This is a genomic window from Terrabacter terrae, from assembly GCF_039529575.1.
GTDB lineage: Bacteria > Actinomycetota > Actinomycetes > Actinomycetales > Dermatophilaceae > Terrabacter > Terrabacter terrae.
This window is the reverse complement of the sequence record NZ_BAAANB010000003.1, coordinates 1-115,343: the sequence shown is the minus strand read 5'-3', so window position 1 is coordinate 115,343 and position 115,343 is coordinate 1. Positions and strand designations below refer to the sequence as shown.

Genomic DNA, 115,343 nt, shown 5'->3' with positions numbered 1-115,343 from the left:
CCCGGCGCACCTCCGGGTCCAGCGGGAGGCCGCAGCCGGCGTCGAGGTGCAGGCCGACGCGCAGCCCGCGGACCTCTCGCGGCTCGGGCGGAAGGACGGTGCCGAGGTCCTCGGGCGGCAGGCTCGTCCAGTCCCGGGGGTCGGGTCGGCTGATGACCGACAGGAGGAGGGCTGCGTCGCGGGCCGTGCGGGTCAGGGGGCCGGCCGCCCGGCCGAGGTAGGGGGCGTCCAGAGGAACGCGCCCCGCACTCGGCTTGAGCGTGGTCAGTCCCAGCCAGGTGCCGGGCAGCCGGATGGAGCCGCCGATGTCGGTGCCGACGTGCAGGGGCCCGTAGCCGGCCGCAGCAGCTGCCCCGGCGCCGGAGCTGGAGCCGCCCGTCGTCAGGGCGCTGTTCCACGGCGAGCGGGTGATCCCGTGCAGGCTCGAGACCCCCGAGCTGAGCATGCCCCAGTCGGGCATGACGGTGGAGCCGAGGATGACACCGCCGGACTCCTCGAGGCGCTCGACGACCGGGCTGCTGCGCACCGGGACGGCCGGCTCGACGCCCGCGCTGCCGGCGGGCATCGGCACGCCCTTCCGCGCCAGGTTCTCCTTGACGGTCACCGGGACGCCGTCGACGGGGCCGGCCGGCTGCCCTCTCTCCCAGCGCTGCTCGCTCGACCGGGCGGCCGCCCGGGCGCTCTCCAGGTCGAGGTGCCAGAACGCGTTGAGCGCCGGCTCGCGCTCCTCGATGACCGCGGCCACGTCCTGCAGGACGTCGACGGGGGAGAGGTCGCCGGCGGCATACGCGGCGACGAGCTCGGTGGCGGTGAGGCTGGCGGGTCGGCCAGTCGAGTGCGGCATGGGGGTCCTTCCGCGCGGGGACGGCGCGGCGGCCGCCTGACTCGCCGGACGAGGTCTTGACATCCGGCCTGATGAGAGAAACGGTACCTCTCACGGCGAAAAAGTCCACTGGTCAGACCAGTGAAATGAGCGTGGTCGATGACGACCTTCCTCGACAAGGAGAGCCATGACGGTGAGACTCGCAGCGATCCCCGGTGACGGTGTCGGTCCGGAGGTCGTCGCTGCCACCCTGCCGGTGCTCACAGCGGCACTCGACAGCCAGGGGGAGGCTCTCGAGGTCACCGAGCTCGACTGGGGCGCAGACCGGTTCGTGCGCGAGGGAGCCGCTATGCCGGCCGACGCCGCCGAGACCGTACGCCGTCACGACGCCGTCCTCTTCGGCGCGGTGGGGCGGCCCGACGTCCCCGACCACGAGCTGGTCTGGGGCCTGATCATCGGCCTGCGCCAACAGCTCGACCTCGCTGTCAACGTGCGCCCGGTGCGTGCCTTCGAGGGCGTGCCCAGCCGGGTCAGGGACGTCGAGGGCGTCGACCTGGTGATCGTGCGCGAGAACACCGAGGGGGAGTACGTCGGGGCGGGTGGACTGGCGCACGCCGGCACCGGCCACGACCTCGGCATCGAGGTCGCCGTGCACTCCCGGCGCGTCATCGAGCGCGCCGCCGAGCACGCGTTCACCCTCGCGGAGCAGCGGCGAGGCCGGCTCGCGCTCGTCACCAAGTCCAACGCGATGCGCCACGGCTACCCGCTCTGGGACGCCGTGGTCCGCGAGGTGGGGGAACGCCACCCCGACGTCGAGCTCGAGGTGGTCCTCGTCGACGCCATGGCGGCCCGGCTGGTCCAGAGCCCGCACTCGCTCGACGTGCTGCTGGCCGGCAACCTCTTCGGAGACATCCTCAGCGACCTGGCGGCCGTGCTGGCAGGGGGCATGGGGATGGCACCCAGTGCCAACGTGCTGCCCGGCGGGAGCGTCCCGGGCGTCTACGAGCCGGTCCACGGCTCGGCGCCGGACATCGCCGGGAAGGGCATCGCCAACCCCACCGCGTGCCTGCTCTCGGGTGCCATGCTGCTCGATGACCTCGGCCGCTCTGCGGCCGCAGAGTCCGTCCGCACGGCGCTGGCCGCCGTCCTTCGCCTCCCACACCACCACACCCCCGACCTCGGCGGCACCGCGAGCACCTCGCAGCTCGCCGCAGCGGTCCTGCACGAGATGGAGTCACGATGAAGCACACCCGCATCGGCACGGCCGCGTCGGCGACGCTGCTCCTGGCCCTCACCACGGCCTGCTCGGCGGGCTCGGGCACCTCGGGTGCCGCGGGCTCCGGCGGCAGCGGGGGAGCCGGTGGCGCAGGCGGTGACACGTCCCTGAGCGTCGGCCTCGTCGCCGAGCCGGCCAGCCTGGACTTCACGAAGCAGGACGGCGCGGCCATTCCCCAGGCCCTGCTCGACAACGTCTACGAGACCCTCGTGAAGGTCGACCAGCAGGGCGACCTCAAGCCCTCGCTCGCGAAGTCGTGGACCGTCTCGCCCGACCGCCGCACGTACACCTTCGACCTCGTCGACAACGCGAAGTTCACCGACGGGCAGCCTTTCACGGCCAAGGACGCCGTCTACTCGATCAACCAGGTCAAGAAGGCGTGGACGATCTCGCTCAAGGCGGCCATGGACGTCGTCCAGGAGGCGAAGGCGCTGAGCGACACCAAGCTCCAGGTCACGCTCAGCAAGCCGAGCAACGACTGGCTCTACCGCATGTCCACCCGCATCGGCGCGATGATGACGGAGAAGGAGACTGCCGACCTGGCGACCAAGCCCGTGGGCACCGGGCCCTACGTCTTCGACCAGTGGCGCCGCGGCGACTCGATCACCCTCAAGGCCAACCCGTCCTACTGGGGCAAGAAGCCGTACTTCCAGCAAGTGACGCTGAAGTACTTCAAGGACCCGACCGCCCTCAACAACGCCCTGCTGACGAAGACGATCAACGTCATCGGCACGGTGCAGGCGCCCGAGTCCCTCGCGCAGTTCCAGGGCAACGACGCCTACGAGATCGTCGAGGGCACGACCAACGGCGAGGTGCTCCTGTCGATGAACAACGGCAAGGCGCCGTTCAACAACCTCAAGGTGCGCCAGGCCGTCCGCTACGCCATCGACCACAAGGCGCTGCTCGACACCTGCTGGGCCGGGCACGGCACCCTCGTCGGCAGCTTCGTGCCGCCGACCGACCCGTGGTACGAGGACCTGACCGGCCTCTACCCGCACGACCTCGCCAAGGCGAAGGCCCTCGTCACGGAGACGAACGCCGGCGCCACGCCCGTGCGCCTGCGGATCCCGTCCCTGCCGTATGCCGTCTCGTGCGGCCAGGTGGTCAAGAGCCAGCTCGAGCAGGCCGGCTTCAAGGTGCAGCTCGACCAGCTCGAGTTCCCGGCCGTGTGGCTGCAGACGGTGTTCACCAACGCCGACTACGACATGTCGATCGTGGCCCACGTCGAGCCGCGCGACCTGCCGGCGGTGTTCGGCAACCCGAAGTACTACACCCGCTACGACAACAAGCAGCTGCAGGCCGACCTGGCGGCCGCCGACTCCGGCACGCCGGAGCAGCAGGTGACGCTGATGAAGAAGGCGGCCCGCGAGCTGTCGCAGGACGCCGCCGGGGACGTGCTGTTCGTCCTGCCCAACCTGATGGTGGCGGAGAAGGGCATCACCGGACTGCCCAAGAACGCCATCACGGAGTCCTTCGAGCTCGCCGACCTGGCGAGGTCGTGACGGTGGGGGACCGGCCGCCCACGCGCCGGCCGGTCCCTGACCGCCCCACGGCAGTCAGACCCCGCGGCCCTCGACCCTGACAGGACATCGATGCTGCTCCAGATCCTCCGACGCACGGCGACGCTCATCGTGAGTCTCGTCGTCAGCTCCGTGCTGGTCTTCGTCTTCATGGCGCTGCTGCCCGGTGACCCGGCACGAGTTGCCCTGGGCGTCAACGCATCCGAAGCGTCCGTTGCCCAGCTGCGGGAGCAGTTCGGGCTCGACCGCCCCCTGGTCGCGCAGTACCTCTCCTGGGTGGGCGGCTTCCTCCACTTCGACCTCGGCACGAGCTACGTCTCGCGGGTCGCCATCGCGCCTCAGATCGTCGACCGCCTCCAGGTGACGCTGTGGCTCGTCGTCTGCTCCATGGTGCTGGCCCTCGTCATCGCAGTCCCGTTCGGCACGCTGATGGCCCTGCGGCAACGCCGCCCGAGCGGCCTCGTGCTCTCCGCCCTGTCGCAGGTGGGCGTCGCCGTGCCCGCCTTCCTCGCCGGCATCCTGCTCGTCACCGTGTTCGCGGTGAAGCTGCAGTGGCTGCCCGCCAACGGCTGGACGCCGCCCAACGAGGACCCCGTCCAGTTCCTGCGCCAGCTCGTCCTCCCCGTGCTCGCGCTCGGCCTCGTCCAGGCAGCGGTCCTGACGCGCTACGTCCGCAGCGCGATCCTGGACGTGCAGCGCGAGGACTACATCCGCACGGCCCGGGCCAAGGGCCTCGGCCCCATGCAGGCCCTGCGCCGCCACGGGTTCCGCAACGCGGCGATCCCAGTCGTGACGGTCCTCGCCCTGCAGCTGGCGACCCTGCTCATCGGGGCCGTCGTCGTCGAGCGAGTCTTCGTCATCCCGGGACTCGGCAGCCTGCTGCTCGACCAGGTGGCGAACCGTGACCTCATCTTCGTCCAGGACATCGTGATGCTCCTCGTCCTGGCCGTGCTCCTCGTCAACTTCGTCGTCGACCTGCTCTACCTCGTCATCGACCCGAGACTGAAGGTGGCCACGCGATGAGCGCCGACCCCGCCCCCAGGCCCGTCGTCTCGCTGGACGGTCCCACGCTGCCGGACCTCGCGGTGGAGCCCGCGCCGGCGCCGACCAGTGCCCGTCGCCGGCCCGGTGCCAGCTTCTTCGTCGGCGCAGCCATCGTGTGCATCGTGGTGCTGATGGCGCTCGTCTCCTTCGTGTGGACGCCGCACGACCCGACGTTCGTCGACGCCTCGGCCCGGCTGCGCCCGATCGGCGACCCGGACTACCTCCTCGGCACGGACAAGCTCGGCCGGGACGTGCTGAGCCAGGTCCTCGTCGGCGCCCGCACCACGCTGTTCGTCGGGCTGGTCGCCGTAGGTCTCGCCGGACTGGTCGGCGTCCCGCTCGGCATCATCGCGGCCATGGCGCACCGCGGGGTGGGCGAGCCGCTGATGCGCGGCATGGACCTGCTCCTCGCCTTCCCCGCGTTGCTGCTCGCGATCATGTTCAGCGCCGTCTACGGCGGGAGCACCCTCGTGGCCATGGTCGCCATCGGCATCGCCTCCGTGCCGAGCTTCGTGCGGGTCGTCCGCAGCGGCGCGCTGCAGGTGCTGGGCACCGAGTACGTCATGGCGGCGCGGGCCGCGGGGCGCGGTCCGTGGGCCATCGGCCTGCGCCACGTGCTGCCGAACGTCAGCGGCCTCGTCATCGTGCAGGCCTCGGTCTCCTTCGCCATCGCGGTGCTGGCCGAGGCGGCGCTGTCGTTCCTCGGGTTCGGCACGCCCCCACCCACGCCGAGCTGGGGCCGGATGCTCCAGGAGAGCCAGGAGCTGCTCTTCTCGGCACCTCGGCTCGCCGTCGTGCCGGGCATCGCCATCGCCGTCGCCGTCCTGGGGTTCAACCTGCTCGGTGACGGGCTCCGTGACCACTACGACCCACGGCTGGAGGACCGACGATGAGCTCGGTTGCCACACAGGCGCGCCCGGCGGAGGCGCCGACCTCGCGGGTGCTCGACGTGCAGCACCTCGACGTGCGACTCGGTCGCTTCCACCTCCTGCACGACGTCTCGTTCAGCATCGACAAGGGTGAGCGCGTCGGCCTCATCGGGGAGTCCGGCTCCGGCAAGTCACTGACGAGCCTGGCCCTGCTCGGGCTGCTGCCCGACGACGCCCGGGTCAGTGGCTCCATCCGGCTCGCGGGGGTGGACGCCGACCTCGTCGGGGCGCGCGAGCGCGACCTGGCCGCCGTCCGGGGCCGTGACGTCGCGATGGTGTTCCAGGAGCCGATGACGGCCCTGAACCCCACGATGCGAGTCGGCGACCAGGTGGCGGAGGCGATCACCATGCACGCCCGCCGCGGTGGCCCCGACCGCCGCGCCGCTCGGGCTCGGGCGGTGGAGCTGCTCGACCAGGTGGGGCTGCCCGACCCGCGGGACGCCGCGAGGGCATACCCCCACCAGCTCTCCGGAGGCCAGCGCCAGCGCGTCGTCCTCGCGATCGCCCTGGCCAACGACCCGGCGCTGCTCGTCTGCGACGAGCCGACCACGGCGCTCGACGTGACGGTGCAGGCACGCGTGCTCGACCTCATCGTGCGCGGGGTGACTGCGCGCGACTCCGCGATGCTCTTCATCACCCACGACCTCTCCGTCGTCGCGACGGTGTGCGAGCGCGTCCTCGTGATGTACGGCGGTCGCGTCGTGGAGGCGGGTCCGGTCCACGAGGTCTTCCGGCGGCCACGCCACCGCTACACCCAGGGGCTGCTCGCCGCATCCGACCTCGACGTCGCCGTCCCGGGAGGAAGGCTGCCCACGATCCGGGGCACCGTGCCGCCCGCCGGCGAGTTCCCCGACGGGTGCGTCTTCCGGAGTCGCTGCGGCCACGCCACCGAGGTGTGCGCCTCCGACCCGGAGTGGACCGGCCCCCACCCCGGTGAGGGCTATGCCTGCCACCACCCCGCCGACGAGGAGCGTGTGCCGTGACGACGCCAGCCATCCACGTGCACGAGCTGAGACGCACCTACCAGCGGCCGCGCACCTCCCTGCGGCAGCCCGGGCCGGTCGTCGAGGCGCTCAAGGGCGTGTCGTTCGAGGTCGCCCGCGGCGAGCGGTTCGGCATCGTCGGCGAGTCCGGCTGTGGGAAGTCCACACTCATGCGCCTGCTCGCCGGCCTCGACCAGCCGACCAGCGGCGAGGTGCAGGTCGAGGGGCAGACGGTGTCCGGCGTGCCCGAGCGCCGGCTCGGGTTCCTGCGCTCGAGCCTGCAGCTGGTCTTCCAGGACCCGATGGGCTCGCTGGACCCGCGCATGCGGGTGCGCGACATCATCGCCGAGCCGCTCGTGGCCCAGGGCCTGCCCAACCGGCAGGCGCGGGTCACCGAGCTGCTCGAGGCCGTCGGGCTCAGCCCCGCGGCGGCGGACCGCTTTCCGCACCAGTTCTCGGGGGGCCAGCGCCAGCGCATCTCCATCGCCCGCGCGCTCGCACCGTCGCCCTCGATCCTGCTCGCCGACGAGCCGGTCAGCGCCCTCGACGTGTCGGTGCGCGCGCAGGTGCTCAACCTCATCACCGACCTCGTCGGCGAGCTCGGCCTCACCCTCGTCTTCGTCTCGCACGACCTGTCCGTGGTGCGGCACGTGTGCGACCGCGTGGCGGTCATGAGCGAGGGTGAGGTCGTCGAGACCGGCGCCACGCAGCAGATCTTCGACGACCCCCAGCACCCCTACACCCGGCGCCTCCTGCGCGCCGCGCCGAGCATGCGGCGCGCCCTCGCAGGGGCCGGCACCGCAGACCTCCTTGGAGACGCATCGTGACCACGAAGTACACCCCTGAACACCCCGCTGGGCTGCCGGTCGGCGACGGCTGGGTCGACGTCGACGAGACGGCGACCGTGAGCTTCCCCTACACGGGGGAGGTCGTCGCGTCGGCGCCCGTCGGGTCGAGCGCGATTGCCGCCCAAGCGCTTTCGTATGCTGCAGCCGTCCGTGAGCAGATGCGCTCGCTCCCGTCGCACGCGCGTCGGGCTGCCCTGGTGGAGACGCACCGGGTCTTCTCTGAGCGGCGCGCCGAGGTCGAGCAGCTGCTCGTCCTCGAGACCGGGAAGCCGCTCGTCGACTGCCGGGTCGAGGTCGACCGCACCCTGCTCACGCTCGTCACCGCGGCCGAGGAGGTGGCGCGGCTACACGGCGAGACCGTGCCGCTGGACCTGCTGCCGAGCGGCGAGGGGCTCCTCGGCTTCTGGGTGCGCAAACCGGTCGGCGTGGTCGTCGGGATCGCGGGGTTCAACTACCCGCTGCTGCTCGCCGTGCACAAGCTGGCACCGGCCCTGGCCGCGGGGTGCCCGGTCGTGGTGAAGCCGGCCCCACAGACGCCGCTCGCCACCCTGTGGCTCGTGCACGTGCTCCGCGAGGCGCTGGCGGCGGCCGGTGGCCCACGCGCCGGCATCCAGCTCGTCACCGGCGGGGTGGAGGTCGGGGTGACCCTCACCACCGACCCGCGGGTGGCGGCCGTGTCGTTCACCGGCTCGGCTGCCGTCGGCCACCGCATCGCCAAGGACGCGGCCCCGACCAAGGTGCTGCTCGAGCTCGGGTCCAACGCCGCGCTCGTCGTGGCCGCGGACGCCGACGTCGACGCGGCAGCCGACGCGGTGGTGCGGGGTGGCTACTACGCGTCCGGTCAGGCCTGCATCAGCGTGCAGCGCGTGGTGGTCGTGGAGCCGGCCCGCGCGCCCTTCCTCGCGGCGCTGGAGGCGCGGATGGACCAGGTCGTCGTCGGCGACCCCCGGGACGAGGCGACCCGCGTCTCGGCGCTCATCGACGAGCGGTCCACGGAGCGGGTGGTCGACTGGGTCCGAGCTGCGTGCGAGGCCGGCGGCACCCTCGTGCACGGAGGCGGCATACGCGACGGCGTGATCGAGCCGACGGTGCTGCTCGACGTTCCCGACGGCCAGCTCGCGTGGGACGAGGAGGTCTTCGGACCCGTCGTCGTGGTGCGATCCGTGCCCGACCTCGACGCCGCCATCGACGTCGTGAACCGGTCAAGGTACGGCCTGCACGCGAGCGTCTTCACCGAGGGGCTCGGCTCGGCCTTCGCCGCGATCGACCGGATCGAGGCCGGAGGCGTGGTCGTCAACGAGGTGCCCGGCTTCCGGTCCGACGTCATGCCCTACGGCGGCGTCAAGGACAGCGGAGTCGGGCGAGAGGGCCCGCGCTTCGCCATCGAGGAGCTGACCGTGACGCGGATGGCGATCATCCGTCCGTCGGCCGTCAAGGCAACGGTGCCCGCGGCCACCGAGCCGGCAGTGGTGCCGGAGGAGCAGGGGAGTGCCCATGAATGAGGCGACCGAGACGACCGTGTCGGCCGACGTGACGGCAGTGGCCGGGACGACCGGGGAGTCGGACGGACGCGACCAGGCGGCTGCGGCCCGGCCCGACTATGCGCGGCTGTTCCGCCTGGACGGCCGGCGGGCGGTGGTCATCGGTGCGGGCAGCGGCATCGGCAGGGAGAGCGCGCTGGCGCTCGCCGCGCACGGGGCGGACGTCGTGTGCGCCGACCGCAACCTCGAGGCCGCGAAGGAGACGGCGGCCCTGGGGGCGGGCACGGAGGCGTACGAGCTCGACGTCACCGACGCCGACGCCGTGGCCCGTGCGGCGGACGATCTGGGCGACGTGGACGTGCTCGTCTTCACGGCGGCCACGAACGTGCGCAAGCGCGTGCTGGACTACACGGCGGAGGAGTTCGACCGGGTGGTGGGGCTGAACCTGCGCTCGTCCTTCGAGCTGGTGCGGGCGTTCGGGGCCGGCATGGCCGAGCGTGGTCGCGGCAGCATCGTGGGGTTCAGCTCCATCCGGGCGGTCACGGTCGAGCCGGGACAGGGCGTCTACGCCGCCACGAAGGCCGGGCTCGTCCAGCTGTTGCGAGCAGCGGCGGTGGAGCTGGGGCAGCAGGGCGTGCGGGTCAACGCCATCGCTCCCGGCATCGTGGACACGCCGCTCACGGCGCAGATCCGTGCGGTCCCGGAGTGGTCGCAGGCGTACGCGAGCAAGAGCGCGCTGGGCAGGTGGTCACGGCCCGACGAGCTGGTCGGCGCGGTCGTCTACCTGGCGTCGGACGCGTCATCGTTCGTCACCGGGAGCCAGCTCTTCGTCGACGGCGGGTGGACCGTGATCGACGGGCGTTACACGCCGCCGATGTGAACGCGTCATCGAGCAGCCGCCGGTGGAGGGTGCCGTCGCCTCGGGTGCCGACCCAGCGCTGTGACCTGTGGACGACGGCCGTCGACTGTCACCGGTGGCAGCCATGCTCGACCCATGCGCTTCGACGAGCTGCCCAGGGACTGGGCCCAACGCCCGATCACCGACCCCGAGGTCTTCGAGGGAGTCGTCGACCTCATCGCCACCGAGCAGTCGAGGTCTGACGGGGCCACCTACCTGCTGTTGTGCCACCCCAACCGGCGGCTGCTGCAGCCGATCTGTCTGCCCGACGAGCCGCGGCGAGTTGACGTCGGCGAGGTTCTCGACGGCGTGCGCCTGCTGCTCACCGAACTGTCGCGCCACGACGTGCACGACGTCGTGATGGTGATCGCCAGACCCGGCTCGGTCTCGGCGACACCGCGTGACCGGGACCTCCGCGCGGCGTTCGAGGGCGCCTGCCGCGCCGCTGGGTTCACCTTGCACGCGGTCGCAGTCGCAGCGCCGACGGGCGTGGCGGTCCTGTCGCCGGAAGGAGACTCCGCCGCTGCCTGACGTCGGCGAAGGCCGCCGCTGGCTGATGTCGGCGGAGGTCGGCGGTCGTTTTCGTTGCTGAGGGTGGTGGGCGGATTGGGGCGGCTGTGGTGTCGGTGAAGCACCCCTGCCGTCTCTCCGCACTGCAGCTTCGGCGGCTGCTCGGAGGGAGTCGGGGTAGCGTCGAGGTGGCGGTCGTATCGGCGACACGCTGTCCCGACGCAGGAGGAGTGATGGCTCAGCCAGTTGCTCCGCACGGCGACGGCGAGACCCAGGTCACGACCGTGACGCGCACCTGCCGTCGCGACCTCGGCGCCGGCTGGTGGGCCGCGATGGTCGTCGTCACAGTGGCGCTGGGAGTCGTCGGGCGCGGCTCCAGTGGCTTCTGGAGCGTCTTCCTCTGGAGCATCGTCGGCTTCGTCCTTGGCTCGCTCGTCGCGCTCTTCGTCGCCGGGCGTCTGGTGCCGGCTCGCTCCGACGATGAGGGCCTGGACCTGCTCGGGGGCGGGGACAGGGCGGCGCACGGCAGCGGGACGGCCGGCAAGTGATGAAGTGGCTTCTGGTGGCGGTGGCGTTCGTCCTCGGTGCGGCCATCACGTGGCTGCTGACCGTCAGACGGGTAAGCGTGACGGTGCCGGCCGGCCCCGACGCCACCGGCGACCCGAACGATGGAGGTAGCGGCGTGGGCAGCGACGCGGAGCACGTCGAGGGCGTGGCCGGCGACCGAATCGGCGAGTCAGAGCCTGTCGAGGACGACCTGGAGGACGCGAGCCGCTTCGGCGGGGAGCGCACCAGATCCACCGTCAGCCCGCGAGTGGGCTGGGACGACGACGCCGAGGACATCGATGCCCTGCTGTCGGAAGAGGAGAAGTCCGAGGAGCTGGAGTCGGACGAGCAGAAGCCGGACGGCGTCTGACACGGCTGACGCGCGGGTCTTCCACGACCACCTGTGCGTTGGGTCATCCAGTGACCCCGCGGTCAGCCGACGCCCGGGCGCGTTTCGCAGGGGCCCGTCCGGGTGTTCCGCGGCCCCTCTGCGTTGGGTCAACCAGTGACCCAGCGGGCAGCCGACGCTCGGGCGCGTTTCGCAGGGGCCCGTCCGGGTGTTCCGCGGCCCCTGTGCGTTCGGTCATCCAGTGACCCAGCGGTCAACCGACGCCCGCGCACGTTCACGCTGCGCCGTCCTGGGTCATCCCACGACCCAACGCACAGGGAGTGAGGTCACCCACCAGCGGCTCCACGGTTCCCGGACTCGCGGGTCGAGGTGTCAGCGGTTGACCAGAACGCCTTTGGCCTCGCGAACCGTGACGGTCGTGGAAGGACCCGGCACGGTCACCGTCGAGGGAATCTCCTCCCAGGTCGACCCGTCGAGGCTGAAGTCGGCCCCGAAGGTGGTGTCGACGCGGACGGGGTACTTTCCCTTGCCCCGGTAGATGTGGGTGACGTCGCCGTCCGGATACACACCGCCGGTGGAGGTCGTCGGGCCGATCTTCGAGCCGTCACCGAAGAAGTAGGTGAAGCCGACCAGCTTCGGCCTGATCTGCACCGGGATGCCCCGCAGCACCGAGCGGTCGACCTCACCTGGCTGGAAGCCGGTGGTGGTCCAGTTCACCTGGTAGAACGTCAGCAGGTTGACCAGCGTGGTGTCCCCGGCGGGCTGGCTCGAGATCTGCGGCTTCGACCACGGCGTGCGCATGAAGGCCGCCTTCAAATCAGCCATCGTCAACGTCGGCCGCGCCCCAGGTGCCACATCGGCTGCACATGTAAGGCCGATGAGGGACCAAGGCTCTACGACCTTGCCATCCAGGACGGTGCGGCGCCAGACGCGCAGTCTGGGACCGACTTCATCGGGTGGGCATGATCGGAGTGCTCCGGCGCACGTGACAGTCTCCGTGACACTTTCAGGAGCGGCGTTGTAGCAGTCTGCAAGTGATCGGTACTCGTACCTTGGGAGACCTTGGTCTCGATCTCCCACCACGGTACCGCCCGAATCCCCCGGATACTTGGGCAAGTTGCGAACTTTTTCCCGCGACAGCAGTCCAGCGAAAGCACCGTCTTGAGTGGTGCCGCAGTCAACCCAAGCGTCGCCACATGGATCTTCCGTGGTTGCATGAGCTGGCGAGACCAGCGTCATAGCCAAAAATAAGGCCCACGCCGTAACGTTCACGCCCCTTCTCATGATGCAGTCTGCAGTTTACTCGCCACCCAATGGCCGCCGTTTTGGTTGAGGGTCATCACAAACGTTCCTGGCCCCGAGGCTGTTTCCCGGAGAGTCGAGCCTCTAGAGTTGAGCACCTTGACGCGTTTCTGCTGAACGTCAATCAACACTTGGGCGGCAGAAGTCGAGAAGGTTAGAGAGCTTGTGCGTGACACAACGATGGAACTCCCTGCGTGGCGCTCGCCTTGAGCCTTCAACTCCTGTAGGGACTTTTCCATTGCGACACAGGTCTTACATCCAGGAGCAAAAAGGCCCGCCAGTGCGGTGGCATCAGGTTTGGTGGCACCTTCGTTGAGTGACTCGATGAAGAAGCGGGCGAAGGCCTCCGCGCCCTCCTGCGTGTGAGGGCGTGCGGCGGCGGGGATCTTGGCGATCACCGGGTCCACAGACGTCGTGGGACTCGGGGCAGCCGACGTCAGCGTGGTGCTCGACGGAGCCGAGGTCGTCGTGGTGGGCGCCGGAGCAACCGAGGTGGACGACGCCGCGGGCTCGCCTGCCGCCCCACTGCTCGTGCACGCGCCCAGCGCGCACAACGCCACGAGCGTGGCGGCATACGGAAGGCGGGTCCGGCCTCGGAAGAAGCAGCTCTCGCGTGCGGTCATCGGCGTCCCCTGTCGATCGTCGATCATCGTGCGGTCGGGCCACGAGAGGGTGCCGCCCCTGGGCCCTGACCCGCCAACCTACGACGATCCTCACCCACCCGCATCCCCAGCCGCTCGCGCCGTCCACAGGCCCCACTCAGACACGCGCGGGAACACACCCACGAGTTCGGGGCAGTCGCGGCCTGCAGGTAGCCTTTCGCCGGTCCTGCGCGCACCTCCACGTGCGCAGTCGTCTTGCGCCCGGCCACGGGCGTGCAAGGGAGTTCCATGTCTCGCACCGACACCGTTGACGTCACGCGTTGGCGTGCCAAGTACGCCCTCATCGAGCGTGCCGCCGAGGCCGACAAGGACGCCCAGGCCCTCTTCGCCGAGCTCGACTCCGACCGCGGCGCCCGCAACGGCGAGCTGCGCGAGATCCTCGCCGACCTCGTCGCCTCCAGTGACCTCGTCGCCTTCAAGGAGGCGATGAACCAGTGGACCCGCAAGGACGGGCCCTACGTCGGCTTCGGCCCCATCGGCGGCCCGTGGCTGGCCGCTCTGGTCCGCCGCGCCGAGGATGACTACGCCGAGGTCGTCGGTCTGCTCAAGCTCACCCTGCAGACGCCGGCCTCCCCGCAGGACGCCGCGGACAAGCTCCAGTCGATGGAGGCCTTCCTCGCGCGCGGCGGCTCACGAGGACACCGGGCTCCGGGGCCGGGCCACACGGCATACGTCCTCTCGCTCTTCTGGTCGACCGACGACGGTGGCGACTGGCCGCACATGTGGGAGAACGCCCCGCACATGCTGCAGCGGCTCGGCTGGCTCGAGCGCGGCCTGAGCCACGCGGAGCGCTACGTCGCCTTCGCCGACCTGTGCGCGGCGCTGCGGCCGGACGACCCGAAGTACGCCGCCCGCATCCTCTGGTACCTCAAGGAGACGAACCCGTTCGTCGGCATCGCCCCCAAGGCGCTCGACGTGTGCGTCGAGGCCGCCGAGATCGCCGCTGACTTCCGCCCCTCGTCCGGCTACGGCGAGGCCCGGCGCGAGGAGCGCGCGGCCGACCTCGCCCGCCAGCTGCGCGGCGAGGCCGACCACCTCTCCGACAGCCTCATCGAGCGCCTCTCCACCGAGACGGGCCTCTACCTCGAGGCGCCCACCCTCGCGCTCCAGCAGCACGCGGGGGAGGACGTCGCGTACCGCTCCGACCTGTATGCCGCGTGGATCCTCGTCGGCGGCGCCGGCGCCCCCGGGTTCCGGCTCTGGGTCACCCAGTCCGGTGTCGCGTTCGGCCTGCACGGCGGCTGGGAGGGCGAGAGCGACCAGCAGCACCGCGAGGTCGGCACCATCGTCCAGGAGCACCTGCCGCGCGGGCTCAGCTTCTTCCACGTCCACGAGGACGGCCGCACCGACCGTCTCGAGCCGGTCGGACGCGAGTACCCCGGCGGCGAGACCCTCGTCGGGCGCTGGTGGAGGGGCGAGGAAGCCGTGGGCCGGGCGGACTTCGCCGACGACATCGTCGCGACCGCCCGAACCCTGACGCCGCTGCTGCGCTTCATGACCTCGAGCCAGCGCGGACCCCTCGACGACCCGAGCCTCGAGCTCGCCGCCATGGTCGACCTCGAGGGGGAGGTCGAGATCTTCCGGCGCGAGCGGCCCTACGCGACCGAGCGCGACGCCTGGCACCAGGAGCAGCGCCGCGTGTTCGCCGCCTGCCTGTCGCGCGAGGGCCTCGAGGACTTCGACCTGCCGACCTTCAAGCGCATCGTCTCGACGCGCGGCTACGGCGACATCGGCGCCCAGTCCGTGCTCATCAGCAGCATCAACGCGCTGGACGCCGCGGGCATCGACGAGCTGCGCGTCATGGTGCGCGACCTGCTCTGGGGTGAGGGGCGCGACGAGGAGCGGATCAACCGCGTCCTCGGCTCCGACGACGTGCCGGTGCAGGGCTTCGGCGAGAGCGTCGTGCTCAAGCTCTTCGCGATCGCCCACCCCGAGCACTGGCTGCCGCTCTTCACCCTCGGCGGTGACTCCGGCAAGATCGCCATGCTCACCCGGCTCGGCGGCCCGGCCCGCTGGACCGACGGCAAGTCCCGCGGCCGCACGCACGTCGAGACCAACGCCCTGCTCAAGCAGACGCTCGACCCGCTGCTGCCCGGCGACCCGTGGGGGCAGGCGCAGCTCGCGTACTGGCTCATGCGCCGCTCGGACAAGGCGCTCATGCCCGACCACGACGCGCTCGGCGAGGCCGCCGAGGAGCTGCTCATCGAGGAGGACTTCCTCCGCGAGATCCGCAGCCTGCTCGAGGAGAAGAAGCAGGTCATCTTCTACGGGCCGCCCGGCACCGGCAAGACCTACCTCGCCCAGCGGTTCGCCCAGGCGCTGCAGCCCGACCCGGCCAAGCGCGACATCGTGCAGTTCCACCCGAGCAGCAGCTACGAGGACTTCTTCGAGGGCTTCCGCCCGCAGATCGACCACCAGGGCCAGATGGTCTACGAGCTGCGCAAGGGCCCGCTGGCCCTGCTCGCCGAGGCAGCCGAGGCCGACCCGCTGACGCCGCACATCATGATCATCGACGAGATCAACCGCGCGAACCTCCCGCGGGTCTTCGGCGAGCTGCTCTTCCTCCTCGAGTACCGCTCGCACTCGGTCAAGACGAGCTACCGCCCCGACGAGGGGTTCGAGCTGCCGCCGAACCTCTACTTCATCGGCACGATGAACACCGCCGACCGCTCGATCGCGCTCGTCGACGCCGCGCTGCGCCGCCGCTTCGACTTCGTGCCGTTCATGCCGCACGACGGGCCCATGCAGGGGCTGCTGCGCCGCTGGCTCGAGGCGCATGACGGCCCCGTCTGGGTCGCCGACCTCGTCGACCGCGTCAACGAGGACCTGCGCCGGGCGCTGCGGGGGCCGCACCTGCAGATCGGCCACAGCTACTTCATGCGCCCCGGCCTGGCCGACGACGAGGCCACCCTGCGCCGCATCTGGGACTACAACGTCTACCCCTTCATCGAGGACCAGCTCTACGGCCGCGAGCACGAGCTGGCCCAGTTCCGCTGGGACAACGTCGTCGCCCGATACGGCCGCCTCGACCAGCTCGACCTGACCCGGTCGTGACCGCCGACGCCCCCTCCAGGCGCCGATGACCATCGAGCTGGCGCCGATCCCCGAGCACGGCCGCTCGGGGCCGGTGCGCCTGTCCCGCGAGACACGCGCCGCCCTCGTCACCGCCGCGGGGGAGCGCCTCGTCATCCACGCGACGGCCGACCCGGACGTCGTGACCATCGGCGCGACGAGCTGGGTCGGTGCCCTCGCCGTCCCCGGCCTCGTCGTCCGCGTGACGCCGCGGGTCTCGGTCACCAACTTCTTCGCGATGCTGGGTGCAGGCGTGGCCCCCGACGCGTTCGACCACGAGCACGTCACGTGGAGCGACACCGATGAGCTCATCGACGGCGTCGCCTACTTCGCGATCCGCCTCATCGACTCGGCCACCATGCGTGGGCTCGTCCACGGGTACGTCGCGCGCGAGGAGCGGATGCGGATGATCCGCGGGCGCCTGCTCGTCGAGGAGTTCGCCCGCCGGCCGTGGAGCGCCGCCGAGCCGCAGTGCCGCTTCGACGACTTCACCGCCGACATCGCCGAGAACCAGCTGTTGCGCTGCACCCTCCAGGCGATCCTCTCGTGGCCCCAGCTGGCCCCACACGTGCGCCGGGAGGCTCTGCGGGTGCTCGGACGCTTCGAGGGCGTCGCCGACACGCCGGCGACGCGGCATACGACACCCCTGCCGATCACACGGCTCAACGAGCACTACGAGGACGCCATGCGGCTCAGCCGCCTTGTCCTGCAGGCGATGTCGCTCAGCCACGAGGCCGGCGACCAGCAGGCCAACAGCCTCATGGTCGACATGGACGACCTCTTCCGCCGCTGGATCGGCCAGGAGCTCGACGTGCGCCTCGCCCCCGAGCTGCGCATCCAGCGCGACCAGGACGTCTGGCTCGACGAGGGCCGCGCCGTCACCATGGCGCCCGACCTCGTGGTGCGGCGGGGGAGCGAGGTCGTGCTCGTCGGCGACGCGAGGTACTCGATGGGGGCCGACGGCTATCTCGCCTCGCGCGACTACCTCGAGCTCGTCGCGTACACGACGGCCATGGCGTTGCCGACGGGTCTGCTGGTGCACTGCAACAGCCAGCGTGCGCCCGAGTCGGAGATCGTCATCCGCAACGCGGGCACCCGGATCCTGTGCCGGCCCATCCGCCTCGACGGTTCGTATGCCGGAGTGTGCCGTTCGCTGGACGCGCTCGCCGGACTGGTCCGCGAGCTCGCCGACGGGCGGGGCGGGCTCGAGGTGCCGGAGGTCGTCAGGACCGGCGCCTGACCGGTCGGCCACGTGTCTGCGAGATCACATCGGCACCGCAACGGTTCTCTGGCGGTCCCTTCCGCTGACTACTACGCTTTGTAGTACCGACAGAGTAGCTGCCGGAACGCACACCGAGTTCTGGAGTTGAGTTCCATGGGCACCATCCCTCGTGACACCAACACGCAAGGCACCGCGACGGGCAGCCGTCACGATCCCACCAAGGGCGTCGTCACCTTCCAGGAGGAGGTGGTCCGTTCGGCCGCTGCTCGTAGGTTCCTCGCGGGGCTGCGCATCGTCCTCGGCTTCACCTTCCTGTGGCCCTTCATCGACAAGCTCTTCGGCCTCGGTTACATGACGCCGGCGGCGAAGGCCTGGATCCACGGCGGCGCGCCCGCACAGGGCTTCATGAAGGGCGCGGAAGGTCCCTTCGCCAGCATGTTCAAGAACATGGCCGGCCCGTGGGCCGACTGGCTCTTCATGGCAGCACTCCTCGGCATCGGCGTCGCACTCCTCGCCGGCGCCGGCCTCAAGATCGCGGCGTGGAGCGCTGCGGTCCTCCTCGCGCTGATGTACCTGGCCGAGTTCCCCCTCGGCACCACCGGCGTCTACACGAACCCACTCATCGACAGCCACTGGATCGAGGCGCTCGGCGTCGCGGTGATCGCCACGACGCTGGCCGGGGACACCTGGGGCCTCGGCAAGTGGTGGGGCCGCCATGTCGGTAACGGCTTCCTGAGGTGAGCGGGTCGGTGACCGTGCTCCCTGACACGGTCACCAGCGAGGGCCCCGGGGCCCGAGCAGCGAGGCGGTCCTCCTCGGAGGACCGCCTTCCTGCTGCGTCCGCTTCGCCCTGAATCGCCGGGCCGCACCCGAACGGAGGCTGTCGGTGCCGGACGGCATACTCGGCGCCATGCAGCGGATCGACGGCCACCTCGTCCTCAGTCCCACGGACCTGACCAAGCACGTCGCCTGCGCGCACATCACCACGCTCGACCTGCAGGCGCTCGACGCCCCTGACGCCCGGGCCTCGCGGGCGAGTGGGGCCGACGACTCGCTGAACCTCGTCTTCGCCAAGGGCCTCGAGCACGAGCGGGCCTACCTCGAGCGGCTGCGCGCCGAGGGGCACGTCGTCGAGGACATCGCGGCCCTCGGCGTGCGGGGGTCCGGGGCCGAGGCCGCCACGCTGGATGCCATGCGGCGCGGCGTCGACGTCATCTACCAGGCGACCTTCTTCGACGGCCACTGGGTGGGCCTGGCCGACTTCCTCCTGCGCGTCGACGAGCCGAGCGACCTCGGTCCCTGGCGCTACGACATCGCCGACACCAAGCTCGCGCGCCGGCTCAAGGTGCCCGCGCTGCTCCAGATGGCCACGTATGCCGCCCGCCTCGAGGTGCTGCAGGGTGTGCCGCCGCAGTGGCTGACGGTCGTCACGGGCGACACCGAGGCGCACCCGTGGCGGCTCGTCGACGTCGCGCCCTACGCGCGTCGTCGCCGGGCCGAGCTGCTCGACGCCATCGCCGACCCGCGCGAGACCGAGTCCGCCCGCGTCCAGCACTGTGGGCAGTGCCGGTGGAAGGAGCGGTGCGCGCAGGAGTGGCTCGACCGCGACGACCTGATCCAGGTCGCCGGCATGCGCGCCGACCACCGGGCCGCGCTCATCGACCTGGGCATCCCCACGCTCCGCTCGCTCGCCGAGGCGTCCGAGGAGCAGCTGGCGCCGGCTCTGTCGCCCACGACCCGCCGGCGGCTGCTCCAGCAGGCGCGGCTCCAGCTCGCCGAGCGCGAGACCGGCGAGGCGCAGTTCCAGCTGCTCGACCCGGAGCCCGCGCGCGGGCTGCAGATGCTGCCCGAGCCCGACCCGGGTGACGTCTACCTCGACTTCGAGGGTGACCCGTGGGCCGAGGGCGGTGCCGGCCGCGAGTACCTCGCGGGCATCTGGACCCGCGAGGGCGAGTTCGTCGGCTTCTGGGCCCACGACTTCGCGGACGAGGGGCGCTTGACCACCGACCTGCTCGACTGGCTGACCGACCGGTGGCACCGCCACCCGGGCATGCACGTCTACCACTACGCGCCCTACGAGACGACCGCCCTCAAGCGGCTCGTCGGACAGCACGCGACGCGGGAGGCCGAGCTCGACCAGCTCCTGCGGCACGAGGCCTTCGTCGACCTCTACGCCGTCGTGCGCCAGGGCGTGCGCATCAGCAAGGGCTCCTACTCCATCAAGAAGCTCGAGGAGTTCTACTGGGGCCACACGCGACCCGCCGAGGGTGCCGGTGTCGCCGACGGGCTCTCCTCCGTCGTCGAGTACGAACGCTGGCTCGCCGGCCGCGACGACGGCTCGCCCGACCAGTCCATCCTCGACGACATCCGGCGCTACAACGAGGAGGACGTGCGCTCCACCCTCGCCCTGCACGACTGGCTCGAGGAGCGCCGACGCGAGCTCGAGACGGCGGGACACGTGCTGTCGCGGCCGGTGTCCTCCGAGCTGCGTGAGATGGGCGACGACGAGCGCGCCGAGATCGAGCTGTCCGAGCGGCTCGTCGAGCACGGTCACGAGCTGCTCGCCGGCCTCGTCGGCTGGCACCGCCGTGAGAAGAGGCCCGAGTGGTGGGACTTCTTCCGCTACAAGGAGCTCGAGACGGCCGAGCTCGTCGAGGACGCCACCGCCATCGGCGACCTGGGTGAGCCCGAGGAGGTGCGGGTCGTCAAGCAGTCCAGGGTCTGGCGCTACCCGTTCCCGCCGCAGGAGTGCAAGGTGCCGGTCGGCAAGTACGCCCCCGATGTCGACACGCACGCCACGGTCGGCAAGGTCGTCGCCCTCGACCCGGTCGAGGGGTGGGTCGAGCTGTCCATGAAGAAGGCGTTGGAGCCGCCGCGGCCGCGCGGACTCGGTGGCCCCGGTCCCGTGATGGACCAGGTGCTGCGGGCCAGCATCGCGCGCACGGGCGAGCTGGCACTGTCGGGCGGAAGCAACCTCGCGACGCGGCTGCTGGCACGGGTGGTGCCGACGGCCGAGGCGCTCGCGGCCTGTGGCGAGGAGACGCCGAAGGACGTCGTCGTCCGCGTCGGATGCAGCCTGGACGGGCAGGTCCTGGCGGTGCAGGGACCGCCCGGCACCGGCAAGACGTATGCCGGTTCGGCCCTCATCCGCGAGCTGCTCGACGCCGGCCTCCGGGTCGGTGTCACCGCGCAGTCGCACGCCGTGGTCCTCAACCTGCTGCACGAGGTCGGCCGTCCGGCCTTGCACAAGGACGGCAGCAACGCCGAGGAGGGCGACGAGCCGACCGACGCGGACTCCCTCGTCCGCCACACGACCGACAACTCCGCCGTCGCAGCGGCCCTCTCGACGGGGGAGGCGACGCTCGTGGGAGGCACCGCCTGGCTGTGGTCGCGCGACGACATGGAGGGCTCCGTCGACGTGCTCGTCATCGACGAGGCGGGCCAGTTCTCCCTGGCCAACGCGGTCGCCGTCGCGCCTGCCGCCCGGTCCCTCGTCCTGCTCGGCGACCCGCAGCAGCTCACGCAGCCCACCAAGGCCGTCCACCCCTACGGCTCCGGTGTCTCGGCGCTCGACCACCTCCGCGTGGACCACGAGGGGCTGCTGCACGACGTCATCCCGGCCGAGCGCGGGGTGTTCCTGGACCGCACCCACCGGATGCACCCGAGCCTGACCGCCTTCGTCTCCGAGCTGGCCTACGAAGGGCGGCTCGAGTCGGCACCCGGCCGAGAGCGCCTGTCCGTCGACGCGCCCGGCGCCCTCTCGGGCGACGGCCTGCGCTGGGTGCCGGTCGAGCACGACGTTCCATGCGAGCAGTCGAGCCGTCAGGAGGCTCGCGTGGTCCGTGCGCTCGTCGACGACCTGCTGCGGGGCCGCTGGACCGACGCGGACGGGATGCCACATGGCATCACGCTGTCCGACATCCTGGTGGTGGCTCCCTACAACTCCCACGTCGCCACTCTCGTCGCCGAGCTGCCGGAGGGCGCCCGGGTCGGCACCGTCGACAAGTTCCAGGGTCAGCAGGGAGCGGTTGTCATCTACTCCCTGGCGAGCACCACCGCAGCCCTCGCACCGCGCGGCGTCTCGTTCCTCTACGACCTGCACCGCCTCAACGTGGCGATCTCACGGGCGCGGGCGATGGCGGTTCTCGTCGGTAGCCCGTTGCTCACGGACGCGGCCGTGCACACCCCCGAGGAGCTGCGTGCCGTCAACGCCCTGTGCCGCTACGTCGACGAGGCGAAGGAGGTGTGAGGCGTCGCGGCCGCGACACGACCGGGACCTCGGGGACCGGCTGGTCCGGCTGTTCTGCCCGGTGCTCCGGGCGGCGGTCTGCGGCGCCCTCAAGCGCCGGGGCCGGCTGCTGAAGATCGCGGCCGGTGCCGTCAGGCGCCGTGGGCTGCCACGTCCCAGAGCCGCCCCTGGCCGCGGATGTGCGGCAGCGCCGCCCGGATCGAGCGTTCGGCGAGCTCGGGAGCGACTCCCAGGTCGACGGCATACCGCAGGGCGACGGCCGGGGTGCGCTCGATCCCCTGACGGCAGTGCACGAGCACCCGCTTGCCCTCGGCGCGGAACTGCCGCAGCGCTGACGACACGTCGTCGAGGACGAAGTCGAGGTGGGGGTTCGACTCCTCCTGCTCCTCCTCGTTGATCCAGAACTCGATGTGCTCGCGGGCGGTCATGCCCGCCGCCGGGATGTCGTCCAGGCCCAGCGCGCACAGCGAGACGATCGCCTGCACGTCCAGCTCACGCACCCGGCCGAGGTCCGAGATGGTCCCGAGCACGATGTCGGGGTCGATCGGGTGCGGGATGCCGAGAGCCGGGATGCCGGTGTCACCCATCGACACGACGGACGGCCATTCCCCGACCCGCCTCCCACGCGCCGATGTCGAGACGGCCAGCTCGACGAGGTCGTGCGCTCGCAGGCCCGGCCACCCGTGCACCATGCGCCGCCACTGGGTGGGTACCGCCGAGGCGCCGTAGCGTGCACCCAGCAATGAGCCGGCGATGGCCGCGACCGTGTCGGTGTCGTGGCCCGCGCGCACCGCCGCCTGCAGCCCCCGTTGCAGGTGCATGGCCGAGCCGTCGCCGCGGTCGGTCGTGGTGATCGCGGCCCAGGCGTCCTGCAGGGCCGTCACGGTGAAGCCGTTGTCGCCGAAGCCGCCCGGCTCGGCACCCGTCGCCGCCTCGACCCAGTCGCCCCAGCGCGCCGCGTCGGCGGGCGTGACGAGATCCAGACCCGCCGTGAGGTCCAGGCGCCCCTCCGTGACAGCGACCCGGATGGCCTCGGACCACAGCACCGCGGAGTCGGCGGCCAGGGGATCCGCATGCGTGAGCCGGGCGATCGCGCGGGCCGCGTGGGCTGTCGCCTCGCGGTCCTCGAGCGCCGAGAGCCCGACGATGGGGGTGCGCATCAGCGCGCCGTTGCCCGCGGTGAGCCCGGTGCGCGCGTGCAGCTCGACACTGGCGCGCGTCAGCCTCTCGTGCGGACGGCCGGTCAGCTGCTTGGCACGGGTCAGCACCTCCCTGGTCTGGATGCCCACGTCGGTGGCGCCACCGTCCAGCCAGGCCGTGAAGGCCTCCGCCACCTCGTCGAGCCCCTCGGGGGAGGTGAGGTCGATGCCGCGGGCCGCCACGCGGGCCACGCACAGCGTCATCTGCGTGTCGTCGCTCCACTCACCGGGCTCGTAGGGGCCGAGGCCTCCGCCCTTCATGACGGCCTCGCCGACCGGCGGTGCCGCCATCTCGTAGGGCACGCCGAGGGCGTCGCCACATGCCTCCCCGAGGAGGACTCCGGCGGCTCGGTCGACGGCGATGGGGCGGATGGGCACGGCTGCTCCTCGGGCGACACGGGGGTGGTGCGGGTTGGCGCGGGTGGCGCGGGCTGGTGCTGTGGACGCTGTGCATGAAACGTACCGGCCGCGCCGCGACGGCCGCGCCGGCTGTCCGGTCCCTCCACGCCCAGCCTGTCGAGGCGCGGCGCTCGTCGGGTCCCCTCACCTCGGCCGGCGCCGCCCCCGGCCGCCGCTCCCGGCCGCCGCGCCCGGCTCGGGGCGTCGCTGCCCACGCCGTAGGCTTCTCGCGTGCTCCAACCGCTGACCATCGTGCTCCTCGCCGGATGCGCCGTGCTGGGCCTCTTGGCCGCCCACCACCTGCTGCGGCGACGCCTCGTCGACGACCCGCTCATCCTCGTCGGCGCAGGCCTGGAGCTTGCCCTGCTCGTGCAGCTCGTCGTCGGCCTCGCCAAGTCGGGCGCGATCGCCGACGGGGCCGAGCGCGCCACGTTCATCGCCTACCTCTTCACGGTGCTGCTCGTCGTGCCCGCCAGCGTCGTCATCGCCGTCAAGGAGAAGACGCAGTGGGCGATGGCCGTCGTGCTGGGCGGCGCTCTCGTCGTGGCCATCCTCGTCGCCCGACTGCAGCAGGTCTGGAGCCTCAATGTCTGAGACCACACCCACGCCCGACGACCGTGGCGCTGCTGGTGCCGCTGATGCCGCTGGTGGCGCCGAGGCGGTGCGCCCGCACACCGGACACGGCTTCGGTCGCCTGCTCGTGGCGGTCTACGGCCTGCTCGCCCTGGCGGCGACCGGCCGCTCGATCCTGCAGATCACCGAGTACTTCGATCGCGCCCCTGTGCCGTTCCTCCTCTCGGCCGTCGCGGCCCTCATCTACCTCGTCGCCACCATCGGGCTCGCTCGCGGCGACCGGACGTCGGTGCGCCTCGCCACCGTCGCACTCAGCATCGAGCTCGTCGGCGTGCTGGTCGTCGGCACCTGGAGCGTCGTGGACAAGGCGGCCTTCCCGGAGAAGACCGTGTGGTCGCACTTCGGCGCCGGCTACGGCTACGTCCCGCTCCTGCTGCCGATCGTCGGCCTCTGGTGGATCCGTCGCACGGCGCGCGCGACAGCAGCCACGGAAGCGGCCACGACGCGGCGCTGACAGTGCACCCGTGGCGCGCCGATAGGGTGTCGGCCATGACCGAGCAGACCACTGCCCCTGTGTCGACGACCGCATCCGAGCCGCCCGCGAGCGGGCCCCTGACGGTCCGCGAGATCACCGGCGACGAGGCGGTCGAGACCCTCCTCGAGCTCGGTGGCAGTTTCCTGCAGACACCGGCGTGGGGACGCGCGAAGGCCGGTTGGCGCCGCACGCACCTCGGCTGGTTCGACGCCACGGGCCGGCGCGTCGGGGCCGGGCTCGTGCTCTCCCGCACCATCCCGCGCCTGTCGCGGTCGTATGCCTACCTGCCGGAGGGACCCGGACTGCCCTGGGACGTCGTCGCTGCCGACCCCACCGTGTGGCTCGACCCGCTCGTCGCCTGGGCCAAGGCCCACAAGGCGTTCGCCCTGCGCCTCGGCTACCCCGTGGTGTCCCGCGTGTGGGACCGTGAGCCGGTCAAGAAGCAGGTTGTCGACAACGGCCTGCTGAGCTTCACGACGCTGCCGCCGGCCGTGGACAACCCCACCGCCCGCTCCCTCGAGGGCTGGCTGGACCACAACGGCTGGCTCTCGCTCGGCGCGGACGGCGTCGCGGTCGGTCAGCCCCGGCTGCTCTGCATCGTCGACCTGCGGGACCGCACCGAGGCAGAGCTGCTCAAGGGCATGAACCAGCAGTGGCGCCGCAACGTCAAGAAGGCCGAGAAGGCGGGCGTGCAGGTTCGCGCCGTCGGTGCCGAGGGCCTCGACACCTTCCACGCGCTCTACGTCGAGTCGGCCCACCGCGACAACTTCATGCCGCGGCCCAAGGCGTACTTCGACGTCATGGCGCGCTCCTTCGCCACCGACGAGGGACCCGTGTCGGCACGCTTCTACGAGGCCCACGTCGACGGCGACGTGCTCGCGTCCGCGCTGATGATCCGCTTCGGCCGCACCTTCTCCTACCTCTACGGCGGCTCCACCGAGCGCAACCGGGACGCCCGGGCCTCCAACGCGCTGCAGTGGCGGGCCATGCGGGATGCCGCTGCCGCAGGCTGCGAGGCCTACGACTTCCGCGGCTTCAACACCTCCCTCGGCGCCACCAGCCCGCTCACCGGCCTGCTCCTGTTCAAGCTCGGTGCCGGGGCCGACGTGGTCGAGATGGTGGGGGAGCGGGAGCTGGTGCTCAGCCGCTTCTGGCACTTCGCCTTCGCCAAGGCCATGGCCGCCCGCATCGCGATCAACAAGCGGCGCACCGGCGGTGGTTCGGCCCCCGAGGGGGACATCTGAGGCGTCAGCGCCGCCGCACGTCGTAGTACGGGGACATCTGGCACATGACGGAGCCACGGCCCTGCTGCGACCGCACGACCACGCCACCGACGAGCACGCGACATGCGACCTCGCCGCGCGAGGTCACGCTCGCGTTCGAGGGCACTTGGACCCGGACGACGACGAAGTCGGTCGGCGCGACCTGCGCGGGCAGCGTGAGGTCGAAGGCGACCGGTCCGCGCCGCGCCGGCAGCATGGCCTGGGAGTGACGCGAGTCCGCCACCGTGACGTCGATGGTGGCGCCGCGTTCGCCCCAGGCCTCGAACCGGACCGTGCGGGCGCCGGTGGGCACGGGAGTGACCGCCCTCGTGGGGATCGGCACCAGCCGCGGCGTCAGGACGGGCGCCGGCACGGTCGAGGTGCTGCCGAGACCGGGCGCCACCGGCTGAAGCCCGGGTAGCCCCGGAAGACCCGGAAGACCCGGGATTCCCGGCTGGCCCGTCTGTCGTGGCTGTGCCGGCACGGCAGCAGCGGGCGGAAACCCGGGTGCGAGCGTCACGCTGGGACGCCGAAAGAGCGTCGGCGGAGGCCAGGTCGGTCCGGCTGTGGCCCGGTCGGTGGCGCGCAGGGCGTCGGCCCGACCGGACGGCTCGTGGCCCGTGGCGATGACTGCGATGCCGGTGAGAGCCATCGCGACGATCGAACCTGCGGCGACGAGGTGCCACAGCCGCAGGCGCACCCCGACGGGCGTCGCGGCCGGACCCGAAACGTCGTCCGGGGTGGGTACCGGTCGCGGCCTCACCGCCTGCGGCACCCAGTCGGCGCGCCCCGGCAGGGTGAACCGGCTCGGTGGAGGGTCGCTGCGGTACTCGGGCAGGTCGCCGGGCGTCGGCGGTGTCGGGTCGTGCACGGCCACGTCGTCCCCCCTGCGTCGATGACGGGGTCATACAAGCAGAGGCCCGGCGCTCTCGCGGGCGAACCGGTGAAAAGCACCCCGGCGTGGGTCGTCGCCTCGGATATCGGTTCGAAGCCGTGTCCGGTGCGCGCCTATCCTGTCGCCCATGCCCGATGAGTCCGCGAACGCTCCCACCCGTTCGCGGCCCGCTCGCGGCCGAGGCCGCCGCCCGCAGGGAGCCCGTGGACCGCGCCAGCCCTCGCCGGAGCAGCGCGAGGCCCGTCGCGCTGCCCGTGCAGCCACCGTGCCGCCGATCTCCTACCCCGAGCACCTGCCGGTGGTCGACCGGCGCGACGACATCGCCGAGGCGATCCGCGACCACCAGGTCGTCGTCATCGCAGGGGAGACGGGCTCGGGCAAGACCACGCAGATCCCGAAGATCTGCCTCGAGCTGGGTCGCGGTCTGGACGGCCAGATCGGGCACACCCAGCCGCGCCGGATCGCCGCACGCGCCGTCGCCGAGCGGCTCGCCGAGGAGCTCAAGGTCGAGCTGGGGCAGGCCGTCGGCTACCAGGTGCGCTTCACCGACCAGGCCACTCGCGACACGCTCGTCAAGGTCATGACCGACGGCATCCTGCTCGCCGAGATGCAGCGCGACCGCGACCTGCGCCGCTACGACACGATCATTCTCGACGAGGCCCACGAGCGCAGCCTCAACATCGACTTCATCCTCGGCTACCTCAAGCAGCTGCTGCCGCGCCGACCCGACCTCAAAGTGGTCATCACCTCGGCCACGATCGACCCGCAGCGCTTCGCCGAACACTTCGCCGACCCGGCCACGGGTGACCCGGCGCCGATCATCGAGGTCTCAGGGCGCACCTTCCCCGTCGAGATCCGCTACCGCCCGCTCGTCGACCCCGACCGCCCCGAGGCGGAGGAGCGCGACATGGTCACGGGCGTCTGCGAGGCCGTGGAGGAGCTGTGGACCGAGCGGCACTCCGGCACGAGCAGCGACATCCTCGTCTTCTTCTCCGGCGAGCGGGAGATCCGTGACGCCGCCGACGCTCTCAACGGCATGAAGCTGCCCGTCACGGAGGTCGTCCCGCTCTACGGACGGCTCTCGGCCGCCGAGCAGCACCGCGTCTTCTCACCGCACACCGGGCGCCGGATCGTCCTGGCCACCAACGTCGCCGAGACGTCCCTGACGGTCCCGGGCATCCGCTACGTCATCGACACGGGCACGGCGCGCATCAGCCGCTACAGCCAGCGCACCAAGGTCCAGCGCCTGCCGATCGAGCGCGTCAGCCAGGCCAGTGCCAACCAACGGTCGGGCCGCTGCGGCCGCGTCGCCGACGGCATCGCGATCCGGCTCTACTCCGAGGACGACTACGACAGCCGCCCCGAGTTCACCGACCCCGAGATCCTGCGCACCAACCTCGCCTCCGTCATCCTCCAGATGACGAGCCTCGGGCTCGGCGACATCGCGCGCTTCCCGTTCGTCGACCCACCGGACAGCCGCCAGATCACCGACGGCATCCGGCTGCTCGAGGAGCTGCAGGCCTTCGCGCCCGAGGACGAGGAGCCCAGCACCGGGCGAGGGAGGCGACGACCGGGACGCCGCCTGACGGCATACGGCCGCACCATCGCGGCGCTGCCGATCGACCCCCGCCACGCCCGCATGGTCATCGAGGCCGACAAGCGTGGGGTGCTGCGCGAGGTGCTCGTCATCGTCGCCGCGCTCTCGATCCAGGACCCGCGCGAGCGCCCGCAGGACAAGCAGGAGCTCGCGAACGCGTCGCACAAGCGGTTCGCCGACGAGACGAGCGACTTCGTCACCTGGCTGAACCTCTGGGCCTACCTCAAGGAGCAGCAGAAGGAGCTGAGCAGCAGCGCCTTCCGCCGCCTCTGCAAGGCCGAGTTCCTGCACTACCTGCGCATCCGGGAGTGGCAGGACCTCCACAGCCAGGTCAAGCAGGCCGCCAAGCAGGCCGGGCTCGACGTCAGCCGAGGCACCGTCCACGTCGGCGAGGGCGAGATCGACGCCGACGCGATCCACCAGTCGCTGCTCGCCGGGCTCCTTTCGCACGTCGGCGTCCGCGACGAGCAGAAGCGGGAGTATGCCGGCGCGCGCGGCACGCGCTTCGGCATCAGTCCCGGGTCGGCGCTCTTCCGCAAGCAGCCCCAGTTCGTCATGGCCGAGGAGCTCGTCGAGACCAGTCGCCTGTGGGCGCGGGTCAACGCCCGCATCGACCCGGTGTGGGCCGAGCTGCTCGGCGAGCACCTCGTGAAGCGGCAGTACTCCGAGCCGCGCTGGTCGGGCAAGCGGGGGTCGGCCGTCGCGACGGAACGGGTCACGCTCTACGGCGTGCCGCTCGTCGTCGGCCGCGTCGTCGGCCTCGGCCGCATTGACCCTGAGCTCGCGCGCGACCTCTTCATCCGGCACGCCCTCGTCGAGGGCGACTGGCACACCCCGCACGCCTTCCTCCGCGAGAACGCCGCCCTCGTCGAGCGGCTCGGCGAGCTCGAGGCCCGCACCCGGCGCCGCGACATCGTCGTCGACGACAGCACCTTGATCGCCTTCTACGACAAGCGGATCCCCGCCGAGGTGGTGTCCGGCAGGCACTTCGACACCTGGTGGAAGAAGGCCCGCCGGCAGACGCCCGACCTGCTCACCTTCACCGAGGAGCTGTTGCTGCGCGAGAGCGCGGGCAGCATCGCCGACGAGGACCACCCGACGACGTGGGCGCAGGGCGAGAACGTGCTGCCTGTGACCTACCAGTTCGAGCCCGGTGCGGCGCAGGACGGCGTCACGGTGCACATCCCGGTCGACCGGCTCAACCAGGTCAGCCCCGACGGCTTCGACTGGCAGGTCCCCGGCTTCCGCGAGGAGCTCGTCACCGCGCTGATCCGAAGCCTTCCCAAGGGGATCCGCCGCAACCTCGTGCCCGCGCCCGACCACGCCCGCGCCGTGCTGCCCGAGCTCGACCCCACGTCCGGTCCGCTCCTGACAGCGCTCGCCACCGTGCTGCGGCGCCGGGCCGGCGTGGCCGTCACCCCCGCCGACTTCGACCTCGAACGTGTGCCGCCGCACCTGACCGTCACCTTCCAGGTCGACGGGCCCGACGGGCGTGCCGTCGCCACCGGCAAGGATTTGGAAGCGGTCCGTGACGCGGCCACCCCGCAGCTGCGCCGGCAGGTCAGCCGGGCCGGCTCCAGCGTGGAGCGCACCGCGCTCACGCAGTTCCCCGACGAGGGGGTCGCGGAGACGTTCGAGAGCGCGAGCGGCATCCAGGGCTTCCCCGCCCTCGTCGACACCGGCTCGGCCGTCGACCTCCGGGTGCTGCCCACGCGTGCCGAGGCGGACGCCGAGCACCGCCTGGGGGTGCGCCGGCTCCTGCTGCTCGGCATCACGCCGCCGTGGAAGCAGATCCTGGCGCGCCTGACCAACGCCCAGAAGCTCGCCCTGGGACACAACCCGCACGGCAGCGTCCCGGCCCTGCTCGACGACTGCCTCGCCGCAGCCATCGATGCCATCCGCGACGACGCGGTCACCGACCGTGCCGACCACACCGTGCGCACCCGTGAGGACTTCGAGTGGGCGCTGTCGGCCGTGCGCACCCACACGACAGCCAAGGTCGTGCAGGTCGTCGGCCTCGTGGAGCCGATCCTCGCCAAGCACCTCGCGCTGACGAACCTGCTCGCCGAGCTCGACCGGTCCACGAGCTCGGCCATGCGACCCCTGCTCGCCGACGTGCGCGCCCAGCTGCGCGAGCTCGTCCGCCCCGGCTTCGTCGCCGACACCGGACTGCGCCGGCTGCCCGACCTCGACCGCTACCTGCGCGCCATCGCCCACCGCCTGGAGAAGGCCCCGGGCAACCTGGCCCGGGACGCGCAGGCCCTCGACCAGGTCGACCTCGTCGAGGGTCGCTACGCCGACCTCCTCGACTCCCTGAGACCCGCCCAGCGTGGGGCCGCCGACGTCGTCGAGATCGGCTGGATGATCGAGGAGCTGCGCGTGTCCCTCTTCGCGCAGACGGTCGGGACGGCATACAGCGTCTCCCCGCAGCGCATCCTCAAGGCGATCGCCAAGGTGGCCGCCTGACCTGGCCGGCCACCCCGGGGCCGCATCGACCCGCACCGGACCGACGGGGAATCATGGGCAGCACCGGCACGTTGCACCACATGACCGCGTACGACGAAAGGCCAGACTCGTGCAGGACCCCACCGAGCTCTTCCAGTTCGAGAGCGACACGTCACCGAGCCAGCTGCAGGAGCTGCAGGCGTCGGTGCTCGTGGTGGCCCTCGGCGGATTCATCGACGCCGGCCACACACAGCGCCTCGTGGCCGAGCACCTCCTCGAGGCGCATGAGTCCCGCGTGCTCGCCTCCTTCGACGTCGACCAGCTCCTCGACTACCGCGGGCGCCGGCCCGTGATGATGTTCGACCGCGACCACTGGAGCAGCTACGACGACCCCAGCCTGCTGCTGCACCGCGTCGTCGACAAGGAGGGCGTGCCCTTCCTGCTCCTCGTCGGGCCTGAGCCGGACTACCAGTGGAACCGCATGGTGGAGGCCGTCACCGCGCTCATCAGGGCGTTCGGTGTCGACCTGACCGTGAGCGTGCACGGCATCCCGATGGCGGTGCCGCACACGCGCCCGCTCGGCGTCACGACCCACGGCACCAACCCGCGGCTCATCGCCGGCAACGACCCGGCGTTCGGCGCCGTCCAGGTGCCCGCGAGCTTCGCCTCGCTGCTCGAGCTGCGGCTCGGCGAGGCCGGCCGGGACGCCATGGGGTTCGCCGTCCACGTGCCGCACTACCTCGGCCAGGCCGAGTTTGCCGACGCCGCCGTGCTCGGCCTCGAGCGCCTTCGCGCTGCGACGGGTCTCGACCTCGACCTGCGAGAGCTCGCCGCGACCGCCGGGCTCAACCGGGCCGAGATCTCCCGCCAGATGGAGGAGTCCGACGAGATCATGGCGGTCGTGCGCGCCCTCGAGCAGCAGTACGACACGTTCCTCGAGGGCCGCAAGCAGCGCAACCTGCTGGCCACCGACCTGTCCGAGCTGCCCACCGCCGACGAGATCGGCGCGGAGTTCGAGGCGTTCCTCAAGGACGTGACCGAGGACGACGAGCAGTAACTGACGGCTTCACGAAGGCGGGTTCGACCATCGGGTCGGGCCCGCCTTCTGCTGTCCAGGGCTGCAAGGGCAGTCGCGGGACCCGAGGGCGCTCGCGGCGTGGAGCGTCGGCGGCCGTTCCAGCTCACCTGCTGCTTGCGTATGCCGTGGGCCGCCGCCGATGCCGCTCACACCCCCGCGTCCCGCTCCCTTTCGAGCCAGGCTGCCGCCGTGCCGCTCTCGTGCTCGCGTCCTCAGGGGCCGCCTGCCGGCTCTGACTTCTACCGTCGAAAGGCCAGAACGTGCCGGGTTGGTGCGGTCGAAGGGCCAGTGTGCGTGGACCGGCAGGTCGTCCGGTCAGGGTTTGGCTTCACTCCAGCGGCGGACGATCGAGGTGTCGGCGACGAAGCGGACCTCTTCGGTGCCGGCCCAGGTGCGGGCTGCGCTGGTGAGGCAGTGCTCGACGGCGGCTGCTGCGGCCGGTGCGTGCTGTTCGGGCACGTGGACGAGGAGCTCGTCGTGGAGGCAGAGGACGATCTGGCCGCTCAGGGGGCGTACCGCGTGGCGCACGGTCGCGGCCCACGCCTTGAAGAGCTCGGCCGCCGAGCCCTGGATGATCGCGTTGCGCGCGTAGCGACCCCTGGCCCCCTCGGCACCGGTCCCGGAGAGGTCGCCGCCGGGCGACGAAGGTGCGGCGTCGGCGTCGGCCGGTGGCGTGGGCGTGCCCCCGAGCCGGATCAGCCGGCCACCCCACGTCCGCACCGGTCGTCGGGCGACTCCGTCGGCGTACGCCCGGTCGAGCAGCCCCATGGCGACGGGGTAGGCGCGCTCGAGGTCCTTGAGGGCCTCGCCGGCGGCACCGGAGCGCTGGCCGTACATGGCCGCGAGGACGGCCACCTTGGCCCGTGGGCGGTCGGCGCCGAGCTTGGCGGCGACCGGCGCGTAGAGGTCGTCGGCACGAGTCGCCTCGGCGAAGGCGCGGTCGGCGCTGACGACGGCGAGAACCCGGGGCTCGATCTGGCCGAGGTCGGCCCGGACGAAGAGGTGGCCGGGCGCGGCGCAGATGGCCGGACGCAGGGGAGCGGGGAGGTTGTGCAGGCCGTTCTGGGCCGTCATGCGGCCGGCGCCGCCGTCGCAGGCGGTCCAGCTCCCGCGGAGCCGGTCGTCGCTCCCGACGTGGTCGTCGAGCCAGCGGTAGCCGTAGGTGGTCGCGATGCGCTCGTCCTTGCGCCACCGCAGCAGGGCATCGACGAGCGGATGGGTGTGGCGGTAGGGCTCCAGCACCCAGGCCCGCGTGTTGGGCACGTCGACGCCGACGGACAGGAGCAGCTCGCGGACCTGGGTGGGGTTGCGCAGGTCGGTGCGCTCGCGGCCGGGCGCGTGACGCAGCACCGCGGCGTCGCGCCCGGCCCGGATGCGGAGCGCGTCGGCCTCGTCGCGCGGTCGAGCGCCCACGGAGGCCGCGATGAGGTCTTCTGCGGCAGCCCGGTCGACGGGGAGCCCGTCGCGCTCGAGCTCGAGGCACAGCACGGCTGCCGCCGACTCGGACCAGACCGTGCGCTCGAGTCGGCCGGTGTGGTCGCCCCCGAGTCGGCCCAGGGCCTCCTGCTGGGCCGACTGGCACTCCAGGGCGAGCAGCGCGAGCTGCCGCAGCCGTGAGTCGTCGGTCGCCCAGGCGAGGGCATCGGCGCGAAGGTGCCCGTCGGCAGCGAGCAGCGAGGCGTCCTCGCCGGCCGCGACGTCGAAGAGGTCGCCGTCGAAGCCCCGCAGGCGTGCCGACCGCGGCGCGGGGACCGCCGCCTCGTCGAGCCCTCGACACCCGGCGACGACGTGGCCGGGCGTCGCCCACCATCCTCCGTGGATGACCCGGTGGGCCTCGGCGAGGTCCCAGGTGCGGTCGACGTCGACACCCGCAGCGACCGGGACGCGCAGCGTGGAAGCGGCCGACCACACGACCCAGCGGGGCCCGAGCCGTGTCGCGAGGTCGACGAAGCGGGCGACGAGGGTGTCGAGCGGCCACGGCTCGGCCAGGCCCGGCCCCACGGCATACGCCCCCTGGGGTCCGACGACGAGCGCGACGAGCGGGGGACGAGAAGGCCTGTCAGCCAAGGCAGGCGGCGATTCTGTCGATCGCCTCGCGGATGATCTCGGGCGACGTGCCGAAGTTGAGGCGGGCATGTCCCGCTCCGCCGGAGCCGAAGGTCGGACCCGAGGACAGTGCCACGCGGGCGCGACGCACGAGCTCGGCCGCCGGGTCGTCACCCAGTCCCAGGACGCGAAGGTCGAGCCAGGCGAGGTACGTGGACTCCGGTGCGACGAGCCGCACGCCGGGAAGCTGCTCGGCGACGAGCCGGCCCAGCAGCCGGCGGTTGGCATCCAGCTCGCAGGCGAGCCGGTGCACCCACTCGCGGCCGTCGCGGAAGGCGGCGGTCTGGGCGATGACCCCGAGGTGGCTGGCGCCGAAGGTCACGAAGGGGTGCAGGCGGCGCAGGTCCGCCACGGCCTCGGCGCCCGGCACGACGATGGCCGCCTTGAGCCCGGCGAGGTTCCAGGCCTTGGAGGCCGAGGTCACCGTGACGCCGCGCTCGGTGCCCGGCAGCGAGAGGTAGGGCGTGAACGTGCTCGGCGGCAGGACGAGAGGGCCGTGGATCTCGTCGGACACCACGCGTACGCCGTGCGCGTCGGCGACCCGAGCGAGCTCCGCGAGCTCACCGGGGGAGTGGACGGTGCCCGTGGGGTTGTGCGGGTTGGACAGCAGGTATGCCGCCCGGTGGCCGCCGGCGGTCACCTCGGCGAAGACCGCTGCCAGACGGTCGAGCTCGAGACGGTGGTCCGGACCGAGCGGAGCCTCGACCACTCGCCGGCCGCAGGCTGCGATGACGTCGTAGAACGCGTTGTAGACCGGGGGGCTGACGACCACCGGCCCGCCATCGTCGGTGAAGAGGCGCAGCAGGTGCGTCACGCCCGTCAGCACGTCGGCCACCCGGGTGGTCGACTGCGGGTCGAAGGCCCAGCCCCACTCCGCGTCGGCGAACGAGGCCACCTCTGCGGCATACGCCTCCGTCAGGGCGTAGCCCGTGTCGCCGCGCCCGACCGCGGCGCTCACGGCCTCCACGATGGCCTGGCACGGAGCGCTGTCCATCTCGGCGATCCACATCGGGATGACGTCTGGGCCGAAGACTCCCCACTTGACCGACGTGCGGCTGCGGCGCAGGTCGTCCAGGGGCACGCCCAGGATGGGCGGCAGGGTCTCGCTCTCGGCCATGGCCCGACCCTACGAGACGGCACCGACGCCCGCCGAGCGGGTGGGAGGCGGGGTGGGAGCCGCAGGGGGAGTGGGTACGGTTCGACCGGTGACCCACCCGGCCACCGCGGACGGCGGTCGGTGACGGGCCCGTGCGAGCAACACAGCAACAAGTGACGTCGAGACGGACAGAGGTGGACCCGGTGGGTGTCTTCGGTTGGGGCAGGAGCGAGGCCCTGCGGGCCTCCGACGCGACGGCTTCGCAGGTGCGAAGGCCCAAGGACGTCGGCGCGCTCGAGCGGGCCTCCCAGCCACGCGAAGGGGGGCTCTCGGGTGCCGCGACGCGGCTCGTCGAACGCCTCCTCGACGTGGGCATCGACGGGAAGGGGCCCTTCCACTCGGCGCGCGAGGTCGCAGCCGACGCGCTCCGCCAGGCCCACGGCGACGTCGACCAGGCGATGCGCATCATCGTCCGCGACCACCGCCAGCTCGGCGCGGTGGGCGGCTTCGCCACCGGACTCGGTGGCTTCTTCACCATGCCGGTCTCCCTGCCGGCCAACGTGCTGGAGTTCTACCTCCTGGCCACCCGCATGACCGCGGCCACGGCGGAGCTGCGCGGCCACGACATCGACCGGCCCGAGATCCGCTCGGCGGTGCTGCTGACGCTCACCGGAGCCGACAGCGAGGACCTGCTCAAGAAGGCCGGGCTGCGGGTGGCGGGGGGGAAGATGTCGTCGCTCGCCTTCGACCGGCTCCCGGCGCCGGCGCTGATGGTCCTCAACAAGGCCGTCGCCTTCCGGCTGCTCGCTCGCATCGGCCAGAGCTCCTTGGCCCGGCTCGGCCGGGCGGTGCCGCTGGTGGGAGGTCTGATCGGTGCGGCCGTCGACGTCTACATGTTGAACGGCATCGGTCGGCAGGCGGCCAAGGAGTTCCCCACTGTCGACACTGCCGGCGCCTGAGACCATGACGCGACTGCTCAGCACCGTCGCCCGGCTCTCTCATGGTCGCGCGCGGGGAATCGTCTCGGCACGCGGCTCGTTGGGCGGGTCATGAAGACCCCGTCCCGCATCAAGATGGCCGCCACCGTGGCTTCCGTCGTGAGAGCAGCCACGCGACCCGGTGCGCCCAGCCTGCAGGAGCGCGTGCACGCCGTGCCGCGGCTGGTGCGCTCGACCCTGCACGGCGCGTATGCCGGCACCACCCTCAAGCGGCTCGGGCTCGTCGCCGGGGCGGTGGCCTACGTCGCCTCGCCCATCGACCTGCTGCCCGAGGCGATCCTCCCGGTCGTCGGTGCCGCCGACGACGCGGTCGTCATCTCCTGGGTCATCAAGGCCTTCTTCGACGAGACCGACCGGTTCCTGGCCTGGGAGGCCGGGCAGGGGATCACGCGCAGGGGCTCCGGGTTCGGGGCGGGGCGCGGGAGCTCGCCGCGGACCACGGCTCCCGGCGCGACGGTTTCGCAGGCTCCTTCGGGCTCGGTCGACCCGGCCGGCTCCGCATCGGTCGGCTCGGCATCGGTCGGCTCCGCATCGGTCGGCTCCGCATCGGCCGGCTCGGCATCGGCCGGCTCGGCGAAGGGGCCGGAGATCGCTGTCGCAGGAGTTCGCCCCGACGGGGCACCGCGGCCCGACCGCGACGTCACGGGAGCGGCGGCCGGCCACGGTGGCCGTGGGCGGTTGCCCGAGGGTGTGCGACAGGCCGCGACCGACTACGTCCTCGAGTCGGTGCGCAAGCGTCTGGAGCGCTGAGGGGCGAGGGCGACGTCGCGACGGGTGGGGCCCTGCCCGCGACGATCGGTGAGAGGGCTTCCGAGGGACCGCCCCGCACGCGTGTCTCGGTCGGTCCACATCCCCCGGGCGCCACGACGCTCCGTCCACAGGGCGCTCGAGCGTCTGTCGAAGGCCCGCCCCCACCGCAAGGCTCGACCCATGCCGAAGATCTCACTGTCCGGGCCGGCCGAGCTGCTGACCATCATCCCCTTCCACCTCGGGTTCCAGCCGGTGCGGAGCGTCGTGGTCGTCTGCTTCCACGGCAAGCGCCTCGGTCTCGTGGCCCGGCTCGACATCGTCGGCGCCGAGCTCGCGGTGGAGGCCGCGGTCCAGACCGCACCGACGTTGCTGCGCGCCAAGCCCTCGTCGGTCGCCCTCGTGGCGTTCGAGGACGTCCCGGACGAGTCCCTGCCGCTGCTCGAGGCGCTGACGGATGCGGTCGAGTGGGACCGCGTCGTCGTGCGGGAGCGTCTCCTCGTCCGTGGCGGCCGCTGGCGTTCCGTGGGTTGCGACTGCTGTCCTGACGAAGGATGGCTCCTGCCCGAGCAGGCCGACGTGCCGGCGGTCGCGGCCTACGTGGCGCTGGGACACGCGGTCCTGTCCGACCGGGACGACCTGACCCGGCTCGTGGAACCGCTCGCACCCACGAGACCCGACCACGATGTGGCCCTCGCAGCCGTCGACGACTGGCAACAGCGATATGCCGCTACCGGAGCGACCGTCTCCGGCGCCCCCCTGAGCCGAGGCGGGCAGGGCACCCGCCCACCTGCGCGCGGCGACGAGTCCGGCCTCACGGTGGTCGATGGAGGGGATCCGGCCGAACGTCAGCTCATGATCACCGACTCGCTCTCCGCGTGGGCCGGCGTGCTGCACGGCGCCATCGAGGACGAGGCGCTCCCGGGCTGCCTGCCCTCGCTCGTCGGGCCGTTGCGCGACCTGCAGTTCCGAGACGCGCTGATCGGTTGGCTCTGTCCCGGCGCTGTGCCGCTCGACGGCTTCCCCGACGAGTTCGTGGTCCTGTTGCGGGAGATGCTCGGACCGTCGCTGCGGGTCTCGCCTGCCGGCGACGGCGCGCACCCGTCTCGGCTCTACGGTCGGAGCAGCCGCGGCCTCGAGGGCCGGGAGCGCCCTGCCGCGCAGGGCACCGGTGGCTCGATGGCGCCTGACCCGGACGCCGAGATGGTTCGAGCCCTGCAGGACCTGCTGGCGCTCGAGTCGTCCGGATCCCGGGGCGAGGGGCCCGAGGTCTGGTCCGCGGAGGCTCCCGGCGACTGGTCCGACACGTCCGACGAGCGATCGCCGGAGGGGTGGGACGAGGGCGTGGCGAAGCTGGAGGCGCTGAGCGCTCTGGAGGCGCTCGCCGCCTTCGACGAGATGGACGAGATCGACGAGATCGACGAGATCGACGAGATCGACGAGGCGGACGGGTTCGACCAGTCGGACGAGCTCGAGGAGATCGAGGACCTCCAGGACGGGCAGGAGGCGGACGACTCGAAGGAGGACGACGAGCTGGGCGGGCTCGACGGCTGGGACGAGGCCCTCGTGCCTCGGATGCTGCTGAGCCGCTTGGAGCAGGTGTGTCGGCTGACGCCGGCAGCACACGCGGCGCCCCTGCTGTCGGTGGTGGCATCTGTCGCCTGGTGGTGCGGTGACGGGGCGCGGTCCGGCGTCGCGGTCGACCGGGCACTCGAGCTCGAACCGCGGCACCGGCTCTGCAGGCTCGTTCGCCAGTCCCTGGACCACGGCATCCGACCACCCCGGTGCGCCTGACGTCGGCTGCCGGCCCGGCCCCACGCGGCCCCACGGTCCGGCACCACCCGGCCCGAGGGCCCTGCACCGCGCTTCACCACGGCGTCCATGACGTGGACTGCCACATCCGAGCCCGGCACGGCCTCGCGTATGGTTGTCCGAGGTCATGAGTACCAGCTACAAGCCCCGGCTCGCTGGTCGGCAACCCTCCTTCGCGGTGGGGTGCCCCGGGTGAGGACCCGGCCACACCCGTCCCGGTGTGAGCAAGCGCGAACACGAGGAGTACTCCGATGACCGTCACCCACCGGACGCAGAGCACGCGACGGTCCGTGCGTCCCGCTCCCCACGGCGGCACGAAGCTCCTCGGCGAGACGTCGCGTCCCTCGAGGTCTGCCGAGCCCGGCCACCGGGTCACGAGCCGTCCCGACGCGGTCTGGGCCGACGGGGACCCCCTCGGCTGTCGCCAGTTCGCCGACGTCGGAGACCTGGAGCTGGAGCGGGGCGGCGTCCTCCCGGGGGTCCGCATCGCCTACGAGACGTGGGGCCGGCTCAACGAGGCACGGGACAACGTCATCCTCGTGGAGCACGCACTGACCGGCGACAGCCACGTGGTCGGCGAGGCCGGTCCGGGACACGCATCCCCGGGCTGGTGGAACTCGCTCATCGGGTCCGGGTGCCCGGTCGACCCCGAGCAGTGGTTCGTCGTCGCCTCCAACGTCCTCGGTGGCTGTCAGGGCAGCACGGGTCCTTCCAGCCCCGGCCCCGATGGCCGCCCGTGGGGGAGCCGCTTCCCCTACCTCACGGTGCGCGACCAGGTGGCCGCCGAGCGGCTGCTGCTCGACCGGCTCGGGATAGACCGGGTCGCCGCCGTCGTCGGCGGGTCCATGGGGGGCATGCGCGCGCTCGAGTGGGCGGTCACCCATCCGGACAGCGTCGATCGGTGCATCGTCCTGGCCTCCACGGCCTACGCCACCGCCGACCAGATCGCGTGGTGCCAGTCCCAGCTGCTGGCCATCCGCAGCGACCCCCACTTCGCCGGTGGCGACTACTACGGCAGCGGTGACCGGCCCGACACCGGTCTGGGACTCGCTCGGCGCATCGCCCACATCACCTACCGCACCGAGGCCGAGCTGGGCCGTCGCTTCGGCCGCGAGGCGCAGCTGGGCGAGGATCCCCTGCGCGCCGGCGACCGGGGCCGCTTCGCGGTCGAGTCCTACCTCGACCACCACGCCGGAAAGCTGGCCCGCCGCTTCGACGCCAACTCCTACGTCGTGCTCACCGAGGCGATGAACTCCCACGACGTGGGCCGCGACCGCGGGGGACTACGTACGGCGCTGTCCCGCGTCACCGCCGACTGCACCGTCGTCTCGGTCGACACGGACCGGCTCTACCCCCCTCGGCTCTCCGACGAGCTCCACGAGGCCCTGCCGGCGTCGAAGCGCGAGCACATCGTCTCCGACTTCGGCCACGACGGCTTCCTCATCGAGGAGGACCAGGTGGGACGCATCGTCCGCGAGGCCCTCGGGCGTCCTCGGCACTGACGGTCAGGGAGGTGGGGTGCCGCAGTCGGACCGACGGACCATCCCGACGGTCGACGTGTGACGAGCACCACCGCCGGGCGCCGAAGACGGGTCGCCCCACGGCTCCGGGTGCCGCGCCGTAGGTGGGGATATCGGGTACGGTGCGAGCACTGGTTGATTCCGTCCCAAGGAAGGTCCGGGAAAGTGGCCATCGTCGTTGGTTATGTCGCCACCAAGGAAGGTCGCGCGGCGCTCAAGCGAGCCGCCGAGGAGTGCGTCCTGCGGGGAGCAAAGCTCGTCGTGATCAGCTCGCACCGAGGCGGAAAGGACTTCGACGCGGCGGAGGCCAGCCAGTTCGAGATGGAGCTCAACCGCGTGCAGGCCCTCCTGCAGGAGAAGGGTCTCGAGCACGAGGTCCGCCAGCTGGTCCGGGGCAACGACCCGGCCGAGGACCTCATCTCGGTCGCCGAGGAGGAGAAGGCCGACTTCATCGTCATCGGCCTGCGCCGCCGCAGCCCGGTGGGCAAGCTCATCCTCGGCTCCAACGCGCAGCGCATCCTGCTCGACGCGAGCTGTCCCGTCCTGGCCGTCAAGGGCGACTGAGGGCCCTGCGCGTCGAGCAGGCACAGGGCGGATCGTCAGGGCTCGTCAGGGCCGGGAGCGCGGCGGCGCGTCCGGAGGCCCTCGCAGACCTTCCGGGCCTTCCCTTTCGCCGCAGGAGAAACCGGCGTGCGGCACCCGGTATCCGGTCTGGGTTCGCCTCGATGGCTCGCGCCGTTTTATAATGTCTGGGTACCGGATCGCACAAGGCGCACCGAGAGCTCGTACAGGGACCGACTCCGACAGGCCACGCTCCTCCGGGCACCAACCCCCATCTTCGCTCGTTGTGATGATGCATGCCCGGAAGCGGCGCACACACCCGACGAGACCTGCGACGAAAGGCGACTGCATCCGTGCCCAAGGCAACAAGCGCTGGAGCTCCCAAGACCCTGCCTAAGGTGTTCCAGCACGAGGCGATCATGCAGCTCCTGGTCAAGGGCAGCACCAACGGGACGATCACCGGAACGGAGATCGCGCGGGCGCAGGTCGATGCTGGGCTCGACCTGAAGCAGATGAAGCCGGTCCTCACCACCCTCGAGGCCCACGACATCGAGATCGTCGTCGACGCACCGCACTCCAGCACGAAGAAGACCCGAACCGGGACCAAGGGAGGCACTGTGGCCACCGCACGGAGCAGCACGGCCGCGGCGACGAAGTCCGCCACGCGGACCGCTGCGACCACCAAGACCGCCGCCAAGAAGGCGGCGCCCACGGCGTCCGGCGACGACGAGCAGGGCGCGGCCACGACCAAGCCCGCCGCCCGCACCGCCAAGAAGGCCACGACCAACGCGGGGGTCGCCAAGGCGGCGGCCAAGCCTGCCGCGAAGAAGACAACGGCCAGGAAGACGGCAGCGAAGAAGGCTGCCGGCACGGACGCCGCCGGCGACACCGTCGTTGCAGACGACGTCGACGAGGACGCCGACGTCGAGCCCGACGACGCACCGGTCGCCGAGCTCGAGGAGGTCGAGGTCGTCGCCGATGTGGCCGACGACGCCGAGGAGTCCGACGACACCGACGAGGCCGCGCCCGCCGCAGCGGCAGCCAAACCCGAGGAGGCCGAGGAGTCCGGCTTCGTCATCCGCGACGACGACGAGGACGACGCCCCGGCGCAACAGGTCGTCACGGCCGGCGCCACGGCCGACCCGGTCAAGGACTACCTCAAGCAGATCGGCAAGGTGGCCCTCCTCAACGCCGAGCAGGAGGTCGAGCTCGCCAAGCGGATCGAGGCCGGCCTGTTCGCCGAGGAGAAGCTCAACTCCGGCGAGAAGATCGACATGAAGCTCAAGCGCGAGCTCTGGTGGATCGCCCAGGACGGCAAGAAGGCCAAGAACCACCTCCTCGAGGCCAACCTCCGACTCGTCGTCAGCCTCGCCAAGCGCTACACCGGGCGCGGGATGCTCTTCCTCGACCTCATCCAGGAGGGCAACCTCGGCCTGATCCGTGCGGTCGAGAAGTTCGACTACACCAAGGGCTACAAGTTCTCGACCTACGCGACGTGGTGGATCCGCCAGGCAATCACGCGCGCCATGGCCGACCAGGCCCGCACGATCCGGATCCCGGTCCACATGGTCGAGGTCATCAACAAGCTGGCCCGCGTTCAGCGCCAGATGCTGCAGGACCTCGGGCGCGAGCCCACCCCGGAGGAGCTCGCCAAGGAGCTCGACATGACCCCCGAGAAGGTCGTCGAGGTCCAGAAGTACGGCCGCGAGCCGATCTCGCTGCACACGCCGCTCGGCGAGGACGGCGACAGCGAGTTCGGTGACCTCATCGAGGACTCCGAGGCTGTCGTCCCGGCCGACGCCGTGAGCTTCACGCTCCTGCAGGAGCAGTTGCACTCGGTGCTCGACACGCTCTCCGAGCGCGAGGCCGGCGTGGTGTCGATGCGCTTCGGTCTCACCGACGGACAGCCGAAGACCCTGGACGAGATCGGCAAGGTCTACGGCGTGACGCGCGAGCGCATCCGCCAGATCGAGTCCAAGACGATGAGCAAGCTGCGCCACCCGAGCCGCAGCCAGGTCCTGCGCGACTACCTGGACTGAGCTCCGGCGGCCCTGAGCTCGACGGCCCCTGACCGCGATTTCGATGGTCAGGGGCCGTTCTCATGCCCGCCTCTGCTGGTCTCGGCGGCATATCGCCTGTTCGAGTACCAGGTCCACGACTAGCTCCCGCTGCGGCATCCGCTGCACCGGCACCACACCGTCGGCGAGCTCCTTCGGTTCCTCGAGGGGTCGGCGGCCGAGTCGCGGCCCAGCGCCTGACGGCACGGCCGCGGGTCGCCCGGGGCGGGGTCAGTCGGCGAGGGAACCCGACTGCGACAGGGGCAGCGAGTCCGAGCTCACGGGTATGCCGGGTTGCGGCGCGGCGGTGGGAGGCCCGTCCGCGCCCCCGACGGTCACCGACGGCGGGTGGACCGGCGCGGCAGTCGCCTCGAGATGCTGCTCGGGACGCGGGCGGAGATCCGGCCCGGGAACGAGCGCCAGTAGGAGACGCCGGCCTGCGGCCAGAGGAAGGATCGCGCCCGGACCTGCCACGCCCGGGTGCGACCGACCTGTCGACGGATCGCCCTGATGTCCTCGTGCAGCCGGACTGCCTCCTGCGCCGATGTTTGCTCGGGACGGTCGTACCGGGACTTCTCCAGCGTCGCGGTGACCCGACGCATGGCGCTCGCGTTATCGTCGTCGAGGTGGGCATCGGTGACGTAGCGCTCGCGCACCTGCCGCAGAGTCCCACCCGGGGGAGCGGCGATGCCGAGGTCGCCGAGGTGCGAGGTCAGCTCGGCCCACTCCGCCTCGATGAGGTCCTGCTGGGACACGGCGGCGCGTCGCCGTCGCACCCTCAGCAGCCAGGCCGTGATGGGCATCGAGAAGGCCGCGAGCAGCCCGATCAGGATCGCGACGAACACTGCGACGTTGCGCAGGCTGAAGGCTTGGCCGACGGAGTCGAGGAACGACGGCTGCTGGGTCACGGGTGCCACGGTGGGCTTCGTCGCCTTGGTCGGGGCCGCGGTGACGGCACCGCCGGAGCGGCTCTCGGTGACCTCACGGCCACCACGCGTGGCGCCCGAGTCGGAGCCGAGCACGGCATACGGCGGCGGGCTGCCCGACCGCACCCCGGGGGTGGGCTCGAAGCGCAGCCAGCCGTAGCCCTGGAAGTAGAGCTCGGGCCACGCGTGCGCGTCGCTCGCCCGGACGATGTACTCCTCGCCGGAGAGCTGGCCCGGCAGGAACCCGATCGCCATCCGGGCCGGGATGCCCTGGGCCCTGGCCATCATGATCATCGCGGTGGCGAACTGGACGCAGTAGCCGCGGCGGGTCTGGTAGAAGCTCTCGATCGGGTCGAGCAGGCGCCCCTCGCTGTCGCGCAGCGGCTCACCGAGGTCGAGCGAGTAGGTGTAGACGCTCGTGTCGCGCAGGTGGTTCTGGATCGCGATGGCCTTGTCGAGCGGGTTGGAGCTGCCGCGGGTGACCTCGTCGGACCACCGCTGGATCAGCTCGCGCGACCGGTCCGGGACGGCGAGGTCGTCACCGGTGATGGCTGGGGAGTCGGGCTTGCCGGACTCACGCAGCTGTGGCGGGGTGGGCGCCAGGTCGGCGTAGGTGATGCGGTAGCTGCTGACGGACCGGCCGACCCTGACGTCGCGGGTCACGGGGTCGATGGCCCACGGTGTGCCTTCCATGGCGACGGCGACCACGGGGTAGGGCGCTGCGATGCGCGGCGCCGCCAGGGTGTTGTTCGTGACGCTGAGGACGAAGTCGCGACGCTGGTTCGGCGGGGGGAGCGGGGCCGGGCTGTCGGCCTGCTCGGCGGCGGAACCCACCGCGGTCCACTGGCCGCGGGAGTAGTACGAGGTGGCGAGCACGCGCAGCGGCGGCCGGCTGAAACCGGTGGTCGTGTAGGTCAGGACGGGGGTCTGGTCCTGGTCGTTGAGGCTGCGTGAGAGGTCGAGGGTGTCGTTGAAGCCCACCGAGCCCTCGCCACCGGCACCGCTGGTGCTGCGCCCCAGGCCCTCGGTGAGGTAGTGCGGCGGAAAGTGTGGCACGACGGCCGGGACCAGCACGGCGGCCACGACGCCGACGGCGCCGAGCCGGAGCGCACCCGCGGAGAAGGAGCGCAGCGCCTCGCGGTCGTGCGCGGCCTCCTCGATGGAGCCACCGCCGGCGGCGTGGGTGGTGCCCCACCGTCCGAACTGCGCACGCGCGGTCGTGTGCAGCATCGCCAGCCAGAGCGCCACGGGCACCACGAAGAAGCGCAGGGCGAGCGCCGAGTCCCCGTTGGCAGCCGTGATGAGGTATGCGGTCAGCAGCGGCAACCCTGCGGCCGCGGGAGCGCGCCAGGTGGCGGCCACGGCGTCGACCGCGATCGCCACCAGGGCGACGGCGACGACGAGGCAGAAGGTCACCCCGTCGTTGAGCGGAGCGGGGGCGGAGTAGCGCTGGACCGTCTCGAGGGCCTGCAGGCCCAGCGTGTTGGCGGCCTCGGCCGTCGCGGGGGACGGCAGCAGGAAGGTGAAGGTGTCACCGGCCCACACGGCCATCAGGACGTAGCCCGTGACGAGCACCTGGACGAGGACCACGAGCAGCCGGGAGCGGGTCAGGCCGCGCCCCACCAGTCCGAGCCCGGCCACGAGCGCCACGACGAGAACGGCCGACGGCAGCCACGTCGAGTCCGTGAAGAGGCTCGTGATCGGGTAGAGAGCGCTCAGGGTGGCGAGAGCGGCCAGGACGGTGATCCTCCAGCGACGGCGGCTCATCTGCCGCTCCCCACGGTCGCGGCGTTCAGCACCGCCCAGGTCTCGGCGACGTCGGCGTCGCGGGACACCGTGACGGCACGCCAGCCGGCGAGCCGGAGCGCCTCGGCATGGGGCTCGGCCTCGTCGGCGTGGCTGGTGCCGAAGTTGCGTGCGTCCAGGACGAGGGCGAGTCCGGTCGTGCCGGGCTGGCGGACGCTCGCCACCCGCGAGGTGACGTCGCGGCCCGACGGCCCGACGATCGCCACGATGAACCCGCCCGCGGCCGCCAGGGCCTGCCCGGCGCGCAGGATCTCGTCCTCGCCCGAGTCGTCGCGCATGGTCGTGACCGCCAGGACGTCGAGCATCTCGTCGGTCGTGATCGTCTCTGCCGCACGGGAGCTCTGGACCGTCTCGGCGCAGACGAGGTGGACGGCATACCCCGACTCGCACAGGTGCGCGCCGATGGACGCGGCGGCCGTGACCCCCCACTCGAAGGAGCTGCTCGCCCCGACGCCGCCGTGTGCGGACGGACGCGGGTCGAGGAGCACGACGGCGCGCCGCTGCGCCGGGCGGTCCTCCTGGCGCACCATGAGGTCTCCGGTGCGGGCCGTGGCCGGCCAGTGGATGCGCCGCAGGTCGTCGCCGTCGCGGTACTCGCGGATCGTCACGTCGTCCTCGCCGTGCAGCGCGATGAGGTGCGCCTGCTCGCCCTCCGAGCCCACGCCGGAGCTGCGCTGACGACTCGACGAGAGCGGGTGCACGGCGGGCAGCACCACCAGGTCGGTGGTCCCCTCGAGCACGGCGTTGCGGTTGGCGAGGCCGAACGGGTCCTGCACCTGCACGCCCAGGGGGCCGAGGTGGAAGCGTCCCCGGAGGTGCGAGCGCACGACGTAGTCGATGGCGCGGACGCGCCCCGGGGGGATGCGGCCCACGACGAAGCGGGGGCGGTCACCGAGGACGTAGTCGAGTCGTTCCTCCGCCAGGAAGATCGGGGTGGTGGAGCTCGACGCGTTCTCGAAGGAGAGCGTCACGTGGGCGTCCAGCCCGACACTGATGCGTTCGGGGTCGGTGTGCCGCTCGATGCGCATCCGCGTCTTGCGGGTGCGCACCAGGACTGCGCACACGAGCGGGAGCGCGATGAGCAGCACCCCGAAGCGGGTCAGGTCCCGGAAGCCGAGGATGACGCCGGCCAGTGCGAGGACGGTCCCGGAGCCGAGGAACGCCCGGCCCCTCGTCGTCAGGACGCTGCGCAGGGATCCCACCGGTGCCGTCCTCCGCTCGTCGTGCTTCTCGCCGTGCTGCTGGTCGCTCTTCTCATCATGCGTCTCGGCGTGCGTCTCAGTGTGCTTCTCAACGGGCGTCTCAGCGTGCTGCGGGCGGCACCGGCACCTGGCGCAGCAGGTCGGAGACCACCTCGCCGGTGGTCCGGCGGGCGAGCTGGGTCTCGCTCGAGGGCATGAGGCGGTGCGCGAGGACCGGGCCGGCGAGCAACTGCACGTCGTCGGGGATGACGTGGTCGCGGTCCTCCAGTGCGGCGTGGGCGCGCGAGGCCCGCAGCAGGTGGAGGGCGGCGCGTGGCGAGGCGCCGAGACGCAGTGCCGTCGAGGACCGCGTCCGGGTCACGAGGTCGACGATGTACTGGCGGACGGCCGGGCTCGCGTGCACCCTGGTGACGGACTGGACGACGCGGTTGATGGTCTCGGCGTCGGTGACGGGGGACAGGTCGTCGAGCGGCGAGCGCGCGCCGTGGGTCTCGAGCAGGTCGAGCTCGGCGCTCGGTGAGGGGTAGCCCATCGAGATGCGTGCCATGAAGCGGTCACGCTGCGCCTCGGGCAGCGGGTAGGTGCCCTCCATCTCGATCGGGTTCTGCGTCGCCATGACGATGAAGGGCGTGTGCAGCGGGTAGGTCGTGCCGTCGACGGTGACCTGCTGCTCCTCCATGGACTCGAGCAGGGCCGACTGGGTCTTGGGCGAGGCGCGGTTGATCTCGTCACCGACGACCACGTTGGCGAAGATCGCGCCCGGCCGAAACTCGAAGCGCCGCGCGTCCTGGTTGAAGATGCTGACGCCGGTGACGTCGCTGGGCAGCAGGTCCGGGGTGAACTGGATGCGTCGAACGGTGGCGTCGATGGACCGGGCGAGCGTCTTGGCGAGCATCGTCTTGCCGACGCCCGGGACGTCCTCGATGAGCAGGTGCCCGCCGGCGAAGAGCACGGTGATGGTCGTGCGCACGACGTCGGGCTTGCCCTCGATGACGCGGGTCATCGTGGTCATCAACCGGTCCGCGACCTCGTGCACGAGTCCGAGGTCGGTGCCCTCCGTGGCGGAGCCGTTGGCGCTCGTCGAGCCGAAGGTGGCCCGACCGGCTGACGTCTGCGCGCTCGTGGACGCGCCTGCAGCGCCACCGCCGGCCCCGGCCGTCGTCGTGCTCACGGACGACTCACGCCCGGTATCCGTCCTCGTCACGCTGTCCTCCGCTGGTTGTCCCCATGTCGTGGCGCAGCCTGCTCCTCGCGGGATGCGCGACCCGTGGGGAGATCTTCTCCCATGCACGAGCACATTTGGTAGGGCCGCCCCCGGGGTCGTCGGGTGCAGTTCCTCTCCGGTTGCAACTGGCGCGCGGCACCCGAAGACCTCCACTTTCCACCACCTGCAACGTCTCCGGTGCCCGTTCGGTTCGCTTTCGGGCATCCGGTGAGCACGAACGCGGTGTCCCAGCCGTATGCCGTCGCCCGCCGTCCCGCCGCGACGCCGGCGAGTGCGCTGACGCCCGAGGAGCGGTGGCCCGGCCGCACTCCACTTCGCTCCACCCCGTCTGACCTGCGCGAATGTGCGAATCCACGCGGCGATTTGTGCGAAGGATCGTTGACGGTGGAGCAAAGTGGAGTACGGTGGGGCAACAAGGTAAGAGCTGGTGCGTTCGCGAGTCGATCAGGGGAGGTGGCGGACGATGTTTCTCGGGACGCACACACCCCGGCTCGACGAGAAGGGCCGCCTCTTCCTCCCCGCCAAGTACCGCGACCGCATGGCGGCCGGTCTCGTGGTCACCCGTGGCCAGGAGCGAAGTCTGTTCATCTACCCGATGGACGAGTTCGTGAAGGTCGCCGAGCAGATGCGCCAGGCGCCCACCACGAGCAAGGCCGCACGCGACTACATGCGCGTCTTCCTCTCCGGGGCCTCCGACGAGGTCCCCGACAAGCAGGGCCGCTTCACCATCCCCGCCAACCTGCGCCAGTACGCCGGCCTCGACCGGGAGGTCACGGTCATCGGTGCCGGCTCACGCCTCGAGGTCTGGGACAGCGCGGTGTGGAACGCCTACCTGGAGCAGACCGAGCAGAGCTTCGCCGACACGGCGGAGGAGGTGATCCCGGGACTCTTCTGAGTCCCGGCCACCACCGCCCACCCCGAACCAGCACCCCCCACGAACTCACCACAGGCCAGCAGCACCTGAGAGCCGGCCTCCAGCCGCTCCACTCCCGGGACGACTTCCCCCGTCCCGGGCGAGGCAGCGGATGGGGACCAGCCCGCAGGTGCGAACCACCGGGCGGGGCCACCGGGCCCGGTCAACCAGCAGCACCAGACATCGCAAGTCCAGGAACACCAGCGCGAGGGACGCACCATGAGCGACCGAGGACCGGCACAGGGCCGACACGTCCCTGTGATGCGCGACCGGATCCTCGAGCTGCTGGCCCCGGCCCTCGAGCGTCCGGGCGCCGTGCACGTCGACGCGACGCTCGGCATGGGGGGCCACGCCGAGGGCGTCCTCGAGCGCTTCCCGGACTGCACCGTCGTCGGCATCGACCGCGACCGCGAGGCCCTCGCCCTCGCCGGCGAGCGTCTCGCCCGCTTCGGCGAGCGCTTCCGCCCGGTGCACGCGGTCTACGACGAGATCGCGGCCGTCGTGGCGGACCTGCACGTGCCGGCCGTGGACGGCATCCTCTTCGACCTCGGCGTGAGCTCGCTGCAGCTCGACGAGGCGGACCGGGGCTTCGCCTACCGCGTCGACGCGCCGCTCGACATGCGCATGGACCAGTCGACCGGTCGCACCGCCGCCGACGTGCTGAACACCTACTCGGTCGAGGACCTGACGCGGATCCTGCGCGACTACGGCGAGGAGCGCTTCGCGCGCAAGATCGCCAAGGCCGTCGTCCACGACCGTGAGATCGAGCCCTACACCACCTCCGCCCGGCTGGTCGAGATGCTGCGCCGGGTCATCCCGGCCGCCTCGCAGCGCCAGAGCGGCCACCCGGCGAAGCGCACCTTCCAGGCGCTGCGCATCGAGGTGAACGACGAGCTGGAGGTCTGGCGCCGGGCCATCGACGAGGCCATCGACGTCCTCGCGGTGGGCGGCCGGATCGCCGTCCTGTCGTACCACTCGCTCGAGGACCGCGCGACGAAGCGCGCCTTCGCCGCGGGAGCGACGTCCAGCACGCCCCCGGGACTGCCGGTCGAGCTGCCGGAGCACGCGGCATACCTCTCCCTCGTCACGCGCGGCGCCGAGGCGCCGGGCGATGACGAGGTCACCACGAACCCACGGGCCGCCTCGGCCCGCCTTCGCGTCGCAGAGCGCGTGCGCGACACCTCCACGCACCTCTCAGCCAGCAGGACCAGGAAGGGACCCACCCGATGAGCTCGATGACTGCCACGGCCAGACCGCTCCGCACGCCGCGACGCGGGCCTGCCCCGACGCCCCTTCGCGTCATCCCGAGCACCATCTCGCGCACCGGCAACGGCGCGTTCGTGTCCATCTGCATCGCGCTGCTGGCTGCGGGGCTGATCGCGCTCCTCCTGCTCAACACCGCCCTCGCCCAGGGCTCGATGGCCCTCGGCGACCTCCAGCGCGAGTCGGTGCGCCTCAGCGACACCACCGGGAACCTCCAGGAGGAGATCGCGCGCGCCTCGGCGACGGGCGCCCTGGCGGCGAGCGCCGCGAAGATCGGCATGGTCCGGATGAACACGCGGGGCTACATCGACCTCACGAAGGGCACCGTGACCGGCAAGCCGGAGCCCGCCACCAAGGAGAACGCCTTCCCGATCGTCACCAGCCCCACCCCGCCCGCCTTCTCCGTCACGGCCGAGAAGGTGCTCAGCTCGGCCGCGGCGGTGTCCTCGCGCGCCGCCTCGTCGCCGCAGGCCGCCACGCCGACGACCTCCGGTGCCGGGGCACCGGACCCCGCAGCGTCCACACTGGGCACGACGCCCGGTGCGTCGACCGGCCAGGCCACAGGTGGGGCCGCGTCGAGCAACGACGGGCAGGCCCAGCAGACGACGGCGAGGTGACCCGGTGACGCAGACCCGAGGAACCGATCCCCAGCGGACCGGTCGCGGCGCTGCGCCCGCTCGGCAGTCCCGCCCCGACCGGCCCGGTGCCCCGTCGCGCACCGGCTCGGCAGCCAACCCCAAGGCGTCGAAGTCCGCCGGCTCCGCCGGGTCCGAGGGGGCGAAGCCGGCCGGCTCCGGCAAGGCCGGCAGCTCTGCCAAGGCGGCCAAGCCGGTCACCGGCGCCCGCGGCGCCACCGCCCGCAGCTCCGGTGCCACCCGCAGCCCCGGTGCCGGACGCAGCGGCGGTCCGGCCGCCGCAGGGACCCCCCGTCAGGCACCGGGTCACGCGCGCACGGGAGCCCGCCCGACGCGTACCCCGGACCCCCGAGTGCAGGGACGACCCGGCCAGGACCGCGCGCCGCGGCGCACCGCCCCGGCCGGCGGCCGAGGCCGGGCTGCCGGCGCCCGGGCAGCGGCCGGACCCCAGGGACCTCGGGGACCGCGCGGCCCGCGTGGGCCCCGTCGACCGCTCCGGATCTCCCGGGCCAACCCCCGTCGTCGCGCCCGCGTGATGTTCGTCGCGATCCTCTTCGTGTTCACGATCTTCGCCGGCCAGCTGCTGCGCATCCAGGCCTTCGACGCGTCCGCGACGCAGGCCGCGGCCCTGTCCAAGCGCACCGTGAAGACCACGACCCCCGCGATGCGCGGGCAGATCCTCGACACCAACGGCCAGGTGCTCGCCGACTCCGTGGAGCGGTTCACCATCGCCGCGGACCCGACCGTGGTCCCCCTCTACACCGCCGTGGTCGACGGGGTGCGCCAGCAGGTCGGCGTCACCCGCGCGGCCGCCGACCTCGCTCCTCTCCTCGGCATGTCGACAGCCCAGCTGACCAAGCTCTTCACCCGGGCCGACACCCGCTACGTCGTCGTCAAGAAGGACGTCAACCCGGCCATCTACCGCGAGATCCGGGCGCTCGGCATCCCCGGCATCAGCGGCGAGCGCACCGCGCAGCGCGTCTACCCGACGTCGATGGCCTTGGGCCAGCTCGTCGGCTACGTCCTGCCGGCCGACCAGTCCGGCGCCGGCGGCATCGAGCGGATGTTCAACTCCACGCTGCAGGGCACCCCGGGCGTCAACGTCGCCGAGCGGGCCCGTGACGGCTACGTCATCCCCGGCTCCCAGCGCGTCGACACCCCGGTGGTCAACGGCCGTGACGTCAAGCTGACCATCGACGCGGACCTGCAGTGGTACGCCGAGAACGCCCTCGCCAAGCAGGTGACGGCCGTGGGTGCCGAGTCGGGCACCGCCGTCGTCCTCGAGGTCGCGACCGGGAAGGTCCGGGCCGCCGCGAGCTACCCGACCTTCGACCCCAACGACCTCGCGGACGCGAAGGCCAAGGCCCTGGGCAACTACGCGTTCAACGACGCCTTCGAGCCCGGGTCGACCGGCAAGCTCATGACGATGTCCGCGGCGCTCGAGCAGAAGGTCATCACGCCCGACACCGGGGTCATCGTGCCCCCGCGGCTGCCGCGCGCCGGCACGAACTTCAAGGACAACGAGCCGCACGGCGTCGAGAACATGACGGCGACCGGCGTGCTCGCCAAGTCGTCCAACATGGGCACCATCCTCATCGGGGAGCGGATCCCGCCCGCCGTGATGGAGGCGTACTACCGCAAGTTCGGCATCGGCTCCAAGACCCCCGTCGGCTTCCCGGGAGAGTCGGCCGGCTTCCTGGCCGGCGCCAAGGACTGGGTGTCGAGCCGGCGCTACACGATCCTCTTCGGGCAGGGCTACTCCGTCACTGCCATCCAGCAGGCGGGGGTCTTCCAGACCATCGCCAACAAGGGCGTTCGCATGCCGCCCTCGCTGGTCGAGGGCACCGTCGACCAGAACGGCACGCTCATCCCGACCCCGCCCACCACGCCCGTGCGGGTCGTGACCAAGGACACCGCGGTCAAGCTCTCCCGGATGATGGAGGAGGTCACGGGCAAGGACGGCACCGCCAGCGCGGCCCGCATCAAGGGCTACCGCGTCGCGGGCAAGACCGGCACGGCCGACCGCTACGACGAGAAGCTGAAGCGCTACAACGGCTTCACGGCCTCGTTCATCGGCTTCGCGCCGGCCGAGGCGCCCAAGTACGTCGTGGCCGTCTTCATCCAGAAGCCGAGCGCCGGCATGTTCGGTGGTGCCCTCGCCGGGCCGGTCTTCAACCAGGTCATGTCCTACCTGCTCGAGCGCACCGCCGCTCCGCCGAGCCCCAAGTCCACCCTGAACTACCACGTGTGGGCCACCAAGCCCCTCTCGCCCGACGACCCGGAGGTCATCAGCAATGCGCGGGCCAAACGGGATGGCCTGTAAGTTGGGATGACGTGTCACCTTCCCCTCTACGACCCGCCACGTCGGGTGTGCGCCTTCGCGACCTGACCTCCTGGACGGGGGAGGGCACCCGCGTGCTCGTCACCGACCCGGCCGGCCCCGCCCACGCGCACTCCGACCACCTCTCCGACGTGCTGGTCACCGGCGTGACCCTGGACAGCCGTGCGGTCCTGCCCGGAGACCTGTATGCCGCCCTCCCGGGCTTCAACCTCCACGGTGCCCACTTCGCCGAGAGCGCCGTGGCTGCGGGGGCCGTGGCCCTGCTGACCGACGCAGCCGGATGGGCGCAGCTGAGCGAGCCGGGGCGCACGCGCGCCGTCGCCCGTGCCCGCATCGCCTCGGTGCCGGTGCTCGTCGCCGACGACCCCCGCGCGGTGCTCGGCGACCTCGCGGCGCACGTCTACGGCGACCCCTCTCGCGACCTCACGATGATCGGGGTCACCGGCACCAACGGGAAGACCACGACCGCCTACCTCGTCGAGTCGGCACTGCGCGCCCACGGGCAGCGCACCGGGCTCATCGGCACGGTCGAGACCCGCATCGGCGACGAGCGCATCGAGTCGGTGCGCACCACGCCCGAGGCCACCGACCTGCACGCCCTGCTCGCGCTGATGCGCGAGCGGGGACTGGACGCGTGCGTCATGGAGGTCTCCAGCCACGCCCTGCAGCTGCATCGCGTCGACGGGGTGGTCTACGACGTCGCGCTCTTCACGAACCTCTCGCAGGACCACCTCGACTTCCACCCGTCGATGGACGACTACTTCGCCGCCAAGGCCTCCCTGTTCACGCCCCGGCGAGCGCGCCGGGCCGTCGTCTGCGTCGACGACGAATGGGGCCGCAGGCTGGCGCGGGAGGCGACCGTCCCCACGACGACGCTCGCCACGACGCCCGGGGACGCGGACACCCCGCACACGGCCGACTGGGTCGTCGAGGGCGGCACGGCCGGCGCGTTCTCGCTGCGCCACAGCTCCGGGAGCGTGGAGATGTCGCTCGTCTCGCACCTGCCCGGCGACTTCAACGTCGCCAACACCGCGCTCGCCGCCCTCGCACTGCTGTCGCTCGGCCTCGAGGCCGCCGACGTGGAGGCCGCCATGGCCGTGGCGCCGGAGGTGCCCGGCCGGATGGAGGTCGTCTCACCGGGCGGCCACGAGGGGCCGCGGTGCATCGTCGACTTCGCCCACACGCCCGACGCCGTCGACGCCGCCCTCGCCGCGCTGCGGCCCTCCACCCCCGGACGCCTCATCGCCGTGCTGGGTGCCGGCGGCGACCGCGACCGTGGCAAGCGCCCCGCGATGGGTGCTGCCGCGGCCCGGCAGGCCGACGTCGTCGTCGTCACCGACGACAACCCCCGGTCGGAGGACCCCGCCGAGATCCGCGCCGCGGTGGTCGCAGGCGCCCGGGAAGAGGTCGGTTCGGGCTCTGCGCGGGCACGCGAGATCATCGACGGCGGCAGGCGCTCGAACGCCATCGCCGAGGCCATCGCCCTCTCGGTGGTCACCGCCGGCAAGGACCGCCCCGTCGACACCGTCGTGGTGCTCGGCAAGGGGCACGAGAAGGGTCAGGAGATCCACGGAGTGAAGCACCCGTTCGACGACCGCGACGCCGTGCGCGCCGCCCTCGCAGCCGTCAGCTCGACGACGGACGTGGAGGTCACGTCGTGATCCCCATGTCGCTCGCGGAGGTCCGCGACCTGACCGGGGGAGTGGTGCACGGCACGGACAACCCCGACGCCGTCGTCGTGGAGGGCACCGTCACGACGGACTCGCGCGAGTGCGTCCCCGGCAGCCTCTACGTGGCCCGCGTCGGCGAGGTCGCCGACGGCCACGACTTCGTCGCCGCGGCCGTGCAGTCCGGTGCCGTCGCGGCCCTGACCTCCCGGGTGGTCGAGGACGTGCCCTGCGTGGTCGTCGAGGACGTCCAGACAGCCTTCGGCCAGGTCGCGCGGGGCGTCGTCGACCGGGCACCGGAGCTGCGCGTCGTCGGGATCACCGGCTCGTCGGGCAAGACGAGCGTCAAGGACCTGCTCGCGTCCGTGCTGTCGTCCGTGGCCGAGACCGTCGCGCCCGTCAACTCCCTCAACGGCGAGATCGGCGTGCCCCTGACCGTCTGCCGCGTCACCGAGACGACCCGCTTCCTGGTCGCCGAGATGGGGGCCCGCGGGGTGGGACACATCGACTACCTCACGCGCATCGCGCCACCCCAGGTCGCCATCGTCCTCAACGTCGGCAGCGCCCACCTCGGCGAGTTCGGCTCACGCGAGAACATCGCCAGCGCCAAGGCCGAGCTCCCCCGAGCCGTCCCGGCCGAGGGCCTGGCCGTCCTCAACGCAGACGACCCGCTCGTCGCCGCCATGGCCTCCGGCCTCCGCTCCAGGGTGCAGCTCGTGGGGCTGGCCCCCGAGGCCGACGTGCGCGCCGAGGACGTCTCGCTCGACGAGCGCGGCAGGGCGGCATACACCCTCGTCTGCCCGAAGGGCCGCGCCCGCGTCACGTTGCGGCAGAGCGGTGCCCACCACGTGGGCAACTCGCTCGCGGTGGCCGCGGCCGCCCTCGAGCTCGGGCTGTCGCTCGACCAGGTGGTCGCGGGCCTGTCCGCCGCCGAGGCGGTGAGCCGGTGGCGGATGGAGATCACCGACCGGCCCGACGGGGTCGTCGTCGTGAACGACGCGTACAACGCCAACCCGCACTCCATGCGCGCGGCCCTGGACGCGGTCGTCGCGATGCACGTCAGGGGGGAGCGCTGGGCGGTCCTCGGCGGGATGCTGGAGCTCGGCGCCGACAGCGACGCCGAGCACGCGTCCGTGGGAGCGTATGCCGCGTCGCTCGCGCTCGACCACCTCGTGGCCGTGGGCAAGGGTGCCCGACCGCTCGCCGACGCCTTCCCCGGCGCCGAGTGGGTGCCCGACATCGACGCCGCGCACCGGCTGCTCTCCGCACGCCTGCGCAGCGGCGACCTCGTGCTGCTCAAGTCCAGCCGGGACAGCGGGCTCCGGTGGCTCGGCGACCGGCTGGCCGCCGGTGGCGCAGACGGCGGGCAGGCGCTGCCCGCGCCCGGCACGGCCACCGACGCACAGGCGGTCACGCGGTGAAGGGTGTCCTGCTCGCGGCGTCCATCTCGCTGCTCCTGTCCCTGTTCGGCACGCCGCTGTTCATCAAGTTCCTCGTCAAGCGGGGCTACGGCCAGTTCATCCGCGACGACGGCCCGACCTCGCACCACACCAAGCGCGGCACGCCGACCATGGGCGGCGCGGTCATCATCGCGGCGATGCTCGGCGCGTACTTCCTCTCGCACCTCTTCACGCTCAACCCGCCCACGGCCAGCGGGCTGCTCGTGCTGTTCCTCGCCGCCGGCCTCGGCTTCGTCGGCTTCCTCGACGACTTCATCAAGATCAGCAAGCAGCGCAGCCTCGGGCTGCGCTCGAAGCAGAAGCTGGTTGGCCAGGCGCTCGTCGGCATCATCTTCGCGGGCCTGGCGCTGCAGTTCCCCAACGACCAGTTCCGCACCCCGGCGTCGCTGCTCGTCTCGTTCGTGCGCGACACGAACATCAGCCTGGCACTCGGTGGCAGCACCGTCGTCGGCGTGATCCTCTTCGTCATCTTCGCCAACGTGATGATCGCCGGCGCCTCCAACGGGGTGAACCTCACCGACGGGCTGGACGGTCTGGCGACGGGTGTGTCCACGATGGTCTTCGGCGCCTACGTCCTCATCAGCATCTGGACCTTCAACCAGAACTGCCAGACCAACCCGGGCATCAAGTGCTACGAGGTCCGCGACTCGCACGACCTCGCGCTGGTCGCGGCGGCCGGCATGGGCGCCTGCTTCGGCTTCCTCTGGTGGAACGCCACCCCGGCCAAGATCTTCATGGGCGACACCGGGTCCCTCGCCCTGGGCGGCGCCCTCGCCGGCCTCGCGATCATGACCCACACCGAGCTGCTCCTCGTGATCCTCGGCGGCATGTTCGTCCTCGAGACGCTCTCGGTCGTCGCGCAGGTCGCCTCGTTCAAGACCACTGGTAAACGGGTGCTGAGAATGGCACCGTTGCACCATCACTTCGAGATGGTGGGCTGGAACGAGGTGACGGTCGTGGTGCGCTTCTGGATCATCGCCGGCCTCTTCGCGGCCTTCGGCCTCGGCGTCTTCTACGCCGAGTGGGTGGTGGGGTCCCAGTGAGCTTCGACCCGCTCTACGAGCCCCGCGAGGGCCTCACCCACCGGGACGCCGACTGGTCGGGCCTGCACGTGCTCGTCGTCGGCCTGGGGGTGTCGGGCTTCGCGGCCGCCGACGCCCTCGCCGACCGGGGCGCCCACGTCGTCGCGGTCTCGCGCGACGAGACCGACGCCATCCGCGAGCGCGCGACCATCCTCGAGATCCTCGACGTCGACGTCCGCGTCGGGCCCGAGCACGTCGTGGCGCCCCCGCCCGGCACCGAGCTGGTCGTCACCTCTCCCGGGGTCCCGCCCCACGACCCGCTCATGCTCGCGGCCGCGGCGGCCGGCATACCCGTCTGGGGAGAGGTGGAGCTCGCCTGGCGCATGCGCACCCGGGAGGGGGCGGCGCCCTGGCTGACCGTCACCGGCACCAACGGCAAGACCACGACGGTCAACATGCTCGCCTCGATCCTGCGGCACGCCGGCCTCCGTGCCACCTCGGCCGGCAACGTCGGCACGCCCCTGCTCGAGGCCGTGCTGCACCCCGAGCCCTACGACGTCCTCGCGGTCGAGCTGTCGAGCTTCCAGCTGCACTGGCAGCGCTCGGTGTCGGCCGTGGCCTCCGCCGTGCTCAACGTCGCGCCGGACCACATCGACTGGCACGGCAGCTACGCCGAGTACCTCCGGGCCAAGGGCAAGATCTACGAGAACACCCACCTGGCCTGCATCTACAACGTCGCCGACATCCAGACCGAGCAGCTCGTCATGGAGGCCAACGTCGTCGAGGGGTGCCGCGCCATCGGCTTCACCACCGGCATCCCGGCGCCCTCGATGGTGGGCGTCGTCGAGGACGTCCTCGCCGACAGGGCCTTCGTGGAGCAGCGGCAGCGCTCGGCCGCCGAGCTGTGCACCATCGCCGACCTGCAGGGCGATGCCCCCTCGGTCGCGCCGCACTACCTCGCCAACGCTCTCGCCGCCGCGGCGCTCGCCCGCGCGTACGGCGTCGGTCCCATCGCGGTCCGCGACGGGCTGCGTGCCTTCCGCCCGGACCGGCACCGCATCGCCGAGATCGCGACCGTCGAGGGCGTCCGGTTCGTCAACGACTCCAAGGCCACCAACCCGCACGCGGCCGCCGCGGCGATCCGCTCCTTCGACTCGGTCGTCTGGGTCGCCGGTGGGCTCCTCAAGGGCGCGGACGTCGACAGCCTCGTCGAGGAGATGTCCTCGCGGCTGCGCGGCGTGGTGCTGCTCGGAGCCGACCGCGACCAGATCGCGCAGGCCCTTTCCCGACACGCACCGGATGTCCCCGTCGTCGACGTGGCCGAGACGGACACTGGGGTCATGGACCGCGTCGTCAGGGAGGCCGCCCGCCTCGCCCAGCCGGGCGACGTCGTGCTGCTCGCCCCCGCTGCCGCGTCGATGGACATGTTCACCAACTACGGGGCTCGCGGCGACGCCTTCGAGGAGGCGGTCCGGCGGCACCTGGAGGCGCACGGAGGGCTGGAGTGAGCACGACGACCGCGGGCACATCCATGGGTTCGGCGGCCTCCGGCACGGCGGGCAGCTCGGACGGGCGCCGGTCCCTGCCGGTCATCGGCAAGCTGGAGTCGCCGCTGACGACGTACTACCTCATCCTCGGCGTCACCTCGACGCTCGTGGTCTTCGGTCTCGTCATGGTCTTCTCCGCCTCCAGCGTCGAGGCGCTGCTGGCCGACGAGGCCTCCTACGCCGTCTTCGTCCGCCAGCTGCTCTTCGCCGTGGTCGGCGCGGCCGTGGCGGCGTTCGCCAGCCGTCTGGACGTGCGGTGGTGGAAACGCCTCGCCGCTCCCACGATGGTTGTTGCGATCCTGCTCATGGCTGCCGTCATCCCGCTCGGGCGCACCGTCAACGGCAACCGCAACTGGCTCGCGGTCGGGCCGGTGCAGTTCCAGCCCTCGGAGTTCGCCAAGCTGGGGATCGTGCTGGTGGGCGCGGTCATCTTCGCCAACAAGTCCTCGCGGATGGGCAACCTCGTGCACGTGGCGGTGCCCTACCTCGTCCCGATCTCGCTCGTCGTGCTCGGCCTGATCCTCGTCGGGCACGACCTCGGCACGGCGATGATCCTGCTCGTCATCATCGGCGCCGTGCTGTTGGTCGCAGGCGCGCCCAAGCGGGTCTTCGCGATCGCCGGTGGTCTCGCGGCTGTCGGTGTCGCCCTCATGGTCACGGGCAGCGGCAACCGCACGAGCCGCATCGCCAACTGGCTCAGCCCGGCCTGTCAGTCCGACCCCGACGGCTGGTGCGGGCAGTCGGTTCACGGCATGTACGCCCTCGCCGACGGCGGCTGGTGGGGCGTGGGACTCGGCGCCTCGAAGGAGAAGTGGGCCTGGCTCTCCGAGGCGCACAACGACTTCATCTTCGCCATCATCGGCGAGGAGCTCGGCCTGCCCGGCACCCTGATGGTCCTGGCCCTCTTCGCCATCCTCGCGTGGGCCTGCTTCCGGCTCGTGACCCGCACCCAGGACCGGTTCGTGCGCGTGGCCGGCTTCGGCATCATGGCGTGGCTGCTCGGCCAGGCCATCATCAACATCGGTGCGGTCATCGGGCTCTTCCCGGTCATCGGCGTCCCGCTGCCGCTCGTCTCGGCCGGTGGGTCCTCGCTCGTGACGACCCTCGTCGCCCTCGGCATCCTGCTCTCCTTCGCCCGCAACGAGCCCGGGTGCAAGGCGCTGCTCGACGCGCGCCCCAGCCTCGTCCGCAGGTCCCTCGCGGTGCTCCCCGCCCGGGTGCGCTCCGTGCCGCAACGTCGCAGAAGTCGGTGATCCCGCTGTCCTCGCCCACCTCCGTCCTGCTCGCCGGGGGAGGGAGCGCCGGCCACGTGTCGCCGCTCCTCGCCCTCGCCGACGCCCTGCGACGCCGCCACCCCGACGTGCGTGTCACGGCGCTCGGCACCCGGGAGGGTCTCGAGGCGCGCCTGGTCCCCGAGCGCGGCTACGACCTGCGCTTCGTGCCCAAGGTGCCGCTGCCACGCCGCCCGAGCCCGGACCTGCTGCGCCTGCCGGCCCGGCTCAAGGCCGCGATCGATGCGGCGGGCGCCGCCATCGACGAGACGGGAGCGGAGGTGGTCGTCGGCTTCGGCGGCTACGTCAGCACGCCGGCCTACCTCGCGGCGCGGCGCCGGCACGTGCCCATCGTCGTGCACGAGCAGAACACCACCGCCGGGCTGGCCAACCGCCTCGGTGCCCGGTGGGCCCGCGCCGTGGCCACGACCTTCGCCAGCACCTCCCTGCCTCGTGCCCAGCGCATCGGCATGCCGTTGCGGCGAGAGGTCGCGACGCTCGACCGGGCGGCGCTGCGTCGGGAGGCGCTCGAGCACTTCGGCCTCGACCCCCGGTGGCCGACGGTCCTCGTCACGGGCGGTTCCCTCGGCGCCCAGCGGCTCAACGAGGCCTTCCGAGCCCGCGTGGCCGAGCTGAGCGGCCGTGGAGTGCAGGTGCTCCACGTCACGGGTCTCGGCAAGGAGTTCGCCGCGTCGCCGCCCGCCGCCGGAGCCCCGTACGTCGTCGTGCCCTACGCCGACCGCATGGAGCTGGCGTATGCCGCCGCCGACCTCGTCGTGGCCCGCGCCGGCGCCAACACGGTGTGCGAGCTGACGGCTGTCGGCCTCCCCGCCGTCTACGTCCCGCTGCCGGTCGGCAACGGCGAGCAACGGCTCAACGCCGCCGAGGTCGTGGCGGCCGGAGGTGGGATCCTCGTCGACGACGCAGCCTTCACGCCGGAGTGGATCGACGCCGAGCTCCTGCCGCTGGCCACCGACCCCGACCGGCTGGCCCGGATGGCTGCTGCCGCCAGAGCCCTCGGCGAGCCTGCGGCCGACGAGACGCTCGCCGACCTGGTCGACAGGGCGGCTGCAGACAGGAACCGCACGTGAGCCAGACCCCGCGCACGCCCACCGTCGACGACCCGTTCGCCGCGGCGCGCTTCGACTTCCACGCTCCGGTCCCGAGCGCCGACGAGCTCGGTCGGGTGCACTTCCTCGCCATCGGGGGCTCCGGCATGTCCGGCGTCGCCCGCATCATGCTGGCGCGTGGGATCCGGGTGACCGGCAGCGACGCCAAGGACGTGCCGGTCCTCAAGGCACTCGAGAGCGAGGGGGCCGGCGTGTGGGTCGGCTTCCACGAGGGCCACCAGGAGCGTGCCGACGCGGTGGTGATGAGCTCCTCGATCCGCGACGACAACGTCGAGCTGGTGGCCGCGCGGGAGCGCGGTGTGCCGGTGCTGCACCGGGCGCAGGGCCTCGCGGCGCTCATGGAGGGACGGCGTCCCGTCGCCGTCGCCGGCGCCAACGGCAAGACCACGACCACCTCGATGCTGACGGTGGCGCTGCAGGGCAGCGGCCTCGACCCGTCCTTCGCCGTCGGGGGAGAGCTGGCCAAGCACGGCACCAACGCCCATGACGGTGCGGACGACGTCTTCGTCGTCGAGGCCGACGAGAGCGACGGCTCCTTCGTCGTCTACCGTCCCGAGGTCGCCGTGGTCACGAACGTGCAGCCCGACCACCTCGACTTCTACTCGAACTTCAACGTTGTGCAGGCGGCGTACGACGCGTTCGTGGGGACCATCCGGCCCGGAGGCCTCCTCGTGACCTGCGCAGACGACCCGGGCGCGGTCGCGCTTTCCGAGCGCGCGCGGGAAACAGGTACGCGCGTGGTGACCTACGGCTTCGACGCCGCCGCCGACGTGGTCCTGCGCGACTACGAGCAGGACGGTGTCACGGCCTCGGCCACCGTGTCCGACGCGGGCACCGAGCGACGCATGACGCTGGGTGTGCCCGGCCGCCACAACGCCCTCAACGCCGCGGCCGCGTACTCAGCCGCAGTGCACGGCCTGGGGCAGGAGCCCGAGCGTGTCCTCGCCGGGCTGGCCTCCTTCACGGGGACCCGGCGGCGGTTCGAGCCCAAGGGGGAGGCCGGCGGGGTCACCGTCGTCGACGACTACGCCCACAACGCCGGAAAGGTGGCCGCAGTCGTCGAGACCGCCAAGGAGCTCGTCGGCGGCAGTGGTCGGCTCGTCGTGGTCTTCCAGCCGCACCTCTACAGCCGCACGCGTGACTTCGCTGTGCAGCTCGGTGCCGGTCTCGCGCCCGCCGACGTCGTCGTGGTCATGGACGTGTACGCCGCCCGTGAGGACCCCGTGCCGGGCGTCTCCGGGCACCTGGTGGCAGACGCGGTCTCGGCTGCGCGGCCGGACGCCGAGGTCCACTACGTCCCGTCGTGGTCCGAGGTGGCCGAGCAGGTGGCGTCCCTGGTGCGACCCGGTGACCTCGTCCTCACCGTCGGCGCGGGCGACGTGACGATGGTCGGCCCGGAGGTGCTGCGGGTCCTCGGGGGCGAGCAGCCGTGATGGCCGAGCAGGGTGGAGCCCGCAGGCGACTGGCCGGCAGGGGGCTCGCGTCCTCGCGGACCCGTTTCGAGCGTCGTGCGGCCGCCGCACGGCGTAGGCCCCGCCTCGTGGCCGCCGTCCTCGCGGTGGTCGTGCTGGTCGCCGTGCTGGCCGTCTGGCTGGGGTGGTTCAGCAGTGCTCTCACGGCATCGAGGGTCGAGGTCCGCGGCGTGCCTGCGGCGGCCTCGGGCCGGGTTCGCGCGGTCGCCGCGGTTCCTCTCGGGGGTCCGCTCCTGCGCGTCGACACCGCCGCCGCCGCCGAACGGCTCCTCGCGGACAAGGCCTGGGGGCGGGTGACGGTCACGCGAGCGTTGCCCGACACCGTCGTGATCAGCGTCACCCCTCGAGTCGCCGTGCTCGCCGTCCGCAACCCTCAAGGTGAGGTGGACGTCGTGGATCGCGACGGCGTCGCCTTCCGCACCGTCGGTGCACCGCCGAAGGACGTGCCGCTGGTCAGCTCCGGTGCCGCCCAGGTCACCAAGGCCGGGGTGGAGGCCGCCCTGCAGGCCCTGGGCTCCCTCGAGCCCTCGCTGCGTGACGAGGTGTCCGGCGTCTCGGTGTCCACCGCCGACCAGGTGTCCTTCACGGTCGCGTCGAAGGGTAAGGAGCGCAAGACGGTGGTCTGGGGCGGCGCGGGTGACGGACCCCGCAAGGCCGAGCTCGTGAAGATCCTGCTGCCCGAGCCCGGTTCCACGATCGACGTGAGCGTGCCGTCCTCTCCCGTCACGCGTTGAGCGAGCGGCACCACGCCACGGTGCAACCCCGACATACCGGTGGTTGTCGGTGCGTGGGAGGCTTGGCCCAGGCGTCCGCAGGGTGCTTGTGGTGCGGATGTTGCTGCTGGGGCGCCGCCTCCGGAAACGGGGCAATCCCCGGGACGACACGCCGGGCCGTGGGTTGATCGGCCCTACGGCTCGTCATACCGTCAGGGCACTGGTTCGTGACCAAACTGTAACCTTTAGGTCTACGTTTAAGGTTTGAGGGCTTACAGGCTCGGGGCGAGCCGCACCAACGGGAGCCTCGAGCAGACCAGCCAAGACCAGCCAAGACCAGTCAGACCTTCGTCACAGGGCGGCGCAGCATCGCCGCCCGTCCCCAGCCCACCCGCAGCACGGCACCACCAGTCAGGAAGGCCCACTCTCGTGGCAGCAGCACCGCAGAACTACTTGGCCGTCATCAAGGTCGTCGGCATCGGCGGCGGCGGCGTCAATGCCATCAATCGCATGATCGAGGTCGGCCTCAAGGGCGTCGAGTTCATCGCCATCAACACCGACGCCCAGGCGCTGCTCATGAGCGACGCCGACGTCAAGCTCGACGTCGGTCGCGAGCTCACGCGCGGACTCGGCGCCGGCGCCGACCCCGAGGTCGGCAAGAAGGCCGCCGAGGACCACGCCGAGGAGATCGAGGAGGTCCTCAAGGGGGCCGACATGGTCTTCGTCACCGCCGGTGAGGGCGGCGGCACGGGCACCGGTGGGGCGCCCGTCGTGGCTCGCATCGCCCGCGGTCTCGGTGCCCTGACGATCGGTGTCGTCACCCGCCCGTTCACCTTCGAGGGTCGCCGCCGCGCCAACCAGGCCGAGTCGGGCATCGGTAGCCTCCGCGAGGAGGTCGACACGCTGATCGTGATCCCGAACGACCGGCTCCTGTCGATCAGCGACCGCAACGTCTCGATGATGGACGCGTTCCGCTCGGCCGACCAGGTGCTGCTCTCCGGTGTCCAGGGCATCACCGACCTGATCACCACCCCCGGCCTGATCAACCTCGACTTCGCCGACGTCAAGTCGGTCATGCAGGGTGCCGGCTCGGCGCTCATGGGCATCGGCTCGGCCCGTGGTGAGGACCGCGCGGTCCAGGCTGCCGAGCTCGCCATCAGCAGCCCGCTGCTCGAGGCCTCGATCGACGGCGCGCACGGCGTCCTGCTGTCGATCCAGGGCGGCTCGGACCTCGGCCTCTTCGAGATCAACGAGGCGGCCCGCCTGGTGCAGGAGGCGGCCCACCCCGAGGCCAACATCATCTTCGGCGCGGTCATCGACGACGCCCTCGGCGACGAGGTCCGGGTCACCGTCATCGCAGCCGGCTTCGACGGCGGCGGCCCCAGCCAGCGACACGACGAGCGGGCCCTCGGCCACGTCGTCGGGCGGTCGCAGCAGCAGGCCCCCCCGTCGCAGCAGCGACCCAGCACGCCGCAGCAGGCGCCCCAGCAGGCGCCGCACCAGGGAGGCCAGCCCCAGCACTCCAACGGGCAGCCGCAGCACGCCGTCCCGACGCAGCAGCCGATGCACCGTCCGGCCCAGCAGCTGCCCACGCAGCAGCCCGCCGCGCCGGCCCAGCAGCCGCAGCACCAGCACCAGCAGGCGCAGCACCAGCAGCCGCAGCACCAGCAGCAGCCGGTCCAGCAGCAGCCGGTCCAGCAGTCGCACCCGGTGCAGCAGCCGCCGCGCCAGGTGACCTTCGACGAGGGTGACGAGCTGGACGTCCCCGACTTCCTCAAGTAGGACGACGCCGGCGCCGATCGCGGCAGCCGGGAACAGCAGGACCTCACCGCACGGGCGGGAGACGCTCAGGCGTCTCCTGCCCGTCGGCGTGCCGGGTCCGCGATGCCCGCCATCCTGTCCCTGCGCCGTCCCCACCACGCCTCGCTCCCCGTCAGGGGTCCGGGGGGCCGGGCGTTAGGTTGGTCCCCGTGTTCTACTGGCGCACCACCTTCACGTCCGCACCCGGAGCAGCCCCCGTGGAGCTGGGGTTCACGGGTCGGTCGGCCGGACGGGGGAGCGGCGCGTATGCCGGCCTCAACCTCGGCGGCCACGTCGGCGACGACGTCGCCGACGTCGAGGCCAACCGCAAGGCGCTGGCCCACGCGGTGGACCTGCCGCGGGAGCGCATCGTCTTCATGAACCAGGTGCACGGCTGTGACGTGGTCGAGGTCGCGGGCCCGTGGGACGGCGAGACGCCGGCCGTCGACGCGGTCGTCACCCGCGAGAGCGACCTGGTCCTCGCCGTCCTCGTCGCGGACTGTGTCCCGGTGCTGCTCCACGACGCCGACGGGAGCGTCCTCGGTGCCGTCCACGCCGGCCGCCCGGGCATGGTCAACGGGATCATCGGGCGCGCCGTCTCGGCGATGCGCGACCTCGGGGCCACGCGCCTCCACGCCACCGTCGGGCCGTCGGTGTGCGGACGCTGCTACGAGGTGCCCGACGAGATGGCCGCGGCCGCCGTCAGCGCGTCTCGCAGCGCCGCCGCACGGTCGTGGACCGGGACCCCCGCCATCGACGTGGCCGCCGGGGTGGTCGAGCAGCTCGCGGCCGCCGACGTCGCGGTGCAGTGGGTGCCCGGCTGCACCCGCGAGAGCGGTGACCTCTACTCGTACCGCCGCGACGGTCGCACCGGGCGGTTCGCCGGGGTCGTGCTGCGCCGGGCGGTGGCCTCGTGACCGCCGAGGAGCGCGGGCGGCTGGAACAGCTGCGCGACAACCTGGCCGCCGTCCACCAACGCATCGAGCGGGGCTGCGCCGACGCGGGTCGGGATCCCGGCGAGGTCACCCTCGTGGTCGTCACGAAGTTCTTCCCGGCCTCCGACGTCCTGCTGCTCCACCGCCTCGGCGTGCGCAACTTCGGGGAGAACCGCGACCAGGAGGCCGTCGAGAAGTTCCGCGATGTCCGGCGGGTCCTCTCGGCCACCGGTGAGCCCGAACCCCTCCTCCACTTCATCGGGCAGCTGCAGAGCAACAAGGCCGGCCACGTGGCGGCCTACGCCGACGTCGTGCAGTCGGTCGACCGCCACAAGCTGGTGACCGCCCTCGCCCGAGGCGCCCGCACGCACGACCGTCGCCTGCTCCTGCTGCTCCAGGTCAGCCTCGACGCAGACACCTCCCGCGGAGGCGCCCTGCCGGAGCACCTCGATGCGCTCGCCGACGCGGTGGCGGCGGAGGACCTGCTGGACCTGCGCGGCGTCATGGCGGTCGCACCCCTGGGAGCCGACCCGGACGCCTCCTTCGCGCGCCTGCGGGAGGTCGCCGACGGCATACGTTCTCGGCACCCCGGGGCGGGTTGGATCTCGGCGGGGATGAGCGGGGACCTGGAGGCGGGGCTGCGCCACGGTGCGACACACCTGCGTGTCGGTACCGCAATCCTCGGTTCACGCCCGTCACTTCTGTAACGTCGGCGGAGATCACAATTCGACGTTCTGGGAGTTGGCCATGGCAGGGGCACTGCGCAAGACGATGGTGTACCTCGGACTCAGCGAGGAGGACCAGCGTCATGACCGTTACGACGACTACGACGCCTACGACGAGTCCGACCGCTACGACGACGAGAGCGAGCACACCGCGGCCGTGACCCAGCTTCCCACCAAGCGACCCGTGGCTGCCGTCGTGCGCGACGTCGAGGTCGGATCCCTCAACCGCATCACGACGATCCACCCGCGCACCTACAACGAGGCCAAGAACATCGGCGAGTGGTTCCGCGACCAGGTCCCGGTCATCATGAACCTCAGCGACATGGACGACGCCGACGCCAAGCGTCTCGTCGACTTCGCCGCGGGTCTGGTCTTCGGGCTGCACGGCACGATCGAGCGCGTCACCTCCAAGGTCTTCCTGCTCTCGCCGGCACACGTGGAGATCTCGGCCGACGAGCCGGAGCCCCCCGCGTCCGCCCGCGGCTTCTTCAACCAGAGCTGAAGACCGCGGTCCTCCACCACGAGCGGGCCTCACCGAGCGCCCGGCGCCCCGTCCGCGTTTCGCTCCTGCGCGCAGATCAGGGACACTGACCACCATGGATGTGTTCTGGACGATCTACGGGGTGGTCGTCTTCACCTTCTTCATCGCGCTCATCGGTCGCTTCGTCCTCGACTGGGTGCAGGTGCTGGCCAGGTCCTGGCGCCCCGCGGGGGTCGTTCTCGTCCTGGCCGAGGCGGTCTACACGGTCACCGACCCGCCGCTGCGAGCCCTGCGCAAGGTGATCCCGTCCCCCAACATCGGGGGCGTGCGGCTCGACCTCAGCTTCCTCGTCCTGATGCTGCTGACGTCCTTGGCCCTGAACGTCCCCAACTACTTCTGACTTTCCCGTTGTTCCTCGAGCCCGGGCGGCCGCACGTTGCTTTGGTCGCCGCAGGAGTCGTTGGATAGCGTTGACCCGAACCATTACGTCTGCATCGAGGTGACCCATGGCGCTAACGCCGGAACAGGTGCTCAACAAGCACTTCCAGACCACGCAGTTTCGCCGTGGCTACGAGGAGCGGGACGTTGACGACTTCCTCGACGAGATCGTGGCCGAGATGCGCTCGCTCATCGAGCAGCGTGACGACTACCTGAAGCAGCTCAACGACTGCCGCGCGAGCAAGAACCAGTCGGCCGTGCGCGCCGACGGGCCGACGGCTGCCATGCCGGCGGTCGCGCGCCCCGGCGAGGAGGCCAAGCTCGGCGGGCTCACCGCCAAGATCCAGGACGCGGAGCGCGCCTTCAAGGCCGCCAGCGAGCGCGCCGCCAAGGCGAAGGCGGAGGCCGAGAACGCAGAGCGTGTGGCCAAGGAGCGCATCGAGCGCGCCAAGGCCGAGGCCGAGCGTGCCGAGGCCGCCGCCAAGTCTGCCGTCGACTCGCAGGCCCTCAACGACGCGCAGGCCAGGCTGAACGCCCTCAACTCCCAGGTCGCCGACGCCGAGGCGCAGCTGGCCAAGGCGCAGGAGAACGCGCGCTCCGCCGAGGAGCGCGCCGCCCGGGCCGCGCAGGACGCGGAGACCGCCCAGGTCGAGGCCGCCCGCATCCGCGAGGAGTCGGCCAAGGCACCCGCAGCCGCTCCCGCTCCCGCCGCCGCAGAGGCGCCGGCCAACGCGCCGGCCGGCAACCTCGACGCCGCCGGCGTCATCGCCCTCGCCCAGCGCCTGCACGACGAGCACGTGGCCGCCGGTGAGAGCCGCCGCGACGAGCTGATCTCCGAGGCCGAGAACCGTCACCGCGAGATGGTCGAAGCCGCCCAGGCCCGCCACGACGAGCTCGTCAACGCCGGGCAGAGCCGCCACGAGCAGGCCACGAAGGAGGCGGAGCAGATCTCGGCCGAGGCGGCGTCGCAGCGTGACCAGATGATCGCCGAGGCCACGTCCCAGCGTGACCAGATGATCGCCCAGGCCACCTCGCAGCGTGACCAGATGCTCGCGGAGGCGACCTCGCGGCGCGACGAGATGCTGACGGAGGCCCGCGAGCGAGCCACCGGCATGGTCGCCGAGGCCCAGCAGAAGAAGGCGGCCCTGCTCGAGGAGCTCGACAAGCAGAAGGGCCTGCTCGACCGCAAGATCGCTGAGCTCCGCGGGTTCGAGAAGAACTACCGCTCCAACCTCAAGTCCTACATCGAGAGCCAGCTGCACGACCTCGACGGCAGCGCCCAGGAGCCGGCACACGTCGGCGCCGGCGAGGGCAGCCAGGACTGAGCCCCCCACCTCGACAGACGCACCAAGGCCGCCCGGACCAACATCCAGGCGGCCTTCGGTGTACCGAGGGACGAACACTTGGTACGCATTTGCGTTTCGCGTTTGTGTGCGACCCGCACGAGGCTTATTGTCAGCCCCACTTGTCAGCGTCGACGGTGTGACGACGGAGGGTCTGATGGCGAAGAAGACGGCAGCGCCGAGCTCCGCGGTCAAGCGGTCCACGCCGGCCCGGGCCGGTGCGGCCACCACCGGCACGGCCAAGAAGGCGCCGACGGGTACGACGGACAAGACGGCCGCTGTCGAGAAGACGGCAGCAGGGCGCTCCAGCGCCGCTGGAGGCAAGGTCGCCGCGGCGGCATCGACGGTGAAGAAGGCGCCGACTCCCACCAGCACCAAGGCAACGGGCGAGACACCGGGCAAGACGGCCAGCAAGACGAGCAGCAGGACGGCATCTGTCACAAAGGCCTCCTCGGAGCCGGGCACCCGGTCGACGAAGAAGCCGACGAGCGGGCAGCCGGTCGCGCGAACGGGCGCGCCGACCACGAGGTCGGCGCCCAACCCTGCTGGCAAGGTCGCTGAAAAGCCGGCAGCGGCAGGCACGGCGAGCGCGGCACAGCCGGGCGCGAGAAGCACGAAGGCTCGAAAGGCCAGCGCGGAGAAGGCCGGCGCGGACACCATGAGCGCTAGCAGCACCCAGGCACAGAAGAAGAACACGTCCGGTCGCGCCACCAGCACGGCGGCGCAGACCCGGTCGACGGCGGCGAAGCAGACGTCCGCCACCACCTCATCCCGAGCAGGCGCCGGGGCTGCCAAGCCCGCAGCGAAGGCGCCTGCACCTCGAACCAAGAAGGCAGCTGTGACGACGAGCTCAACCGCACCGCGCGCGACGGCCACGAAAGCCGCAACCAAGAGCGCAGCAAAGACCACCCGCACGTCCGTCGACGCGGCCAAGCTCAGTGAGCAGCTGCGGGTCAAGGACGACGAGAGCCCCTGGAGCGAGGAGGAGATCACCGAGGTCCGCGGAGTCCTGCTCGACGAGATCGGGCAGCACCGCGTCGAGCTGAAGCTCGCCGAGGACGAGCTCGACGACCTGCTGCGCGCCACGGGCGACGGCGCCGGCGACGACCAGGCCGACGCGGGCGCCAAGACGGCCGAGCGCGAGCACGAGATCTCGGTGGCCGCCAACGCCCGCGCCAGCCTGCGCCAGGCGGAGCACGCGCTCGAGCAGCTCGAGGCCGGCACCTACGGCATCTGCGAGGACTGCGGCAACCCCATCGGCAAGCTTCGACTTCAGGCCCGTCCTCGTGCGACCCTGTGCATGACATGCCAGGAGAAGCAGGACCGCCACTGACGCCCGATCACGCCACGTCGACCCCCCGCGCGGGGGTCGACGGCGTGTCCACCACTACGAACACACCCGCCGACCCAACCGCGGGCACCCCCGCGAACGAGTCCGCGGCCCCAGCCCCCGTGACCGCGCCCAGCCCCGACCAGAGCCGACCGGCGCCCGACCGGCGCAAGCGCCTCTTCGCGGTGCTCGGCGTCGTCGCGGTGCTCGCCTACGCCAGCGACCAGCTGACGAAGGCGGTGGCCCTCGACACCCTCGCCGACGGCGAGGCACATCCGTTCCTCGGCCAGCTCATCCGACTGCGGCTGATCGGCAACCCCGGTGCGGCGCTCTCGCTGGGCGCCGGCAGCACGTGGATCATGACCGGAATCGCAATCGCGGTGCTCGTCGCGATCGTGGTGGTGGCCCGCCGGCTCGGGTCGCGCGCGTGGGCCATCGCCCTCGGCCTGCTGCTCGGGGCGGCGCTGGGCAACCTGACCGACCGCTTCGTCCGACCGCCCGGTGGCGGGCAGGGCCACGTGGTCGACTTCATCGACTACCACTGGTTCATCGGCAACGTCGCCGACATCTGGATCGTCTCGGCCGCCGTCCTCATCGTCATCCTGGCGATGGTCGGCATCGGCGTCGACGGCCGCCGTGACCAGCGCGACCACAGCAGCCGCGGGGGCACCGGAGGCGACGAGCATGCCTGACGTCCGCACCGTCCTCGTCCCCGACGGGCTGGAGGGGGAGCGCGTCGACGCCGGTGTCGCCCGGCTCTTCGGCGTCTCCCGCACCAAGGCGGCCGACCTGGCCGCCGACGGCCACGTCGTGCTCGACGGCAAGGCCGTCGCCAAGTCGGAGCGCCTGTTCGCCGGCGCGATGCTCGAGGTGTCGCTGCCGAGCGCCCAGGAGAGCCCGAGCCTGCAGGTCATCGCCCAGCCGGTGCCCGGTATGGCGATCGTCCACGACGACGACGACATCGTCGTCGTCGACAAGCCCGTCGGCGTGGCCGCGCACCCGAGCGTCGGGTGGACCGGTCCCGACGTCGTCTCGGGGCTGGCCGCCGCCGGCTACCGGATCTCCACGTCGGGGGCTCCCGAGCGCCAGGGGATCGTGAGCCGCCTCGACGTGGGGACCTCGGGACTGATGGTCGTCGCGAAGAGCGAGTACGCGTACTCCCGCCTCAAGCACGCCTTCCGCAGCCGCACGGTCGACAAGACCTACCACGCTCTCGTGCAGGGCCTGCCCGACCCCGTCGTCGGCACCGTGGACGCTCCGATCGGTCGGCACCCCGGCCACGACTACAAGTTCGCGGTGATGAAGACCGGCAAGCCGTCGGTGACCCACTACGAGGTCATCGAGGCGTTCCGGCACGCGAGCCTGCTCGACATCCACCTGGAGACCGGCCGCACCCACCAGATCCGCGTGCACTTCGCGGCGCTGCACCACCCGTGCTGCGGCGACCTCACCTACGGCGCCGACCCGAGGCTCGCGGCCCGGCTGAAGCTCGAGCGGCAGTGGCTGCATGCCGTCGGTCTCGGGTTCGAGCACCCCGGCACGGGCGAGTACGTCCACTTCGAGAGCCCCTACCCGGAGGACCTGCAGCGGGCGCTCGACATCGTCGCGACGTTCTAGACCTTCACCCTCCAGCGGAGGTTGAAACCGTCGGGTATGCCGCCCCGGCCCCTTCGTGGGCCGGGGCGGCCTCGTCGTGGGCGAGGTCGACGGCGGGCACGGACCCCCGCGACACCCTCCGGAGCGCCCACCGGAACACCTGCCGCGACACCCGTGCTCGACACGCCGGGGACTGTCCTCGGCGAGGCTTAGACTCATCCACGATGTCGACCGAAGCCGCCCCGAGAAACGACCAGAACTTCGTGCACCTCCACGTGCACACGGAGTACTCCATGCTCGACGGGGCGGCCCGCATCGGCGACCTCTTCAGCGAGGCTGCCCGGATGGGCATGCCGGCCCTGGCCACCACCGACCACGGCTACGTCTTCGGCGCCTACGAGTTCTGGAAGAAGGCACAGGGCACCGGCGTCAAGCCGATCATCGGCGTCGAGGCCTACATCACGCCCGGCACGCACCGCAGCGACCGCACCAAGGTCAGCTGGGGTGACGGCGGCCGTGACGACGTGTCGGGCAGTGGCGCCTACACCCACATGACGATGCTCGCGAGCAACAACGAGGGCATGCACAACCTGTTCCGGATGAGCTCGATCGCGAGCCTGGACCAGGTCTACACGAAGTGGCCGCGCATCGACCGCGACCTGCTCTCGACCTACGGCAAGGGCCTGATCGTCACCACCGGGTGCCCCTCGAGCGAGATCCAGACCAAGCTGCGCTTCGGCATGTACGACGAGGCCCGCGAGGTCGCCGCCGAGCTGCGCGACATCTTCGGCAACGAGAACGTCTTCGTCGAGCTGATGGACCACGGCCTCGACATCGAGCGGCGCACCCAGAAGGACCTCATCCGCCTCGCGCGCGACCTCAAGCTGCCGCTCGTGGCGACCAACGACCTGCACTACACCCGCGCCGAGGACGCCAAGGCCCACGCGGCCCTGCTCTGCGTGCAGTCCGGCTCGACCCTCATGGACCCCAACCGGTTCAAGTTCGACGCCGACGACTTCTACCTCAAGTCCGCCCAGGAGATGCGCCACCTGTGGCGCGAGCTGCCCGAGGCGTGCGACAACACCCTCCTGATCGCCGAGCGGTGCGAGGTCTCCTTCACCGAGGGGGAGGGGCGCTACATGCCGCGCTTCCCCTGCCCCGAGGGCGAGGACGAGACCTCGTGGTTCATCAAGGAGGTCGAGACCGGCCTGCAGCGCCGCTTCCCCGAGGGGGTGCCGGACTACGCCCGCAAGCAGGCGGCCTTCGAGGAGGAGGTCATCGTCTCCAAGGGCTACCCCGGCTACTTCCTCGTCGTCGCCGACTTCATCAACTGGGCCAAGCGCAACGGCATCCGCGTGGGCCCCGGCCGAGGCTCCGGTGCCGGCTCGATGTGCGCCTACGCGATGGGGATCACCGACCTCGACCCGATCCCGCACGGCCTGATCTTCGAGCGCTTCCTCAACCCCGAGCGCATGTCCATGCCCGACTTCGACGTCGACTTCGACGAGCGCCGTCGTGGCGAGGTCATCCGCTACGTCACCGAGAAGTACGGCGAGGAGCGCGTCGCGCAGATCGTCACCTACGGCACCATCAAGGCCAAGCAGGCACTCAAGGACGCGAGCCGGGTGCTCGGCCATCCGTTCTCGATGGGCGAGAAGCTCACCAAGGCCATGCCACCCGACGTCATGGGCAAGGGCATGCCGCTCGCCGACGTCTTCAAGCCCGAGTCCAAGCGCTACAACGAGGCCGTCGACTTCCGGGCCGTGCACGACGAGGACCCGCAGGCCCAGGAGGTCGTGGCGACGGCCCTGGGTCTCGAGGGCCTGAAGCGTCAGTGGGGAGTGCACGCCGCCGGCGTCATCATGAGCAGCGAGCCGCTTGTCGACGTCATCCCGATCATGCGCCGCCTCCAGGACGGCCAGATCATCACGCAGTTCGACTACCCCAGCTGCGAGAACCTGGGCCTGGTCAAGATGGACTTCCTGGGGCTGCGCAACCTCACGATCCTCGACGACGCCATCGAGAACATCAAGCTCAACCGCGACGAGGACATCGACCTCGACGCCCTGTCCAAGGACATGACCGACAAGGCCACCTACGAGCTGCTCGGCCGGGGCGACACGCTCGGCGTCTTCCAGCTCGACGGCGGCGGCATGCGGGCGCTGCTGCGCCTGATGCAGCCCGACAACTTCGAGGACATCTCCGCCGCCCTCGCGCTCTACCGACCCGGCCCCATGGGCGTCAACGCCCACACCAACTTCGCGCTGCGCAAGAACGGCAAGCAGGAGGTCATCCCGCTCGACCCTCAGCTCAAGGGCAAGCTGCAGCCGGAGATGGTCGAGGCACTCGACCCGATCCTGAAGATGACCTACGGCCTGGTCATCTACCAGGAGCAGGTCATGGAGATCGCCCAGAAGCTCGCCGGCTACACCCTCGGCAACGCCGACCTGCTGCGCCGCGCCATGGGCAAGAAGAAGAAGGAGGTGCTCGACGCCGAGTACGTCCCCTTCTCCGAGGGCATGAAGGCCAACGGCTTCAACGAGGCCTCGATCGCCGCCCTGTGGGGCGTCCTCGTCCCGTTCTCCGACTACGCGTTCAACAAGGCGCACACGGCGGCATACGGCCTCGTCTCGTACTGGACCGGCTACCTCAAGGCCAACTACCCGGCCGAGTACATGGCGGCGCTGCTCACCAGCGTGCGCGACGACAAGGACAAGTCGGCGCTCTACCTCAACGAGTGCCGGCACATGGGCATCAAGGTGCTGCCGCCCGACGTCAACGAGTCGATCGCCAACTTCGCGGCTGTCGGCACCGACATCCGCTTCGGCCTGGCCGCCATCCGCAACGTCGGGCTGCCGGTGGTCCAGGCGATCGTCAAGGCCCGCGAGGAGAAGGGCGCCTTCGCGTCCTTCAAGGACTTCCTCTCGAAGGTGCCGGCCGTCGTCTGCAACAAGCGCACCATCGAGTCGCTCATCAAGGGTGGCGCCTTCGACTCCCTCGGCGAGTCCCGCCGCGGCATGGTCGAGGTCCACGAGCGCTACATCGACGCGCTGATCGAGGTCAAGAAGCAGGAGGCCATCGGGCAGGACAGCCTCTTCGCCAGCTTCGGCGACGACAACGCGTCCGGGGACGGTCAGGACGGCCCTGGGGCCTTCGACGGGCTGCCGCCGGTGCCGACGATGGAGTGGGAGAAGGCGACGCTGCTCTCCTTCGAGCGCGAGATGCTCGGCCTCTACGTCAGCGACCACCCGCTCTTCGGCATCGAGCACATCCTCGCCACGCACGCCGACACCTCCATCGCCGCACTGATGGGCGATGACCCCAAGCCCGACGGCACCCCGGTCACGGTGGCCGGGCTGATCACGAGCCTGCAGCTCAAGCGCACGAAGAAGGGCGACCTGTGGGCCATCGCGACGGTCGAGGACCTCGACGGCGCGGTCGAGTGCCTCTTCTTCCCGTCGGCCTACATGACGTACTCCACGATGCTCGCCCAGGACACCGTGTGCGCCGTCAAGGGCCGCGTCAGCGCGCGTGACGACTCGATCTCTATCTTCGCGCAGGAGCTGACGATCCCCGACATCAAGGAGGGCCCGCGCGGGCCGGTCGTACTCACGCTGCCGCTCGGGCGAGCGACCCCAGCCGTGGCCGAGAGCCTCAAGCGGGTGCTCGGTGAGCACCCCGGGGCCACCGAGGTGCAGGTCAAGCTGACCCAGCCCGGACGCTCGGTCCTGATGTCGCTCGACGACTCGCTGCGGGTCACCGCGACCTCCGCCCTGTTCGGTGACCTGAAGGCGCTCCTCGGTCCCGCCTGCCTGAGCTGAGGCCGCGGTGATGCGCGACAGCGACCGGCGGCGGCTGCGCCGGGCGCGGATGGCCGCCCTCGGCCTCACTCCACCGCTCGGCGGCACCAGCCGCGCCGCGCCGAAGTCCGCGCTCGAGGTCACGCAGGAGCTCGGCGCCCTGCAGGCCCAGGACTACGCCAGCGGCGCGTGGTCGCTCGGCGTCCGCTCGGGGCTCACCCTCGAGCAGGTGGAACAGGCCGTCGTGGACCGGCAGGTCGTACGCACGTGGCCGATGCGCGGCACGATCCACTGGGTCCCCGCCGAGGACGCGCGCTGGATGTGCGAGCTGCTCGCGGCGCCGCGAAGCACCACGCTCGCGACCCGGTTCGCGCAGCTCGCCATCACCGCCGCCGACGTCGAGCGCTCCGGACAGGTCTTCGAGGAGCACCTGCGCGTGCCGAGGAGCCGCCCCGACGTCGCAGCGCTGCTGGTCGAGCACGGCATCGACCCGGCCGGGCAGCGCAAATACCACCTCATCGGCTACCACTGCATGAGCGGCCTGATCTGCCAGGGGCCGCTGATCGGCAAGCAGCCGAGCTTCGTGCTCATCGACGCGTGGGTCCCGCGGTCGCGGCAGCCCTCGCGGGAGGAAGGGCTGGCGACGGTCGCCGAGCGCTACGTCCGCAGCCACGGACCCGTGACGGAGAGGGACCTCGCCGGCTGGCTGCTCAAGCCCCTGTCGCTGACCCGTGAGGCGCTGGCCCTGGTCGACGACCGCCTGGTGCGTGAGACCGTCGACGACGAGGTGTGGCTCACCCACGTCGACGCCCGCCCCGTCCCCGACCTGCCCGGTGGGGTGCACCTCCTCCCGCAGTGGGACGAGTTCCTCCTCGGCTACAAGTCGCGCGACGTGACGCTGCCGCCCGAGCACTTCGCCAAGGTGGTGCCCGGACGCAACATGGTCTTCAAGCCGACGCTGGTGGTGGACGGGCAGGTCGCCGGCACCTGGCGGCGCGTCTCGAAGTCGGCGCACGTCCGCGTCGAGGTGCAGCCCTTCGCCGAGCTCTCCGCCCGACGGTGGCGAGAGGTCCAACGCGCGGCGGAGGCCTACGCCACCTTCCTCGGCGTCGAGGCACAGGTCGTACGCGCGGCGCCGGGTCTCCCGTCCGGGGACGGGAGCGCCTGAGTGGCCAGGGGAGCCATCCCGCCCTCGCCCCTGCCGCCTCGCCACGGCGTCGATGCCCAGCGCTTCCGTATGCCGCAGGACGGGTCGTGGACGTACCTGCGGGACCACCTCGTCGAGCGGCTCTCGCCGGGGGTCCCGTCGTGGGAGGTCGACCGCATGCTGCGGGCGGGGGAGTTCGTCGACGCATCCGGCACCCCGCTGCAGGCCGACGCGCCGTTCGTGCCGCAGGCAGCCGTGTGGGCCCACCGCGACCTGCCCGAGGAGGTCGTGCACCCCGAACCGCCCGTCGTGCTGCACCGGGACGAGCGGATCGTCGTCGTCGACAAGCCCCACGACATGGCGACGATGCCCCGGGGGAGGCACGTCGTGCAGAGCGCCCTCGCCCGCACCCGCGTCCTCACCGGGCTGGACCGGCTGGCGCCGGCGCACCGTCTCGACCGCCCCACGGCCGGCGTCCTGATGCTCACGGTCGAGCAGCGGTGGCGGGGGCCCTACCAGCGCGTCTTCGCCGATGGCCTCGCGCACAAGGAGTACCTCGCCGTGGCACCGGTCCTGCCGAGGCTCGCGCTGCCCCTGGTGCGTCGCACGCATCTCGTCAAGGACCACGGCACGCACCAGGCCCGGGAGGTCGAGGACGCCGACCCCAACGCCGAGACGCTGGTGGAGCTGCTCGAGACGGCGCCGGGAGCGGACAGCGACGGGAAGGAACTCGGCCTCTACCGGCTCACGCCGCGGACGGGCCGGACCCACCAGCTGCGGTGCCAGCTGAACGGCCTGGGCATCCCGATCGTCGGCGACCCGCTCTACCCGGTCGAGCAGGACGTGCCGCTCGGCTTCGACGCGCCCCTGCAGCTGCTCGCCGCCGTCCTCGCCTTCGACGACCCGGTCGACGGGACGCCGCGCCGGTTCGTCAGCCGACGCAGGCTGGCGGCTTGGCCCGGCGCCTGGCCCCTTGGCTGAGCGGGCGATCTCATGCGGCCGGGCGATTCGCACCGAATGTCCGCGCAGTTCTTCCTCAGGCGTCGTTCATGCTGCGTTCAGCGTCGCGTGCTCGCCTCGACGCGCGGACGTCGGGGGTCCGGTCTAGGGTGACGCGCAGACCGAGCGGAGGAGCCGGTCCCAGGGAGGAAATTCATGCGTCAGTCTCGTCCTGCCCTGCGTCGGGTAGCCGCGGTCACCACCGCTGCGCTCGCCGTGGGCATCACCCCCTTCGTCGTGGCCGCACCGGCCTCGGCGGCGGCCCCGACGGAGCTGTTCTTCAGCGAGTACGTCGAGGGCTCGAGCAACAACAAGGCGCTCGAGATCTACAACGGCACGGGGTCCACGGTGGACCTGTCGGCCTACAGCATCGCCATCTCGTTCAACGGCGGCACGTCCAACGGCACCATCCCGCTGAGCGGCAGCGTCGCCAGCGGCGACGTCTTCGTGCTCGCTGCGAGCTCGGCCTCGACCGCACTGGTCGCGCTGGCCGACCAGACCACCACCGCATCGCTCTTCAACGGGGACGACGCGATCACCCTGCGCAAGGGCACCACCGCCGTCGACGTCATCGGCCAAATCGGCACCGACCCCGGCACCGAATGGGGCACCGGCCTGACCTCGACCGCCGACAACACGCTGCGTCGCAAGACGTCGGTCACCGCGGGTGACCCGAACGGCGCCGACGCCTTCGACCCTGCCGTGCAGTGGGACGGCTACGCCGTCGACACCTTCGACGGCCTCGGCAGCCACACGGTCGACGGCGGTCCCGCCGCCGACGTGGCCCCGAGTGTGACGGCCACGACCCCGGCCGACGGCGCCTCCAGCGTGGCCGTCGACGCCAGCCCCACCGTGACGTTCTCGGAGCCCGTCGACGCCGCCCCCGGCGCCTTCTCGCTCGCCTGTTCCCTCTCGGGTGCCAAGAGCCTGACCGTCACGGGTGGCCCCGCCACCTTCACACTCGACCCCTCCGCCGACTTCGCCCTCGGTGACGCCTGCACCCTGACCGTGTCGGCGTCGGCGGTCACCGACCAGGACGCCGTCGACCCGCCCGACACGCTCGCGTCCGACGTCGTCGTGCGCTTCTCGGTGCCGGCGAGCAACCCGTGCGAGGCCGACACGACGTCGATCCCCGCGATTCAGGGCCGCGGCGACATGGCTGCGGTGACCGGCAGCGTCACGACCCGCGGCGTCGTCGTCGGCGACTACGAGGGCCCGTCCCCGGCGCTGCGCGGCTTCTTCATCCAGGACCCCACCGGTGACGGCGACGCCGCCACCTCCGACGGCATCTTCGTCTTCGAGGGCAGCAACGCCGACAGCGTGAAGCTCGGCGACGTCGTCACCGTGACGGGCAACGTCGGCGAGAACCAGGACCAGACGCAGGTCAGCGCCGGCCGCATCACCGTCTGTGGCACCGGCACGGTCGCCCCGACCGATGTCCGCTTCCCGGTGGCGAGCCCGACGGCCCTCGAGCGCTACGAGGGCATGCTCGTCACGCTCCCGCAGGACATGTCGGTGACCGAGCACTACCAGCTCGGCCGCTTCGGCCAGGTCACGCTCGCCCAGGGTGGCCGTCTCGAGCAGCCGACCAACGTCGTGGCCCCCGGCGCCCCGGCGGCTGCGCTCCAGGCGGCCAACGACCTGCGCAAGATCATCCTCGACGACACGACGCAGGCGCAGAACGTCGACCCGATCGCATTCGGGCGCGGTGGGCAGCCGCTGTCGGCGTCCAACACCCTGCGCGGTGGCGACACCGTCACCGACCTGACCGGTGTGCTGACGTACACCTGGGGCGGCAACTCGGCCAGCGCCAACGCCTACCGCATCCGCCCCGTCAGCCCGCGGGCGACGGTCGACTTCCAGCCCACCAACCCCCGCCCGTCCAGCCCTCCGGCTGTCGGCGGCCGCACCCGCGTCGTGGGGATGAACCTGCTCAACTTCTTCACCACCCTCGACACCACCGGCAACAACTGCCGTGGTGGCCTCACCGGTGACGTGATGGACTGCCGCGGCGCCAACACCGCGGCCGAGTTCGACCGTCAGTGGCACAAGACGGTCACCGCCGTCTCCGGGACCGGTGCCGACGTCGTCGCCTTCATGGAGATGGAGAACGACGGCTACGGCCCCGGGAGCGCGGAGCAGTTCCTCGTGGGCAAGCTCAACGAGCAGGACGGCGCAGGGACCTGGGCATTCATCGACGCCGACGCACGCACCGGCCAGACCGACGCGCTGGGCAACGACGCCATCAAGGTGGGCATGCTCTACAAGCCCGCGGAGATGACGCCGGTCGGCACCACCGCTGCGCTCAACTCCGTCGACTTCGTCAACGGTGGCGACCCCGCCCCGCGCAACCGCCCGTCGCTCGCGCAGGCCTTCCGCGACAACACCACCGGCGGCACGTTCGTGGCCGTCGCCGACCACCTCAAGAGCAAGGGGAGCGCGTGCACCGTGCCCGACGCCGGCGACGGCCAGGGCAACTGCAACGCCGTCCGGGTTCGCTCGGCGCAGCTCCTCGCCGACTGGCTGGCCGGCGACCCGACGGGCACCGGTGACCCCGACGTGCTCATCCTCGGCGACATGAACTCCTACGCCAAGGAGGACCCGATCACCACGCTCGGCAAGGCCGGCTACGCCAACCTGATCGAGCAGCGCAACGGGCGTGAGGCGTACTCGTACGCGTTCGACGGGCAGTGGGGCTACCTCGACCACGCACTCGGGTCGGCGTCCATCAGCAGCCAGGTGACGGGGGTCGGCGACTGGCACGTCAACTCCGACGAGCCCGCCATCCTCGACTACAACACCGAGTTCAAGACGCCGTCGCAGGTGATGAGCCTCTACGCGCCGGACCAGTTCCGCATCTCCGACCACGACCCCGTGGTCGTCGGCCTGGACCTGACCAACGCCGCGCCGGAGGTCGACACGGTCACCGGCCCGTCGTCGGCCGTCTCGGTCGGTGACCCGGTGGCGGTGGACGCGACGTTCACCGACGCGGACACGCTCGACGCCCACACGGCGTCGGTGCAGTGGGGTGACGGGTCGACGTCGGTCGCCACCGTGAGCGGCGGCGCCGTGAGCGGCCGCCACGTCTACTCGGCGGCGGGCGTCTACACCGTCACGGTGACCGTGACCGACCAGTGGGGCCACACCGGCACCGGCACCACGACCGTCGTCGTCTACGACCGCGGCGCCGGGTTCCTCACCGGCGGTGGCTGGTTCGTCTCGCCGAAGGGTGCCGTGGCCGGCTCGCCGTCCTCCAGCGGCAAGGCGGAGTTCAGCCTCTCGGCCAAGTACACGAGCGGGGCCAGCCGTCCCGAGGGTGCGCTGACCCTCGTGACGCCGGGGCTGGCTCTGGCCTCCACGGGGCTCGACTGGCTCGTCGTCACCGGTGACACCGCCCGTCTCGCGGGCCCGGCGACCGTCGGCGGGGTGTCCGGGTACCGCTTCGAGGCGACGGCCACCGACGCTGCGACGGACACTCTGCGCCTCGTCGTGCGCGACGCGTCCGGTGCCCTCGTCTACGACAGCGGCACCCAGCGGGTCCAGGGACAGGTCAAGCTGCACTGAGCCTTCCCGAGCCTTCCTGAGCCACAGCAGGCGCCGGAGCCCGGTGGGTGATCACCCACCGGGCTCCGGACCCGTTCGCGTGCGGGTCCGTAGAGTGTGCGGAATGCAGCAACCCCCCACCGCGCGCCGCGACCCCGTCGTCCGCGAGCACCACGGCGACCGCTTCGAGGACCCCTACGCCTGGATGGCCGACCGGGAGTCACCCGAGCTGCGTGAGCTGCTCGTCGGCGAGAACGCGTACGCCACCGAGCGCACCGAGCACCTGCGCCCCCTGGCGGAGCAGGTTTTCGAGGAGTTCCGCTCCCGCATCGAGGAGACCGACCTGTCGGTGCCGGTGCGCCACGACCGCTGGTGGTACTACTCACGCACGGTCGAGGGAGAGCAGTACGCCGTCGAGGCACGGGTCGCGATCGCCGACCACCCGGAGCGCCCGACCCTGGACGCCGGCCGCCCTCCCGCGGGCGAGCAGGTCCTGCTCGACCAGAACGAGGAGGGCCGCGACCACGAGTTCTTCGCCGTCGGTGCGAGCGAGGTCTCGCCGTCCGGCGACCTGCTCGCGTATGCCGTCGACGTCGTCGGCGACGAGCGCTACGACGTGCGCGTGCGCCGGATCGAGGACGGCGCCGTGCTCGACGACGCCGTGCGCCGCACCGGCGGGTCGCTGGCCTGGTCCCTCGACGCCCGGCACTTCTTCTACACCCGCGTCGACGAGGCGTGGCGGCCCTTCCAGGTGTGGCGCCACGAGGTCGGCGCGCCGGTCGAGGACGACGTCCTCGTCCACGAGGAGGCCGACGAGCGCTTCTTCGTCGGCGTGGGCACCTCGCGCGACGACCGGCTCGTCCTGATCGCGATCGGCTCCAAGACGACGAGCGAGTTCCGCCTGCTCGACGCCGCCGACCCGCTCGGCACGCCGCGGGTGGTGGCCGAACGGCGCCAGGGTGTCGAGTACGACATCGAGCCGTTCGGCGACCAGCTCCTTGTCGTGCACAACGCCAACCGGGTCAACTTCGAGCTGGCGATCGCGCCGGTGACGAGCACCACGGCCGAGGACTGGGTGCCGCTGGAGGTCACGAGCGACGACGAGTACGTCACCGGCGCAGAGGGATTCGACGACTTCATCGCCGTGTCCCTCCGTCGCGAGGGAGTCACGGGCATCCGCGTCGTCCTGCGCGACCCCGCGTGTGCGAACGGCCTGGGCGAGGCCCACGACGTCGTCGTGGGCGAGCCCATCGGCACCCTCCACGTCGGCGTCAACCCGGAGGCGAGCACCCCGACGCTGCAGGTCGTCCACGAGTCCCTCGTGACGCCGCGCACGGTCGAGGACTACGACGTGCGCACACGCTCCTTGACCCTGCTCAAGCAGCAGCGCGTCCGCGGCGACGTCGACCTCGGACGCTACCGGCAGCGGCGTGAGTGGGCGACAGCCGCCGACGGCACCCGCATCCCCATCTCGGTCGTGCACCGGCACGACGTGCAGGCGGACGGGACGGCGCCGGGGCTGCTGAACGCCTACGGTGCCTACGGGATCTCCAGCGACCCGTGGTTCTCGGTGCTGCGCCTCTCGCTCCTCGACCGCGGCTGGGTCTTCGCCATCGCCCACGTCCGCGGCGGCTCGGAGATGGGCCGGTCCTGGTACGACGACGGCAAGCTGGCGGCCAAGCCCAACACCTTCACCGACTTCGTCGCGTGCGCCGACCACCTCGTCGAGAGCGGCATCGTGGCCGCCGACCGGCTTGCGGCAGAAGGCGGCTCGGCAGGTGGACTGCTCATGGGTGCGGTGGTCAACCTGGCTCCACAGCGCTTCCGCTTCGTGCACGCGCAGGTGCCCTTCGTCGACGCCCTGACGACGGTGCTCGACCCGAGCCTGCCGCTCACCGTGGTCGAGTGGGAGGAGTGGGGCAACCCGCTCGAGGACCCGACGGCATACGCCCTCATGAAGTCCTATGCCCCGTACGAGAACGTGCAGCCGGCGCGGCACCCCAGCCTGCTGGTCACGGCCGGGCTCGACGACACCCGGGTGTTCGTCACCGAGCCGGCCAAGTGGGTCGCCGCCCTGCGGCACGCCGACCAGCAGGTCGAGGACCCTGCCCAGATCCTGTTCCGCACCGAGATGGCGGCCGGGCACGGTGGACGCTCCGGCCGCTACGACCTGTGGCGCCAGTGGGCCTGGGAGACGGCCGTCCTCATCGACCAGACGTCGTGAGCACGGTCGTCGCCCAGCTGTTCGCCGGTCAGGAGCCGTAGATCGCGGTGACCCACTCGGGGTGGTCGATGAACGGGTTCCGGTTGTGCTGCCAGGTGTCGTAGATGACCTGGTTGCGCCGCTTCTCGAAGGCGTCGGGCGGGTCCTGCAGGTTCCACTGCTTGAGCACGGAGAGCTTGCCGAGGTACGGGGCGGTCCCGTTGGCGACCGAGCTGTTCGGCTCGAGGTCGGCGAAGCCGTCACCGCCGTCCCAGCGGACCGCCATGTAGAAGATCATCCGGGCCACGTCGCCCTTGACGGCGTCGCGCGGCTGGAACGAGTCGCTGTCGCTCAGGCAGCCGGTGCACTGCGCCACCGCCGAGCCGCCGTTGTCGAAGTCGAGGTTGCCGCGGGTGCTGTTGACGGTCACGTCCTCGGGGCGCAGGTGGTGCACGTCGGTGCCGGGCCCGTTGACGGTGCCGAAGTCGCCGTGGCTCTTGGCCCAGACATGCTCGCGGTTCCACTGGTCCACGCCGCCGCCGTTGTCGGACTTGGCGATCGAGCGACCGGAGTAGACCTCGATGACGTTGCCCGCGTTGTTCGGGTCCTGGTCGGTGTCCCCGAGGGCGGTCCAGACCTGGTCGTAGGTCAGGGTCGTGACGCCGCTGGAGATGATCCGGTGCAGCTCGGTGTGCAGTGCCGAGCCGGTCTTGCCGATGGCCGACGCGTAGTACGTCGAGTCGTAGGGGCTCGTCGTGCTGGTCGGGACGGGGGTCGTCCTCGTGCTCGTCGTCGGCAGGGGCGTGGTCGTCGGGGTGCCGCTGAAGGCGAAGGCCGTCGTTGCGGTCATGCCCGGGTGGGAGAAGTACGCCGACAGCGAGCCGGTGACGTCGACCTGGCGCCCCATGAGTGACGGGTTGGTCTTCAGGCCCCACGACGACCGGAACGCCGAGGGGATCTGGACGTAGAGCATCCGGCTCGTCGACGTCTCGGACGCCGAGTCCGCGATGGCGAGTGCGTAGTCGTTGGGGAAGCCCGAGCGCACGACGGTGCTGGTGGCGGTGGGCTGGCCGACCACGTGGCCGCGGACGGTGGCGCTCTGGCCGGTCTGCGAGCCGATGGCCTGGGAGACGGTGAGGGGCGCCGCCGCGGTTACGGCCTGCGCGGTGGCGGCGTGGGGGAGGGTCAGTGCGGTGGCCGGCGAGCCGGCGGCCGAGCTGAGGGCGAGGCTCGGTGGCACGAGGGCGACGGCGAGGCCGGTGACGACGGCTGCGAGGCGACGTCTTGGGATGACGACGGGCACGGGTTCTCCTGTCCCAAAGGGGTGTCCGGTGTCGCCGGACTCTCGCCGCCCGGTGGGTGGGGCGGCTCCCCGAGCGTGGCGCACCACGACTGGACGCAGGGTCAGCCGTTGGTCTGACCTTCGTCTGGCCGGGTTCAGGATTCGGCAGGGCCACCCGCTCGGCTCCGCCCGCTGAGACCGCGGTCCGCGGCACACGGCGCGCCTCCTAGACTGGTGACCCATGATGTCCTCCCTCGACCTGCGCGGCCGCACGCTCGACGTGCGCTTCCTGCGCCGGGAACTGCCCCGAGCCGAGTTCGACGTCACGGCCGCCCTCGAGCAGGTGCGACCGATCTGCGAGGACGTCGAGCATCGCGGTGCCGCGGCGCTGCGCGAGCTCGGTGAGCGCTTCGACGGCGTCCGGCCGACGCACCTGCGGGTTCCGCGCGCCGTGCTCCGCTCCGCCCTCGAGCAGCTCGACCCCGACCTGCGCGCCGCGCTCGAGGAGTCGATCCGGCGTGCCCGGCTCGTGCACGCCGACCAGCGTCGCACCGACACGACGACCGAGGTCGTCCCCGGCGGCACCGTCGTCGAGCGCTGGGTTCCCGTCGACCGGGTCGGGCTCTACGTCCCCGGTGGCCTGGCCGTCTACCCGAGCAGCGTCATCATGAACGTCGTCCCGGCCCAGCTCGCCGAGGTCGGCTCGCTGGCCGTCGCCTCGCCGCCGCAGCGCGAGAACACCGGCGAGTTCGCCGGCTACCCCAACCCCACCATCCTCGCCGCGTGCGAGCTCCTCGGCGTCGACGAGGTGTATGCCGTCGGCGGCGCCCAGGCGGTCGCCATGTTCGCGCACGGTTTCGTCGACGCCGACCCGCAGTGGGGTGAGGTCGACGGAGCGCCTGTCGTCTGCGACCCCGTCTCCCTCGTGACCGGCCCCGGCAACATCTGGGTCGTCGCCGCGAAGCGCCTGCTCAAGGGCCTCATCGGCATCGACGCCGAGGCGGGCCCGACCGAGATCGCGATCCTCGCCGACGAGTCGGCCGACCCCGACCACGTCGCCGCCGACCTCGTCAGCCAGGCCGAGCACGACCCACTGGCCGCGTCGGTCCTCGTCACGGACAGCACCGAGCTGGCCGAGCGCACGCAGCAGGCCCTGACGCGTCGCGTCGCGGCCACGAAGCACTCGGAGCGCGTCACGGACGCCCTCGAGGGCACCCAGTCGCGCATCGTCCTCGTCGACGACGTCGACGCCGGCCTCGACGTCGTCAACGCGTATGCCGCCGAGCACCTCGAGATCCAGACCCGTGAGGCCGCCGCGGTGGCCGCGCGGGTACGCAACGCCGGCGCCGTCTTCGTCGGCCCCCACAGCCCGGTCAGCCTCGGCGACTACGCCGCGGGCTCCAACCACGTGCTCCCGACCGCCGGGTGCGCCTCCCACTCGAGCGGGCTGTCCGTGCAGTCGTTCCTGCGGGGGATCCACGTCGTCACCTACGACGAGCCGGCCCTGCGCGAGATCGCCCGCCACGTCGTGACGCTCGCGCAGGCCGAGGACCTCCCGGCGCACGGCGAGGCCGTCACCGCCCGCTTCGGCGACGAGGTGCCCCGGTGAGCGGGGGAGACACGAGCGCATCGGCCGGTTCGGCAGCCCCCGCGGCCCCCGCCACCTCTGCTTCCGAGGAGGTCCAGCGGCTGCTGCGTCCCGACCTGCGCGGCCGCACGCCCTACGGCGCCCCGCAGCTCGACGTGCCGGTGCGGCTCAACACCAACGAGAACTCCTACCCCGTGCCGCAGGTGGTCGTCGACGCGGTCCTCGCGGCGCTCGCCGACGACGTGGCGTCGCTCAACCGCTACCCCGACCGCGAGTTCACCGACCTGCGCAAGGCGCTGACGGCATACCTCGAGAAGCAGTCGGGCGTGTCGGTGACGCCGGAGCAGGTGTGGGCCGGCAACGGGTCCAACGAGGTGCTCTCGCACGTCGTGCAGGCCTTCGGCGGCCCCGGGCGCACTGCGCTCGGGTTCACGCCGAGCTATTCGATGCACCCGATCATCAGCGAGACTCACGGCATGACGTGGGTGGACGGGCTCCGCTCTGCTGCAACGGAACCCGATGCGTTCGACCTGACGCCCGAGTCGGCCGCCGCCCAGGCGCGCGAGCACGACCCGTCAGTCGTCTTCCTCTGCTCGCCCAACAACCCGACCGGCACGGCTCTGCCGTTCGAGGTGATCGGTGCCGTGCTCGAGGCAGCGCCGGACGCGATCGTCGTCGTCGACGAGGCGTATGCCGAGTTCGCCCGCCCCGGAACCAGGTCCGCCCTGACGCTCGTCGCCGAGCACCCCCGGCTCGTGGTCACGCGCACGATGAGCAAGGCCTTCGCGTTCGCCGGCGGGCGCCTCGGCTACCTCGTGGCCGCCCCGGAGCTCGTCGACGCCCTTCGACTGGTGCGGCTGCCCTACCACCTGAGCAGCCCGACGCAGACGATCGCCCGGGTCGCCCTCGAGCACGCCGAGGTCATGCTCGGCACCGTCGAGGTCATCAAGCACCAGCGCGACCGCATCGTCGAGCGCCTCGCCGTGCTGGGCGCGTGCCCGGTCGCGAGCGACAGCAACTTCGTCCTCTTCGGCGGACTGCGCGACGAGAAGGCGACGTGGCAGGCGCTGCTCGACGAGGGCGTGCTCGTCCGCGACATGGGCATCGCCCACCACCTGCGTGTCACTGCCGGCGACCCCGACGAGACGACCGCCTTCCTCGAGGCCATGACCCGCCTCGCCCCCACCCACGTCGAGCGTGAGGACCGCCAGGCATGACGGAGACCAGCCCCGCCGCGAGCAGCGGCAGCCGCACTGCGAAGATCACCCGGGCGACGTCCGAGTCCTCCGTCGAGCTGTGGCTCGACCTCGACGGGACCGGCCGGTCCGAGGTCTCCACGGGCGTGCCGTTCTACGACCACATGCTCCACTCGCTGAGCAAGCACTCGCTCATCGACCTCACCGTCAAGGCGACGGGCGACGTCGACGTGGACGTGCACCACACGGTCGAGGACACGGCGATCGTGCTGGGCCAGGCCCTCCGAGAGGCGCTCGGCGACAAGTCCGGCATCTCCCGCTTCGGCGACGCCACGGTTCCGCTCGACGAGGCGCTGTGCCACGCGGTCGTCGACGTCGCCGGTCGTCCGTACGTCGTGCACGAGGGCGAGCCCGAGGGGCAGCAGTACGCCCTCATCGGTGGCCACTTCACCGGCTCCATGACGCGCCACGTGCTCGAGTCCCTCGCCTACAACGCCGGGCTCTGCCTGCACGTGCGCGTGCTCGCCGGCCGCGACCCGCACCACATCGTCGAGGCGCAGTTCAAGGCCGTCGCCCGCGCCCTGCGGGCGGCCGTGGCGCCCGACCCCCGCGTCGTCGGCATCCCCAGCGCCAAGGGCGCCCTGTGACCGTGCAGGTGCGCCGGTGAGCGCCGACGTCGTCGTCCTCGACTACGGCAGTGGCAACGTCCGCTCCGCCGTGCGCGCGCTCGAGCGCGTCGGGGCCGACGTGACACTGACGTCGGACCCGGTCCGGGCGCTGGAGTGCGAGGGCCTCTTCGTGCCCGGGGTCGGCAACTTCCACGCCTGCATGGCCGGCCTCGCCGCCGCCCACGGCCCCCGAATCATCGGCCGGCGCATCAGCGGCGGTCGGTCCGTGCTCGGCATCTGCGTCGGCATGCAGGTGCTCTTCGACGGCTCGACCGAGGCTTCCGAACACCCCCTCGACGGTCTCGCCGAGTGGCCCGGCACCGTCGAACGGCTGCCGGCCGACGTCGTCCCCCACATGGGGTGGTCCGAGGTGCGGGCTCCCGAGGGCTCCAGCCTGTTCGCGGGCGTGGAGCGCGAGCGCTTCTACTTCGTCCACTCGTATGCCGTCCAGGCTTGGACGCTCGAGGCCACCGGCGCCTTCGCCCGGGTCGCACCCCGGGTCACGTGGGCCCATCACGGTGCCGACTTCGTCGCAGCCGTCGAGAACGGCCCGCTGAGCGCCACCCAGTTCCACCCCGAGAAGTCCGGCGAGGCGGGGCTGCACCTGCTGGAGAACTGGGTCCGCAGCCTCTGACCAGACCCGCCACGTCTGCTCGTGCGCGCTCGGTCCGTCGATGAGTGGTGCACCATTCACCGACGCCTCCGTTCCCGTACGAAGAGACCAGGCCGACCCCACTCGTGTCCGCTCATGTCACGGACCGGGCGGCCCCGGCGAACGGTGCTCACGGCATACTCGGGGGCCAGACCACGACCACCGAGGAGCACGCGCCGCATGACCCAGCCGATCGACCAGCCCCGCCTCGAGCTGCTGCCAGCCGTCGACATCTCGGGAGGCCGCGCCGTCCAGCTGGTGCAGGGCGTGGCCGGCAGCGGCGGCGAGTTCGGCGACCCGTGGGAGGCCGCCTCGCGCTGGCAGGAGCAGGGCGCCGAGTGGATCCACCTCGTCGACCTCGACGCCGCCTTCGGCCGCGGGAGCAACCGCGAGCTCATCGCGTCGATCGTCGTCCGGCTCGACCTGCAGGTCGAGCTCTCCGGCGGCATCCGCGACACCGAGTCCCTCGAGGCGGCCCTCGCCACGGGCTGCCGCCGGGTCAACATCGGCACGGCCGCCCTCGAGGACCCCGAGTGGACGGCCTCGATCATCGCCGAGCACGGCGACCGGGTCGCGATCGGCCTCGACGTCCGCGGCACGACGCTCGCCGCCCGCGGCTGGACCCGTGAGGGCGGCGACCTCTGGGAGACCCTCGCCAGACTCGACGCCGAGGGCTGCGCCCGTTACGTCGTCACCGACGTCAACAAGGACGGCATGCTCCAGGGCCCCAACGTCTCCCTGCTGCGGGAGGTGTGCGCCCGCACCGAGCGCCCCGTCGTGGCGAGCGGGGGCGTGTCCACCCTCGAGGACATCGCCACGATCCGCGAGTTGGTCGGCGAGGGCGTCGAGGGCGCCATCGTCGGCTCGGCGCTCTACCGGGGCGCCTTCACGCTGCCCGAGGCGCTCGACGTCGCGGGCCGGCCCGCGGCATGAGCCCTGGGACGCCGGGACACCGCGACGAGCAGGGCCGGCCGGCCGACTCGGCCGGGCAGGCGTGGGAGGGCAAGTCGATCCCGTCCCACGGCTTCTCCGGCGACACGGGGGAGGCCGACCCCGCGCTCGTCGCGGCACTGGTCACCGCCAGGTCCCAGCCCGGGCCCGAGGCCGAGGTCGCCGTCTTGGAGCGGGTCGCGCAGGCGCGGTGGCTCGTGCCGGTCGTGGCGGTTGCGACCGAGATCGACGAGTCGGGCCCGCACGCCGCCGACACGCGCAGCGACATGGCGGCCGTGACGCTGACCTCGCCCGACGGTTCGCGCGCACTGCCCATGTTCACCGCGCTCGAGTCCCTCGCGGCGTGGGACCCAACGGCGCGACCGGTCCCCGTCCGGGCGGCCGCGGCGGCGCAGGCCGCGATCGGTGAGGAGTGCCAGGTGCTCATCGTCGACGTCGCCTCCCCGCACGCCATGGTGTTGCGGCCGAGCATGCTGTGGGCGCTCGCCCAGGAGCGCAGGTGGCAGCCGAGCCACAGGGACGCCCACGTGGCGGAGGCCGTGCGCCGCGCCATCGAACCCGAGCCCCACGTCACCGCCCACCGGCTGGAGCCCGGCGAGCCGGCCGGGGCAGGGGTGCTGCGCGTCGTCCTGGCGCTCGAACCCGGCCTCGACGCCGAGCAGGTGGGCGTCGTCGCCACCCGGATCGGGGAGCGGATCGCGACCGACGGCGAGACCCGTGCGAGGATCGATGCTCTGACGTTCGCGCTCGAAGCGGCGCGCTGAGCACACCACCCGCGGAGGTGCCGCACGTGGACACCACACGACCGACGACGCAGGAGCGCGGCCCCGACCTGCCGCCGAGCCCACAGACGCCGTCCAGCCCGCCTGCCGCGCTCCCGGCGTCGGCCTCCTCGCCGCCCGCCGGGTCCGTGCCCTCCGCGGAGGACGGCTCAGCGGAGCACCGGGCCGGACGCGCACGCCGCGGTGCCGGTGGCCCTCTCGGTTTCATCGTCGACCCCGCCGTCGACGCCCGCCGACGGCGCGACCTGCGCCGGATGCGGCTGGTCGCCACCGGCCTCCTCGTCTTCGCCGCGGTCGTCTACGTGCTCACCCGCGGGCACGAGAACGGCGTGCTCGGCTTCGTCAACGCCGGCGCGGAAGCCTCGATGGTCGGCGCGTGCGCCGACTGGTTCGCCGTGACGGCGCTCTTCAGGCACCCGCTCGGCCTGCCCATCCCGCACACGGCGCTGATTCCGCGCAAGAAGGAGATGATCGGCCGCAGCCTCGAGGAGTTCGTCAGCGAGAACTTCATGCGCGAGGACATCATCCGCGAGCGGGTCCTCGACGCCGAACCCACGCGGCGCGCCTCCGAGTGGGCCCTCGTGCCCGGGCACGCCAAGCGCCTCGTGGACGAGGTCGCCACGGTCACCGTCCACGCGCTGCACCGCATCCCCGACGAGGACGTCCGTGCCGTCATCGAGCACGCCCTGCTGCCACGCCTGGCGCAGGAGCCGGTCAGCTCGCTGGCGGGCGGGCTGCTCGACCAGGTCGTGCGCGACGAGGCGCACGTCGGCCTCGTCGACCTCGCGCTGGACGAGATGCGCGTGTGGCTGGTCGACAACGAGGACCTCTTCGAGTCGCTCATCACCCAGCGGGCCCCAGCCTGGGTGCCCGACGCCGTCAACGACCTCGTCGCCCGCAAGATCCACGTCGAGGCGCTCAAGTGGCTCGCCGACATCCGCAACGACCCGCGCCACGACGTGCGTCTCGCGCTCGACAAGCTGCTCGTAGACCTCGCCCACGACCTCCAGCACGACCCGGTGACCCAGGCCAAGGCCGAGCGGCTCAAGGAGCGACTGCTGTCCCACCCCCAGGTCGCGGACACCGCCATGTCGCTGTGGGCGTCGCTACGCGCCGTCGTGATCTCCGCCCTCGAGGACGAGCAGGGGCCGGTCCGCACCCGCGCGGTCAAGGAGGTGACGGCGCTCGCCGAGCGGCTGCTGGCCGACGCCGCCCTGCGCGACCGCATCGACCGCCGCATCTGCGACGCCACCGTCTACGCCGTGGAGCGTTACGGCACCGAGCTGACGCGCGTCATCAGCGACACCGTGGACCGCTGGGACGGCAAGGAGACCGCCGAGCGCGTCGAGCTGCAGGTGGGCCGCGACCTGCAGTTCATCCGCATCAACGGCACGCTGGTGGGCGGCCTCATCGGCATGCTCATCCACGCCGTCTCGATCCTCCTGCCCTCCTGACCCGGGGCGCGGCGCGACCCAGCCCTCCGGGTCTCGGGTCGGCTAGCGTCGGGGCGTATGTCGCCCAGACCTGCCGACGCTCCGGACGTCATCGACGCTGCGCTCCTCGACGAGGCTCTGGTGGGCCGCCTGCTCGCCGAGCAGTTCACGCAGTGGGCCGACCTGCCGGTCCGCCGTGTGGTCGACGGTGGCAACGACCACCGGATGTTCCGTCTCGGTGAGACCCTGAGCGTGCGACTGCCCAGCGCTGCCGGCTACGTGCCGCAGGTCGAGAAGGAACAGACGTGGCTCCCGCGACTGGCGATGCAGCTCCCACTGCCGATCCCGCAGGTGCGCGGTGCGGGGAGAGCCTCGTCCGCGTTCCCGGCTCCGTGGTCCGTCTACGGTTGGATCGCCGGCACCCCGGCCAGCCCGAAGGACGTCCGCAACGAGCAGCGGTTCGCGTCCGACCTCGCAGGCTTCCTCGTCGCTCTGCGTTCGGCCGACCCGAGCGACGCGCCCGGCCCCGGCCCCCACAGTGCCTTCCGGGGCGGCCCGCCCGAGCACTGGGACGAGGAGATGCACGACCTCGTGCACCGGGTGTCAGGACGGGAGCGCGAGCTGGCGCGTGCCATCTGGAGCGACGCCCTGGACGCGCGGTTCGACGGCACGCCCGCGTGGGTGCACGGCGACGTCGCCATCGCGAACCTGCTGGTGGGCCGGGACGGCCGGTTGTCCGCGGTGATCGACTTCGGGTGCTCGGCCGTGGGCGATCCGGCGTGCGACACGGTGATCCGCTGGACCCAGCTCCGCGGGCGTGCACGCCGGACCTTCGTCCAGGAGCTCGGAGTGGACGACGCGACGTGGGCACGCGGACGCGGCTGGGCGCTGTGGAAGGGCCTGATCATGCTCACCAACGAACCGCCCGGCCAGGCGCAGTTCGCCCGGCACGTGCTCGACGAGGTGTTCGCCGGGGGGTGATCACCTCACCCCGCCTGCGCCGCACCGCGGTCAGGCGCGTCCGTCGAGCCGCTCGGTGATCTCGCGCAGGGTCTGGTGCAGGTCGAGCAGCTCCTGCCGCGACAGCCCGCTCAGGTCGGCGATGCGGCGTGGCAGGTCGCCGAGCGCATCGAGCCGCTCGCGCCCACCCGCCGTGAGAGAGGCGACCACGCGTCGCTCGTCCTCGGGGTCGCGCGCACGCCCGACCAGACCGGCGCCCTCCATCCGCTTGAGCAGGGGGGAGAGAGTCCCCGAGTCGAGGTGCATCAGCTCACCGAGCCGCCCGACCGTGAGCGGACCGTGCTCGCCGACCGTCATCAGGGCGATGTACTGCGGGTATGAGAGGCCGTGCTGGGAGAGCAGGTCACGGTAGACGGCGTCGAACGCGCGCACGGTCGTGTGCATCGCGTAGCAGACCTGGCGCTCGAGGCTGAGGTCGGCGGTGGGGTCGGCCGGCGCGTTGGACGGGCTCATGGCTCCAGCGTACTATCCAATTGCGCGCAATTGAATTGTTGCCAATCAGAGGAGCTGCATGACCACCACGACCCAGACCGCGTCCTACGTCGCCTCCGCGACCGCCTCCGGGCGCGAGGGCCGCGCTGTCACCTCCGACGGGCGCCTCGACGTCGCGCTGGCCGCACCGCGCGAGCTCGGCGGCAGCGGCGAGGGTACCAACCCGGAGCAGCTCCTCGCCGCGGGGTATGCCGCCTGCTTCGCGAGCGCTCTCGGGCTCGTCGCCCGGCGGCGCCGGGTGGAGGACTTCGACGTGGCGGTCACCGCCGACGTCAGCCTGTCCGGCTCCTCCAGCACGGGCTTCGGGCTCGGCGTCGTCCTGCACGTCGAGCTGCCGGAGCACCTCGACCCCCAGGTGGGGCGTGAGCTCGTCGACACCGCCCACCAGGTGTGCCCGTACTCCAACGCGACCCGAGGCAACATCCCGGTCGAGATCGTCGTCGACTGATTCCCGCCCGCATCGCCTGACACCCCCTGACCCCCCGACACCCCAGGAGAACCATGACCAACCCCCGCGAGGTCCAGCTCAAGAGCCGCCCGGTCGGCTGGCCCACCCACGAGGACTTCGAGCTCGTCGAGAGCGCCCCCGTCGACCTCGCCGACGGCCAGGTCCGCGTCCGCAACGAGGTCATGTCGGTCGACCCCTACATGCGTGGCCGCATGAGCGACGCCAAGTCCTACGCCGAGCCGTATGCGCTGGGCGAGGCCATGCACGGCGGCGCGGTCGGCGTCGTCACCGAGTCCCGCGCCGACGGCGTCGCCGTCGGCGCCCGCGTCCTCCACGGTCTCGGCTGGCGCGAGGAGGCCGTCCTCGACGCCTCGGGGGTGCGCGTCGTCGACACGTCCGTGGCGCCGGCGTCCGCCTACCTCGGCGTGCTCGGCATGACCGGGCTGACGGCATACGCCGGCCTGACCCGCGTCGCGGGGCTCAAGGAGGGCGACGTCGTGTTCGTCTCGGGCGCCGCGGGCGCCGTCGGCAGCGTCGCCGGCCAGGTCGCCAAGGCGCTCGGCGCCAGCAAGGTCGTCGGCAGCGCGGGCTCGCAGGAGAAGGTCGACCACCTGCTGAACGACCTGGGCTTCGACGCCGCGTTCAACTACAAGGACGGTCGCGTCTCCGACCTGCTGCGCGGGGCCGCGCCCGACGGCATCGACGTCTACTTCGACAACGTCGGCGGCGACCACCTCGAGGCCGCGATCGGCTCCCTCCGTCTCGGCGGGCGCATCGCCATCTGCGGCGCCATCTCGGTCTACAACGCCACCGAACCGGCTCCCGGTCCGCGCAACCTGGCCCGCCTGATCCAGACGCGGGGCACGATCACCGGCTTCCTCGTCGGCGACCACTGGGACCTCGCCGGGGAGTACGCCCAGCGGGCGGCCGGCTGGATCGCCGACGGGACGCTGGCCTCCCGCGAGACGTTCGTCGACGGCATCGACCACGCCGTCGACGCCTTCCTCGGCGTCCTGCGCGGCGAGAACGTCGGCAAGATGGTCGTCCGGCTCTGAGCCGACGAGCCTGACGTCGTCAGGAGCTCGATGAGGGGCGGGTGCCGTGGCACCCGCCCGTCGTCGTCGCGGCCGCGTCAGCCCTCTCAGCCGCCCAGCAGCTCCTTGGCCTTGTCGGCGGGCAGCAGGTCGTGGCGCAGCGGCTCGCGCACGAACGAGCCGGTGCCGTGCGAGACCGACCGCAGGTCGATGGGGTAGCGGGACAGCTCCGCCTGCGGCACCTCGGCGTGCACGACCGTCCACCCTCCCTCGGGTCCCATCCCGTCGGCCGGCTCGGTGCCGAGCACCTGTCCGCGCCGCCCCCGAAGGTCCGACATGACGGCACCGAGGTAGTCGTCGGCGATCGTGATGTCGACCCGGTCGATCGGCTCGAGCAGCGCCATCGTGGACTCGTTGGCCGCCTCCTTGAGGGCGAGCGCGGCTGCGGTCTGGAACGCGACGTCGGAGGAGTCGACCGAGTGCGCCTTGCCGTCCGTCAGCGTCACGCGAACGTCGACGACGGGGTGCCCCGTCAGCAGCCCCTTCTCGAGCTGCGCCCGAGCGCCCTTCTCCACGGAGGGGATGAACTGCCGCGGTACCGACCCACCGACGACCTTGTCGACGAATTCGAAGCCGGCCCCGCGGGGGAGCGGCTCGATCTCGATCGAGCAGACGGCATACTGCCCGTGCCCGCCGGACTGCTTGACGTGCCGGCCCTGCACCGAGCAGCGGCGCACGAAGGTCTCGCGCAGCGCCGTCCGGTAGGGCTCGGCGGTCACCGTCACGCCGTAGCGGTCGGCCAGCTGCGCGATGACGTGGTCGACGTGGGCCTGGCCCATCGCCCAGAGCACCACTTGGTCCGTCTCGCCGGCGTGCTCCATCCGCATCGTGACGTCCTCGGCCACGAGGCGCTGCAGGGCGCCGGCCAGCTTGTCCTCGTCGGACTTCGTCGCCGCGCGGATGGCCACGGGCAGCTGGGGCTCGGGGAGCAGCCAGGGTGCGACGACGGCAGGTCGGTCGGGCGAGGAGAGCGTGTCCGAGGTCTCTGCGCGTGAGAGCTTCGACACGAGCACGACGTCGCCGGCGACCGCGGTACCCCGGGGTCGGTGCTGGTCCTGGAACGGCGAGGCCAGCGGGCCGACGCGCTCGTCGTCGTCGTGAGCGGGGTGGCCCTCCACCTCGCGACCGACGAAGTCGCCGAGGTGGCCCGAGACGTGCACCGTCTCGTCGACGCGCAGGGTGCCGGAGAAGACGCGCACGAGCGAGAGCCGCCCGACGTAGGGGTCGGTCGTCGTGCGCACGACCTCCGCGACGAGCGGCTGCGACGGGTCGCACGCGACGCCCTTGACGGTCCCGCCCACGGGCGACGTGACGGTCGGCAGCGGGTGGACCGTCGGGTCGGGGAAGGCCCGCTCGACCATCCCGAGGAGCGCCTCGATCCCGACACCGGTGAGCGGCGAGACCGGGACGATCGGGAAGAACGTGCCCTGGCAGATGGCGGTTCGGAGGTCGGCGAGCAGTGCGTCCGTGTCGAGCGGCTCACCCTCGAGGTAGCGGTCGAGCAGCGTCGCGTCCTCCGACTCCTCGATGACCGACTCGATCAGGGCCGCACGCGCCTCCTCGTGCTCGGCGGAGGTCTCGCCGGTGAGGAGCCCGACGACGTCGGTGACGGCGCCGTCCTCGACGACGGGCCACAGGGTGGCGCGGGCGTCGCCGAAGGTGCGCCGGCAGGCCTCCACCGTCGCGGCGAAGTCCGCGCGGGGCTGGTCCAGATGCGTCACGACCACGGCGCGCGGCATCCCCACCGCCGAGCACTCGCGCCACAGCAGGGACACCGGACGGTCGATGCCGTCGGCGCCCGAGACGACGAAGACGGCCGCGTCGGCCGCTCGGAGCCCCGCCCGCAGGTCCCCGATGAAGTCGGGATAGCCAGGGGTGTCGAGGAGGTTGACGGTGACGCCGCCTGACTCGAAGGAGGCGGCCGTCAGGGTGGTGGTGCGCACGTGCTCGGTGGTTCCGGTGCGCTGGCCCGGCACCCGCGCCGCGACGAGCGCCTCGAAGAGTGCCGTCTTGCCGGCCCCGCCGGGTCCGACCAGCACGACGTTGCGGATGACCTGCGGCGAGGCGGGGTTGGGAGCCGCAGGGAGGTCTGGTCTGCCGGTTGCTCGCGCCATACCACCACCTTTCTCCTGTTGCGCACCCCTCACAAGGACTTTGGCTATGCCGGCCGCCCGGGTCGTCGCGCCCCACCGTCGGCGTCGGCAAACCCGGGTGCGCGCCGTCGGTGGGCGGTGACAGGCTTGGCCCCATGGACTTGGGGGCCTATCGGCCGGTGCTGGCCAACCGCGACACCCGGAGCGCGCTGCTGCTCGGCTTCCTCATCCGCGTGCCCATGTGGGCCGGTGGGGTCATCCTGACCCTGCACGTCGTGACCTCACTGGGCCGCAGCTACGGCGAGGCGGGTCTCGTCACGGCCGCATCGACGGTCGCGGTGGCCGTCTCGGGGCCCTGGCGCGGCCGGCTGCTCGACCGGATCGGCCTGCGCCGCACGGTCGGTCCCTCGCTCCTCGTGCAGGTCGTGTGCTGGTCGGTCGCTCCGTGGGTCGGCTACCTGCCGCTCGTCGCGTTCGCCGCGCTGGCCGGGCTCTTCGTCGTCCCCACGTTCTCGATCCTGCGCCAGGTGATCATCGGGTCGGTCCCGGCCGAGCAGCGGCGCACGGCGCTGTCGCTCGACTCGTCGGCCACCGAGCTGTCGTTCATGGCCGGCCCCGCCATCGGCGTCTGGCTGGCGACATCGTGGCACACCGGCTGGGCGCTGCTCGTCTGCGAGCTGGCCTCGGCCGCCGCCGGCTTCGTCATGTGGCTCGTCAACCCGCCCCTCACGTCCGGCCGGCCGGAGGGGGCACCGGAGGCTGGGCACGACGAGCAGGGGGAGGGCGCGAGGGCCGAGGCGATCGCCGCCCCGGCGGTTCCGGGCCGGGGCGTGGCCCCACGGGCGGTGCGCGGCTTCATCACCGTGCCGGTGGCCGCCGTCCTGCTCGCGGCCGCCTGCTCCACCTTGGTGCTCAGCGGCACCGACGTCTCCATCGTGGCGGCGCTGCGTTCCTTCGGGTCCACCGGCTCCATCGGCTGGGTGCTCGCGCTGTGGGGCGCCGGCTCCCTCGTCGGAGGTCTCGTCTACGGCGCGTGGCACCGGTCGCTGTCGGTGTTCTGGCTGCTGGGCGGCCTCGCGGCCACCACCGCGCCGGTCGCGCTGGCCCTCGGCGTGCCGAGCTTCGCCGTGCTCGTCACCGTCTCGGGCTTCCTGTGCGCCCCGACGATCACGGCCACGGTCGAGCAGCTGAGCCGCCTGGTGTCCGAGCGCTTCCGTGGGGAGATGATGGGCTGGCACGGCTCGGCCATGACCGCCGGTTCGGCGGTGGGCGCCCCGGTCGCCGGCTTCGCCATCGACCACGGCGGCTGGTCGTGGGGCTTCGTCGTCGTCTCGGCGCTCGGAGTGCTCATCGCGGGTCTCGGCTGGCTGGCCTCGCGCCGCGGTCGGGAGGTCGCCGAGCCCGGACCGGCCGCCGCAGCGGAAGCGTCCGCCGTCGCCGCACCTGCGTCACCCGACGGCGTCGCGCCGACCGATTCGGAGCACGGCGTCCCGGCTGCTACCATCGATCACTGACCAGCCGTCACATCTGCACCCGCTCCGGCGGACGCGTGTGACGACGTGCAAGAGAAGCTCGCTTCCACCCGCGTCGACCTCACGGTTGCCGGGTCAAGGTCTGCTCGGCCGGATGCCGTCCGCGGCACACGTGTCGAGCCGTGTGACGCGACGTCGACCGTCCGGCATACGCGACCCTTGGGCTCCTCGTGCACACACGGGGAGCCTTTTCTCGTTGTGGTCGCGGCAGGACTGGCACCACACCCGTCTGGTCACCACGTTTCACGATCTAAGGAGCACCACATCAGCGAGCCTCGCATCAACGAGCGCATCCGGGTCCCGGAAGTGCGCTTGGTTGGCCCCAACGGCGAGCAGGTCGGCATCGTCCGCGTCGAGGACGCGCTGCGTCTGGCCGAGGAGGCGAACCTCGACCTCGTCGAGGTGGCCCCCATGGCCAAGCCGCCGGTCGCCAAGCTCATGGACTTCGGCAAGTTCAAGTACGAAGCCGCCATGAAGGCACGGGAAGCGCGCAAGAACCAGGTCAACACGGTCATCAAGGAGATCAAGCTCCGTCCGAAGATCGACCCGCACGACTACGGCACCAAGAAGGGCCATGTCGAGCGGTTCCTCAAGGCCGGCGACAAGGTCAAGGTGACGATCATGTTCCGTGGCCGCGAGCAGTCGCGGCCCGAGCTCGGGCGACGTCTGCTCGAGCGCCTCGCCGAGGACATCGCCGAGCTCGGCTTCGTCGAGTCGGCGCCGAAGCAGGACGGCCGCAACATGATCATGGTGATCGGGCCGACCAAGAAGAAGGCGGAGGCCAAGGCCGAGCAGCGCCGCTCCCGCGAGCAGCACGAGCAGCACGAGCAGCACGGCCAGCCCGAGCAGAGCGCGCCCGGCGAGCAGCCGGCCGCCCCGGCCCCGCAGACCGACGAGGCCACCGCAGCCGCCGAGTGACCGGCGGTCGGTGACCGGCCGGGGGCGCGAGCCACCGGCACGACAGACCACGTGCGCCCACTGGCGCACGCAACACGAAGGAGATCGGCCCCCATGCCGAAGATGAAGACGCACAGCGGTGCGAAGAAGCGTTTCCGCCTGACCGGCACCGGCAAGGTCATGCGCGAGCAGGCCGGCGGCCGTCACCTGCTCGAGCACAAGTCGAGCAAGAAGATGCGTTCCATCGCGAACGACGTCGAGCTCGCCAAGCCGGACGCCAAGAAGGCCAAGAAGCTCCTCGGCAAGTGAGCCGGGACCCCCACCCATCAGCACTTCGCTGAGCAACCGGGTCCCCGGTAGGCCAGCAGCAGCAAGCACTGCGTCAAGCAGAGAAGGAGTATTCACGTGGCACGCGTGAAGCGGGCGGTCAACGCCCAGAAGAAGCGTCGCGTCGTTCTCGAGCGCGCCAGCGGTTACCGCGGCCAGCGGTCGCGTCTGTACCGCAAGGCCAAGGAGCAGGTCACCCACTCCCTCGGGTACGCCTACCGTGACCGTCGCGCCAAGAAGGGCGACTTCCGTCGCCTCTGGATCCAGCGCATCAACGCCGCGGCTCGCGCCAACGGCATGACCTACAACCGGTTCATGCAGGGCCTGAAGGCCGCCGGTGTCGAGGTCGACCGCAAGATCCTCGCGGACCTCGCCGTCAACGACGCGCCGGCCTTCGCCACGCTCGTGGAGCTCTCGCGCGCCAACGTCCCTGCCCAGGCAGAGGCGAAGGCCGCCGCAGGCGACGCCGCCTGAGCGACGCCGTCGAACACACGACGCAGCCCAGAGCGCCGGGACGCCCCGTGCTGACCAACCCCCGATCCGATCGGGTCAAGGCAGTGCGGGCGCTGTCCCGGCGCTCGGTGCGTTCCCGCACCGGCGAGTTCCTCGCGGAGGGGCCGCAGGCCGTCCGTGAGGCCGTGACGTTCCGGCCCGAGCTCGTGCGCGACGTCTACGTCACCCCCGAGGCGGGGGAGCGGCACGCCGGGATCGTCGAGGCGGCCCGGGCAGCGAGCGTGTGGGTGCACGAGGTGAGCCCCGAGGTGCTCGCTGCGATGTGCGACACCGAGTCTCCGCAGGGCGTCGCGGCCGTATGCAGGGTGCTGGACCTCCCGCTCGACTCGGTGCTCGCGGACCTGCCGACCGACGCGATCGTCTGCGTCCTCACCAACGTGCGCGACCCTGGCAACGCCGGCACCGTCATCCGTGGCGCCGACGCCGCCGGCGCCGACGCCGTTCTCGTCAGCGACGCGAGCGTGGACGTCTACAACAGCAAGGTCGTGCGTTCCACCGTCGGATCGCTGTGGCACCTGCCGCTCAGCATCGGCGCGTCCGTGCCCGAGATCCTCTCCGCCCTGCGTGACCGCGGTGTCCGGCTGCTCGCCGCCGACGGCGCCGGGACGACGCTCCTGCACGACGCCGACCTCTCCGGCCCGCACGCCTGGGTCATGGGCAACGAGGCGTGGGGCCTCCCGCAGGAGGTCCGCGACGCCTGCGACGACGTCGTGCGCGTGCCCATCCACGGCCATGCCGAGTCGCTCAACCTCGCCATGGCGGCCACCATCTGTCTCTACGCCTCGGCGGAAGCTCGGCGCACCAGCCGGTGACCGGGCCATCCACCCAAGTCCCGGCAAGCGTGACTATTGTCGGCTCCATGACCTCCGTCGACGGGACCGGCGCTCCGCTGCCCGAACCGACGGCCGGGTCGCCAGGAGGGCAGGTGAGCCGGGCCGACGCGGCACAGGTCCACGGGGTGGAAGAGCTGCTGCCCGACGGCCTGGTCGTCGTCGGCGCCGACCAGCGCGTCACCTTCGCCAACACCGAGGCGCTGCGCATCCTCGCGTGCGACCGCTCCGACCTGCTGGGCCGCACGGTGGTGGACGGCCTGCCGCTCCGGGACAGGGACGGCCGCGACTGGTGGGCACACACCACCGCGTGGAACGGTGTCTCGAGCCGTACGACCCACAGGGAGAAGCTCCTCGTCGCACCGAAGGGTCACGAGGTGCTCGTGACCGCGCGTTTCGTGCGAGCGCGGCACAACGGCGCCGTGGAGCAGGTCCTCCTCGGCCTGAGGGACGCCGAAGGGCGCCAGCTGGCCGAGCGTGACCAGGCGACCGTCCTGTCCACCGTGGCGCACGAGCTGCGGGCGCCTCTCACCTCCGTCACCGGCTTCACGAGCAGCCTGCTGCGCCGCTGGGACCGCTTCACCGACGAGCAGAAGCGCCTCATGATCGAGACGATCGAGTCCGACGCGACCCGGCTGACACGGCTCATCACCGAGCTGCTCGACATCTCCCGCCTCGACTCCGACAGCCTCAACCTCCGCCTGGGGCCGGTGGACCTGCAGGCCCTGCTCCGCACCCACGTCGTCCGCTACGAGCTCGGTCGCTCGGTCGGTGCCGTCCAGCTGCGCCTCGGTGCGCGCGCGACGCAGGAAGGCCTGCCGCAGCTGTGGGCCGACACCGACCGGCTCGAGCAGATCTTCTTCAACCTCATCGAGAACGCCCTGACCCACGGCGACGGCCGTGTCACCGTCACGCTGGACCGCGGGGAGTCGCTGGAGGACTTCGCGGAGTCGGTGGTCGTCCTGGTCGACGACGAGGGTGACGGCATACCCGTGTCCGACCGCGAGAGGATCTTCGGGCGCTTCTGGCACGGGCCCTCCAACGCGAGCACGGGCCTCGGGCTCTACGTCGTGCGGGGGCTGGTCGAGGCGCACGGGGGGTCGGTGCACGTGACCGACAACGAGTCGGGAGGGGCGCGGTTCGTCGTCCGTCTCCCCGCGGGCATGCCGGCCGTGGTGGGCGGCTGACCGCAGCGCGAGCGGCCCGCGTGAGCCGCACGGGGCCGCCCCTAGACTGGAGCGCACGCACCCGGCCGCCTCGTGGTGGGCGGGTCGTCGGCGCAGGTGACCCAGACCCAGAGTCCAGGGGTGACCGGAGCCGACGAGCGGCCCCCACCCGTGAACCCGAGCGAGAGCAGCGAACGCACGCCGATGTCCGGACCCAACACGAACTACGACCCCGTCGAGGTCTCCGCGCTCGACCCGGCCAACGTCGACGCCGCGGTGCAGCAGGCGCTGTCCGCCATCGCCGAGGCCGCGTCGCTCGACGACCTCAAGGCGGCGCGCATCGCGCACCAGGGAGAGAAGAGCCCGCTGGCCCTCGCAAACCGCGAGATCGGGGCCCTCCCGCCGAGCGCCAAGGCCGAGGCCGGCAAGCGCGTCGGCCAGGCGCGCGGTCGCGTCGGGCAGGCCCTCGCCGCCCGTCAGGCCGAGCTCGAGGCTGAGCGCGACGAGCGCATCCTCGTCGAGGAGCGCGTCGACGTGACGCTCCCGGCCCTGCGCCGCCAGCCGGGCGCCCGGCACCCCATCGAGCTGGTCGCCCAGCGCCTCGCCGACGCCTTCGTCGGCATGGGCTGGGAGGTCGCCGAGGGGCCCGAGCTCGAGAGCGAGTGGCTCAACTTCGACGCGCTCAACCTCGGACCCGACCACCCGGCGCGGCAGATGCAGGACACCTTCTTCCTCGACCCCGTCGACTCGGGCCTCGTGCTGCGCACCCAGACCTCTCCGGTGCAGATCCGCACCATGCTCGAGAAGGAGCCGCCCATCTACGTCGTGGCCCCGGGCAAGGTCTTCCGCACCGACGACCTCGACGCGACGCACACCCCCGTCTTCCACCAGATCGAGTGCCTGGCCATCGACAAGGGTCTGACCATGGCGCACCTGCGCGGCGCCCTCGATGCGTTCGTGCGCATCATGTTCGGCGAGGGCACCCGAACCCGCGTGCGCGCCTCCTACTTCCCGTTCACCGAGCCGTCGATGGAGACCGACTTCGTCTGCTTCGCCTGCCACGGCGACTCCGCTCCGGGGGAGTGCCGCACGTGCGGTGGCTCCGGCTGGATCGAACTCGGCGGCTCCGGCATGGTCAACCGCAAGGTGCTGCGCGCCTGCGGGATCGACCCCGACGTCTACTCCGGCTTCGCCTTCGGGCTCGGCATCGAAAGGGCACTCATGCTGCGGCACGGCGTGCAGGGCATGCACGACATGGTCGAGGGCGACGTCCGCTTCTCGCAGCAGTTCGGGATGGAGGTCTGACATGCGTATGCCACTGGGCTGGCTTGCCGAGTACGCCGAGGTCCCGCCGGGCACGACCGGCGCCGACGTCGCCGCTGCCCTCGTCTCCGTCGGCATCGAGGAGGAGGACCTCCACGGTGGCGACATCACCGGACCCCTCGTCGTGGGCAGGGTGCTCGACTTCGTCGAGGAGCCCCAGAAGAACGGCAAGACCATCCGCTGGTGCACCGTCGACGTCGGTGAGAACGGCCAGATGCTCACCGAGGGCAAGCACCAGGAGATCGTCTGCGGCGCCCTCAACTTCGAGGTCGGCGACCTCGTCGTCGTCGTCCTGCCCGGGGCCACCCTCCCCGGCGGCTTCCACATCAGCGCCCGCAAGACGTACGGCCACGTCTCAAACGGGATGATCTGCGCGGAGGACGAGATCGGCCTCGGCAGCGACCACGAGGGCATCATCGTCCTCTCGCGTCTGCTCGGCGAGGAGAAGGCCGCCGACCTCAAGCCCGGCGACGACGCCATCGCGCTGCTGGGCCTCGGTGAGGAGACCATCGAGGCCAACGTCACGCCCGACCGTGGCTACTGCTTCTCGGTGCGCGGCCTCGCCCGCGAGTACTGGCACGCCCAGGGCAGCCCGGCCGGGGGGTTCCGCGACCCCGCCCTCATCGAGACACCGGCTGTCAACGACGCGGGCTACGCCGTGCGCGTCGACGACGCCGCTCCCATCGAGGGGATCGCCGGGTGCGACCGCTACGTCGCCCGCGTCATCCGCGGCATCGACCCGACGCGGCCGAGTCCGGCCTGGATGCAGCAGCGGCTGACCGCGATGGGCATGCGTCCCATCTCGCTGGCAGTCGACGTCACCAACTACGTCATGCTCGCCGTCGGGCAGCCGCTGCACGCGTTCGACCTGGGCAAGCTCTCCGGCTCGATCGTCGTGCGCCGGGCCGAGTCGGGGGAGACCCTCACGACGTTGGACGAGGTGAAGCGCAAGCTCTCGCCGGAGGACCTGCTCATCACCGACGGCGGCGAACGCGTCCTCGCCATCGCCGGCGTCATGGGCGGTGCCTCCTCCGAGGTGGACGACCAGACCACCGACATCCTCATCGAGTCGGCCCACTTCGACCCCACGTCGGTGGCGCGCACGTCGCGCCGGCACAAGCTCGTGACGGAGGCCTCCAAGCGCTACGAGCGTGGGGTCGACCCCCAGCTCGCCCCGGCTGCCGCCCAGCTGGCCGTCGACCTGCTCGTCGAGCACGGCGGCGGCACGGTGGACCACGGCGTCACGGATGTCGACCACACGCCCGAGCCCTCCGCATACCTCCTCGACGTCACGGAGCCCGGCCGCATCGTCGGTCTCGACTACCCCCGCGAGCGGGTCGTGCAGATCCTGCGCGACCTCGGCTGCATGGTCGACGAGACGGGCGCCGGCACCGACGACACCCACGTGCTCGTCACACCGCCCTCCTGGCGGCCCGACCTGCAGGACGGCCCCGACTACGCGGAGGAGGTCGCGCGGATCGACGGCTACAACAACATCCCGTCGATCACCCCGACCCCCATCGAGGGCCAGGGGCTCACCCACGGGCAGAAGACCCGCCGGGTCGTCGCCGACGCGCTCGCCGGCGCCGGCCTGACCGAGGTGCTGACCTACCCGTTCGTCGCCGAGTCGGTCGCCGACGACCTCATGCTCCGTGCCGACGACGACCGCCGGCACGCGGTCCGAGTCGCCAACCCGCTCAGCGAGGAGCGCCCGCTGCTGCGCACGTCGGTCCTCGCGAGCCTCGTCGACGCCCTGCGCCGCAACGTCGCCCGCGGCCACAAGGACGTGTCTCTCTTCGAGGTCGGCCTCGTCTTCCGGCCCGGCGGGCCGCTCGCGAGAGCACCGATCCCCAGCGTGCTCAGCCGTCCCGACGGCGAGACCCTGGAGCAGCTGTATGCCGCCGTGCCCGCCCAGCCGCGTCACGTGGCCCTGCTCATGACGGGCCAGATCGAGCACGCCGGCTGGTGGGGCCCGGGCCGCGCCGCCGACTGGAGCGACGCGGTCGCCGCGGTGCAGACCGTCGCCGCCGCGCTCGCCGTCGAGGTGGTCGTGGCCAACGACCCGGCGCACGCGCCGTGGCACCCGGGCCGGTGCGCTCGGATCAGCCTCGCGGACGGCACCCTGGTGGGCCACGCGGGCGAGCTCCACCCGAAGGTGCTCGCTTCGCTCGACCTGCCGGCGCGGACCGTGGCGGCCGAGTTCGACGTCGACGTGCTCGTCGCGGCGAGCGCCGAGCCGGTCCAGGCACGCCCGTTCTCGACCTTCCCGCCGGCGATGACCGACATCGCGCTGCTCGTCGAGGCGCAGGTGCCCGCGGGCGACGTCGAGGCTGCGCTCCGCCGGGGCGCAGGGGCGTCGCTGGAGTCCGTGACGCTCTTCGACGTCTACGAGGGGGAGCGCATCGAGGCCGGGCACCGGTCGCTGGCCTACCGGCTCACCTTCCGCGCTGCCGACCGCACGCTGACGACCGACGAGGTCAACGGCTTCCGCGACGCGGCGGTCGCGTCGGCGGCCGAGGCCACGGGAGCCGTCCAGCGCTGAGAGTGGATGCACGAATATGCATGAACGTGTATAGTCATGCATCGTGATCAGGGCAGCAGTTGCGGGGGCGAGCGGCTACGCCGGAGGAGAGATCCTCCGGCTGCTGCTCGCCCACCCGCGGTTCGAGGTCGGCGCCGTGACGGCGGCCAGCAGTGCGGGTGAACGTCTCGGGGGCGTCCACCCGCACCTCGTTCCGCTCGCGGACCGGGTGCTCGAGGCGACCACGCCTGCGACCCTCGCCGGTCACGACGTCGTCTTCCTCGCGCTGCCGCACGGCCACTCTGGCGCCATCGCCGCCCAGCTGTCCGAGTCGGTCGTCATCATCGACTGTGGCGCGGACTTCCGCCTCGAGTCCGAGTCAGCCTGGACGTCCTTCTACGACACGCCGTATGCCGGGTCGTGGCCCTACGGCCTCCCCGAGCTTCCCGGGGCGGCGGCGTCGGTCCAGCGGGACCGGCTCGAGGGGGCCCGGCGCATCGCCGTCCCGGGCTGCTACCCGACCGGCATCTCGCTGGCCCTCGCGCCCGGCTTCGCCGCAGGACTGCTCGAGGCCGACGACGTCGTGGTCGTCGCAGCCTCCGGCACGTCCGGTGCGGGGAAGTCCCTCAAGCCGCACCTGCTCGGCAGCGAGGTGATGGGGTCGATGTCGCCCTACGGCGTCGGCGGTGTGCACCGGCACACCCCCGAGATCGAGCAGAACCTCTCCCGTGCCGCGGGCGAGCCGGTCACGGTCTCGTTCACGCCCACGCTGGCGCCGATGCCGCGAGGAATTCTCGCGACCTGCACGGCGCGGCTGCGGGAGGACTCCGACCCGGCGAGCGTGCGCGCGGCCTGGGAGACGGCATACGCCGACGAGCCGTTCGTGCACCTGCTGCCCGCGGGCTCCTGGCCCAGCACGGCGTCCGTCGTCGGGAGCAACCAGGTGCTTCTGCAGGTCACCGTCGACGAGCGGCTGCGCCGCGTCGTCGTGGTGTCGGCGATCGACAACCTCACCAAGGGCACCGCGGGCGCCGCGGTGCAGTGCGCCAACCTCGCCCTCGGCCTCGAGGAGACCCTGGGCCTGCCGACCGCAGGAGTCGCACCGTGAGCAGCATCCACCCGCACGCCCGCGTCGACCTGCCTGCAGGCTTCCGGGCCGCCGGGGTCACGGCCGGGCTCAAGGCCAGCGGCAGTCCCGACCTCGCCCTCGTCGTCAACGACGGGCCCGACCACCACGCCGCGGCGGTCTTCACGACCAACCGCGTCGAGGCGGCTCCGGTCACGTGGTCGCGGCAGGTCGTCGCCGACGGCCGTGTCGACGCGGTCGTGCTCAACTCGGGCGGCGCCAACGCCTGCACCGGGGCGCAGGGCTTCCTGGACACCCACCGGACCGCGGAGCACGTCGCGGACGTCCTCGGCATCTCGGCCGGCGACGTGGTCGTCTGCTCGACCGGCCTCATCGGCGAGCTGCTCCCGATGGACAAGGTCACAGCCGGTGTCGATGCGGCGGGCGCGGCCCTCTCACCGGCCGGCCACGAGGACGCGGCCGTCGCGATCAAGACCACCGACACCGTGCACAAGGTCGCCGCGCACGCGGGAGAGGGCTGGTCGGTCTCGGGCATGGCCAAGGGTGCGGGGATGCTCGCCCCGGCGCTCGCGACGATGCTCGTCGTGCTGACGACCGACGCGGTCGTCGAGCAGGCGGACCTCGACGCGGCCCTGCGGAGGGCCACCGCCGTCTCGTTCGACCGCATCGACTCGGACGCCTGCATGTCGACCAACGACACCGTCGTCGTGCTCGCCTCCGGCGCGTCGGGGGTCTTCGTCGACGGGGGACAGCTGTCCGAGGCTCTGACCATCGTGTGCTCGTCCCTCGCGCGCCAGCTCATCGGGGACGCCGAGGGCGCGGCGCACGACATCGCGATCGAGGTCGTGAACGCCGCGAGCGTCGAGGACGCCCTCGAGGTCGCCCGGGCGGTCGCGCGCAACAACCTCTTCAAGTGCGCCGTCTTCGGCAACGACCCCAACTGGGGGCGCGTGCTGGCTGCCGTCGGCACGACCCGGGCGGCCTTCGAGCCTGCCACCCTCGACGTGGCGATGAACGGGGTCCAGGTCTGCCGCTCCGGCGGGGTCGGGGAGGACCGCAGCCTGGTGGACCTCGACGCCCGCGAGGTCCACGTCCTCGTCGACCTGCACGCCGGCCGCGAGAGCGCGACGATCTGGACCAACGACCTGACCCACGACTACGTCCACGAGAACTCGGCCTACAGCACATGAACGCCCCCAGCAGCGGCAGCGGCCGCGCCCAGCCGCCCGCCCACGTGCGTGGCCTCATCGACGCCGCCGCCCTCCGTGTCGCCGCGGGCAAGGCAGCGACCCTGGTCGAGGCCCTCCCGTGGCTCGAGCGTTTCCGCGGCGCCCTGGTCGTCGTCAAGTACGGCGGCAACGCGATGGTCGACGACGAGCTCAAGGCCGCCTTCGCGCAGGACATCGCCTTCTTGCGGTATGCCGGACTGCGCCCCGTCGTCGTCCACGGCGGTGGCCCGCAGATCAAGGCGATGCTCGAGCGGGTCGGGCTGGCGAGCGAGTTCAAGGGCGGGCTGCGCGTCACGACGCCTGAGGTGATGGACGTCGTGCGGATGGTCCTCACCGGGCAGGTGGGGCGCGAGCTCGTCGGCCTGCTCAACCAGCACGGCCCCATCGCCGTCGGGCTCTCGGGCGAGGACGCGGCCCTGCTCGGCGCTCGCCGCCGCGGCACGGTCGTCGACGGCGAGGAGGTCGACCTCGGCCTCGTCGGTGACGTCGAGAGCGTCAACCCCTCGGCGATCCTCGACATCCTCGACGCCGGTCGCGTCCCGGTCGTCAGCACGGTGGCACCGGACCTCGACGTCGAGGGCCAGGTGCTCAACGTCAACGCCGACACCGCCGCGGCCGCGATCGCCGTCGCCCTCGAGGCCGAGAAGCTCGTCGTGCTCACGGACGTCGAGGGCATCTACGCCGACTGGCCCGACCGGGGCTCGCTGCTGTCCACGATCACGGTCGGCGCGGCCCGCGAGCTGCTGTCCCGCGTCGACCACGGCATGGTGCCCAAGCTCGAGGCGTGCATCCGCGCCGTCGAGGGCGGCGTCCCGCAGACGCACGTCGTCGACGGCCGCAAGGCGCACTCGATCCTGCTCGAGATCTTCACCGACGAGGGGATCGGCACCATGGTGCTCCCCGAGATCGCCGGGTCGACGCCATCGACCCCCAGCTCTCCCGTCACCGCCTCGCCCTCGACCGTCACACCGGAGGAGGCCCCATGACCACGGCCACCGACCTGCTCGGCCGTTACGCCGGCGCGATGGTGCAGGTCTTCGGCACCCCACAGCTCGTCCTCGCCTCGGGGCACGGCTGCTGGGTCACCGACGTCGACGGCAACCGCTACCTCGACCTGCTCTCCGGCATCGCGGTCAACGCGCTCGGCCACGGCCATCCCGCTCTCGTGCAGGCGGTCGCCAAGCAGGCCGAGTCGGCGATCCACGTGTCCAACTTCTTCACCTCCGAGCCGGCGATCGCGCTCGCCGAGCGGATTCTCGACATCGCCGCGGCCCCGAGCGGGTCGGGCGTCTTCTTCGCCAACTCCGGCACCGAGGCCACCGAGGCGGCGATCAAGCTCTCGCGGCGGACCGGCCGCACCCGCATCGTCGCCCTCGAGGGCTCCTTCCACGGCCGGTCGACCGGGGCCCTGGCGTTGACGCACAAGGCGGCCTACCGCGAGCCCTTCGAGCCGCTCATCCCCGAGGTCGTCTTCGTTCCGCCGAACGACGCGGAGGCGCTGCGCGCCGCCGTCGACGACACCACGGCGGCGCTGTTCGTGGAGCCGATCCAGGGTGAGGCCGGCGTGCGCGAGCTGTCCACCAACTACCTCCGGCTCGCGCGTGAGCTGACGTCGGCCCACGGCGTGCTGCTGGTCGTCGACGAGATCCAGACCGGCATCGGGCGCACGGGCGACTGGTTCGCCCACCAGTCGTCGGGCATCGTTCCCGACGCGATGACGCTGGCGAAGGGGCTCGGCGGCGGCGTGCCGATCGGTGCCCTGGTGACCTTCGGCCCCGACGTGACCGCCCTGCTGACGGCGGGTCAGCACGGCACCACGTTCGGCGGCAACCCCCTCGCGTGCGCGGCCGGGCTCGCCGTCCTCGACACCATCGAGCGCGACCACCTCCTCGAGCACGTCCGCACGGTCGGCGCCCTCCTCGACGACGTCGGCGTGCCCGGGGTGAAGGGCACCCGCGGTCGCGGGCTGCTCCGCGCGCTCGAGCTGGACGGCACACCTGCAGCCGCCGCGATGGCGGCGGCCCGCGACGCCGGCTTCATCGTCAACGCGGTCACGCCGACGGCGCTGCGACTGGCCCCGCCCCTCGTCATCTCGGCGGACGAGCTCCGGGGCTTCCTCGACGCCCTTCCCGCGATCCTCGAGTCCGCTCGCGCCATGGGGGAGGCGGTCTCGTGAGCCGCACCCAGCGCCAGCGTCGCATCGTCGAGCTCCTCGGCGCCCACGCGGTCCACAGCCAGGGGGAGCTGTCCGACCTGCTCGTGGCCGAGGGCACCGAGGTGACGCAGGCGACCCTGTCCCGCGACCTCGTCGAGCTCGGGGCGGTCAAGGTCAGGCGCGGACGCGCCCTGGTGTATGCCGTCCCGGGCGAGGGCGGCGAGGTGACCGCCGTCGGCTCGATCGGCGACGCGGCCTCGGCGCGGCTGCGCCGCACGTGCGAGGAACTGCTCGTCTCCGCCGTGGCCGCCGACAACCTCGTGGTCCTGCGCACGCCGCCGGGCGCCGCGAACTACCTCGCGTCGGCGATCGACCAGGCCCGTGACCCCGAGGTCGTCGGGACCATCGCCGGTGACGACACCATCCTGCTGGTCACGGGCGCCGCGGCCCAGGCGGTCGCGGTCGCCGAGCGGCTCCAGTCCCTGGCCGGCAGCCGAGACTGAGCGCGCCCGAACGGGCCAGCGGTCCTCCGACGAGACGCCCCGCACCGGACCCGACGAACGCATTTCGCCGACTCACACGCGACTCACCCACGAAGCACCGAGGAGACCCGAATGACGGACGCCACCGGCACGACCGCCAGCGACGGCAGCGAGAACCCGCCCGGCGCGCCGGCCCCGCGGGTGAGCCTGTGGGGCGGCCGCTTCGCGGGCGGTCCCGACCAGGCCCTCGCGGCGCTGTCCAAGAGCACGCACTTCGACTGGCGACTGGCTCCCCACGACCTCGCCGGCTCGCGCGCCCATGCACGCGTGCTGCACTCGGCAGGGCTCCTGTCGGACGAGCACCTCGCGGGCATGCTGGAGGGCCTCGACCGGCTCGAGGCCGACGTGCTCTCGGGTGACTTCACCCCGGCCGAGGACGACGAGGACGTGCACACCGCCCTCGAGCGGGGCCTCATCGAGCGGGTGGGCACCGACCTCGGCGGCCGGTTGCGCGCGGGGCGCTCCCGCAACGACCAGGTCGCCACGCTCTTCCGGATGTACCTGCGCGAGCACGCTCGGGTGGTCGCTGGCCTGGTCCTCGACGTCGTCGACGCCCTCGTCGGCCAAGCGGACGAGCACCTCGGTGTCGCCATGCCGGGCCGCACCCACCTGCAGCACGCGCAGCCCGTCCTGCTCTCGCACCACCTGCTGGCCCACGCGTGGGCGCTGCTGCGCGACGTCGACCGGCTGCGCGACTGGGACGCGCGAACCGACGCCTCACCCTACGGCTCGGGCGCGCTCGCCGGGTCCTCGCTCGGCCTCGACCCGGAGGCCGTGGCCCGCGACCTCGGCTTCGCGCGCGCCGTCGAGAACTCCATCGACGGCACGGCCTCCCGTGACTTCGCCGCGGAGTTCGCGTTCGTGTCTGCCATGACGGCCGTCGACGTCTCCCGAATCGCGGAGGAGGTCGTGCTGTGGGCGACGAAGGAGTTCTCCTTCGTCACGCTGCACGACTCCTACTCGACCGGCTCGAGCATCATGCCGCAGAAGAAGAACCCCGACGTCGCCGAGCTGGCGCGCGGCAAGGCGGGCCGGCTCGTCGGTGACCTCGCAGGTCTGCTGACGACCCTCAAAGCGCTGCCGCTGGCGTACAACCGCGACCTCCAGGAGGACAAGGAGCCGGTCTTCGATGCCATCGACACGCTCGAGGTGCTGCTCCCCGCCTTCTCCGGGATGGTCGCGACGCTGACCTTCCACACCGACCGCCTCGAGTCGCTGGCGCCCCAGGGCTTCGCCCTCGCCACCGACATCGCCGAGTGGCTGGTGCGCCAGGGCGTGCCCTTCCGGGTGGCCCACGAGGTGGCCGGTGCCTGCGTGCGCGAGTGCGAGTCGCGTGGCATCGAGCTCTGGGACCTGACCGACGAGGACTTCACCCGGATCAGCGAGCACCTCACGCCGGACGTGCGCTCGGTGCTGTCCGTCGCCGGGTCGCTCGCGTCGCGCGACGCCGTGGGCGGGACCGCGCCCGTGCGAGTGGCCGAGCAGCTCGCCGCCGCCCGTGACCGGCTCGCCGACGCGCGCCGGTGGTCTTCGTCCGGCGTCTGAGGGTGCGGCTAGCGTGTCCCCGGTGAGCACCGACACCTGCCGCCTCCCGCGCGACTTCTTCGCCAGGTCGTCCGTGGAGGTCGCCCGGGACCTTCTCGGCTGCCTGCTCTCATTCGGCGGGGTGACGCTGCGGCTGACCGAGGTCGAGGCGTATGCCGGTGAGGTCGACCCCGGGTCGCACGCCTTCCGCGGGGAGACGCCGCGTACCCGGCCGATGTTCGGTCCGGCTGGGTTCACCTACGTCTACTTCACCTACGGCAACCACTGGTGCCTCAACCTCGTCGCCGGACAGGAGGGCACCGCCGAGGCCGTCCTGGTCCGGGCCGGTGAGGTGGTCGAGGGTCGTGAGCTCGTCCGGGCACGGCGTGGCACCGTCGCCGAACGCGACTGGGCCAGGGGGCCGGGCCGGCTGGGCCAGGCACTGTGCATGGGCGGCGAGCACACCGGGCGAGACTTCTGCCGGCCGGTCCTCGGAGAGCCCATCGACCTCGTCGTGGCCGAACCCGCTCGGCCCGTGGCGGCCGGTGCCGTGGCGACGGGGCCCCGCGTGGGGGTGAGCGGTCCGGGAGGAGATGGCACGGCATACCCATGGCGGTTCTTCCTCGAGGGCGACCGCTTCGTCTCCGCCTACCGTCCCGGCACGGTGAAACGGCGCCGCGCGACCGCCCCACGCTCGTGAGCGACCTGCCGGAAGCCCGGCATTCGGGACCAGGGGCTACTCGTTGGCCCGGGCGTGACGGCATACGGCAGGCTGTGACCGGAGTGGGCGACCGGCCCACCCGACAGAGAGGACACCGATACCCGTGACGGACATCTTCGACGAGCTGCAGTGGCGCGGCCTGGTGGCACAGTCCACCGACGAGGCGGCGCTGCGCAAGGCCCTCGCCGACGGACCGGTCACGGTGTATTGCGGCTTCGACCCCAGCGCGCCCTCGCTGCACTTCGGCAACTTCGTGCAGCTCTCGGTGCTCCGGCGCATGCAGGCAGCCGGCCACCGGGTCATCTGCCTCGTCGGCGGGTCCACCGGGCTGATCGGGGACCCGAAGCCCGACGCCGAGCGCGTGCTCCAGGACAAGGACACGATCGCCGAGTCGGTGGCGCGCATCCAGCAGCTCGTGGGTCCGCTCCTGGACTTCGAGGGCGACAACGCCGCGCTGCTCGTCAACAACCTCGACTGGACGGCCCCGCTCAGCGCCCTCGACTTCCTCCGCGACGTCGGCAGGCACTTCCGCGTCAACCAGATGATCCGCAAGGAGGCGGTCGCCAGGCGCCTGGAGAGCGAGCACGGGATCTCCTACACGGAGTTCAGCTACCAGATGCTGCAGGCGCTCGACTTCCTCGAGCTCTACCGCACCCGTGGGTGCATCCTGCAGATCGGTGGCAGCGACCAGTGGGGCAACATCACGGCGGGTGTCGACCTCGTGCACCGGGCGGAGGGTGCGACGGTGCACGCCCTGGCAACGCCGCTGCTCGTCGACTCCACGGGGCGCAAGTTCGGCAAGTCCGAGGGCAACGCCGTGTGGCTGAGCGCCGACATGACCAGCCCCTATGCCTTCTACCAGTACTTCCTCAACGTCGAGGACGCGTCGGTCGTGGCGATGCTCAAGGCGCTCACCGACCGTTCGCGCGAGGAGATCGGGCAGCTCGAGCAGCAGGTGGCGAGCGAGCCGTTCCGGCGCACGGCGCAGCGGACCCTGGCGGCCGACGTGACGACGCTCGTGCACGGTGCCGAGGCGACGGCCGCCGTCCAGGCGGCGTCCGAGGCGCTCTTCGGCAAGGGGGACCTGGGCAGCCTGGACCTGCGCACCCTGGGGGACGCGACGGCGGAGCTGCCCGGAGCCGACGTGCCCGTGGGAACGCCCGTGGTCGACGCCCTCGTGGCGGTGGGCCTGGTCGACTCCCGCAACGGTGCACGGAGAGCGATCGGGGAGGGAGGGGCCTCGGTCAACAACGTCAAGGTGACCGACCCCGACCGCGTGCTCGAGGAGGGCGACTTCCTGCACGGGAGCGTCGCGGTGATCAAGCGCGGCAGGCGGAGCCTCGCAGCAGCGCGGCGCGCCTGATTCCGCCGCTGTCGAGCCGGATCCCGCTGTCTGACAACGGGATCCGGCTTTTCGGGCATCTGGGACGCCTCGCGCGGCGGCCGATTTGTGTTCCTCCGAGAGGCGGGGTTACTGTTCTCTTCGTCAGCCCGACAGGGAGGAACGGACGCCACCGCGATCGACACGATCGAGAGCGAAGTTGGCCGGTCCCGGGGCTGACCTCGTGGTTCGGTTCGTGCCGGTTGATCCGGTATGGTTCCGGACGCCCGCACAGGCTCTCGAGTCATCGAGCAGTCGGCGGGACTGGCTGAAGCGGCCCGGATGATCGGGTAGGCTTCACCGCGTAGGAACCGCTGACACCAAGCGGGTCATGTCTGGCCGTCCTGAAGGGCGGGTCGCAGGTTTGAC

91 protein-coding genes and 1 riboswitch (1 of these 92 running past the window's edge) are annotated in these 115,343 nt (G+C 71.9%); of the genes, 78 read left to right on the top strand and 13 right to left on the bottom strand.

The features are described 5' to 3' along the window. Positions 1 to 844, bottom strand: the 5' portion of a protein-coding gene (locus ABD194_RS05885) for an amidase (protein ID WP_343988999.1). The gene continues 620 nt to the left of window position 1, outside the view; 844 of the gene's 1,464 nt are visible here — the first part of the coding sequence; it begins with the start codon at positions 842 to 844; its stop codon lies beyond the left edge, outside the window. A gap of 166 nt (positions 845 to 1,010) precedes the next feature. Here ABD194_RS05885 and ABD194_RS05880 point away from each other — a divergent pair, with 166 nt between their 5' ends. The 11 genes from ABD194_RS05880 to arfC all read left to right on the top strand — a co-directional run bounded on the left by ABD194_RS05880 (position 1,011) and on the right by arfC (position 11,228). Further along, the gene (locus ABD194_RS05880) at positions 1,011 to 2,066 is read left to right on the top strand and encodes an isocitrate/isopropylmalate dehydrogenase family protein (RefSeq protein ID WP_343988997.1); all 1,056 of its coding nucleotides are present in this window, start codon (positions 1,011 to 1,013) and stop codon (positions 2,064 to 2,066) included. Next, positions 2,063 to 3,601: an ABC transporter substrate-binding protein gene (locus ABD194_RS05875; protein ID WP_343988995.1), complete on the top strand. Its 1,539-nt coding sequence runs from the start codon at positions 2,063 to 2,065 to the stop codon at positions 3,599 to 3,601. The genes ABD194_RS05880 and ABD194_RS05875 overlap by 4 nt, the downstream gene beginning before the upstream one ends. 90 nt (positions 3,602 to 3,691) lie before the next feature. Beyond that, positions 3,692 to 4,642: an ABC transporter permease gene (locus ABD194_RS05870; RefSeq protein ID WP_343988993.1), complete on the top strand. Its 951-nt coding sequence runs from the start codon at positions 3,692 to 3,694 to the stop codon at positions 4,640 to 4,642. Beyond that, positions 4,639 to 5,556 (top strand): ABC transporter permease, encoded by a 918-nt coding sequence (locus ABD194_RS05865; RefSeq protein WP_425579955.1) that lies wholly within the window; start codon positions 4,639 to 4,641, stop codon positions 5,554 to 5,556. The genes ABD194_RS05870 and ABD194_RS05865 overlap by 4 nt, the downstream gene beginning before the upstream one ends. Then, positions 5,553 to 6,575, top strand: coding sequence for an ABC transporter ATP-binding protein (locus ABD194_RS05860; protein WP_343988991.1), 1,023 nt, complete (start codon positions 5,553 to 5,555; stop codon positions 6,573 to 6,575). The genes ABD194_RS05865 and ABD194_RS05860 overlap by 4 nt, the downstream gene beginning before the upstream one ends. Beyond that, the gene (locus ABD194_RS05855) at positions 6,572 to 7,402 is read left to right on the top strand and encodes an ATP-binding cassette domain-containing protein (RefSeq protein ID WP_343988989.1); all 831 of its coding nucleotides are present in this window, start codon (positions 6,572 to 6,574) and stop codon (positions 7,400 to 7,402) included. Before ABD194_RS05860 ends, ABD194_RS05855 begins: the two co-directional genes overlap by 4 nt. After that, entirely contained in the window at positions 7,399 to 8,925 is a 1,527-nt protein-coding gene (locus tag ABD194_RS05850; protein ID WP_343988987.1) for an aldehyde dehydrogenase family protein, read from the top strand. The genes ABD194_RS05855 and ABD194_RS05850 overlap by 4 nt, the downstream gene beginning before the upstream one ends. Beyond that, positions 8,918 to 9,784, top strand: coding sequence for an SDR family NAD(P)-dependent oxidoreductase (locus ABD194_RS05845; RefSeq protein ID WP_343988985.1), 867 nt, complete (start codon positions 8,918 to 8,920; stop codon positions 9,782 to 9,784). Before ABD194_RS05850 ends, ABD194_RS05845 begins: the two co-directional genes overlap by 8 nt. 114 nt (positions 9,785 to 9,898) lie before the next feature. Beyond that, positions 9,899 to 10,333, top strand: coding sequence for a hypothetical protein (locus ABD194_RS05840; RefSeq protein WP_343988983.1), 435 nt, complete (start codon positions 9,899 to 9,901; stop codon positions 10,331 to 10,333). Positions 10,334 to 10,545: 212 nt separating this feature from the next. Continuing rightward, positions 10,546 to 10,860 (top strand): hypothetical protein, encoded by a 315-nt coding sequence (locus ABD194_RS05835; protein WP_343988981.1) that lies wholly within the window; start codon positions 10,546 to 10,548, stop codon positions 10,858 to 10,860. Beyond that, positions 10,860 to 11,228, top strand: a complete 369-nt coding sequence (gene arfC / locus ABD194_RS05830) for a channel accessory protein ArfC (protein ID WP_486388606.1) — start codon at positions 10,860 to 10,862, stop codon at positions 11,226 to 11,228. Before ABD194_RS05835 ends, arfC begins: the two co-directional genes overlap by 1 nt. Positions 11,229 to 11,579: 351 nt before the next feature. Here arfC and ABD194_RS05825 read toward each other — a convergent pair whose 3' ends face one another. Both ABD194_RS05825 and ABD194_RS05820 read right to left on the bottom strand, forming a co-directional pair. Then, positions 11,580 to 12,032, bottom strand: a complete 453-nt coding sequence (locus ABD194_RS05825; RefSeq protein WP_343988977.1) for a hypothetical protein — start codon at positions 12,030 to 12,032, stop codon at positions 11,580 to 11,582. Positions 12,033 to 12,487: 455 nt separating this feature from the next. Then, complete coding sequence (locus ABD194_RS05820; protein ID WP_343988975.1) at positions 12,488 to 12,907, bottom strand: DUF6318 family protein; 420 nt, start codon at positions 12,905 to 12,907, stop codon at positions 12,488 to 12,490. 492 nt (positions 12,908 to 13,399) lie between these two features. Between ABD194_RS05820 and ABD194_RS05815 the strand changes: the two genes are divergently transcribed. The 4 genes from ABD194_RS05815 (at position 13,400) to ABD194_RS05800 (ending at position 21,714) form a co-directional block, all read left to right on the top strand. Continuing rightward, entirely contained in the window at positions 13,400 to 16,225 is a 2,826-nt protein-coding gene (locus ABD194_RS05815; RefSeq protein WP_343988973.1) for an McrB family protein, read from the top strand. A gap of 25 nt (positions 16,226 to 16,250) precedes the next feature. Further along, a complete protein-coding gene (locus tag ABD194_RS05810; RefSeq protein WP_343988971.1) occupies positions 16,251 to 17,483 on the top strand; it encodes an McrC family protein in 1,233 nt (410 codons plus the stop codon). A 135-nt stretch (positions 17,484 to 17,618) separates the two neighbouring features. Next, positions 17,619 to 18,206, top strand: a complete 588-nt coding sequence (locus tag ABD194_RS05805) for a DoxX family protein (RefSeq protein WP_343988969.1) — start codon at positions 17,619 to 17,621, stop codon at positions 18,204 to 18,206. A gap of 169 nt (positions 18,207 to 18,375) precedes the next feature. Then, complete coding sequence (locus ABD194_RS05800) at positions 18,376 to 21,714, top strand: TM0106 family RecB-like putative nuclease (protein WP_343988967.1); 3,339 nt, start codon at positions 18,376 to 18,378, stop codon at positions 21,712 to 21,714. Positions 21,715 to 21,845: 131 nt separating this feature from the next. On the opposite strand, the gene ABD194_RS05795 is transcribed toward ABD194_RS05800, so the two are convergent. Continuing rightward, complete coding sequence (locus ABD194_RS05795; RefSeq protein ID WP_343988965.1) at positions 21,846 to 23,291, bottom strand: ADP-ribosylglycohydrolase family protein; 1,446 nt, start codon at positions 23,289 to 23,291, stop codon at positions 21,846 to 21,848. A gap of 252 nt (positions 23,292 to 23,543) precedes the next feature. Here ABD194_RS05795 and ABD194_RS05790 point away from each other — a divergent pair, with 252 nt between their 5' ends. Genes ABD194_RS05790 through ABD194_RS05780 form a run of 3 tightly spaced genes read left to right on the top strand, consistent with a single transcriptional unit; the run spans position 23,544 to position 25,664 of the window. Beyond that, positions 23,544 to 23,906 carry a hypothetical protein gene (locus tag ABD194_RS05790; RefSeq protein ID WP_343988963.1) on the top strand — a complete coding sequence of 121 codons (363 nt, stop codon included), beginning with the start codon at positions 23,544 to 23,546 and terminating at the stop codon, positions 23,904 to 23,906. Beyond that, positions 23,899 to 24,399, top strand: coding sequence for a hypothetical protein (locus ABD194_RS05785; RefSeq protein ID WP_343988961.1), 501 nt, complete (start codon positions 23,899 to 23,901; stop codon positions 24,397 to 24,399). The genes ABD194_RS05790 and ABD194_RS05785 overlap by 8 nt, the downstream gene beginning before the upstream one ends. 35 nt (positions 24,400 to 24,434) lie before the next feature. Next, on the top strand, positions 24,435 to 25,664 hold the full coding sequence (locus ABD194_RS05780) for a lipid II:glycine glycyltransferase FemX (RefSeq protein ID WP_343988959.1): 1,230 nt from the start codon (positions 24,435 to 24,437) through the stop codon (positions 25,662 to 25,664). A gap of 4 nt (positions 25,665 to 25,668) precedes the next feature. On the opposite strand, the gene ABD194_RS05775 is transcribed toward ABD194_RS05780, so the two are convergent. Continuing rightward, positions 25,669 to 26,559, bottom strand: coding sequence for a hypothetical protein (locus ABD194_RS05775; protein ID WP_343988957.1), 891 nt, complete (start codon positions 26,557 to 26,559; stop codon positions 25,669 to 25,671). 145 nt (positions 26,560 to 26,704) lie between these two features. Between ABD194_RS05775 and hrpA the strand changes: the two genes are divergently transcribed. Further along, on the top strand, positions 26,705 to 30,640 hold the full coding sequence (gene hrpA / locus ABD194_RS05770; RefSeq protein ID WP_343988955.1) for an ATP-dependent RNA helicase HrpA: 3,936 nt from the start codon (positions 26,705 to 26,707) through the stop codon (positions 30,638 to 30,640). A gap of 109 nt (positions 30,641 to 30,749) precedes the next feature. Next, positions 30,750 to 31,676, top strand: coding sequence for a PAC2 family protein (locus ABD194_RS05765; RefSeq protein WP_343988953.1), 927 nt, complete (start codon positions 30,750 to 30,752; stop codon positions 31,674 to 31,676). A 336-nt stretch (positions 31,677 to 32,012) separates the two neighbouring features. Here the strand turns inward: ABD194_RS05765 and ABD194_RS05760 are convergent, their stop codons facing one another. Next, positions 32,013 to 33,764 (bottom strand): DNA polymerase, encoded by a 1,752-nt coding sequence (locus ABD194_RS05760; RefSeq protein WP_343988951.1) that lies wholly within the window; start codon positions 33,762 to 33,764, stop codon positions 32,013 to 32,015. After that, complete coding sequence (locus tag ABD194_RS05755; RefSeq protein WP_343988949.1) at positions 33,757 to 34,920, bottom strand: MalY/PatB family protein; 1,164 nt, start codon at positions 34,918 to 34,920, stop codon at positions 33,757 to 33,759. The genes ABD194_RS05760 and ABD194_RS05755 overlap by 8 nt, the downstream gene beginning before the upstream one ends. A 182-nt stretch (positions 34,921 to 35,102) precedes the next feature. Between ABD194_RS05755 and ABD194_RS05750 the strand changes: the two genes are divergently transcribed. From ABD194_RS05750 to ABD194_RS05725, 6 genes are all read left to right on the top strand, one after another. After that, the gene (locus ABD194_RS05750; protein ID WP_343988947.1) at positions 35,103 to 35,858 is read left to right on the top strand and encodes an EcsC family protein; all 756 of its coding nucleotides are present in this window, start codon (positions 35,103 to 35,105) and stop codon (positions 35,856 to 35,858) included. Between the two features lie 90 nt (positions 35,859 to 35,948). After that, a complete protein-coding gene (locus tag ABD194_RS05745; protein WP_343988945.1) occupies positions 35,949 to 36,647 on the top strand; it encodes a YkvA family protein in 699 nt (232 codons plus the stop codon). Between the two features lie 180 nt (positions 36,648 to 36,827). Then, positions 36,828 to 38,438, top strand: coding sequence for a DUF4192 domain-containing protein (locus tag ABD194_RS05740; protein WP_343988943.1), 1,611 nt, complete (start codon positions 36,828 to 36,830; stop codon positions 38,436 to 38,438). Positions 38,439 to 38,579: 141 nt separating this feature from the next. Continuing rightward, a riboswitch (SAM riboswitch) is annotated at positions 38,580 to 38,693 on the top strand. A gap of 14 nt (positions 38,694 to 38,707) precedes the next feature. Next, positions 38,708 to 39,958, top strand: a complete 1,251-nt coding sequence (metX, locus tag ABD194_RS05735; RefSeq protein WP_343988941.1) for a homoserine O-acetyltransferase MetX — start codon at positions 38,708 to 38,710, stop codon at positions 39,956 to 39,958. A gap of 183 nt (positions 39,959 to 40,141) precedes the next feature. Beyond that, entirely contained in the window at positions 40,142 to 40,540 is a 399-nt protein-coding gene (locus ABD194_RS05730) for a universal stress protein (protein WP_343988939.1), read from the top strand. Positions 40,541 to 40,935: 395 nt separating this feature from the next. Next, on the top strand, positions 40,936 to 42,576 hold the full coding sequence (locus ABD194_RS05725) for an RNA polymerase sigma factor (RefSeq protein ID WP_425579954.1): 1,641 nt from the start codon (positions 40,936 to 40,938) through the stop codon (positions 42,574 to 42,576). A 353-nt stretch (positions 42,577 to 42,929) separates the two neighbouring features. Here ABD194_RS05725 and ABD194_RS05720 read toward each other — a convergent pair whose 3' ends face one another. From ABD194_RS05720 to ABD194_RS05710, 3 genes are all read right to left on the bottom strand, one after another. Continuing rightward, positions 42,930 to 45,287, bottom strand: a complete 2,358-nt coding sequence (locus ABD194_RS05720) for a transglutaminase TgpA family protein (RefSeq protein ID WP_343988938.1) — start codon at positions 45,285 to 45,287, stop codon at positions 42,930 to 42,932. Then, positions 45,284 to 46,528 (bottom strand): DUF58 domain-containing protein, encoded by a 1,245-nt coding sequence (locus ABD194_RS05715; RefSeq protein ID WP_343988936.1) that lies wholly within the window; start codon positions 46,526 to 46,528, stop codon positions 45,284 to 45,286. Before ABD194_RS05715 ends, ABD194_RS05720 begins: the two co-directional genes overlap by 4 nt. 100 nt (positions 46,529 to 46,628) lie before the next feature. Further along, positions 46,629 to 47,699, bottom strand: coding sequence for an AAA family ATPase (locus ABD194_RS05710; protein WP_425579953.1), 1,071 nt, complete (start codon positions 47,697 to 47,699; stop codon positions 46,629 to 46,631). A gap of 517 nt (positions 47,700 to 48,216) precedes the next feature. Here ABD194_RS05710 and mraZ point away from each other — a divergent pair. The 26 genes from mraZ to ABD194_RS05580 all read left to right on the top strand — a co-directional run bounded on the left by mraZ (position 48,217) and on the right by ABD194_RS05580 (position 83,548). After that, positions 48,217 to 48,648 (top strand): division/cell wall cluster transcriptional repressor MraZ, encoded by a 432-nt coding sequence (mraZ, locus tag ABD194_RS05705; protein WP_343988934.1) that lies wholly within the window; start codon positions 48,217 to 48,219, stop codon positions 48,646 to 48,648. Positions 48,649 to 48,885: 237 nt separating this feature from the next. Next, the gene (rsmH, locus tag ABD194_RS05700; RefSeq protein WP_343988932.1) at positions 48,886 to 49,896 is read left to right on the top strand and encodes a 16S rRNA (cytosine(1402)-N(4))-methyltransferase RsmH; all 1,011 of its coding nucleotides are present in this window, start codon (positions 48,886 to 48,888) and stop codon (positions 49,894 to 49,896) included. Further along, positions 49,893 to 50,546 carry a cell division protein FtsL gene (gene ftsL / locus ABD194_RS05695; RefSeq protein WP_343988930.1) on the top strand — a complete coding sequence of 218 codons (654 nt, stop codon included), beginning with the start codon at positions 49,893 to 49,895 and terminating at the stop codon, positions 50,544 to 50,546. Before rsmH ends, ftsL begins: the two co-directional genes overlap by 4 nt. A gap of 4 nt (positions 50,547 to 50,550) precedes the next feature. Further along, positions 50,551 to 52,887, top strand: coding sequence for a peptidoglycan D,D-transpeptidase FtsI family protein (locus tag ABD194_RS05690; protein ID WP_343988928.1), 2,337 nt, complete (start codon positions 50,551 to 50,553; stop codon positions 52,885 to 52,887). 11 nt (positions 52,888 to 52,898) lie between these two features. After that, positions 52,899 to 54,566, top strand: coding sequence for a UDP-N-acetylmuramoyl-L-alanyl-D-glutamate--2,6-diaminopimelate ligase (locus ABD194_RS05685; RefSeq protein ID WP_343988926.1), 1,668 nt, complete (start codon positions 52,899 to 52,901; stop codon positions 54,564 to 54,566). Then, on the top strand, positions 54,563 to 55,993 hold the full coding sequence (locus tag ABD194_RS05680) for a UDP-N-acetylmuramoyl-tripeptide--D-alanyl-D-alanine ligase (RefSeq protein ID WP_343988924.1): 1,431 nt from the start codon (positions 54,563 to 54,565) through the stop codon (positions 55,991 to 55,993). The genes ABD194_RS05685 and ABD194_RS05680 overlap by 4 nt, the downstream gene beginning before the upstream one ends. Continuing rightward, entirely contained in the window at positions 55,990 to 57,075 is a 1,086-nt protein-coding gene (gene mraY / locus ABD194_RS05675) for a phospho-N-acetylmuramoyl-pentapeptide-transferase (RefSeq protein ID WP_343988922.1), read from the top strand. Before ABD194_RS05680 ends, mraY begins: the two co-directional genes overlap by 4 nt. After that, a complete protein-coding gene (murD, locus tag ABD194_RS05670) occupies positions 57,072 to 58,562 on the top strand; it encodes a UDP-N-acetylmuramoyl-L-alanine--D-glutamate ligase (protein WP_343988920.1) in 1,491 nt (496 codons plus the stop codon). Before mraY ends, murD begins: the two co-directional genes overlap by 4 nt. Continuing rightward, positions 58,559 to 59,854 (top strand): putative lipid II flippase FtsW, encoded by a 1,296-nt coding sequence (ftsW, locus tag ABD194_RS05665; RefSeq protein ID WP_343988918.1) that lies wholly within the window; start codon positions 58,559 to 58,561, stop codon positions 59,852 to 59,854. Before murD ends, ftsW begins: the two co-directional genes overlap by 4 nt. After that, on the top strand, positions 59,851 to 60,963 hold the full coding sequence (gene murG, locus ABD194_RS05660; RefSeq protein WP_343988916.1) for an undecaprenyldiphospho-muramoylpentapeptide beta-N-acetylglucosaminyltransferase: 1,113 nt from the start codon (positions 59,851 to 59,853) through the stop codon (positions 60,961 to 60,963). Before ftsW ends, murG begins: the two co-directional genes overlap by 4 nt. Continuing rightward, positions 60,960 to 62,435, top strand: a complete 1,476-nt coding sequence (gene murC / locus ABD194_RS05655; protein WP_343988914.1) for a UDP-N-acetylmuramate--L-alanine ligase — start codon at positions 60,960 to 60,962, stop codon at positions 62,433 to 62,435. Before murG ends, murC begins: the two co-directional genes overlap by 4 nt. 107 nt (positions 62,436 to 62,542) lie before the next feature. Further along, a complete protein-coding gene (locus ABD194_RS05650; RefSeq protein ID WP_343988912.1) occupies positions 62,543 to 63,208 on the top strand; it encodes a cell division protein FtsQ/DivIB in 666 nt (221 codons plus the stop codon). A 408-nt stretch (positions 63,209 to 63,616) separates the two neighbouring features. Next, the gene (gene ftsZ / locus ABD194_RS05645) at positions 63,617 to 64,969 is read left to right on the top strand and encodes a cell division protein FtsZ (protein ID WP_343988910.1); all 1,353 of its coding nucleotides are present in this window, start codon (positions 63,617 to 63,619) and stop codon (positions 64,967 to 64,969) included. A gap of 188 nt (positions 64,970 to 65,157) precedes the next feature. Next, positions 65,158 to 65,904, top strand: a complete 747-nt coding sequence (gene pgeF / locus ABD194_RS05640; protein ID WP_343988908.1) for a peptidoglycan editing factor PgeF — start codon at positions 65,158 to 65,160, stop codon at positions 65,902 to 65,904. Further along, positions 65,901 to 66,629, top strand: coding sequence for a YggS family pyridoxal phosphate-dependent enzyme (locus ABD194_RS05635; protein WP_343988906.1), 729 nt, complete (start codon positions 65,901 to 65,903; stop codon positions 66,627 to 66,629). The genes pgeF and ABD194_RS05635 overlap by 4 nt, the downstream gene beginning before the upstream one ends. A 40-nt stretch (positions 66,630 to 66,669) precedes the next feature. Then, a complete protein-coding gene (locus ABD194_RS05630) occupies positions 66,670 to 67,149 on the top strand; it encodes a cell division protein SepF (RefSeq protein WP_343988904.1) in 480 nt (159 codons plus the stop codon). A 94-nt stretch (positions 67,150 to 67,243) separates the two neighbouring features. Beyond that, positions 67,244 to 67,528, top strand: coding sequence for a YggT family protein (locus ABD194_RS05625; protein WP_343988902.1), 285 nt, complete (start codon positions 67,244 to 67,246; stop codon positions 67,526 to 67,528). 106 nt (positions 67,529 to 67,634) lie between these two features. Then, positions 67,635 to 68,891 carry a DivIVA domain-containing protein gene (locus ABD194_RS05620; protein ID WP_343988900.1) on the top strand — a complete coding sequence of 419 codons (1,257 nt, stop codon included), beginning with the start codon at positions 67,635 to 67,637 and terminating at the stop codon, positions 68,889 to 68,891. A 157-nt stretch (positions 68,892 to 69,048) separates the two neighbouring features. Beyond that, positions 69,049 to 70,242 carry a TraR/DksA C4-type zinc finger protein gene (locus tag ABD194_RS05615; protein ID WP_343988898.1) on the top strand — a complete coding sequence of 398 codons (1,194 nt, stop codon included), beginning with the start codon at positions 69,049 to 69,051 and terminating at the stop codon, positions 70,240 to 70,242. Between the two features lie 119 nt (positions 70,243 to 70,361). After that, the gene (gene lspA, locus ABD194_RS05610; protein ID WP_343988896.1) at positions 70,362 to 70,931 is read left to right on the top strand and encodes a signal peptidase II; all 570 of its coding nucleotides are present in this window, start codon (positions 70,362 to 70,364) and stop codon (positions 70,929 to 70,931) included. Further along, the gene (locus ABD194_RS05605; RefSeq protein ID WP_343988894.1) at positions 70,924 to 71,856 is read left to right on the top strand and encodes an RluA family pseudouridine synthase; all 933 of its coding nucleotides are present in this window, start codon (positions 70,924 to 70,926) and stop codon (positions 71,854 to 71,856) included. Before lspA ends, ABD194_RS05605 begins: the two co-directional genes overlap by 8 nt. Positions 71,857 to 72,059: 203 nt before the next feature. Next, positions 72,060 to 75,656, top strand: coding sequence for a DNA polymerase III subunit alpha (gene dnaE, locus ABD194_RS05600; protein WP_343988892.1), 3,597 nt, complete (start codon positions 72,060 to 72,062; stop codon positions 75,654 to 75,656). Positions 75,657 to 75,666: 10 nt separating this feature from the next. Next, positions 75,667 to 76,803 carry a winged helix DNA-binding domain-containing protein gene (locus tag ABD194_RS05595; RefSeq protein WP_343988890.1) on the top strand — a complete coding sequence of 379 codons (1,137 nt, stop codon included), beginning with the start codon at positions 75,667 to 75,669 and terminating at the stop codon, positions 76,801 to 76,803. Then, a complete protein-coding gene (locus tag ABD194_RS05590) occupies positions 76,804 to 77,763 on the top strand; it encodes a pseudouridine synthase (protein WP_343988888.1) in 960 nt (319 codons plus the stop codon). It abuts the gene before it with no gap. 174 nt (positions 77,764 to 77,937) lie between these two features. Continuing rightward, positions 77,938 to 81,345 carry an ExeM/NucH family extracellular endonuclease gene (locus ABD194_RS05585; RefSeq protein WP_343988886.1) on the top strand — a complete coding sequence of 1,136 codons (3,408 nt, stop codon included), beginning with the start codon at positions 77,938 to 77,940 and terminating at the stop codon, positions 81,343 to 81,345. A 103-nt stretch (positions 81,346 to 81,448) separates the two neighbouring features. After that, a complete protein-coding gene (locus ABD194_RS05580; protein ID WP_343988883.1) occupies positions 81,449 to 83,548 on the top strand; it encodes a S9 family peptidase in 2,100 nt (699 codons plus the stop codon). A gap of 28 nt (positions 83,549 to 83,576) precedes the next feature. On the opposite strand, the gene ABD194_RS05575 is transcribed toward ABD194_RS05580, so the two are convergent. Beyond that, positions 83,577 to 84,830: an endonuclease gene (locus ABD194_RS05575; RefSeq protein WP_343988881.1), complete on the bottom strand. Its 1,254-nt coding sequence runs from the start codon at positions 84,828 to 84,830 to the stop codon at positions 83,577 to 83,579. Positions 84,831 to 85,050: 220 nt separating this feature from the next. Between ABD194_RS05575 and hisD the strand changes: the two genes are divergently transcribed. From hisD to ABD194_RS05535, 8 genes are all read left to right on the top strand, one after another. Next, positions 85,051 to 86,418, top strand: a complete 1,368-nt coding sequence (hisD, locus tag ABD194_RS05570; protein ID WP_343988879.1) for a histidinol dehydrogenase — start codon at positions 85,051 to 85,053, stop codon at positions 86,416 to 86,418. Positions 86,419 to 86,498: 80 nt separating this feature from the next. Further along, entirely contained in the window at positions 86,499 to 87,614 is a 1,116-nt protein-coding gene (locus ABD194_RS05565) for a histidinol-phosphate transaminase (RefSeq protein ID WP_343989627.1), read from the top strand. After that, positions 87,611 to 88,240, top strand: a complete 630-nt coding sequence (gene hisB, locus ABD194_RS05560; protein WP_343988877.1) for an imidazoleglycerol-phosphate dehydratase HisB — start codon at positions 87,611 to 87,613, stop codon at positions 88,238 to 88,240. Before ABD194_RS05565 ends, hisB begins: the two co-directional genes overlap by 4 nt. A 16-nt stretch (positions 88,241 to 88,256) precedes the next feature. Beyond that, positions 88,257 to 88,895 (top strand): imidazole glycerol phosphate synthase subunit HisH, encoded by a 639-nt coding sequence (gene hisH / locus ABD194_RS05555; RefSeq protein WP_343988875.1) that lies wholly within the window; start codon positions 88,257 to 88,259, stop codon positions 88,893 to 88,895. 198 nt (positions 88,896 to 89,093) lie between these two features. Further along, positions 89,094 to 89,846, top strand: coding sequence for a bifunctional 1-(5-phosphoribosyl)-5-((5-phosphoribosylamino)methylideneamino)imidazole-4-carboxamide isomerase/phosphoribosylanthranilate isomerase PriA (gene priA / locus ABD194_RS05550; RefSeq protein WP_343988873.1), 753 nt, complete (start codon positions 89,094 to 89,096; stop codon positions 89,844 to 89,846). Continuing rightward, positions 89,843 to 90,628: an SseB family protein gene (locus ABD194_RS05545; RefSeq protein ID WP_343988871.1), complete on the top strand. Its 786-nt coding sequence runs from the start codon at positions 89,843 to 89,845 to the stop codon at positions 90,626 to 90,628. The genes priA and ABD194_RS05545 overlap by 4 nt, the downstream gene beginning before the upstream one ends. Before the next feature lie 26 nt (positions 90,629 to 90,654). Beyond that, positions 90,655 to 92,100: a DUF445 domain-containing protein gene (locus ABD194_RS05540; protein WP_343988869.1), complete on the top strand. Its 1,446-nt coding sequence runs from the start codon at positions 90,655 to 90,657 to the stop codon at positions 92,098 to 92,100. A 57-nt stretch (positions 92,101 to 92,157) separates the two neighbouring features. Further along, positions 92,158 to 93,060 carry an aminoglycoside phosphotransferase family protein gene (locus ABD194_RS05535; RefSeq protein ID WP_343988867.1) on the top strand — a complete coding sequence of 301 codons (903 nt, stop codon included), beginning with the start codon at positions 92,158 to 92,160 and terminating at the stop codon, positions 93,058 to 93,060. 30 nt (positions 93,061 to 93,090) lie between these two features. Here the strand turns inward: ABD194_RS05535 and ABD194_RS05530 are convergent, their stop codons facing one another. Then, the gene (locus tag ABD194_RS05530) at positions 93,091 to 93,552 is read right to left on the bottom strand and encodes a MarR family winged helix-turn-helix transcriptional regulator (RefSeq protein WP_343988865.1); all 462 of its coding nucleotides are present in this window, start codon (positions 93,550 to 93,552) and stop codon (positions 93,091 to 93,093) included. Positions 93,553 to 93,610: 58 nt separating this feature from the next. Here ABD194_RS05530 and ABD194_RS05525 point away from each other — a divergent pair, with 58 nt between their 5' ends. Together ABD194_RS05525 and ABD194_RS05520 are read left to right on the top strand one after the other, a co-directional pair. Beyond that, complete coding sequence (locus tag ABD194_RS05525; protein WP_343988863.1) at positions 93,611 to 94,039, top strand: organic hydroperoxide resistance protein; 429 nt, start codon at positions 93,611 to 93,613, stop codon at positions 94,037 to 94,039. Positions 94,040 to 94,092: 53 nt separating this feature from the next. After that, positions 94,093 to 95,094 carry an NADP-dependent oxidoreductase gene (locus ABD194_RS05520; RefSeq protein ID WP_343988861.1) on the top strand — a complete coding sequence of 334 codons (1,002 nt, stop codon included), beginning with the start codon at positions 94,093 to 94,095 and terminating at the stop codon, positions 95,092 to 95,094. Positions 95,095 to 95,180: 86 nt separating this feature from the next. On the opposite strand, the gene ABD194_RS05515 is transcribed toward ABD194_RS05520, so the two are convergent. Continuing rightward, on the bottom strand, positions 95,181 to 97,247 hold the full coding sequence (locus ABD194_RS05515; protein WP_343988859.1) for an elongation factor G-like protein EF-G2: 2,067 nt from the start codon (positions 97,245 to 97,247) through the stop codon (positions 95,181 to 95,183). A 134-nt stretch (positions 97,248 to 97,381) separates the two neighbouring features. On the opposite strand from ABD194_RS05515, the gene ABD194_RS05510 reads away from it, so the two are divergent. The 16 genes from ABD194_RS05510 (at position 97,382) to tyrS (ending at position 114,956) form a co-directional block, all read left to right on the top strand. Beyond that, entirely contained in the window at positions 97,382 to 98,740 is a 1,359-nt protein-coding gene (locus ABD194_RS05510; protein WP_343988857.1) for an MFS transporter, read from the top strand. A 282-nt stretch (positions 98,741 to 99,022) separates the two neighbouring features. Further along, entirely contained in the window at positions 99,023 to 99,676 is a 654-nt protein-coding gene (gene infC / locus ABD194_RS05505) for a translation initiation factor IF-3 (protein ID WP_343989625.1), read from the top strand. Positions 99,677 to 99,769: 93 nt separating this feature from the next. Continuing rightward, positions 99,770 to 99,964, top strand: a complete 195-nt coding sequence (gene rpmI / locus ABD194_RS05500; protein ID WP_020144695.1) for a 50S ribosomal protein L35 — start codon at positions 99,770 to 99,772, stop codon at positions 99,962 to 99,964. 96 nt (positions 99,965 to 100,060) lie between these two features. Further along, positions 100,061 to 100,456 (top strand): 50S ribosomal protein L20, encoded by a 396-nt coding sequence (rplT, locus tag ABD194_RS05495; protein WP_343988847.1) that lies wholly within the window; start codon positions 100,061 to 100,063, stop codon positions 100,454 to 100,456. A gap of 47 nt (positions 100,457 to 100,503) precedes the next feature. After that, positions 100,504 to 101,307 (top strand): TrmH family RNA methyltransferase, encoded by an 804-nt coding sequence (locus ABD194_RS05490; protein WP_343988845.1) that lies wholly within the window; start codon positions 100,504 to 100,506, stop codon positions 101,305 to 101,307. 47 nt (positions 101,308 to 101,354) lie between these two features. Next, positions 101,355 to 102,512, top strand: a complete 1,158-nt coding sequence (locus ABD194_RS05485; protein WP_343988843.1) for a sensor histidine kinase — start codon at positions 101,355 to 101,357, stop codon at positions 102,510 to 102,512. Between the two features lie 183 nt (positions 102,513 to 102,695). Beyond that, on the top strand, positions 102,696 to 103,796 hold the full coding sequence (pheS, locus tag ABD194_RS05480) for a phenylalanine--tRNA ligase subunit alpha (RefSeq protein WP_343989623.1): 1,101 nt from the start codon (positions 102,696 to 102,698) through the stop codon (positions 103,794 to 103,796). Position 103,797: 1 nt separating this feature from the next. Next, on the top strand, positions 103,798 to 106,356 hold the full coding sequence (gene pheT / locus ABD194_RS05475) for a phenylalanine--tRNA ligase subunit beta (RefSeq protein ID WP_343988841.1): 2,559 nt from the start codon (positions 103,798 to 103,800) through the stop codon (positions 106,354 to 106,356). Between the two features lie 43 nt (positions 106,357 to 106,399). Beyond that, entirely contained in the window at positions 106,400 to 107,443 is a 1,044-nt protein-coding gene (gene argC, locus ABD194_RS05470) for an N-acetyl-gamma-glutamyl-phosphate reductase (protein WP_343988839.1), read from the top strand. Then, entirely contained in the window at positions 107,440 to 108,612 is a 1,173-nt protein-coding gene (gene argJ / locus ABD194_RS05465) for a bifunctional glutamate N-acetyltransferase/amino-acid acetyltransferase ArgJ (protein WP_343988837.1), read from the top strand. The genes argC and argJ overlap by 4 nt, the downstream gene beginning before the upstream one ends. After that, complete coding sequence (gene argB / locus ABD194_RS05460) at positions 108,609 to 109,637, top strand: acetylglutamate kinase (protein ID WP_343988835.1); 1,029 nt, start codon at positions 108,609 to 108,611, stop codon at positions 109,635 to 109,637. The genes argJ and argB overlap by 4 nt, the downstream gene beginning before the upstream one ends. Beyond that, complete coding sequence (locus ABD194_RS05455; protein WP_343988833.1) at positions 109,634 to 110,827, top strand: acetylornithine transaminase; 1,194 nt, start codon at positions 109,634 to 109,636, stop codon at positions 110,825 to 110,827. Before argB ends, ABD194_RS05455 begins: the two co-directional genes overlap by 4 nt. Continuing rightward, a complete protein-coding gene (gene argR / locus ABD194_RS05450; RefSeq protein ID WP_343988831.1) occupies positions 110,824 to 111,309 on the top strand; it encodes an arginine repressor in 486 nt (161 codons plus the stop codon). The genes ABD194_RS05455 and argR overlap by 4 nt, the downstream gene beginning before the upstream one ends. A 111-nt stretch (positions 111,310 to 111,420) precedes the next feature. Next, positions 111,421 to 112,893: an argininosuccinate lyase gene (gene argH / locus ABD194_RS05445; protein WP_343988829.1), complete on the top strand. Its 1,473-nt coding sequence runs from the start codon at positions 111,421 to 111,423 to the stop codon at positions 112,891 to 112,893. A 22-nt stretch (positions 112,894 to 112,915) separates the two neighbouring features. After that, the gene (locus ABD194_RS05440) at positions 112,916 to 113,572 is read left to right on the top strand and encodes a DNA-3-methyladenine glycosylase (RefSeq protein ID WP_343988827.1); all 657 of its coding nucleotides are present in this window, start codon (positions 112,916 to 112,918) and stop codon (positions 113,570 to 113,572) included. 124 nt (positions 113,573 to 113,696) lie between these two features. Beyond that, complete coding sequence (tyrS, locus tag ABD194_RS05435) at positions 113,697 to 114,956, top strand: tyrosine--tRNA ligase (RefSeq protein WP_343988825.1); 1,260 nt, start codon at positions 113,697 to 113,699, stop codon at positions 114,954 to 114,956. The last annotated feature ends 387 nt before the right edge of the window (positions 114,957 to 115,343 follow it).

Bases quoted from the DNA above. Each gene is read 5' to 3' on its own strand.
- ABD194_RS05825 (WP_343988977.1), bottom strand. From the start codon at position 12,032: ATGGCTGATTTGAAGGCGGCCTTCATGCGCACGCCGTGGTCGAAGCCG.
- hrpA (WP_343988955.1), top strand. From the start codon at position 26,705: ATGCCCGATGAGTCCGCGAACGCTCCCACCCGTTCGCGGCCCGCTCGC.
- ABD194_RS05580 (WP_343988883.1), top strand. From the start codon at position 81,449: ATGCAGCAACCCCCCACCGCGCGCCGCGACCCCGTCGTCCGCGAGCAC.
- ABD194_RS05630 (WP_343988904.1), top strand. From the start codon at position 66,670: ATGGCAGGGGCACTGCGCAAGACGATGGTGTACCTCGGACTCAGCGAG.
- hisB (WP_343988877.1), top strand. From the start codon at position 87,611: ATGACGGAGACCAGCCCCGCCGCGAGCAGCGGCAGCCGCACTGCGAAG.
- ABD194_RS05815 (WP_343988973.1), top strand. From the start codon at position 13,400: ATGTCTCGCACCGACACCGTTGACGTCACGCGTTGGCGTGCCAAGTAC.
- ABD194_RS05510 (WP_343988857.1), top strand. From the start codon at position 97,382: ATGGACTTGGGGGCCTATCGGCCGGTGCTGGCCAACCGCGACACCCGG.
- ABD194_RS05880 (WP_343988997.1), top strand. From the start codon at position 1,011: ATGACGGTGAGACTCGCAGCGATCCCCGGTGACGGTGTCGGTCCGGAG.
- ABD194_RS05800 (WP_343988967.1), top strand. From the start codon at position 18,376: ATGCAGCGGATCGACGGCCACCTCGTCCTCAGTCCCACGGACCTGACC.
- ABD194_RS05530 (WP_343988865.1), bottom strand. From the start codon at position 93,552: ATGAGCCCGTCCAACGCGCCGGCCGACCCCACCGCCGACCTCAGCCTC.
- rpmI (WP_020144695.1), top strand. From the start codon at position 99,770: ATGCCGAAGATGAAGACGCACAGCGGTGCGAAGAAGCGTTTCCGCCTG.
- ABD194_RS05605 (WP_343988894.1), top strand. From the start codon at position 70,924: ATGCCTGACGTCCGCACCGTCCTCGTCCCCGACGGGCTGGAGGGGGAG.
- ABD194_RS05870 (WP_343988993.1), top strand. From the start codon at position 3,692: ATGCTGCTCCAGATCCTCCGACGCACGGCGACGCTCATCGTGAGTCTC.
- ABD194_RS05520 (WP_343988861.1), top strand. From the start codon at position 94,093: ATGACCAACCCCCGCGAGGTCCAGCTCAAGAGCCGCCCGGTCGGCTGG.
- ABD194_RS05525 (WP_343988863.1), top strand. From the start codon at position 93,611: ATGACCACCACGACCCAGACCGCGTCCTACGTCGCCTCCGCGACCGCC.
- hisD (WP_343988879.1), top strand. From the start codon at position 85,051: ATGATGTCCTCCCTCGACCTGCGCGGCCGCACGCTCGACGTGCGCTTC.
- ABD194_RS05805 (WP_343988969.1), top strand. From the start codon at position 17,619: ATGGGCACCATCCCTCGTGACACCAACACGCAAGGCACCGCGACGGGC.
- ABD194_RS05840 (WP_343988983.1), top strand. From the start codon at position 9,899: ATGCGCTTCGACGAGCTGCCCAGGGACTGGGCCCAACGCCCGATCACC.
- rsmH (WP_343988932.1), top strand. From the start codon at position 48,886: ATGAGCGACCGAGGACCGGCACAGGGCCGACACGTCCCTGTGATGCGC.
- arfC (WP_486388606.1), top strand. From the start codon at position 10,860: ATGAAGTGGCTTCTGGTGGCGGTGGCGTTCGTCCTCGGTGCGGCCATC.
- ABD194_RS05595 (WP_343988890.1), top strand. From the start codon at position 75,667: ATGCGCGACAGCGACCGGCGGCGGCTGCGCCGGGCGCGGATGGCCGCC.
- ftsL (WP_343988930.1), top strand. From the start codon at position 49,893: ATGAGCTCGATGACTGCCACGGCCAGACCGCTCCGCACGCCGCGACGC.
- ABD194_RS05585 (WP_343988886.1), top strand. From the start codon at position 77,938: ATGCGTCAGTCTCGTCCTGCCCTGCGTCGGGTAGCCGCGGTCACCACC.
- mraZ (WP_343988934.1), top strand. From the start codon at position 48,217: ATGTTTCTCGGGACGCACACACCCCGGCTCGACGAGAAGGGCCGCCTC.
- ABD194_RS05625 (WP_343988902.1), top strand. From the start codon at position 67,244: ATGGATGTGTTCTGGACGATCTACGGGGTGGTCGTCTTCACCTTCTTC.
- ABD194_RS05860 (WP_343988991.1), top strand. From the start codon at position 5,553: ATGAGCTCGGTTGCCACACAGGCGCGCCCGGCGGAGGCGCCGACCTCG.
- ABD194_RS05865 (WP_425579955.1), top strand. From the start codon at position 4,639: ATGAGCGCCGACCCCGCCCCCAGGCCCGTCGTCTCGCTGGACGGTCCC.
- ABD194_RS05720 (WP_343988938.1), bottom strand. From the start codon at position 45,287: ATGAGCCGCCGTCGCTGGAGGATCACCGTCCTGGCCGCTCTCGCCACC.
- ABD194_RS05755 (WP_343988949.1), bottom strand. From the start codon at position 34,920: ATGGCCGAGAGCGAGACCCTGCCGCCCATCCTGGGCGTGCCCCTGGAC.
- ABD194_RS05515 (WP_343988859.1), bottom strand. From the start codon at position 97,247: ATGGCGCGAGCAACCGGCAGACCAGACCTCCCTGCGGCTCCCAACCCC.
- ABD194_RS05620 (WP_343988900.1), top strand. From the start codon at position 67,635: ATGGCGCTAACGCCGGAACAGGTGCTCAACAAGCACTTCCAGACCACG.
- ABD194_RS05485 (WP_343988843.1), top strand. From the start codon at position 101,355: ATGACCTCCGTCGACGGGACCGGCGCTCCGCTGCCCGAACCGACGGCC.
- ABD194_RS05845 (WP_343988985.1), top strand. From the start codon at position 8,918: ATGAATGAGGCGACCGAGACGACCGTGTCGGCCGACGTGACGGCAGTG.
- ABD194_RS05875 (WP_343988995.1), top strand. From the start codon at position 2,063: ATGAAGCACACCCGCATCGGCACGGCCGCGTCGGCGACGCTGCTCCTG.
- ABD194_RS05810 (WP_343988971.1), top strand. From the start codon at position 16,251: ATGACCATCGAGCTGGCGCCGATCCCCGAGCACGGCCGCTCGGGGCCG.
- ABD194_RS05545 (WP_343988871.1), top strand. From the start codon at position 89,843: ATGAGCCCTGGGACGCCGGGACACCGCGACGAGCAGGGCCGGCCGGCC.
- ABD194_RS05740 (WP_343988943.1), top strand. From the start codon at position 36,828: ATGCCGAAGATCTCACTGTCCGGGCCGGCCGAGCTGCTGACCATCATC.
- argH (WP_343988829.1), top strand. From the start codon at position 111,421: ATGACGGACGCCACCGGCACGACCGCCAGCGACGGCAGCGAGAACCCG.
- ABD194_RS05455 (WP_343988833.1), top strand. From the start codon at position 109,634: ATGACCACGGCCACCGACCTGCTCGGCCGTTACGCCGGCGCGATGGTG.
- priA (WP_343988873.1), top strand. From the start codon at position 89,094: ATGACCCAGCCGATCGACCAGCCCCGCCTCGAGCTGCTGCCAGCCGTC.
- ABD194_RS05745 (WP_343988945.1), top strand. From the start codon at position 35,949: ATGAAGACCCCGTCCCGCATCAAGATGGCCGCCACCGTGGCTTCCGTC.
- ABD194_RS05785 (WP_343988961.1), top strand. From the start codon at position 23,899: ATGTCTGAGACCACACCCACGCCCGACGACCGTGGCGCTGCTGGTGCC.
- pheS (WP_343989623.1), top strand. From the start codon at position 102,696: ATGTCCGGACCCAACACGAACTACGACCCCGTCGAGGTCTCCGCGCTC.
- ABD194_RS05835 (WP_343988981.1), top strand. From the start codon at position 10,546: ATGGCTCAGCCAGTTGCTCCGCACGGCGACGGCGAGACCCAGGTCACG.
- metX (WP_343988941.1), top strand. From the start codon at position 38,708: ATGACCGTCACCCACCGGACGCAGAGCACGCGACGGTCCGTGCGTCCC.
- dnaE (WP_343988892.1), top strand. From the start codon at position 72,060: ATGTCGACCGAAGCCGCCCCGAGAAACGACCAGAACTTCGTGCACCTC.
- ABD194_RS05535 (WP_343988867.1), top strand. From the start codon at position 92,158: ATGTCGCCCAGACCTGCCGACGCTCCGGACGTCATCGACGCTGCGCTC.
- argB (WP_343988835.1), top strand. From the start codon at position 108,609: ATGAACGCCCCCAGCAGCGGCAGCGGCCGCGCCCAGCCGCCCGCCCAC.
- pheT (WP_343988841.1), top strand. From the start codon at position 103,798: ATGCGTATGCCACTGGGCTGGCTTGCCGAGTACGCCGAGGTCCCGCCG.
- ABD194_RS05780 (WP_343988959.1), top strand. From the start codon at position 24,435: ATGACCGAGCAGACCACTGCCCCTGTGTCGACGACCGCATCCGAGCCG.